The organism is Nocardioides exalbidus, assembly GCF_900105585.1.
GTDB lineage: Bacteria > Actinomycetota > Actinomycetes > Propionibacteriales > Nocardioidaceae > Nocardioides > Nocardioides exalbidus.
In genome coordinates this window covers 1,922,841-2,035,705 of sequence record NZ_FNRT01000002.1, presented here as the reverse complement: position 1 = coordinate 2,035,705, position 112,865 = coordinate 1,922,841, and the positions used below count along the sequence as shown (strand labels likewise).

112 protein-coding genes and 1 riboswitch (2 of these 113 cut by a window edge) are annotated in these 112,865 nt (G+C 72.3%); of the genes, 33 read left to right on the top strand and 79 right to left on the bottom strand.

Going from position 1 to position 112,865, the window contains the following annotated elements; translation table 11 throughout:
- Positions 1-1,132, top strand: the 3' portion of a protein-coding gene (gene radA / locus BLV76_RS10040) for a DNA repair protein RadA (protein WP_090969001.1). 266 nt of this gene lie to the left of the window's left edge; only the last 1,132 of its 1,398 coding nucleotides appear in the window; the start codon falls outside the window, past its left edge; the stop codon is at positions 1,130-1,132.
- 126 nt (positions 1,133-1,258) lie between these two features.
- Positions 1,259-2,338: a DNA integrity scanning diadenylate cyclase DisA gene (gene disA, locus BLV76_RS10035; RefSeq protein WP_090969000.1), complete on the top strand. Its 1,080-nt coding sequence runs from the start codon at positions 1,259-1,261 to the stop codon at positions 2,336-2,338.
- 458 nt (positions 2,339-2,796) lie between these two features.
- Here the strand turns inward: disA and BLV76_RS10030 are convergent, their stop codons facing one another.
- A complete protein-coding gene (locus BLV76_RS10030; RefSeq protein ID WP_139306541.1) occupies positions 2,797-3,612 on the bottom strand; it encodes a hypothetical protein in 816 nt (271 codons plus the stop codon).
- A 67-nt stretch (positions 3,613-3,679) separates the two neighbouring features.
- On the opposite strand from BLV76_RS10030, the gene BLV76_RS10025 reads away from it, so the two are divergent.
- Positions 3,680-4,561, top strand: coding sequence for an HhH-GPD family protein (locus BLV76_RS10025; RefSeq protein WP_175539629.1), 882 nt, complete (start codon positions 3,680-3,682; stop codon positions 4,559-4,561).
- Between the two features lie 20 nt (positions 4,562-4,581).
- Here BLV76_RS10025 and BLV76_RS10020 read toward each other — a convergent pair whose 3' ends face one another.
- The gene (locus BLV76_RS10020) at positions 4,582-7,179 is read right to left on the bottom strand and encodes an ATP-dependent Clp protease ATP-binding subunit (protein WP_090968997.1); all 2,598 of its coding nucleotides are present in this window, start codon (positions 7,177-7,179) and stop codon (positions 4,582-4,584) included.
- A gap of 213 nt (positions 7,180-7,392) precedes the next feature.
- Between BLV76_RS10020 and BLV76_RS10015 the strand changes: the two genes are divergently transcribed.
- The 3 genes from BLV76_RS10015 (at position 7,393) to BLV76_RS10005 (ending at position 10,208) form a co-directional block, all read left to right on the top strand.
- A complete protein-coding gene (locus tag BLV76_RS10015; protein WP_090968996.1) occupies positions 7,393-8,274 on the top strand; it encodes an ABC transporter permease in 882 nt (293 codons plus the stop codon).
- Positions 8,275-8,346: 72 nt separating this feature from the next.
- Positions 8,347-9,417, top strand: coding sequence for a taurine ABC transporter substrate-binding protein (locus BLV76_RS10010; RefSeq protein ID WP_090968995.1), 1,071 nt, complete (start codon positions 8,347-8,349; stop codon positions 9,415-9,417).
- Positions 9,414-10,208 (top strand): ABC transporter ATP-binding protein, encoded by a 795-nt coding sequence (locus tag BLV76_RS10005; protein ID WP_090968994.1) that lies wholly within the window; start codon positions 9,414-9,416, stop codon positions 10,206-10,208. Before BLV76_RS10010 ends, BLV76_RS10005 begins: the two co-directional genes overlap by 4 nt.
- Positions 10,209-10,221: 13 nt before the next feature.
- On the opposite strand, the gene BLV76_RS10000 is transcribed toward BLV76_RS10005, so the two are convergent.
- The 10 genes from BLV76_RS10000 to BLV76_RS09960 form a co-directional block, all read right to left on the bottom strand.
- Positions 10,222-10,797, bottom strand: a complete 576-nt coding sequence (locus tag BLV76_RS10000; protein WP_090968993.1) for a basic secretory protein-like protein — start codon at positions 10,795-10,797, stop codon at positions 10,222-10,224.
- Between the two features lie 3 nt (positions 10,798-10,800).
- Positions 10,801-11,124 (bottom strand): histone-like nucleoid-structuring protein Lsr2, encoded by a 324-nt coding sequence (locus BLV76_RS09995; RefSeq protein ID WP_090968992.1) that lies wholly within the window; start codon positions 11,122-11,124, stop codon positions 10,801-10,803.
- A gap of 136 nt (positions 11,125-11,260) precedes the next feature.
- On the bottom strand, positions 11,261-12,031 hold the full coding sequence (locus BLV76_RS09990) for a type III pantothenate kinase (protein WP_090968991.1): 771 nt from the start codon (positions 12,029-12,031) through the stop codon (positions 11,261-11,263).
- A complete protein-coding gene (gene nadC / locus BLV76_RS22515) occupies positions 12,028-12,930 on the bottom strand; it encodes a carboxylating nicotinate-nucleotide diphosphorylase (protein ID WP_175539628.1) in 903 nt (300 codons plus the stop codon). The genes BLV76_RS09990 and nadC overlap by 4 nt, the downstream gene beginning before the upstream one ends.
- Positions 12,927-14,597, bottom strand: a complete 1,671-nt coding sequence (locus tag BLV76_RS09985; protein WP_175539627.1) for an L-aspartate oxidase — start codon at positions 14,595-14,597, stop codon at positions 12,927-12,929. The genes nadC and BLV76_RS09985 overlap by 4 nt, the downstream gene beginning before the upstream one ends.
- Before the next feature lie 9 nt (positions 14,598-14,606).
- Entirely contained in the window at positions 14,607-15,023 is a 417-nt protein-coding gene (gene panD / locus BLV76_RS09980) for an aspartate 1-decarboxylase (protein ID WP_090968990.1), read from the bottom strand.
- Positions 15,024-15,035: 12 nt separating this feature from the next.
- A complete protein-coding gene (panC, locus tag BLV76_RS09975; protein ID WP_090968989.1) occupies positions 15,036-15,953 on the bottom strand; it encodes a pantoate--beta-alanine ligase in 918 nt (305 codons plus the stop codon).
- Positions 15,950-16,867: a Rossmann-like and DUF2520 domain-containing protein gene (locus tag BLV76_RS09970; RefSeq protein WP_090968988.1), complete on the bottom strand. Its 918-nt coding sequence runs from the start codon at positions 16,865-16,867 to the stop codon at positions 15,950-15,952. Before BLV76_RS09970 ends, panC begins: the two co-directional genes overlap by 4 nt.
- 148 nt (positions 16,868-17,015) lie before the next feature.
- Positions 17,016-17,966 (bottom strand): glycosyltransferase, encoded by a 951-nt coding sequence (locus tag BLV76_RS09965; RefSeq protein ID WP_090968987.1) that lies wholly within the window; start codon positions 17,964-17,966, stop codon positions 17,016-17,018.
- Complete coding sequence (locus BLV76_RS09960; protein ID WP_245734619.1) at positions 17,963-19,066, bottom strand: sulfotransferase family protein; 1,104 nt, start codon at positions 19,064-19,066, stop codon at positions 17,963-17,965. Before BLV76_RS09960 ends, BLV76_RS09965 begins: the two co-directional genes overlap by 4 nt.
- A 35-nt stretch (positions 19,067-19,101) precedes the next feature.
- On the opposite strand from BLV76_RS09960, the gene BLV76_RS09955 reads away from it, so the two are divergent.
- Entirely contained in the window at positions 19,102-20,211 is a 1,110-nt protein-coding gene (locus BLV76_RS09955; protein ID WP_090968986.1) for a glycosyltransferase family 2 protein, read from the top strand.
- Between the two features lie 63 nt (positions 20,212-20,274).
- Here BLV76_RS09955 and BLV76_RS09950 read toward each other — a convergent pair whose 3' ends face one another.
- Genes BLV76_RS09950 through BLV76_RS09940 form a run of 3 tightly spaced genes read right to left on the bottom strand, consistent with a single transcriptional unit; the run spans position 20,275 to position 22,740 of the window.
- On the bottom strand, positions 20,275-21,225 hold the full coding sequence (locus BLV76_RS09950; RefSeq protein ID WP_090968985.1) for an ABC transporter substrate-binding protein: 951 nt from the start codon (positions 21,223-21,225) through the stop codon (positions 20,275-20,277).
- A 55-nt stretch (positions 21,226-21,280) separates the two neighbouring features.
- Positions 21,281-22,045, bottom strand: coding sequence for an ABC transporter permease (locus BLV76_RS09945; protein WP_090972566.1), 765 nt, complete (start codon positions 22,043-22,045; stop codon positions 21,281-21,283).
- Positions 22,042-22,740 carry an ABC transporter permease gene (locus BLV76_RS09940; protein ID WP_090968984.1) on the bottom strand — a complete coding sequence of 233 codons (699 nt, stop codon included), beginning with the start codon at positions 22,738-22,740 and terminating at the stop codon, positions 22,042-22,044. Before BLV76_RS09940 ends, BLV76_RS09945 begins: the two co-directional genes overlap by 4 nt.
- Positions 22,741-22,743: 3 nt before the next feature.
- On the opposite strand from BLV76_RS09940, the gene BLV76_RS09935 reads away from it, so the two are divergent.
- A complete protein-coding gene (locus tag BLV76_RS09935) occupies positions 22,744-23,727 on the top strand; it encodes an ABC transporter ATP-binding protein (protein ID WP_425433731.1) in 984 nt (327 codons plus the stop codon).
- A gap of 92 nt (positions 23,728-23,819) precedes the next feature.
- Here BLV76_RS09935 and BLV76_RS09930 read toward each other — a convergent pair whose 3' ends face one another.
- The 14 genes from BLV76_RS09930 to dacB form a co-directional block, all read right to left on the bottom strand.
- Positions 23,820-24,893: a GNAT family N-acetyltransferase gene (locus BLV76_RS09930; protein WP_217630312.1), complete on the bottom strand. Its 1,074-nt coding sequence runs from the start codon at positions 24,891-24,893 to the stop codon at positions 23,820-23,822.
- A gap of 184 nt (positions 24,894-25,077) precedes the next feature.
- Positions 25,078-25,692, bottom strand: a complete 615-nt coding sequence (locus BLV76_RS09925; protein WP_090968982.1) for a hypothetical protein — start codon at positions 25,690-25,692, stop codon at positions 25,078-25,080.
- Positions 25,693-25,701: 9 nt separating this feature from the next.
- Complete coding sequence (locus tag BLV76_RS09920; RefSeq protein WP_090968981.1) at positions 25,702-26,196, bottom strand: DUF3180 domain-containing protein; 495 nt, start codon at positions 26,194-26,196, stop codon at positions 25,702-25,704.
- Positions 26,193-26,762, bottom strand: coding sequence for a 2-amino-4-hydroxy-6-hydroxymethyldihydropteridine diphosphokinase (gene folK, locus BLV76_RS09915; RefSeq protein WP_090968980.1), 570 nt, complete (start codon positions 26,760-26,762; stop codon positions 26,193-26,195). Before folK ends, BLV76_RS09920 begins: the two co-directional genes overlap by 4 nt.
- On the bottom strand, positions 26,755-27,111 hold the full coding sequence (gene folB / locus BLV76_RS09910; protein ID WP_245734618.1) for a dihydroneopterin aldolase: 357 nt from the start codon (positions 27,109-27,111) through the stop codon (positions 26,755-26,757). Before folB ends, folK begins: the two co-directional genes overlap by 8 nt.
- 7 nt (positions 27,112-27,118) lie before the next feature.
- A complete protein-coding gene (gene folP / locus BLV76_RS09905; RefSeq protein ID WP_090972562.1) occupies positions 27,119-27,925 on the bottom strand; it encodes a dihydropteroate synthase in 807 nt (268 codons plus the stop codon).
- Between the two features lie 32 nt (positions 27,926-27,957).
- Positions 27,958-28,578: a GTP cyclohydrolase I FolE gene (gene folE / locus BLV76_RS09900; RefSeq protein WP_090968978.1), complete on the bottom strand. Its 621-nt coding sequence runs from the start codon at positions 28,576-28,578 to the stop codon at positions 27,958-27,960.
- Positions 28,575-30,635 (bottom strand): ATP-dependent zinc metalloprotease FtsH, encoded by a 2,061-nt coding sequence (gene ftsH, locus BLV76_RS09895; protein ID WP_342711653.1) that lies wholly within the window; start codon positions 30,633-30,635, stop codon positions 28,575-28,577. The genes folE and ftsH overlap by 4 nt, the downstream gene beginning before the upstream one ends.
- Before the next feature lie 110 nt (positions 30,636-30,745).
- Entirely contained in the window at positions 30,746-31,297 is a 552-nt protein-coding gene (hpt, locus tag BLV76_RS09890; protein ID WP_090968976.1) for a hypoxanthine phosphoribosyltransferase, read from the bottom strand.
- 33 nt (positions 31,298-31,330) lie between these two features.
- Positions 31,331-33,088 carry a sensor histidine kinase gene (locus tag BLV76_RS09885; RefSeq protein WP_090968975.1) on the bottom strand — a complete coding sequence of 586 codons (1,758 nt, stop codon included), beginning with the start codon at positions 33,086-33,088 and terminating at the stop codon, positions 31,331-31,333.
- A 197-nt stretch (positions 33,089-33,285) separates the two neighbouring features.
- Positions 33,286-33,657, bottom strand: a complete 372-nt coding sequence (locus BLV76_RS09880) for a response regulator (RefSeq protein WP_139306540.1) — start codon at positions 33,655-33,657, stop codon at positions 33,286-33,288.
- A gap of 85 nt (positions 33,658-33,742) precedes the next feature.
- Complete coding sequence (gene tilS / locus BLV76_RS09875) at positions 33,743-34,729, bottom strand: tRNA lysidine(34) synthetase TilS (RefSeq protein WP_090968973.1); 987 nt, start codon at positions 34,727-34,729, stop codon at positions 33,743-33,745.
- Between the two features lie 7 nt (positions 34,730-34,736).
- Positions 34,737-35,762 carry a zinc-dependent metalloprotease gene (locus BLV76_RS09870; protein WP_090968972.1) on the bottom strand — a complete coding sequence of 342 codons (1,026 nt, stop codon included), beginning with the start codon at positions 35,760-35,762 and terminating at the stop codon, positions 34,737-34,739.
- A gap of 419 nt (positions 35,763-36,181) precedes the next feature.
- Positions 36,182-37,648: a D-alanyl-D-alanine carboxypeptidase/D-alanyl-D-alanine endopeptidase gene (gene dacB / locus BLV76_RS09865; protein ID WP_139306539.1), complete on the bottom strand. Its 1,467-nt coding sequence runs from the start codon at positions 37,646-37,648 to the stop codon at positions 36,182-36,184.
- A gap of 127 nt (positions 37,649-37,775) precedes the next feature.
- Between dacB and BLV76_RS09860 the strand changes: the two genes are divergently transcribed.
- On the top strand, positions 37,776-38,312 hold the full coding sequence (locus tag BLV76_RS09860) for an inorganic diphosphatase (RefSeq protein ID WP_090972560.1): 537 nt from the start codon (positions 37,776-37,778) through the stop codon (positions 38,310-38,312).
- Between the two features lie 95 nt (positions 38,313-38,407).
- On the opposite strand, the gene lon is transcribed toward BLV76_RS09860, so the two are convergent.
- The 7 genes from lon to BLV76_RS09825 form a co-directional block, all read right to left on the bottom strand.
- A complete protein-coding gene (gene lon, locus BLV76_RS09855) occupies positions 38,408-40,756 on the bottom strand; it encodes an endopeptidase La (protein ID WP_090968970.1) in 2,349 nt (782 codons plus the stop codon).
- A 96-nt stretch (positions 40,757-40,852) separates the two neighbouring features.
- Positions 40,853-41,731: an RNA polymerase sigma-70 factor gene (locus BLV76_RS09850; protein ID WP_090968969.1), complete on the bottom strand. Its 879-nt coding sequence runs from the start codon at positions 41,729-41,731 to the stop codon at positions 40,853-40,855.
- Positions 41,728-42,309 (bottom strand): carboxymuconolactone decarboxylase family protein, encoded by a 582-nt coding sequence (locus BLV76_RS09845; protein WP_090968968.1) that lies wholly within the window; start codon positions 42,307-42,309, stop codon positions 41,728-41,730. The genes BLV76_RS09850 and BLV76_RS09845 overlap by 4 nt, the downstream gene beginning before the upstream one ends.
- Positions 42,310-42,392: 83 nt before the next feature.
- Entirely contained in the window at positions 42,393-42,929 is a 537-nt protein-coding gene (locus BLV76_RS09840) for a hypothetical protein (protein ID WP_090968967.1), read from the bottom strand.
- A gap of 9 nt (positions 42,930-42,938) precedes the next feature.
- Entirely contained in the window at positions 42,939-43,553 is a 615-nt protein-coding gene (locus BLV76_RS09835; RefSeq protein WP_090968966.1) for a hypothetical protein, read from the bottom strand.
- A gap of 1 nt (position 43,554) precedes the next feature.
- A complete protein-coding gene (locus BLV76_RS09830) occupies positions 43,555-44,220 on the bottom strand; it encodes a class I SAM-dependent methyltransferase (protein WP_090968965.1) in 666 nt (221 codons plus the stop codon).
- 1 nt (position 44,221) lies between these two features.
- The gene (locus tag BLV76_RS09825) at positions 44,222-46,213 is read right to left on the bottom strand and encodes an acyl-CoA dehydrogenase family protein (protein WP_090968964.1); all 1,992 of its coding nucleotides are present in this window, start codon (positions 46,211-46,213) and stop codon (positions 44,222-44,224) included.
- A gap of 35 nt (positions 46,214-46,248) precedes the next feature.
- Between BLV76_RS09825 and BLV76_RS09820 the strand changes: the two genes are divergently transcribed.
- Entirely contained in the window at positions 46,249-47,130 is an 882-nt protein-coding gene (locus tag BLV76_RS09820; RefSeq protein WP_090968963.1) for a sulfotransferase domain-containing protein, read from the top strand.
- 102 nt (positions 47,131-47,232) lie between these two features.
- Here BLV76_RS09820 and BLV76_RS23320 read toward each other — a convergent pair whose 3' ends face one another.
- Positions 47,233-48,720: a C40 family peptidase gene (locus BLV76_RS23320; RefSeq protein ID WP_090968962.1), complete on the bottom strand. Its 1,488-nt coding sequence runs from the start codon at positions 48,718-48,720 to the stop codon at positions 47,233-47,235.
- 326 nt (positions 48,721-49,046) lie between these two features.
- Here BLV76_RS23320 and BLV76_RS09810 point away from each other — a divergent pair, with 326 nt between their 5' ends.
- Entirely contained in the window at positions 49,047-50,000 is a 954-nt protein-coding gene (locus tag BLV76_RS09810) for a type IV toxin-antitoxin system AbiEi family antitoxin domain-containing protein (protein WP_139306538.1), read from the top strand.
- A 102-nt stretch (positions 50,001-50,102) separates the two neighbouring features.
- On the opposite strand, the gene BLV76_RS09805 is transcribed toward BLV76_RS09810, so the two are convergent.
- From BLV76_RS09805 to BLV76_RS09790, 4 genes are all read right to left on the bottom strand, one after another.
- Entirely contained in the window at positions 50,103-51,149 is a 1,047-nt protein-coding gene (locus BLV76_RS09805) for a phosphatase PAP2 family protein (protein ID WP_245734617.1), read from the bottom strand.
- 22 nt (positions 51,150-51,171) lie between these two features.
- Positions 51,172-52,188, bottom strand: a complete 1,017-nt coding sequence (locus tag BLV76_RS09800; protein WP_090968960.1) for an ABC transporter ATP-binding protein — start codon at positions 52,186-52,188, stop codon at positions 51,172-51,174.
- Complete coding sequence (locus tag BLV76_RS09795) at positions 52,188-53,822, bottom strand: ABC transporter permease (protein WP_090968959.1); 1,635 nt, start codon at positions 53,820-53,822, stop codon at positions 52,188-52,190. Before BLV76_RS09795 ends, BLV76_RS09800 begins: the two co-directional genes overlap by 1 nt.
- Entirely contained in the window at positions 53,819-54,898 is a 1,080-nt protein-coding gene (locus BLV76_RS09790) for a thiamine ABC transporter substrate-binding protein (protein ID WP_090968958.1), read from the bottom strand. The genes BLV76_RS09795 and BLV76_RS09790 overlap by 4 nt, the downstream gene beginning before the upstream one ends.
- Positions 54,889-54,998, bottom strand: a riboswitch (TPP riboswitch). It overlaps the preceding gene by 10 nt.
- A 20-nt stretch (positions 54,999-55,018) precedes the next feature.
- Between BLV76_RS09790 and BLV76_RS09785 the strand changes: the two genes are divergently transcribed.
- A complete protein-coding gene (locus BLV76_RS09785) occupies positions 55,019-55,492 on the top strand; it encodes a GNAT family N-acetyltransferase (protein WP_245734616.1) in 474 nt (157 codons plus the stop codon).
- On the opposite strand, the gene BLV76_RS09780 is transcribed toward BLV76_RS09785, so the two are convergent.
- On the bottom strand, positions 55,446-56,594 hold the full coding sequence (locus BLV76_RS09780; protein ID WP_090968957.1) for an aldehyde dehydrogenase family protein: 1,149 nt from the start codon (positions 56,592-56,594) through the stop codon (positions 55,446-55,448). The genes BLV76_RS09785 and BLV76_RS09780 overlap by 47 nt on opposite strands.
- Positions 56,595-56,669: 75 nt before the next feature.
- Here BLV76_RS09780 and BLV76_RS09775 point away from each other — a divergent pair, with 75 nt between their 5' ends.
- The 3 genes from BLV76_RS09775 (at position 56,670) to icmF (ending at position 61,274) form a co-directional block, all read left to right on the top strand.
- Entirely contained in the window at positions 56,670-57,416 is a 747-nt protein-coding gene (locus BLV76_RS09775) for a helical backbone metal receptor (RefSeq protein ID WP_090968956.1), read from the top strand.
- Positions 57,413-57,904: a MarR family winged helix-turn-helix transcriptional regulator gene (locus BLV76_RS09770; RefSeq protein ID WP_090968955.1), complete on the top strand. Its 492-nt coding sequence runs from the start codon at positions 57,413-57,415 to the stop codon at positions 57,902-57,904. Before BLV76_RS09775 ends, BLV76_RS09770 begins: the two co-directional genes overlap by 4 nt.
- 139 nt (positions 57,905-58,043) lie before the next feature.
- On the top strand, positions 58,044-61,274 hold the full coding sequence (gene icmF / locus BLV76_RS09765; protein ID WP_090968954.1) for a fused isobutyryl-CoA mutase/GTPase IcmF: 3,231 nt from the start codon (positions 58,044-58,046) through the stop codon (positions 61,272-61,274).
- 37 nt (positions 61,275-61,311) lie between these two features.
- On the opposite strand, the gene BLV76_RS09760 is transcribed toward icmF, so the two are convergent.
- From BLV76_RS09760 to BLV76_RS09735, 6 genes are all read right to left on the bottom strand, one after another.
- Positions 61,312-63,345, bottom strand: a complete 2,034-nt coding sequence (locus BLV76_RS09760) for an ATP-binding protein (RefSeq protein WP_090968953.1) — start codon at positions 63,343-63,345, stop codon at positions 61,312-61,314.
- A gap of 107 nt (positions 63,346-63,452) precedes the next feature.
- Positions 63,453-64,244 carry a SurA N-terminal domain-containing protein gene (locus BLV76_RS09755; protein WP_090968952.1) on the bottom strand — a complete coding sequence of 264 codons (792 nt, stop codon included), beginning with the start codon at positions 64,242-64,244 and terminating at the stop codon, positions 63,453-63,455.
- A 146-nt stretch (positions 64,245-64,390) separates the two neighbouring features.
- Positions 64,391-64,789 carry a hypothetical protein gene (locus tag BLV76_RS09750; protein ID WP_090968951.1) on the bottom strand — a complete coding sequence of 133 codons (399 nt, stop codon included), beginning with the start codon at positions 64,787-64,789 and terminating at the stop codon, positions 64,391-64,393.
- A 29-nt stretch (positions 64,790-64,818) separates the two neighbouring features.
- Positions 64,819-66,246: a gamma-aminobutyraldehyde dehydrogenase gene (locus BLV76_RS09745; RefSeq protein ID WP_090968950.1), complete on the bottom strand. Its 1,428-nt coding sequence runs from the start codon at positions 66,244-66,246 to the stop codon at positions 64,819-64,821.
- Between the two features lie 25 nt (positions 66,247-66,271).
- Positions 66,272-66,595 carry a cupin domain-containing protein gene (locus BLV76_RS09740; RefSeq protein WP_090968949.1) on the bottom strand — a complete coding sequence of 108 codons (324 nt, stop codon included), beginning with the start codon at positions 66,593-66,595 and terminating at the stop codon, positions 66,272-66,274.
- Positions 66,596-66,762: 167 nt separating this feature from the next.
- The gene (locus BLV76_RS09735) at positions 66,763-68,376 is read right to left on the bottom strand and encodes a PucR family transcriptional regulator (RefSeq protein ID WP_245734615.1); all 1,614 of its coding nucleotides are present in this window, start codon (positions 68,374-68,376) and stop codon (positions 66,763-66,765) included.
- Between the two features lie 103 nt (positions 68,377-68,479).
- Between BLV76_RS09735 and BLV76_RS09730 the strand changes: the two genes are divergently transcribed.
- Genes BLV76_RS09730 through BLV76_RS09720 form a run of 3 tightly spaced genes read left to right on the top strand, consistent with a single transcriptional unit; the run spans position 68,480 to position 72,806 of the window.
- Positions 68,480-70,015, top strand: coding sequence for a CoA-acylating methylmalonate-semialdehyde dehydrogenase (locus BLV76_RS09730; protein WP_090968948.1), 1,536 nt, complete (start codon positions 68,480-68,482; stop codon positions 70,013-70,015).
- Complete coding sequence (locus BLV76_RS09725; protein ID WP_090968947.1) at positions 70,008-71,375, top strand: aspartate aminotransferase family protein; 1,368 nt, start codon at positions 70,008-70,010, stop codon at positions 71,373-71,375. Before BLV76_RS09730 ends, BLV76_RS09725 begins: the two co-directional genes overlap by 8 nt.
- 3 nt (positions 71,376-71,378) lie before the next feature.
- Positions 71,379-72,806 (top strand): NAD(P)/FAD-dependent oxidoreductase, encoded by a 1,428-nt coding sequence (locus BLV76_RS09720; protein ID WP_090968946.1) that lies wholly within the window; start codon positions 71,379-71,381, stop codon positions 72,804-72,806.
- Between the two features lie 107 nt (positions 72,807-72,913).
- Here BLV76_RS09720 and BLV76_RS09715 read toward each other — a convergent pair whose 3' ends face one another.
- Complete coding sequence (locus tag BLV76_RS09715; protein ID WP_090968945.1) at positions 72,914-73,660, bottom strand: sigma-70 family RNA polymerase sigma factor; 747 nt, start codon at positions 73,658-73,660, stop codon at positions 72,914-72,916.
- Between the two features lie 158 nt (positions 73,661-73,818).
- A complete protein-coding gene (locus tag BLV76_RS09710; protein WP_090968944.1) occupies positions 73,819-74,793 on the bottom strand; it encodes an AraC family transcriptional regulator in 975 nt (324 codons plus the stop codon).
- A 175-nt stretch (positions 74,794-74,968) separates the two neighbouring features.
- On the opposite strand from BLV76_RS09710, the gene BLV76_RS09705 reads away from it, so the two are divergent.
- The 4 genes from BLV76_RS09705 to BLV76_RS09690 all read left to right on the top strand — a co-directional run bounded on the left by BLV76_RS09705 (position 74,969) and on the right by BLV76_RS09690 (position 77,298).
- On the top strand, positions 74,969-75,310 hold the full coding sequence (locus BLV76_RS09705) for an ANTAR domain-containing protein (RefSeq protein WP_090968943.1): 342 nt from the start codon (positions 74,969-74,971) through the stop codon (positions 75,308-75,310).
- The gene (locus tag BLV76_RS09700; protein WP_090968942.1) at positions 75,307-76,017 is read left to right on the top strand and encodes a GAF and ANTAR domain-containing protein; all 711 of its coding nucleotides are present in this window, start codon (positions 75,307-75,309) and stop codon (positions 76,015-76,017) included. Before BLV76_RS09705 ends, BLV76_RS09700 begins: the two co-directional genes overlap by 4 nt.
- Positions 76,018-76,089: 72 nt before the next feature.
- Complete coding sequence (locus BLV76_RS09695) at positions 76,090-76,797, top strand: GAF and ANTAR domain-containing protein (protein WP_090968941.1); 708 nt, start codon at positions 76,090-76,092, stop codon at positions 76,795-76,797.
- Positions 76,798-76,848: 51 nt separating this feature from the next.
- Positions 76,849-77,298: a hypothetical protein gene (locus BLV76_RS09690; RefSeq protein ID WP_090968940.1), complete on the top strand. Its 450-nt coding sequence runs from the start codon at positions 76,849-76,851 to the stop codon at positions 77,296-77,298.
- Between the two features lie 12 nt (positions 77,299-77,310).
- Here BLV76_RS09690 and BLV76_RS09685 read toward each other — a convergent pair whose 3' ends face one another.
- A complete protein-coding gene (locus BLV76_RS09685) occupies positions 77,311-77,991 on the bottom strand; it encodes a response regulator transcription factor (RefSeq protein WP_139306537.1) in 681 nt (226 codons plus the stop codon).
- Between the two features lie 49 nt (positions 77,992-78,040).
- A complete protein-coding gene (locus tag BLV76_RS22125; protein ID WP_139306536.1) occupies positions 78,041-78,697 on the bottom strand; it encodes an ANTAR domain-containing protein in 657 nt (218 codons plus the stop codon).
- Positions 78,698-78,892: 195 nt separating this feature from the next.
- Between BLV76_RS22125 and BLV76_RS22510 the strand changes: the two genes are divergently transcribed.
- On the top strand, positions 78,893-79,060 hold the full coding sequence (locus BLV76_RS22510; protein ID WP_175539626.1) for a hypothetical protein: 168 nt from the start codon (positions 78,893-78,895) through the stop codon (positions 79,058-79,060).
- A 30-nt stretch (positions 79,061-79,090) separates the two neighbouring features.
- Here BLV76_RS22510 and BLV76_RS09680 read toward each other — a convergent pair whose 3' ends face one another.
- From BLV76_RS09680 to BLV76_RS09670, 3 genes are all read right to left on the bottom strand, one after another.
- A complete protein-coding gene (locus tag BLV76_RS09680; protein ID WP_217630311.1) occupies positions 79,091-79,702 on the bottom strand; it encodes a rhomboid family intramembrane serine protease in 612 nt (203 codons plus the stop codon).
- Between the two features lie 159 nt (positions 79,703-79,861).
- Positions 79,862-80,338 (bottom strand): PPOX class F420-dependent oxidoreductase, encoded by a 477-nt coding sequence (locus BLV76_RS09675; RefSeq protein WP_090968937.1) that lies wholly within the window; start codon positions 80,336-80,338, stop codon positions 79,862-79,864.
- A 9-nt stretch (positions 80,339-80,347) separates the two neighbouring features.
- Entirely contained in the window at positions 80,348-80,887 is a 540-nt protein-coding gene (locus tag BLV76_RS09670) for a M15 family metallopeptidase (protein ID WP_217630310.1), read from the bottom strand.
- Positions 80,888-81,027: 140 nt separating this feature from the next.
- Here BLV76_RS09670 and BLV76_RS09665 point away from each other — a divergent pair, with 140 nt between their 5' ends.
- Positions 81,028-82,308 carry a COG4705 family protein gene (locus BLV76_RS09665; RefSeq protein WP_245734614.1) on the top strand — a complete coding sequence of 427 codons (1,281 nt, stop codon included), beginning with the start codon at positions 81,028-81,030 and terminating at the stop codon, positions 82,306-82,308.
- A 36-nt stretch (positions 82,309-82,344) separates the two neighbouring features.
- Here BLV76_RS09665 and BLV76_RS09660 read toward each other — a convergent pair whose 3' ends face one another.
- The 3 genes from BLV76_RS09660 to BLV76_RS09650 all read right to left on the bottom strand — a co-directional run bounded on the left by BLV76_RS09660 (position 82,345) and on the right by BLV76_RS09650 (position 85,077).
- On the bottom strand, positions 82,345-83,010 hold the full coding sequence (locus BLV76_RS09660; RefSeq protein WP_090968935.1) for a phosphatase PAP2 family protein: 666 nt from the start codon (positions 83,008-83,010) through the stop codon (positions 82,345-82,347).
- Positions 83,011-83,074: 64 nt separating this feature from the next.
- A complete protein-coding gene (locus tag BLV76_RS09655) occupies positions 83,075-84,406 on the bottom strand; it encodes a sensor histidine kinase (RefSeq protein ID WP_139306535.1) in 1,332 nt (443 codons plus the stop codon).
- Between the two features lie 5 nt (positions 84,407-84,411).
- Positions 84,412-85,077, bottom strand: a complete 666-nt coding sequence (locus tag BLV76_RS09650; RefSeq protein ID WP_090968933.1) for a response regulator transcription factor — start codon at positions 85,075-85,077, stop codon at positions 84,412-84,414.
- 141 nt (positions 85,078-85,218) lie between these two features.
- On the opposite strand from BLV76_RS09650, the gene BLV76_RS09645 reads away from it, so the two are divergent.
- A complete protein-coding gene (locus BLV76_RS09645) occupies positions 85,219-86,754 on the top strand; it encodes a hypothetical protein (protein WP_090968932.1) in 1,536 nt (511 codons plus the stop codon).
- Positions 86,755-86,819: 65 nt separating this feature from the next.
- Here the strand turns inward: BLV76_RS09645 and BLV76_RS09640 are convergent, their stop codons facing one another.
- The 18 genes from BLV76_RS09640 to BLV76_RS09555 all read right to left on the bottom strand — a co-directional run bounded on the left by BLV76_RS09640 (position 86,820) and on the right by BLV76_RS09555 (position 104,725).
- Positions 86,820-87,695 (bottom strand): DUF3891 family protein, encoded by an 876-nt coding sequence (locus tag BLV76_RS09640; protein ID WP_090968931.1) that lies wholly within the window; start codon positions 87,693-87,695, stop codon positions 86,820-86,822.
- 30 nt (positions 87,696-87,725) lie between these two features.
- Positions 87,726-88,574: an HpcH/HpaI aldolase/citrate lyase family protein gene (locus tag BLV76_RS09635; RefSeq protein WP_217630309.1), complete on the bottom strand. Its 849-nt coding sequence runs from the start codon at positions 88,572-88,574 to the stop codon at positions 87,726-87,728.
- Positions 88,574-90,037 carry a dihydroorotase gene (locus BLV76_RS09630; protein ID WP_090968929.1) on the bottom strand — a complete coding sequence of 488 codons (1,464 nt, stop codon included), beginning with the start codon at positions 90,035-90,037 and terminating at the stop codon, positions 88,574-88,576. Before BLV76_RS09630 ends, BLV76_RS09635 begins: the two co-directional genes overlap by 1 nt.
- A gap of 26 nt (positions 90,038-90,063) precedes the next feature.
- Complete coding sequence (locus tag BLV76_RS09625; protein WP_090968928.1) at positions 90,064-91,497, bottom strand: MmgE/PrpD family protein; 1,434 nt, start codon at positions 91,495-91,497, stop codon at positions 90,064-90,066.
- Positions 91,490-92,335, bottom strand: a complete 846-nt coding sequence (locus BLV76_RS09620; protein WP_090968927.1) for a cyclase family protein — start codon at positions 92,333-92,335, stop codon at positions 91,490-91,492. The genes BLV76_RS09625 and BLV76_RS09620 overlap by 8 nt, the downstream gene beginning before the upstream one ends.
- 29 nt (positions 92,336-92,364) lie before the next feature.
- Positions 92,365-93,555 carry a CaiB/BaiF CoA transferase family protein gene (locus BLV76_RS09615; protein ID WP_090968926.1) on the bottom strand — a complete coding sequence of 397 codons (1,191 nt, stop codon included), beginning with the start codon at positions 93,553-93,555 and terminating at the stop codon, positions 92,365-92,367.
- Complete coding sequence (locus BLV76_RS09610) at positions 93,552-94,370, bottom strand: IclR family transcriptional regulator (RefSeq protein ID WP_090972550.1); 819 nt, start codon at positions 94,368-94,370, stop codon at positions 93,552-93,554. Before BLV76_RS09610 ends, BLV76_RS09615 begins: the two co-directional genes overlap by 4 nt.
- Before the next feature lie 11 nt (positions 94,371-94,381).
- Positions 94,382-94,822 carry an Ohr family peroxiredoxin gene (locus BLV76_RS09605; RefSeq protein WP_090968925.1) on the bottom strand — a complete coding sequence of 147 codons (441 nt, stop codon included), beginning with the start codon at positions 94,820-94,822 and terminating at the stop codon, positions 94,382-94,384.
- On the bottom strand, positions 94,819-95,652 hold the full coding sequence (locus BLV76_RS09600; RefSeq protein WP_090968924.1) for an alpha/beta fold hydrolase: 834 nt from the start codon (positions 95,650-95,652) through the stop codon (positions 94,819-94,821). Before BLV76_RS09600 ends, BLV76_RS09605 begins: the two co-directional genes overlap by 4 nt.
- Complete coding sequence (locus tag BLV76_RS09595; protein ID WP_217630308.1) at positions 95,649-97,064, bottom strand: M20/M25/M40 family metallo-hydrolase; 1,416 nt, start codon at positions 97,062-97,064, stop codon at positions 95,649-95,651. Before BLV76_RS09595 ends, BLV76_RS09600 begins: the two co-directional genes overlap by 4 nt.
- Before the next feature lie 11 nt (positions 97,065-97,075).
- Positions 97,076-97,825 carry an SDR family NAD(P)-dependent oxidoreductase gene (locus BLV76_RS09590; RefSeq protein ID WP_090968923.1) on the bottom strand — a complete coding sequence of 250 codons (750 nt, stop codon included), beginning with the start codon at positions 97,823-97,825 and terminating at the stop codon, positions 97,076-97,078.
- Positions 97,822-98,694, bottom strand: a complete 873-nt coding sequence (locus tag BLV76_RS09585; protein WP_217630307.1) for an ABC transporter permease — start codon at positions 98,692-98,694, stop codon at positions 97,822-97,824. The genes BLV76_RS09590 and BLV76_RS09585 overlap by 4 nt, the downstream gene beginning before the upstream one ends.
- A gap of 17 nt (positions 98,695-98,711) precedes the next feature.
- Complete coding sequence (locus BLV76_RS09580) at positions 98,712-99,530, bottom strand: ABC transporter ATP-binding protein (RefSeq protein ID WP_090968921.1); 819 nt, start codon at positions 99,528-99,530, stop codon at positions 98,712-98,714.
- Positions 99,531-99,595: 65 nt separating this feature from the next.
- Positions 99,596-100,705: an ABC transporter substrate-binding protein gene (locus tag BLV76_RS09575; RefSeq protein WP_090968920.1), complete on the bottom strand. Its 1,110-nt coding sequence runs from the start codon at positions 100,703-100,705 to the stop codon at positions 99,596-99,598.
- Between the two features lie 92 nt (positions 100,706-100,797).
- Positions 100,798-101,217 carry a nuclear transport factor 2 family protein gene (locus BLV76_RS09570; RefSeq protein WP_090968919.1) on the bottom strand — a complete coding sequence of 140 codons (420 nt, stop codon included), beginning with the start codon at positions 101,215-101,217 and terminating at the stop codon, positions 100,798-100,800.
- Entirely contained in the window at positions 101,214-101,528 is a 315-nt protein-coding gene (locus BLV76_RS09565) for a hypothetical protein (protein ID WP_090968918.1), read from the bottom strand. The genes BLV76_RS09570 and BLV76_RS09565 overlap by 4 nt, the downstream gene beginning before the upstream one ends.
- Positions 101,528-102,640 (bottom strand): class I SAM-dependent methyltransferase, encoded by a 1,113-nt coding sequence (locus tag BLV76_RS09560; RefSeq protein ID WP_090968917.1) that lies wholly within the window; start codon positions 102,638-102,640, stop codon positions 101,528-101,530. The genes BLV76_RS09565 and BLV76_RS09560 overlap by 1 nt, the downstream gene beginning before the upstream one ends.
- Before the next feature lie 54 nt (positions 102,641-102,694).
- Positions 102,695-104,725: an oxidoreductase gene (locus tag BLV76_RS09555; protein ID WP_217630306.1), complete on the bottom strand. Its 2,031-nt coding sequence runs from the start codon at positions 104,723-104,725 to the stop codon at positions 102,695-102,697.
- A gap of 431 nt (positions 104,726-105,156) precedes the next feature.
- Between BLV76_RS09555 and BLV76_RS22505 the strand changes: the two genes are divergently transcribed.
- Together BLV76_RS22505 and BLV76_RS09545 are read left to right on the top strand one after the other, a co-directional pair.
- The gene (locus BLV76_RS22505; protein WP_090968916.1) at positions 105,157-105,636 is read left to right on the top strand and encodes a DUF2231 domain-containing protein; all 480 of its coding nucleotides are present in this window, start codon (positions 105,157-105,159) and stop codon (positions 105,634-105,636) included.
- 17 nt (positions 105,637-105,653) lie between these two features.
- Positions 105,654-106,151 carry a GNAT family N-acetyltransferase gene (locus BLV76_RS09545; protein WP_090968915.1) on the top strand — a complete coding sequence of 166 codons (498 nt, stop codon included), beginning with the start codon at positions 105,654-105,656 and terminating at the stop codon, positions 106,149-106,151.
- A 3-nt stretch (positions 106,152-106,154) separates the two neighbouring features.
- Here the strand turns inward: BLV76_RS09545 and BLV76_RS09540 are convergent, their stop codons facing one another.
- Positions 106,155-106,817, bottom strand: a complete 663-nt coding sequence (locus tag BLV76_RS09540; RefSeq protein WP_217630305.1) for an HAD family hydrolase — start codon at positions 106,815-106,817, stop codon at positions 106,155-106,157.
- 120 nt (positions 106,818-106,937) lie between these two features.
- On the opposite strand from BLV76_RS09540, the gene BLV76_RS09535 reads away from it, so the two are divergent.
- A complete protein-coding gene (locus BLV76_RS09535) occupies positions 106,938-107,732 on the top strand; it encodes an SDR family NAD(P)-dependent oxidoreductase (protein ID WP_090972542.1) in 795 nt (264 codons plus the stop codon).
- 33 nt (positions 107,733-107,765) lie between these two features.
- Here BLV76_RS09535 and BLV76_RS09530 read toward each other — a convergent pair whose 3' ends face one another.
- Positions 107,766-109,235 carry a DHA2 family efflux MFS transporter permease subunit gene (locus BLV76_RS09530; RefSeq protein ID WP_090968914.1) on the bottom strand — a complete coding sequence of 490 codons (1,470 nt, stop codon included), beginning with the start codon at positions 109,233-109,235 and terminating at the stop codon, positions 107,766-107,768.
- Between the two features lie 95 nt (positions 109,236-109,330).
- On the opposite strand from BLV76_RS09530, the gene BLV76_RS09525 reads away from it, so the two are divergent.
- The 5 genes from BLV76_RS09525 (at position 109,331) to BLV76_RS09505 (ending at position 112,438) form a co-directional block, all read left to right on the top strand.
- Positions 109,331-109,948, top strand: a complete 618-nt coding sequence (locus BLV76_RS09525; protein ID WP_175539625.1) for a TetR family transcriptional regulator — start codon at positions 109,331-109,333, stop codon at positions 109,946-109,948.
- 71 nt (positions 109,949-110,019) lie between these two features.
- A complete protein-coding gene (locus tag BLV76_RS09520) occupies positions 110,020-110,463 on the top strand; it encodes an SRPBCC family protein (RefSeq protein ID WP_090968913.1) in 444 nt (147 codons plus the stop codon).
- Positions 110,464-110,494: 31 nt separating this feature from the next.
- The gene (locus BLV76_RS09515) at positions 110,495-110,986 is read left to right on the top strand and encodes a pyridoxamine 5'-phosphate oxidase family protein (RefSeq protein WP_090968912.1); all 492 of its coding nucleotides are present in this window, start codon (positions 110,495-110,497) and stop codon (positions 110,984-110,986) included.
- 11 nt (positions 110,987-110,997) lie between these two features.
- Positions 110,998-111,825 carry a DUF1295 domain-containing protein gene (locus BLV76_RS09510; RefSeq protein ID WP_217630304.1) on the top strand — a complete coding sequence of 276 codons (828 nt, stop codon included), beginning with the start codon at positions 110,998-111,000 and terminating at the stop codon, positions 111,823-111,825.
- A gap of 10 nt (positions 111,826-111,835) precedes the next feature.
- A complete protein-coding gene (locus BLV76_RS09505; RefSeq protein WP_090968911.1) occupies positions 111,836-112,438 on the top strand; it encodes an endonuclease in 603 nt (200 codons plus the stop codon).
- A 6-nt stretch (positions 112,439-112,444) separates the two neighbouring features.
- On the opposite strand, the gene BLV76_RS09500 is transcribed toward BLV76_RS09505, so the two are convergent.
- A protein-coding gene (locus BLV76_RS09500; protein ID WP_090968910.1) for an SDR family NAD(P)-dependent oxidoreductase crosses the window boundary here: on the bottom strand, positions 112,445-112,865 show its 3' portion. The gene runs 377 nt beyond the window's last position; only the last 421 of its 798 coding nucleotides appear in the window; its start codon lies beyond the right edge, outside the window; its stop codon occupies positions 112,445-112,447.

Below are 112,865 nucleotides of genomic sequence, written 5' to 3'. Positions count from 1 at the left end.
GGCGATCCTGCTGGCCGGGGAGCCCGGCGTCGGCAAGAGCACGCTGCTACTCGAGGTCGCCGCCCAGACCGCGCGCACCCGCCAGCGCACGCTCTACGTCACCGGCGAGGAGTCGGCCGCCCAGGTGCGGCTGCGCGCCGACCGCACCGGCGGGGTGCACGACGAGCTCTTCCTCGCCGCAGAGACCGACCTCGGCGCGGTGCTGACCCACATCGAGGAGGTCCGGCCGACGCTGCTCGTGGTCGACTCGATCCAGACCATCGGCGCCTCCGGCATCGAGGGGGTGCCCGGCGGCGTCACCCAGGTCAAGGAGGTCGCGGCCGCGCTGATCCGCGTCGCCAAGACCCGCAACATCACCACGGTGATCGTCGGCCACGTCACCAAGGACGGCTCGATCGCCGGCCCGCGCGTCCTCGAGCACCTCGTCGACGTGGTGCTCCACTTCGAGGGCGAGCGCAACTCCCGCTTCCGCATGGTCCGCGCGATGAAGAACCGATACGGCCCCATCGACGAGGTCGGCTGCTTCGACCTGTCGTCGGAGGGCATCCAGGCCGTCACCGACCCCACCGGCCTCTTCGTCGAGCACCACACGCAGGACGTCGCCGGCACCTGCGTCGCGGTCACGATGGAGGGCCGGCGCCCGCTGCTGGCCGAGGTGCAGGCCCTCCTCACCCCGTCGCCGCTCGAGCGCCCCCGCCGCACGGTCTCGGGGGTCGAGTCCTCGCGCGTCGACATGGTCCTGGCGGTGCTCCAGCGGCACGCGCGGCTGCGGATCACGGGCAGCGACACCTTCGTCGCGACCGTCGGCGGCGCCAAGCTCCACGACCCTGCTGCCGACCTCGCCATCGCGGTCGCCGTCGCCAGCTCGCACCTGGGCGTGCCCGCTCCGCGGGGCGCGGTCGCGATCGGCGAGATCGGCCTGGCCGGCGAGCTGCGTCGGGTCCGTGACCTGCCCCAGCGCATCGCCGAGGCGGCGCGGCTCGGGTTCAAGGTGGCGGTGGTGCCGCGCGGGCGTCCGCTCGAGAGCGAGCGCGGGATCCCCTCGCGCCGCACCGTCGACGGGCTCCGCGTGGTGGAGGTCGACGACATCTTCAGCGCGCTGCTCACGCTCGAGCTCACGCCGCCGCTCTAGTCAGCTCGGAGCCGCAGGTCACGGGTCAGTCACGGACGCCTCGGAAGGCGTGCCGCGCCCTACACTTCACCGGGGACGCACGGGGGTGCCCCGAGCACGAGCACGGACTGAGCACGCGGAGGATCGGTGGCAGAGCGCAACGACGAGCAGCTTCGGCTGCGCGCAACACTCGCCTCGATCGCACCCGGTACGCCGCTGCGCGACGGCCTCGAGCGCATCCTCCGCGGCCGCACCGGCGCGCTGATCGTGCTCGGCCAGGACAAGCTCGTCGAGTCGATCTCGACCGGCGGCTTCACCCTCGACGTGCCCTTCACCGCGACGGGCCTGCGCGAGCTGGCGAAGATGGACGGCGCCATCGTGGTCGACAAGGACCTCACCCGGATCCACCGGGCGGCCGTGCACCTCATGCCCGACCACACGATCCCGTCGGAGGAGACCGGCACCCGGCACCGGACCGCCGAGCGCGTCGCCAAGCAGACCGGGCACCCGGTCGTGTCGGTGTCGCAGTCGATGCAGATCATCGCGGCCTACGTCGGCGACATCCGCCACGTCCTCGAGGACTCCGGCAAGATCCTGTCCCGCGCCAACCAGGCCCTCGCCACGCTCGAGCGCTACAAGCTGCGCCTCGACGAGGTCTCCGCCACCCTGTCCGCCCTCGAGATCGAGGACCTGGTCACCGTGCGCGACGTCGCCGTCGTCGCGCAGCGCCTCGAGATGGTGATCCGGATCGCGACCGAGATCGAGGACTACGTCCTCGAGCTCGGCACCGACGGCCGCCTGCTCTCCCTCCAGCTCGAGGAGCTCGTCACCGGCGTCGACGCCGAGCGTGAGCTCGTCGTGCGCGACTACCTCCCCGGCAAGCGCCGCCAGGCCGGCCCCGGTGTGCACCTCGCCGAGCTCGAGAGCCTGTCCTCCACCGAGCTCGTCGACCCCGCCGCCGTCGCCCGCGCGATCGGCCTCGGCGGTGCCGAGCACCTCGACGCCGCGGTCGCGCCGCGCGGCTACCGCCTGCTCGCCAAGGTCCCCCGCCTCCCGGTCGCGGTCGTCGACCGCCTCGTCGACCACTTCGGCGGCCTCCAGCAGCTGCTGTCCGCCGGCATCGACGACCTCCAGGCCGTCGACGGCGTCGGCGAGCTCCGCGCCCGGTCCGTGCGCGAGGGCCTCTCCCGCCTCGCCGAGTCCAGCATCACCGAGCGCTACATCTGACGAGACGGCCCAGATTGAGCAAGCCCAGCCGCTGAGGCACGAGGCGGCGACGGGCGCGTCGAAATCCCTGGGGGAGGCAGAGACCCTCGGAGGCCAGCGGCGCCCGCCAGGTCGACGTACCCCCACTTGCTCCGACACGTGTCCGAGGAACTGCCCTCGCACCGGTCCGTCGGGGGCGACATCCCGGACACGTGTCCGCGGCTGGCGAGAGGTCGTGACGGCCACGTCGAGACCTCACCGTGAGGTCACGACCCTCGGACCCCCGGCAGGACGTCGTACGCCCGGGCTGGCCCTTCCAGTTCCCCCGCAGATGCGGGGATGTCCAAGCTTCTGGTGCCGTGCACGCCCCTGGAAGTTCGTGCTCCCCCGCAGATGCGGGGGAACCGAAGTGCCCGGTCGGCGTTCCACACGGGAACGAAGTGCCCGGTCGGCGTCCGAGACGGGGAGGAAGTGCCCGGTCAGCCCTCGCTGTTGCCGGTACCGTCCTGGCCGGGGGTGTGGGACCGGTCGCCCTTCTTGCCGGTGCCGCCCTGGGTCTGGGGGTCGGCGGTCTGGGTGACGACGCCCGGCTGCGGAGCGACGAGCTCGAACTGGACGTCGGTGCCCTCGCCGCCGAGGGCGGCCGACTCGACGTGGTAGAAACCGGGGCGCGCCCAGTCGGTGCGTCCCGAACAGGTCTCGTCGGACCTCTTGCCCTCGGCCCACGTGAGCGTGACCGGCACCTCGACCGCGTTCCGGACGACCACGTCCTGGAGTGGGATCGAGTCCGGGCACTGCTGGCTGCTCCAGATGAAGTCACTGCCCGAGGTGATCGTCACCGTCATGGTCTGCGCCGACGCCTGGAACGTGCAGGCCTCGGTCACGACGGTCCGCAGGTTGAACGTGAGCGGAATGTCCTGGCCGCCGGCGACCTGCGTCACCGCCGGGGTCGCGACGATGTCGGAGGCGTCGCAGGGCCCGGAGGGCTCGGCCAGGACCGGCTCGGGCGGCGCGGTCCCCTGCTGCTGGCCCTGGTCGCCCTTGTTCTTCCTGCCCTTGTTCTTCTTGCCCGTCCCCGCGCCGGCGGTCGGGCCGGCGGAGGGGGCAGGAGTGGGCGCGACGCTCGCGCCGGTCCGGGTCGCCTTCTCGCCGGCCGCTTCGGTGGCGTCGGACGAACCGCCGAGGATCCGGGCGAGCACGACCACGAGCACGAGCGGGATGCCGAGCACGACCAGTCGACGGGTCCAGTAGACCCGGGCCGGGAGAGGCCCTCGGGGTCGGACGGTCGTCGGCATGGGGTCAGGCTATGGAGCCGGGAGCCCGTCTCGGCGGAGGCGCACCGGCTCACCTACGATCGCCGCGATGGACTCCCCCACTCCCGGCGCGCTGCACGACGCCGTGCTCGGCTGGTACGACGACCACGCGCGCGAGCTGCCCTGGCGCGGGCTCGAGGCCACGCCGTGGTCGGTGATGGTCAGCGAGTTCATGCTCCAGCAGACGCCGGTCGTGCGCGTCCTGCCGGTCCACGCGCTGTGGCTCGAGCGCTGGCCCACCCCGGCCGACCTGGCCGCCGAGCCGACGGGCGAGGCCGTGCGGATGTGGGGCCGCCTCGGCTACCCCCGCCGCGCCCTCCGGCTGCGCGCCGCCGCCACCGCGATCGTCGAGCGGCACGGCGGCGAGGTCCCGACGTCGTACGACGACCTGCTCGCGCTGCCGGGCGTCGGGGACTACACCGCCTCGGCCATCGCGAGCTTCGCCTTCGGCCAGCGGCACGTCGTCCTCGACACGAACGTCCGGCGGGTGCTGGTCCGCGCGGTGTCCGGGCAGGAGTTCCCCGCACCGGCCGTCACCCGCGCCGAGCGGGACGTCGCGACCGCGCTGCTGCCCGACGACGAGGCGACCGCAGCGACCTGGGCGGTGGCGACGATGGAGCTCGGCGCGCTCGTGTGCTCGGCGCGCCAGCCGTCGTGCGACGCCTGCCCAATCGCGGAGGTGTGCGCCTGGCGCGGCGCCGGCTTCCCGGCGTACGACGGTCCGCCCCGCCGCGGGCAGGCGTGGGCCGGCACCGACCGGCAGTGCCGCGGCCGGATCATGGCCCTCGCCCGGGAGCAGTCGTCGGTCACGACGGCGCAGGCCGAGGCGGCGTGGCCGCGGGCCGACCAGCGGGAGCGCTGCCTGGCCGGCCTCGTCGACGACGGCCTCCTGACGCAGATCACCCCGGGGCGCTGGGCGCTCCCGGGGTGATCAGGCGATCTGGCTGAACGTCAGGCCGGGTCGCGCGGGACGTCGACCGGACCCTCGGAGTCGTCCGGGCCCTCGAGGTTGCCCTCGTCGTCACGCTGCGGCTCGATCGCCAGGTCGGCGGTCTCGAACGGCGGCATGTCGGGCACGGCCGAGTTCTTCTGGCCGAGGAACGTGAACTTCGCCGCCGGGCCCTCGCCCTCGACGTCGACCAGGACGATCTGCCCCGGGCCGACCTCGCCGAAGAGCATCTTCTCGGCGAGCACGTCCTCGATCTCGCGCTGCACCGTGCGGCGCAGCGGTCGGGCACCGAGGACCGGGTCGAAGCCGCGCTCGGCCAGCAGCGCCTTGGCGGGCTGGGTGAGCTCGAGCGACATGTCGCGGTCCTTCAGCCGGAGCTCGACGGCAGCGATCATGTTGTCGACCATCGCGACGATCTGCTCCTGCGACAGCGGCGGGAACACCACGATCTCGTCGACACGGTTGAGGAACTCGGGGCGGAAGTGCTGCTTGAGCTCCTCCGAGACCTTGCTCTTCATCCGCTCGTAGGAGCCCGCCGCGTCGGCGCCCACGGCACCGAAGCCGAGGTTGACGCTCTTGGCGATGTCTCGCGAGCCGAGGTTGGTCGTCATGATGATGACGGTGTTCTTGAAGTCGACCACCCGACCCTGGGAGTCGGTCAGACGACCTTCCTCGAGGATCTGCAACAGGCTGTTGAAGATGTCGGGGTGGGCCTTCTCGACCTCGTCGAACAGGACCACTGAGAACGGCTTGCGGCGCACCTTCTCGGTGAGCTGGCCGCCCTCCTCGTAGCCGACGTAGCCGGGAGGCGAGCCGAAGAGCCGCGAGACGGTGTGCTTCTCGGAGAACTCGCTCATGTCGAGCTGGATGAGCGCGTCCTCGTCGCCGAAGAGGAACTCCGCGAGCGTCTTGGACAGCCACGTCTTGCCGACGCCGGACGGGCCGGCGAAGATGAACGACCCTCCGGGACGCTTCGGGTCCTTGAGGCCCGCACGCGTACGACGGATCGCGCGGGAGAGTGCCTTGACGGCGTCCTCCTGGCCGATGACGCGCTTGTGCAGCTCGTCCTCCATCTTGAGCAGACGGGTGGACTCCTCCTCCGAGAGCTTCACGATCGGGATGCCCGTGGCCACGGCCAGGACCTCGGCGATCAGCTCCTCGTCGACCTCGGCGATCTCGTCGAGGTCGCCGGCGCGCCACTGCTTCTCGCGCTCGGCACGGCGGGCGGACAGCTGCTTCTCCTCGTCGCGCAGGCGGGCCGCGGCCTCGAAGTCCTGCCCGTCGATCGCGGCCTCCTTGCGCTGGCGCACGTCGCCGATCTTGTCGTCGTACTCGCGCAGGTCCGGCGGCGCGGTCATCCGGCGGATGCGCAGTCGCGACCCGGCCTCGTCGATGAGGTCGATGGCCTTGTCCGGCAGGAACCGGTCGGAGATGTAGCGGTCGGCCAGCGTCGCCGCCGAGACCAGGGCCTCGTCGGTGATGGTGACGCGGTGGTGCGCCTCGTAGCGGTCGCGCAGGCCCTTGAGCATCTCGATCGTGTGCGCGATCGAGGGCTCCTGGACCTGGATGGGCTGGAAGCGGCGCTCGAGCGCGGCGTCCTTCTCGAGGTACTTGCGGTACTCGTCGAGGGTGGTGGCGCCGATGGTCTGCAGCTCGCCGCGGGCCAGCATCGGCTTGAGGATGCTGGCGGCGTCGATCGCGCCCTCGGCCGCACCGGCACCGACGAGGGTGTGGATCTCGTCGATGAACAGCACGATGTCACCGCGGGTGCGGATCTCCTTGAGCACCTTCTTGAGGCGCTCCTCGAAGTCACCGCGGTAGCGCGAGCCGGCGACGAGGGCGCCGAGGTCGAGCGTGTAGATCTGCTTGTCCTTCAGCGTCTCGGGCACGTTGCCCTTGACGATGTCCTGGGCGAGGCCGGCCACGATCGTGGTCTTGCCGACGCCGGGCTCCCCGATGAGGACGGGGTTGTTCTTCGTGCGTCGCGACAGGATCTGCATCACGCGCTCGATCTCCTGCTCGCGACCGATGACCGGGTCGAGCTTGCCCTCGCGGGCGGCCTGGGTGAGGTTCTGGCCGAACTGGTCGAGGACCAGCGAGCTGGACGGCGCCTCGCCACCGGCACCGGCGGTCTGGGCGCCGGACGCGGCCGACTCCTTGCCCTGGAAGCCGCTGAGCAGCTGGATGACCTGCTGGCGCACCCGGTTGAGGTCCGCGCCGAGCTTCTGCAGCACCTGCGCGGCGACGCCCTCCCCCTCGCGGATCAGGCCGAGCAGGATGTGCTCGGTGCCGATGTAGGAGTGGCCCAGCTGGAGTGCCTCGCGCAGCGAGAGCTCGAGCACCTTCTTGGCGCGGGGCGTGAACGGGATGTGGCCGGACGGGGCCTGCTGGCCCTGGCCGATGATCTCCTCGACCTGGGCGCGCACGGCCTCCAGGGAGATGTCGAGGGACTCGAGGGCCTTGGCGGCGACGCCCTCGCCCTCGTGGATGAGACCGAGCAGGATGTGCTCGGTCCCGATGTAGTTGTGGGAGAGCATGCGGGCCTCTTCCTGGGCCAGCACGACAACTCGCCGGGCTCGGTCGGTGAACCGCTCGAACATGTGCGCTCCTCTACGTCTGCGTGGTCCGCTGGCCCCCCGCCGGGGCGGGAGCACGAACACTGGGCTCAACGCCCGACTCCAGCCTACGTGTTCCCCCGCACAGCACGAGCCCGTCCGCTGACAGCGAACGGAGGACCGGGGGGCGTCGATAAGTCTAGTAATTCAGTATGCTTAAGTTCTCGGGCCTGAGCTCCACCTCACGAAGGACCCCCGATGAGCCTCACCCCGACCCTGCAGCGCGCCGCCCCGCGTGACCGCGACGTCGCTGACACCCGCCGCCGCGCGGCGCGACGCGGACGCGTGCGCCGTGCTGCGCTGCACGTGACCACCTTCGTCGTGCTGCTCGCCGTCTGGTGGGCCGTCACCCGCGCCGGTCTGGTCCGCCCGCTGTTCCTGCCGTCGCCCGGCGACGTGTGGGACGCGTTCACGCGCGCCAACTCCGACCACCCCGTCAGCGCGGGATCGAGCCGCATGGTCCGGGGCGAGCAGAACTACTACCTGTGGGAGCACCTGCTCGCGAGCCTCCAGCGCATCGCCGCCGGTGTCGGCGGCGGCATCCTCGTCGGCGTGCCGCTCGGCCTGGTCATGGGCACCACCTTCCTCGGCACCCTGCTGGAGCCCTACCTCAACTTCCTGCGCTCGCTCCCGCCGCTGGCCTACATCGGCCTGCTCATCGTGTGGTTCGGCATCGGTGACACCTCCAAGGTGTGGCTGCTGTTCCTGGCGGCGTTCCCGCCGATCACGATGGCGACGATGGCCAGCGTCCGTGGCGTGCGCGAGGACCAGGTCAATGCCGCGCTCAGCCTCGGCGCCGGTCGCGCCCGGACCCTCTGGGCCGTCGTGCTGCCCTCGACCCTTCCCGACATCCTGACGGGCATCCGCGTCGCGACCGGATTCGCCTGGACCACGGTCGTGGCCGCCGAGATCGCCAACGGCATCCCCGGCATCGGCGGCCTCGCCTACCTCGCGGGCGAGCAGCTCCGCAGCGACCTCGTCGTCGCCTGCATCTTCGTGATCGGCCTCGCCGCCATCGTCCTCGACCTCGGCCTCAAGGCGCTCGAGCGCGCCCTCGTGCCCTGGCGCGGCCGGGCCTGACCCCACACCCCTCTTCACGTACGACCGCAGCTCCCACCCCTGTTCCACGTCCCCGTCACCCCAGGAGAACCGATGCCCCACTTCCGCACCCTCGCCGCGGCCGCCACCACCGCATGCCTCGCGATCAGCCTCACCGGCTGCGTCGAGTCCGGCCGTTCGAGCAGCGCCGCTCCGGAGGAGTCGGCCTGCCCGTGGACACCGGACGAGTCGATCGACACGACCGCCAGGATCGCCTGGCAGGCCATCCCCAACGGCGACGTCGTGGTCAAGGACCAGGGGCTGCTCGAGGCGTGCATGCCCAACGCCACGATCACCTGGGTCCAGGCCGCGTCGGGCGGCGAAGTCGTGGGCTACTACGGCGCCGGCGAGGTCGACCTCGGCCTGATGGGCTCCTCGCCCGCGACCATCGCGTCCTCCGAGCCGACCAACGCCGACGTCGACCTCGACGTGGTCTGGATCCACGACGTGATCGGCGACGCCGAGTCGCTGATCGCCAAGGACCCGTCGGTCACCGACCTCGCGGGCCTGCGCGGCGCCACCATCGCCGTGCCGTTCAGCAGCACCGCCCACTACTCCCTGCTGCAGGCCCTGATCGAGGAGGGCCTCGACCCCGACAAGGACGTCAAGGTCATCAACCTCGACCCCGAGAAGATGGCCGGCGCTTGGCAGGGCGACCAGATCGACGCGGCGTGGGTCTGGGACCCCACCCAGAGCCAGCTCATCGAGGACGGCGGCACCCGCATCCTCTCCAGCGCCGACACGGCTGAGGCTGGCCGGCCCACCTTCGACGTGGGCACGGTCGACGCGGCCTTCGCCGAGGACAACGCCGCCTTCATGGACCAGTGGGCCAAGGCCCAGGACTACGCGGTGGCGATGATCCAGGACGACCCGGAGAAGGCCGCGGAGTCGGTCGCCGTCGTGCTGGGCATCGACCCCGAGGACGTCCTGCCCCAGTTCGACGGGCTCACCTTCCTCGACGCCGCCACCCAGGCCGGACCGGACTACCTCGGCGGCAAGCTCGCCGACGACCTGCACACCACTGCGTCCTTCCTGCTGGAGCAGGGCGGCATCGACGCCGTGGGGAGCACGGAGGACTACGCCTCGCACGTCGACGCGCGGCCCGCGGGCTCGGTGGGCCCGTGACGACCGGCGCGGGCCAGGGACGCGCCATCTCGCTGGACGGTGTGGCCAAGAGCTTCGACGTCGGCGGCGAGTCGCTGCCCGCGCTCGCGGCCACGACCCTCGACATCGCGCCGGGCGAGTTCGTCACCCTCGCGGGCCCGTCCGGCTGCGGCAAGACCACGCTGCTCCGCATCCTGGCCGGCTTCACCGAGCCGAGCAGCGGTTCGGTCACCGTGTCGGGCGAGCCCGTGCGGGGACCGGGGCACGAGCGCGGCGTCGTCTTCCAGCAGCCGACCCTCTTCCCGTGGCTGAACGTGCGCCGCAACGTCGAGGTGGGTCCCCGGCTCCAGCGCGTGCCGGCGGCCGAGCGACGGGCCCGGACCGACCACTACCTCGAGCTGGTGGGCCTGGGCGACTTCGCGGAGCACCGCCCCTACGAGCTCTCGGGCGGCATGCAGCAGCGCTGCCAGATCGCACGCGTGCTGGCCGGGGACCCCGACATCGTGCTGATGGACGAGCCGTTCGGTGCCCTCGACGCCCTGACCCGCGAGCGACTGCAGGGCGAGCTCCTCCAGATCTGGCGCGAGACCGGGAAGACGATCCTGTTCATCACGCACAGCGTCGACGAGGCGGTCTACCTGGGATCGCGGGTGCTCGTGATGAGCCCCCGACCCGGCCGGATCGTCTTCGACGCACCCGCGCGGTTCGGCCGCGACGGGCACAGCGTGCCCGTCGCCGACATCCGCTCGCTGCCCGAGTACGCCGAGCTGACCGCGGACGTGCGGCGCGCCATCTACGCCGACGTCGGCTGAGCCCGCCTCGGGGCTAGGCGTGGGCGGCCTCGTAGTCGCGGACCAGCTCGTCGACCGTGCGGCCGTCGACGGCGAAGCGGGAGGGGTCGTACGTCCCCTCCCGCAGGCGGTGCGACACGGCGACGACGGTGCCGGGAGCCTGCTCGTCTACCCAGGCCAGGAAGTGGGCCGACGGCTGGTAGCCGGTGAGCGCGGCGCCCGGCTCGAAGCCCGGCTGCGACCACTCGGTCGACAGGCCGAGCCGGTTGCGCGTGAGGTCGGCGATGCCTTCGATCACCCAGTGGGTGCGCTCGGAGTGCTCGCGCGGCTGGAGGTAGGCGTGGGAGAGCTCGTGCACCACGCAGCCGGCGTCGTCCGGGTGCTCGACGAACCACGGCTCGTGGAGCCGGATCACCCGCCCGCCCGTGACGGCGATCCCGGGGCGGGGTGAGACCACGACCAGCACCCGGACCGGCTCGAGGCCCATCACGTCGGCGACGGCCCGGCCGTGCTCGGCGACGAGGGCGTTGGCCCACGACCGGATGCCGGACCGGCGCCTGCGACCCCTCAGGTGGCCCGTGAGGAGCCCGGGCCACTCCGAGGGGGACACGTGTCAGTGAGCGGCGTCGTAGGCCTGCTGCACGTCGGCCGAGATGCGGCCGCGCTCGGAGACCTCCATGCCCTGGGCCTTGGCCCACTCGCGGACGTCCTTGGTGTTCGAGGACGACGTCGCGGCAGCCTTGCGGCCGCGACGGGCGCCGCCGGTGACCTTGCGGGCGTGGCCGACGTAGCCGCTGAGCGCCTCGCGGAGGGCGGACGCATTGGCGTCGTTGAGGTCGATCTCGTAGGTCGTTCCGTCGAGCCCGAAGGTGACGGTCTCGGTGGCGTCGGTCCCGTCGAGGTCGTCGACGAGGACGATGTTGACCTTCTGTGCCATGGGGAATTCCTTTTCTGCTGTTGCGCTTTGTGGGGGCAAGCGCGGATCACAGCATTGAATCAGAATCGAACCGATTCCCGAAAAGAACGCGAAGAGTCGCGAAATGTGTCAAGGAGTCCCTTCCAGCAATTGCGGGTCAGGAATTCCGCTCGAACACGAGTCGCAATCCCTGGAGGGTGAGCCACGGGGAATGCACGGTGAAACACGAGCAGTCGTCGACCAACAATGCGGCGAGGTGCCCGGTGGAAATCACGGTGACGCTCCCGGCGGGTTCTCCGAGCTCGGCGATCATCCGCGCGACCAGGCCCTCGACCTGCGCGGCGACACCGAACACCATGCCGCTCTGCAGCGCCTCGACGGTGTTCTTAGCGATCACCGACCTCGGCCGCACCAGCTCGACCTTGCGCAGCTGCGCGCCCCGGCGCCCGAGCGCGTCGAGGGAGATCTCGATGCCGGGCGAGATCGCACCCCCGACGTACTGTCCCTTCGCATTCACGACGTCGAACGTGGTGGCCGTGCCGAAGTCGACCACGATGGCGGGCCCACCGTGGAGGGTGGCCGCGGCCAGTGAATTCACGATCCGGTCGGCGCCGACCTCGCGCGGATTGTCCATCAGCACCGGAATGCCGGTCTTCACGCCGGGCTCGACCACGACCACGGGAATGTCGTCGAACTCGCGCTCGATCATCTCGCGCCATTCGTGGAGCACCGCCGGGACCGTCGAGCACAGGGCGATGCCGTCGACGTCGTCGACCCGCTCACCGAGCAGGCCGAGCAGCAGCACCGACCACTCGTCCGCGGTGCGGCCCTCCAGCGAGCTGACCCGCCAGTGGTCGCTGACGTCCTCGCCGTCGAGCAGGCCGAGGAAGGTGTGGGTGTTGCGGATGTCGACGGCGAGCAGGGTCATGACAGCAGGTCCATGCCGAGGTCGAAGACCGTCACCGAGTGGGTCAGCGCCCCGACCGACACGAAATCGACGCCGGTCGCACCGATGCGGGCGGCACGCTCGAGGGTGATCCCGCCGCTGGCCTCGAGCGGCACCCGCCCGGCGGTGCGGCGTACGGCATCGGCCATGGTCGCGTCGTCCATGTTGTCGAGCAGGACCCGCTCGGGCGGCTCGGGCAGGGCGAGCAGCTCCTCGAGCTCGTCGAGCGTGGTCACCTCGACCTCCACCGGCAGTCCCGGGTGGCGGCCGCGGATCGCCTCGAGCGCGGGGAGCACTCCCCCGGCGGCGACGACGTGGTTGTCCTTGACCATCGCCATGTCCTGGAGCGAGAAGCGGTGGTTGACCCCGCCGCCGCAGCGGACGGCGTACTTCTGGAGCGCCCGGAGGCCGGGAAGCGTCTTGCGGGTGTCGAGGACGCGCGTCGGCGAGCCCTCGAGCGCCTCGACCCACTTCGCGGTGGCGGTGGCGATGCCCGACAGGTGGCTCGCGACGTTGAGGGCTGTGCGCTCGGCGACCAGCATCCGCTGCGTCAGGCCGGTGATCCGCATGACGACGTCGCCCTTCGCCACCCGGGTGCCGTCGGGGACGCGGTCGGTGACCGTCGCGTCGGCGCCGACCATGAAGAAGGTGATCGCGGCGATGCCGAGACCGGAGACGACGCCGTCCTCGCGCGCGCCGAAGACCGCCTCGCCGCGTGCGTCGGCGGGGATGGTCGACTCGCTGGTCGGGTCGACGTGCGGGCTCTCCGGGAGGTCCTCCTCGAAGGCCTCGGCGAGCTTCGCCCACACCTGGTCGAGGTCGAGCCCGGCCGTCTCGAGCTCGTCGCGGAGCTCCTGGGGTACGTCGTCGAGGCTCGTCATGCGAGAGCTCCGGTGGTCGACGGGTCGGTCGAGGGCGCGTGCTCCCACACGTTGCGGACGTCGCCGTCGACGAGCCACGAGTCGACGTGGCCGGCCCTGGAGTCGTCGCGGTCGGGGAAGTCCTCGCGCCAGTGCGAGCCGCGGGTCTCGGTGCGCAGGGCGGCGGCCGCGGCGAGCGCGGTGCTGATCGTCAGGAGGTTCGTGGTCTCCCACGCGGGGGGCCCGACGACCGGCTCGCCCGGGTCGACGGTCGTGAGGAACTCCAGCGCCTCGGCGAGGCCGTCGGCGGCGCGCAGCACGCCGACACGGGAGGTCATCACGTCCTGCAGGGCGCGACGTCGGTCACCGGACACAAGGCCCTCGGGCCGCTCGTCGGGCGTGGGCTCGGCCCAGTCACGCAGCTCCCCGGGCAGCACCTCGGCGATGCGGCGCGAGAACACCAGCCCCTCGAGCAGCGAGTTGGAGGCCAGGCGGTTGGCGCCGTGCACCCCGGAGCAGGCGACCTCGCCGGTGGCGTAGAGGCCGGGCACGGTCGTACGCCCCCACAGGTCGGTCGCGACGCCACCGGACTCGTAGTGCTGGGCGGGGGCGACCGGGATCAGGTCGGTCACCGGGTCGACGCCGTGCTCGCGGCAGACGCGGAGGATCGTCGGGAAGCGGCGCTCCCAGAAGTCGGCGCCGAGGTGACGGGCGTCGAGCCACATGTGCGGCCTGCCGGTCTCGATCATCCGGCGGGTGATCGCCTTGGCGACGACGTCGCGCGGAGCGAGGTCGGCGAGCTCGTGCTGGCCCTGCATGAAGCGGTGGCCCTCGAAGTCGACGAGGAACGCGCCCTCGCCGCGGACGGCCTCGGAGATGAGGGGCTGCTGGCCCTGCGAGTCGGGACCGAGCCACATCACGGTCGGGTGGAACTGCACGAACTCGAGGTCGCGGACCCGGGCGCCCGCGCGCATCGCGAGCGCCATCCCGTCACCGGTCGAGACGCTCGGGTTGGTGGACTGGCTGAAGACCTGGCCCAGCCCACCGGAGGCGAGCACGACCGCGCGGCAGTGCACGGCGCCGACCCCGTCGTGCTGGCCCTCGCCGAGCACGTGGAGGGTCAGGCCGGCGACCCCGCCGTCGGCCGCGCGGAGCAGGTCGACCGCCAGTGCGTGCTGGATGACCTCGATCTCCGGCGCCCGCTCGACGGCCGCGATCAGCGCGCGCTGGATCTCCGCGCCGGTCGCGTCGCCGCCGGCGTGGGCGATCCGGTCGCGGTGGTGCCCGCCCTCGCGGGTCAGCGACAGCTCGCCGTCGGGGTGGTGGTCGAACTGGGTGCCGAGCGCGATGAGCTCGCGCACGGCGTCCGGGCCTTCCGTCACCAGGACGCGTACGGCCTCGACGTCGCAGGCACCCGCGCCGGCGACGAGCGTGTCGCGCTCGTGCTGCTCCGGGGTGTCGCCGGGGCCGAGCGCGGCCGCGATGCCGCCCTGCGCCCACTGGGTGGAGCCGGCGGCGAGCACGTCCTTGGTGACGACGGTGAGGTGGAGCGAGGGATCAGCCGCGTGGATGCGGAGGGCGGCGGTGAGCCCGGCGATGCCGGACCCCACCACGACGACGTCCGCGCGGGTGGTCCAACCGGGTGCGGGCGCACGCAGGCGACCCGGGACCGGCCGGTGGGTGGTCATCCGTGCAGGCTATCGAGTGACGAGGTCGCCCCGGGACAGCGACGGGTCCCCGAACGTCTCGGCGGGGTCGAAGCCCGTGCCCATGATCTTGTTGTCGGCGTCGACGAAGACGACGTGGGGCTGGTGCTCCTTCGCCTCGGCCGTCTCCATCTGGCCGTAGCCGATGAGGATCACGACGTCGCCGGGGTGCACGAGGCGGGCGGCCGCGCCGTTGATGCCGATCACGCCGGAACCGCGCTCGCCGGCGATGGTGTAGGTCTCGAGGCGGGCGCCGTTGGTGACGTCGACGATGTGCACGAGCTCGCCGGCGAGCAGGTCGGCGGCGTCGAGGAGGTCCTCGTCGACGGTCACCGAGCCGACGTAGTGCAGGTCGGCCTGGGTGACGGTGGCGCGGTGGATCTTGGACTTCATCATGGTGCGGAGCATGGGCGTTCCTCCTCAGTGGGTGGTCGAGGCCGCGGCTGCGGTCCCCGCCGGGGCGGCGATCCGGTCGAACGTGATCGCCATGTTGTCGATGAGCCTCGTGGTGCCGACCCGGGCGGCGACGAGGATGCGGCCCTCGCCGACCTCCGGCGCCTCGCCGAGGTCGACGTCGGTGAGGGCGAGGTAGTCGAGCTCGAGACCCGTCTCCGCCTTGAGCACCGCCATCGCGGCCCAGCGTGCGGCGGGTACGCCGTACGGCGCCCGGTCCTGCGCCGCACGCAGCGCCCGGCTGAGGGCCGCCGCGGCCTGCCGCTGGTCGGGGTCGAGGTAGCGGTTGCGGCTGGAGAGCGCGAGCCCGTCGGGCTCCCGGACGGTCTCGCCGCCGACGACCTCGATGCCCAGGCAGAGGTCGCGCACCATCAGGCGGATCAGGGCGAGCTGCTGGTAGTCCTTCTGCCCGAAGACCGCGACGTCGGGGCGGACCAGGCCGAAGAGCTTCGCGACGACGGTGAGCACGCCGTCGAAGTGGCCCGGGCGCGAGGCGCCGTCCAGGATCGTGGCGAGCCGGCCAGGCGCGACGGTGACGCCGTCGTGGACGGAGTCGTGGCTGAAGCCGCCGGGATACATCTCCTCCACGCTCGGCGCGAAGACCACGTCGACGCCCTCGGCGGCACAGACCTCGAGGTCGGCGTCGAGGGTGCGCGGGTAACGGTCGAGGTCCTCGGTCGGGGCGAACTGCATCGGGTTGACGAAGATGCTGACCACGACCGGCCCGTCGGTCGCCTCGCGGGCGGTGCGCATCAGGCTGGCGTGGCCCTCGTGGAGGGCGCCCATGGTCGGGACGAAGGCCACCCGCTCGCCGGACCGACGGGCCTCGGCGAGCAGGGCTGCCAGCTCCTCGCGGGTGCTCGCGAGGACCGGAGGGGTCGTCATCGACGTACGTCGTCCTTGCCGGTGCGCACGCCCGCCTCGGCGGCGTCGAGCACGCGGAGGATCGCGGTCGCGCGGATCGGCAGCAGGCGGCCGTCGGTGACGGCACGGCCGAGGGTGGCGTGGGCCATCGCGAGGTAGGACGGCAGCGTCTGGGGCGCGTTGGCGACCAGGTCGGTGACGTGGGCCCGGACGGTCTCGACGTCGCCACGGACGATCGGCCCGGTGAGGGCCGCGTCACCGTGGTCGAGGGCGTTGTCGAGGGCGGCGTTGAGCAGCGGGCGCAGGGTGGCGGCCGGGTCGTCGGCGCCGGCGGCGGACAGGATCTCCATCGCCTCGGCGACCAGGGTGACGAGGTGGTTGGCACCGTGGGCGAGACCCGCGTGGTAGAGCGTGCGGCGGTCCTCCGGCACCCACATCGGGCGGCCACCGAGGTCGGCGACCAGCGACTCGGTGAGCTCGCGGTCGGCCTCGTCGGCGGTCGTGCCGAAGACGCAGCCCGCGAGGCGCGGCAGGTCGACGTCGGTGCCGGTGAAGGTCATCGCCGGGTGCATCGCGATCGTGCGGGCGCCGACGCGGCGCGCGGGCTCGAGCACGGCGAGGCCGTGGCGGCCGCTGGTGTGCACGACGACCTGTCCGGCGCGGATCGCGCCGCTGTCGCTGAGCACGGTGACGACGTTGGACAGCATGTCGTCAGGGACGGTGAGCAGGAGGAGGTCGCTCGCGCGGGCGACGTCGGTCGGCTTGGCGACCTCGACCCCGGGAAGCAGCGCGTCGATGCGGCGGCGGGAGGCGTCGGACTCGCCGGCGGCGGCGACGACCTCGTGGCCGGCGGCGCGGAACGCGGCCGCCAGGACGGCGCCGACGCGGCCTGCGCCCACGACGCCGATGCGGAACCCATCAACGGACTTCGTCATGTCGACCTCTTCGTTTCAGTCCCTCGCGGGTACCGATCTACTGCGATCAACCACGAGCCTACGCCCGCGGATTCCGCGGAGGAACGGGACGACGACGTGACGCATGCCACTCGACGGCGTACGGACTCCGGAGCCGCCCGGTGGACCCTCAGGCGCGCAGGTGCAGCTTCGCGTGGTCGGGGTCGTCGACGACGAACGGCCTCGGCGCGCGCGGCAGCCAGGTGTGGGTCACGTGGTCGACGACGTGGACGCCGTCCGGCGACTCGATCCCGACGACGCCCTCGGGCACCTCACCGTCGTGCAGCGCGTTCCAGACCAGCCACTCGCGCCGCTTGCGCCGGTTGCGGATGGAGGTCGCGAACGACTCCGGGTTGGTCCAGTGGGCGAACTCGTCACCGTCGAGCCACTTGAGCTCGACGCAGAGGCCCTGCGGCAGGGCGAACATCTCGATCCGGTCGGGCGTCGTGCGGATCTCCCACTCCGGCGCCTTCGTGTAGACGTAGTCGGGGCTCATCGGGAAGCCCCACTCCTCGATGTTGCGCAGGCCGAGGTCGAGGTAGGCCTTCCGGTCGGACTCGATGTAGAGCCCGTGGCGCGGGAAGCGGATGACCGCCTCGGCCATCCCGACCTGCCACGACAGGTCGGACATCGACACCTCGCCCTCGGTGGTGAGCACCATGTCGCCGTCCCACTTCCACGAGTAGCGGGTGCGGACGTGGGAGAAGCACCAGTTGTAGAAGTACGCCAGGGAGTGGACCGAGCGCTCGTTGACCGCGAGGTGCTCCGCGCCGGCGCGGGCGACCTGGAAGGGGTACTCCTCCAGCGTGAACTTCTCCGACAGGCCGTGCTCGGCGGCCACCCGGAGCGCCTCCTCGCCGGTGCCGTCGTCGGACCCGTTGTCGACCAGCAGCACGTGGTCGCAGGCGCGCAGCAGCGGCGGGAGGACGAACCGCAGGCCGGGCGCCTCGTTCTTCACCCGGAGCACGGCGGTCGATCCGCGACGCAGCCCGCCGGGCTGGTTCCACGGCCAGACGATGTCGAAGTCCGTGTGGCCCTCGAGGTTCGTCAGCCCGTGGCCGGAGCCGATCGGGATCGTCACGGCTGGTCGTCCCGCTCGCGGCCGAGCGCCTTGCGCACCCCGCGCCGCACCGACGGCGGGATCGCGGCTCGTACGTCGTGGGGCACGCGGTCGGCGAGCGACCGGGCCGGTTCCCCCTGGGCGGCGGCCTCGGCCAGCGCACGACGCCGGGCCTGGTGGCGCGCGTGCTCGGCGGAGGAGCGACTGATGGCCGCGGCCTCCTCGTAGAGGTCGACGTACTCCTCACGGAGCTGGTCGAAGGTCGCCTGCCGCTCGGTGGTGTCGCCGCCCTCGTCGGCGAGCCGGTTGAGCTCCTCCCACGTCTGGCCGGTGAGGTCGTGGAGGCGCCTCGGGAGGGCGAGGTCGTCCAGCGTGGACGTCACCCGGCGCAGGTTCGGGTCGATGAAGCGGTGGACCTCGCGGATCTGGTCGCTGCGCGTGTGGATGATCGTCTGCAGGTCGAGCGCGTGCCCGAGGGCCGTCGTGGTCCTCACCCAGTCGGTGAGGAGGTCCTCGTAGCGGACGAAGACGCGACCGCCGTCGCCCTCGGCCTGCCGGGTGGCGCGCTCGGTGTGGAGGAGCATGTTGACCCAGCTCGCCGCGAGGTGGGCCGAGCCGAGCTTGTTGGCGTAGTACTTCTGCTTGGAGCCGACGACCTCCGCGGGCGCCCGCAGCATCGTGGCGAAGACGGGCGTCGCACCGGTGCGGATCGCGGCGACCCGCCACAGGCCGAGGAACCAGCTCAGCCGTGGGTCCTTCACGACGAGCTCCGGGTGCTCGGCGAAGTGCGGCTCGAGCCACTCGCTGACCCGGACCCGGGCCGGCTCGCGGCTGCTGATCCGACCGGTCTCGAACCACGCCTCCGGTCGCGAGTCGCTGACCTGCACGAGCGACTCGGCGAGCCACTCGTCGTGGACGTCGACGACCCACTGCGGCTCGCTGAAGCCGCGGGGGTTGGAGTCGTCCGGCGGGACCTCGGGGAGCGGCACGTGCATGCCGAGCCTGGAGACGATGCCGGCGAGCGTGCTCGTGCCGCTCCTGCCGGCGCCGGCGACGAAGAGGACCTTCCGGGGGACGCCGTCGGGGTTCATCTCGTCGATCGCTCTGGGCTGCTCGGTCACGGCGGTGAGCCTACCGGCGGTTAGTCTCCGCACTCATGCGGCTGTTCTCCCGTGCGCCCCTCCTCGGCGTCGTCATCCCGGCATGGGGCGTGGAGGACTACCTCGACGAGTGCGTCCGGTCCCTGCTGGCCCAGACCCACCAGCGGTGGGAGGCCGTCATCGTCGACGACGGGGCGACCGACCGGACCGGTGAGATCGCCGACGGCTGGGCCCGTCGTGACACCCGGATCAGCGTCGTCCATTCGGTCAACGGCGGGCTCGGCGCGGCCCGCAACCTCGGCACGCAGCACGTGCGCGGCGACTACCTGGCGTTCCTCGACTCCGACGACGTCCTCCCCCCGACGGCGTACGCCGACCTCGTGGGCGCCCTCCGTCAGTCGGGCTCCGACTTCGCCACAGGCTCGATCGTGCGCTGGGAGGCCGACGGGATGGTCGAGCCGCCGTGGATGCGCCGGCTGCACCGGCCGTTGCGCGGGGCGCGGATCGAGGAGCGGCCCGAGATCCTCGGCGACGTCTTCGCGTGGAACAAGGTCTGGCGCCGGTCCTTCTGGGACGCCGCCGATCTGTCGTGGCCCGAGGGGACCCGCTACGAGGACCAGCCGACGACGACGCGGTCCTTCCTCGACGGGTCGTTCGACGTGCTCGACGAGGTCGTCTACCGCTGGCGGATCCGCGAGGGCTCGATCACCCAGACCCGCGCGTCGTCGGTCCAGGACCTCGCCGACCGCTGGGAGACCAAGCGGACGTCGCTCGCGTCGGTGCGCACGCACGGCTCGGCCGAGGTCGAGCAGGTCTTCGTCGACCGCGTGCTGGCCGGTGACCTCTGGCGCTACTTCCTGCTGGTCCCTGGCTGCTCGCCGGAGTGGTGGCGGCTGCTCCGGTCGGGCGTGCTCGAGCTCTGGGGACCGCGCGGTCTCCTCGAGAGCGGACTGCCGCCGGTCCACCGGCTGGCCGGGTGGCTGGTCGCCGAGGACCGCCGCGCCGACGTCACCGCCCTGATGGAGTGGGTGGCCGGGCTCGACGGACCCGCGCCCCGCGTGCAGGACGTGGCGACCGGTGCCTGGCGGCTCTCGGTCCCGCACGCGGTGCTCGACGAGGCGACCGTGGACCCGGCCGCGCTGGTCCTGCGGGAGCACGAGGTCTGACCCCGGCATGACGAAGGGGCGCTGCCCACGGTCCGACCGTGGGCAGCGCCCCTTCCTCGTTCGCTACAGGAGGCCCTGCGAGGTGAGGAAGTCGTTGGCGACGTCCTCGGGCTTGGCGCGGTCGACGGCCATCTGGCCGTTCATCTCGGTGAGGTTCTCCGTGGTGAGCGCGGCCATCAGCGGGTTGAGGATGTCGGCCACGTCGGGGTGCTCGGCGAGGAAGTCGGCGGAGACGGCGGGCACGAGGTTCTGCGCCGGTTGGATCTCCTTGTCGTCCTCGAGCACGACGAGGCCCTGGGACTCCAGCGTGCCGTCGGTGGTCGAGGTCTCGCCGAGCTGCGACTCGCCGTCGAGCACGGACTTGTAGGTCTGGGCCGACGCGTAGCCGAGCTCGAGCACCTTGGTGACGTCGATGCCGTAGTCGTCGGACAGGCCGCCCTCGCAGTCGAGCCGACCCTCGCAGTCGGGCGCCGCGGCGAGCACGACGCTCTTGCCCTCGAGGTCGGACAGCGTGGTCACGCCCTCCGCGTCGGAGTAGTCCTGGGTGACGAAGAAGGCGTTGGTGTCGGTGGCCGGGGAGATGTCGAGCAGCTCGATCCCGGCGTCCTCGAGGAGGGTGGCGCCGTCGTCGGCGAGCTGCTGGCCGTCACCGGCCTCGAACGGCTTCGCGGAGTCGCCGTTGGCCTGGGTGTTGAGGAAGTTGACGATGCCGCCGACGTACTCGGGGACGATGTCGACGTCGCCCGGGAAGGTGGGCATGTAGGCGTCGCGGGAGTCGACGAGCTTGGTGTCGACGGTGTAGCCGGCGTCCTCGAGGAGCTGCTCGTACATCGACGCGACGAGGGTGGCCTCGGGGAAGTTCTGGCCGGCGATGGTCAGCGAGCCCTTGTCGGCGCTGCCGGACGAGCCCGAGTCGTCGGAGCCGGAGTCACTGGAGAGGTCGTCACCGGCGCAACCGGTGAGCGCGAGCGCCGTGGCGGCGAGCATCGCGGCGAGTGGACGAACGATCTTCATGGTGTTCCTTTTGTGTCCCGCAGCATGCGGCTGCGCGTGTCCGGAGGTGCTGTCCTCAGCCGAGGGATTCGGCGGGCTCGTCAACGGTAGTCCCGGTCACCGACAACGCATCAGTGTGACCACCTGTAGGGGTAGCCCTCCGGGTGGTGTCGACCGCCCGCTGGACCAGGGCCGCCAGCAGCTCGAGGACCAGGGCCACCGCAGCGACGACGAGTGCCCCGGCGATGCCCTTGCCGTAGTTGGAGCGGAAGAAGCCGTCGGTGATGATGCGGCCGAGTCCGGGACCCGCGACGAGCGCGGCGATCGTCGCGGTCGCCCACACCTGCACCAGCGCGAGCCGGAGCCCCGAGACGACGAGCGGCAGCCCGAGCGGGAGCTCGACCCGGAAGAACTGCTGCACCCCCGTCATCCCCATCCCCCGGGCCGCCTCCCGGACCTCCGGCGCGACCTCGCGCATGGCGACGTACGAGTTGGTGATGATGGGCGGCAGGGCGAAGAGGGTCAGCGCGATGAGGGTGGCCAGGCCGGCGCGGCCGTAGGGGCCGAGGGTGGCGGCGCCCGGCCACGGTGCGACGACGAGGAGCGCCAGCAGGGCGAACGTCGGGATCGCGCGACCGACGTTGGAGATGTTGATGGCGAGGAACCCGCCGCGGCCGAGGTGGCCGAGCCACAACGCGATCGGCAGGCCGACGACCATCGCCATCAGCAGCGCGGTCAGCGTGAGGAGCAGCTGCTGGCCGAGCAGGGCCGCGATGCCGTCGCTCCCGCTCCAGTTGCCACCGGTGGACAGGTAGGCCCACATGTCGCTGAAGACGCTCATGCCCGTGCTCCCCTCGTCCACGGGGTGAGCATCCGCTGCGCCACCACCAGCACGACGTCGAGGAAGACGGCGAGGAGCACGCACAGCAGCGACGCCGTGAAGAGCTCCGCGCGGAAGTTGGTGAGGACGCCGTCCTTGATGAGGTTGCCGAGGCCGCCGTAGGCGACCAGCGAGCCGACCGTCGTCAGCGCCACCGTCGAGACCGTGGCGACCCGGAGGCCGGCCATCACGACCGGCAGCGCGAGCGGCAGCTCGACCCTGAGCAGCAGCTGGGTGCGGTTGTAGCCGAGCCCGGTCGCCGACTCGCGCACCTCGTCGGGCACCGACCGCAGCCCCTCGAGGAGGCTGCGCACCAGGATCGTGAGGGCGTAGAGCGCGAGGCCGATGACCACGGTCGTCGCCGTCAGCCCGGTGAAGGGCACCAGCAGCGGGAAGAGCGCGAGGGAGGGCACGGTGTAGATGCCGGTCGTGATCGCCAGGATCGTCGACTCGAGACGCGGCAGCCGACGGGCGGCCAGCGCGAGCGGGAACGCGATCGCCAGCCCGACCAGCACCGAGACCACCGTGAGGCCGATGTGCTGGACCGTGGCGTCGAGGATCTCCTGCTGGCGGTCGGCGACGTAGTCGAGGCAGACCCAGTCGTTGACGAGGGCGCTGTAGCAGCTCGGGTCGTCGGCGGCTCCCAGTAAGGTCACCGCATGGACGCTACACGGGGCGGCGACTCGATGATCAGGCTCGAAGGTGTGGGCAAGACCTATCCCGACGGGACGGTGGCGGTCCACGAGCTCGACCTCGACGTCGGGAGCGGCGAGATGGTCTGCCTCGTCGGGCCGTCCGGCTGCGGCAAGTCGACGACGCTGAAGATGATCAACCGCCTCATCGAGCCGACCACCGGTCGCATCTGGCTCGACGGCCAGGACGTCACCGACGCCGACCCCGTCGAGCTGCGCCGGGGCATCGGCTACGTCATCCAGCAGATCGGGCTGTTCCCGCACCAGCGCATCGAGCAGAACGTGATGACCGTGCCGCTGCTCTACGGCGAGTCGAAGTCCACCGCCCGCGAGCGCGCCCGCGAGTTGCTCGACACGGTCGGCCTCGACCCCCAGCAGTACGCCCGGAAGTACCCCCACGAGCTGTCCGGCGGGCAGCGGCAGCGCGTCGGCGTCGCCCGCGCCCTGGCCGCCAACCCGCCGGTCCTGCTGATGGACGAGCCGTTCGGCGCCGTCGACCCGGTCGTGCGCCACCGGCTGCAGGACGAGTTCCGCCGGCTCCAGGCCGAGCTCGGCAAGACCGTCGTCCTGGTCACCCACGACATCGACGAGGCGATCCGGATGGGCGACCGGGTGGCCGTGTTCGCCGCCGGCGGCCGCCTCGCCCAGTACGCCACCCCCGGCGAGCTGCTCGCCCACCCCGCCGACGAGCAGGTGGCCGACTTCGTCGGGGCGGGCGGGCTCCGCACGCTGACCGTCACCCGGCTCCGCGAGGAGCACCTCGAGCCGCTCGACGGCGTCTCCACCGGCGACCTGGGCGCGGCGATCGACATCGACTCCTCGCTCGAGGACGCCCTCGCCGCGATGCTGCGTGACGACAAGCCGATGGTCGGGGTCCGCCGCGGCCCCACCTTCCTCGGCGTGCTCACCCCCGCCGGGGTGCACAAGGCGCTGCGGGAGTCGCTGCGCTGACTCTGGAGTCACCGGATATCCGGTGACCACCCCGCTTGTCGGCCGAGATCTGGGGGTCGAGGCGGGAGTCTTGGGTGCAAAGAGTGCCGGACCTACTGGACCGTCACGTCCCGGTGCCACGACTCCGTGACGTACTTCGTGCCCCAGCCCATCGAGGTGTAGAGGCCGTCGGCGCCGGTCGGTGAGTCGGCGTCGACCTCGAGGCCGACGCGGTCACGCCCGCGGGAGGCGGCGTCGGCGATGATCGTGCGCAGCAGGCCGGTGGCGACACCGCGGCCGCGCGCGGACTCGAGGACGCCCAGGTAGGAGACGTACGACCCGTCGGGGCCGGTGGCGGACTCGCTCACCGTGCCGACGAGGGCGCCGGCCGGCTCGCCGTCCTCGAGCTCGGCCAGCCACCAGTGGTCCCAGCGGTGGCCCGGGTCCTCGCGGAGGCGGTGGACGAACTCCTGCAGGGTCTCCTCGGCCGAGTTGAAGTGGTCGGTGAAGGCGCCCTCGAGCACGTCGTGGACGGCCCGCAGGTCCTCGACGTCGGGAAGGCCGTCCCCCTGCCGCTCGACCAGCCGGAAGACCACGCCCTTGCGCTCCCAGCGCGCCGGGTCGGGCACGAGCTCGGCCTCGGCGGCCTCGACCGAGCGGCTCATCTGCCACCAGGTGCGCACGCGCCGGAACCCGGCGTCCAGGAGCCAGCCGTGCTGGCGTTCGTCGTCGGCGAAGGCTCCGGTGTCGATCTGCTGCTCGGCCAGCCCGCGGGCGGCACCCACCGACCTCGCCTGCGCCTCGGCCCAGGTGAACAGGGCGTCGCTGCACGCGTCGGCGGCTCGCTCGTCGATGTCGCGGTCGACGATGTGCACGAAGAGCATCCGGCCCTCGGCGCGGTCGTGGACGCTCCCCCACGCCTGGATCCGGCCGTCCCGGTCACGGACGACGAGGTTCTCCCGCATCGCGAGGCCGTGCTCGGAGACCTCGACCAGGACGTCGTCCTCACCCGAGCCCGCCCAGCCCCGACCCGCGCGCTCGTGGCCGCGGAGCAGCTCGGTCAGCCGCTCGACCGTGGCGGGGTCGGCGCCGTCCGGCGCGTCGGCGTACCACCCCTCGGGGAGTCCCGGGTCCTCCGGCAACGCGTCGGCGGGGTCGCTCTCGAACCGGTTGTCCTCGGGAATCACGAGCGATCATTCTTCCCCACGCCGATGGCGGGAGGTCGAGCGGTGCGTGAGCCACCTTCGCGGGCCACGGAATGTGGCTCACTCACCGCCCCGGGCCCGGACTCGCGCGACACCCCGAAATGGCGGTGGCCCAGCCACATTCCCGGGGTCGGGAACGTGGCTGGGCCACCGCTCAGGACGAGCGTCAGGCGCTGTGCTTCTGGCGCGCGACGGTGGCGCGGAGGGAGTCGACCTCGGCCCGCACCACGTCGAGCTCGGCCTCGAGCTCGGCGACGAGCACGATCGCCTCGGCGGCACGGCCCTCGGCGTCGTCGCGACCGCTCTGGGCGACGGTGAGGCCGCGCTCGGCGGCGTCGGCACGGCGGGCCTCTTGGCCACGCTTGAGGGTCTGCTCGGCGGCGTTCTTCTGGGCGGCCGATAGGGCCTGCTTGAGCACGTCGATGGCCTCCTCGCGCTCGAGGATCCGACGCGTCATGTCGGCGGCGAAGGCGTCGGTCTCGGCGGCGCGCTCCTCGGCGAGGGCACGGTACTGCTGGGCCTGCGCGGCACGGTCCTGTGCGGCGTCGCGGCGGGCCTGCATCAGCTCGGAGTGCGTGATGCGGGTCGCGGCGGCACCGAGGACGACGGCGAGGACGGCGGCCACGGAGGTCAGGACAACCGATGCCGACACGACCGCACCGATCACGACCACAGCGGCGATCGCGAGCAGGGCGACCGCGACGGCCAGGCGCGTGCTGCGCTGGCGGCGACGAGCGGGCGTCCGGGACGCCTGTGACTGCTGAGGCTGCTGGGAAGGCATGGGGCCACCCTAGGGCGGGGACTGTCCGCCATCCGTGCGACACGCACGCTCGAGCACGAGGGAGGCCACCGTCACGCCCAGCCCGCCGAGGGCCGCCACGACCGAGCGCACCAGCCAGCGGTCGGCGTACTGCGACTCGTCACCCAGCCAGCTGATCGCGAAGCCGAGGTACGCCGCCCCCACCGCGGCGCCGCCCAGCGCGCAGGCGCGGGCGAGGACGAGCCGGTTGACCGACTGGTGCACCTCGAGGCGCCGACCGCGCACCTGGACGGTCTGCCAGGTGTGCCAGGCGAGGTAGGCCAGGATCGCGGCGACCAGCACCAGTGCCAGCGCCTGGGTCCACGAGACGAGCGGCGGCCGGCCGGAGATCCGGACCGAGACCGGGTGCAGGGCCCAGCCGAGCACGAGGCCGACGACCGCACACGTGGTCAGCGCACGCGCCGACGTCGGGCGGAGGGTGCCGCGTGGTTCCTCCGGCTCGTCGTCGGGGCGTGGTGTGCTCACTCCACCTCGAGCGAGAGGTCCTCGCGCTTGCGGACACCGGACGAGTCGACGGCGGCGAGCAGGTCGGCGATCGGGCCGAGCTCGGGGAAGACCGCGTCGGGCTCGAGGTCGTACCAGGGCTGCAGCACGAAGGCGCGCTCGTGGGCGCGCGGGTGCGGCAGGCGCAGGAAGTCCTCGTTGGAGCGGCGGTCGCCCACGACGATCAGGTCGACGTCGAGGGTGCGCGGCGCGTTGCGGACCTCGCTGCGCTCGCGGTCGTAGGCGTCCTCGATCGCGAGCGCGCGCTCCATCAGGCGGGCGGCGGGGAGCGTGGTGTCGGCGAGCACGACGGCGTTGAGGTAGGGGCCGGAGCCCTCGGGTGCGTCGACGGGGTCGGTCTCGTAGATCCCCGAGACGCTCGTGACGAAGAAGTCGGGGGTGTCGGCCAGCGCGTCGACCGCGCCCTGCAGGGAGGAGAGCCGCTCACCCAGGTTGGACCCCAGCGCGACCACCACGCGGCGGATCGGGTGCATCTCCCCGGTGAGGGAGTCGGCATCCACGATGTTCGGGTTCGGGGTCTCAGTCATGAGCGTTGCCTCGCGTTCTGGTGATCGTCAGCGCGACGTCCGAGAAGGTCGCGTCGATGGGTGCATCAGGTTTGTGGAGCGTGACTCGCGCCCATTCAACACGACTGTCAAACAGGCAGGTGTCCGCGATTCGCTGGACGACAGTTTCTATCAAGTCGACCGGGTCACGCTCGACGGCGGCCTTCACGTCGGCCACCAGCGAGCCGTAGTTCACGGTGTCCACGAGCGCGTCCGAGGCGGCTGCGGGGCGCGTGTCGATGCCCAGCACGAGGTCGACGACGAAGACCTGGCCCTCGCGTTTCTCGAACTCGAACACCCCGTGGTGCGCGAAGCACTCGATGCCGGTCACCGACAGTTCATCCAAGGTTCTTCCCTCCGAGGGCGGACACCACCGCGAGCGCGTCGCGGGTCGCGCGCACGTCGTGCACGCGCAGCAGGTCGACCCCGCGCTCGGCCAGCAGGGCGACCAGCGCGACGTGGGCGTGCTCGCGGTGGTCGACACCCCGCGCGACCCCGTCGACGGCCAGGAGCGAGCCCAGGAACGACTTGCGGCTGGCGCCGACCAGCAGGGGGCAGCCCAGCGTGGCGATCGCGTTGAGCCCGGCGAGCAGCTCCCAGCTCTGCGGGGCCTCCTTGGCGAAGCCCAGCCCCGGGTCGAGGACGATGCGCTCGCCCGGAATCCCGGCGGCCACGGCTGCGTCGAGGCGCTCGGCCAGCTCGCGGCGCACGGTCTCCACGACCCCGTCGGGCGAGTAGTCGGTGAAGTCGCGCATCCGGTCGGCGTGGGCGCGCCAGTGCATCGCGACGTAGGTGGCCCCGCTCCCGGCGACGACCTCGAGGATGCGCGGGTCGGCCAGGCCGCCGGAGACGTCGTTGACGACGGTGGCCCCCGCCTCGAGCGCCGCCTCGGCGACCTCGGCGCGCATGGTGTCGACCGAGACCACGGCACCGCCGGCCGCGAGCTCGCGGATGACGGGCACGACGCGGCCGAGCTCGTCGGCGACCAGCGGGCGGGTCGCGCCGGGACGGGTGGACTCGCCACCGATGTCGAGCAGGTCGGCACCCTGGGCGAGGAGCTCCCGGCCGTGCGCGACCGCGGTCTCCGTGGTGTCGAAGCGACCCCCGTCGGAGAAGGAGTCGGGCGTGACGTTGACGATCCCCATCACGCGGGGGACGCGGGCGAGGGCCGCCACGCTCACCTGGTGCCCGAGCGGATCAGCGCCATCGCCTCGGCTCGGGTGGCAGAGTCCGTGAGGAACGACCCGCGCACCGCGGAGGTGATCGTGCGAGCGCCGGCCTTGCGGACGCCGCGCATGGTCATGCAGAGGTGCTCGGCCTCGATCACCACGATGACGCCCCGCGCCTCGAGGATCTCCAGCAGCGAGTCGGCGACCTGGGTGGTGAGCCGCTCCTGCACCTGCGGGCGCTTGGCGTAGACGTCGACGAGGCGGGCGAGCTTGGACAGCCCGGTGATCTTGCCGGTCTCGGCCGGGATGTAACCGACGTGGGCGACGCCGGTGAACGGGACCAGGTGGTGCTCGCACATCGACCAGAGCTCGATGTCGCGGACCAGCACCATCTCCTCGTGGCCGAGGTCGAAGGTCGTGGTGAGCACGTCGGCCGCGCTCTGCCGCAGGCCCTGCGTGAGCTCGGCGTAGGCGCGCGCGACGCGCGCCGGCGTCTCGAGCAGCCCCTCGCGATCGGGATCCTCACCGATCGCGAACAGGAGCTCGCGGACTGCTGCCTCGGCACGCTCGTGGTCGAAGACGGGTACGTCCTCCGGCGCGCGCTCCGGGATGGAGACCGGGTCGGTCACGAGGACTCCGAGGGGGTCGGCGGGATCGGGGTGTCAGGACCGGGTGCCGGGCTGCCGTGGACGTCACCGCCCGCACCGGGCGGAGTGAGGATGGCGCCGGCGCCCTGCTCCTGCGCGACCGCGTCGGCCTGAGCGCGGTCGCGGATCTCCTGCGGGATGTCGACCGGCGGGATCGTGGAGGGCACGCGCTCCGGCGAGCCCGTCCACGCCGGACGGGTGGGCCGCCTGGTGAGCGGCTCGAAGATCTCGGCGATCTCGGCCTTGTCGAGGGTCTCCTTGTCGAGGAGCGCCAGCACGAGCGCGTCGAGCACGTCGCGGTTGGTCTCCAGGATGTCGAAGGCCTCCTGGTGGGCGTGGCCCAGTAGCGCCTTCACCTCCTGGTCGACCGCGGCCGCGGTCTCCTCGGAGTAGTTGCGCGAGTGGCCCATGTCGCGGCCCAGGAAGGGCTCGGAGTTGTTGTCGCCGAGCTTGACCGCGCCGAGGCGCTCGGTCATGCCGTACTGGGTCACCATCGCGCGCGCCAGGTTGGTGGCCTTCTCGATGTCGTTGCCGGCACCGGAGGTGACGTCGTGGAAGATCAGCGCCTCCGCGGCCATGCCGCCGAGCATGTAGGCCAGCGAGTCGAGCATCTCGCTGCGCGACTGGGAGTACTTGTCGCGGTCGGGCAGCACCATCGTGTAGCCGAGCGCGCGACCGCGCGGCAGGATCGTCACCTTGTGCACCGGGTCGGTGCCGGGGAGCGCCGCGGCGACCAGCGCGTGGCCGCCCTCGTGGTAGGCGGTGATGAGCTTCTCGCGCTCGCTCATCAGGCGCGTGCGCCGCTGCGGGCCGGCGATGACGCGGTCGATCGCCTCGTCGAGGGACTGGTCGGTGATCAGCTTGGAGTTGCTGCGCGCGGTGAGCAGCGCGGCCTCGTTGAGCACGTTGGCCAGGTCGGCGCCGGTGAAGCCCGGCGTGCGGCGCGCGATGCTGAGCAGGTCGATGTCCTGGGCGATCGGCTTGCCGCGCGAGTGGACCTTGAGGATCTGGTGGCGGCCGTTGAGGTCCGGGGCGTCGACCTGGATCTGGCGGTCGAAGCGGCCCGGGCGCAGGAGCGCCGGGTCGAGCACGTCGGGGCGGTTGGTCGCGGCGATCAGGATGACCCCGCCGCGCACGTCGAAGCCGTCCATCTCGACGAGGAGCTGGTTGAGGGTCTGCTCGCGCTCGTCGTGGCCGCCGCCCATGCCGGCGCCACGGTGACGCCCGACGGCGTCGATCTCGTCGATGAAGACGATCGCGGGAGCGTTCTCCTTGGCCTGCTCGAAGAGGTCGCGCACGCGGGACGCACCCACGCCGACGAACATCTCGACGAAGTCGGAGCCGGAGATCGAGTAGAACGGCACGCCCGCCTCGCCCGCGACGGCGCGCGCGAGGAGGGTCTTGCCGGTGCCGGGAGGACCGTAGAGCAGGACACCCTTGGGGATCTTGGCGCCGACGGCCTGGAACTTGGCGGGCTCCTGCAGGAACTCCTTGATCTCGCCGAGCTCCTCGATGGCCTCCTCGCAGCCGGCGACGTCGCTGAACGTCGTCTTCGGCATGTCCTTGGAGATCAGCTTGGCCTTGGACTTGGCGAACTGCATGACGCCGCGTCCGCCGCCGCCCTGTGCCTGGTTCATCAGGAAGATGAACAGCAGGATGATCAGCGCGAAGGGCAGGAGGGTGGCGAGGAGCGAGCCGAGGAAGCTCGGCTGCGGGACCGTCGAGTTGGCCTTCTCGATGGTGCCGTCCGCCACCTGCTTGGCGACGTCCGCGAGGAGCGTCTCCTGCTGGCCGTCGATGTACTGCGCGACGACCTTGTCGCCGTCGGCGCGCACGCCGTCGTCGAGGGTCGCCCGGATCTCGAAGTCGGCCCCGTTGAACTCGATCTCCTTGACCTCGCCCTTGGTGATGTAGTTCGACAGGGTCGAGGTCTCGACCTCGTCGTAGCCGTCACTGGGTGCGAGGAACTGGATCGCGACGAGCACCGCGATCGCGGACAGGGCGATCCACAGCCACGGACCCTTGAATATGCGCTTCACAGGCAACTTTCAGCTGTTCGGAGATGAGGAACGCGACGCTACACGCCGCGTGGACTGCCATTCTTCCAGCCGGGGTGAAGCGGGGCGACCCGCTCGACCCGGCAGGGACCTCAGGAGTAGACGTGGGGCGCGAGCGTGCCGATGTCGCGGAGGTTGCGGTAGCGCTCGCGGTAGTCGAGGCCGTAGCCGACGACGAACTCGTTGGGGATGTCCCAGCCGACGTACTTCGGCTCCACCGGCATCGACAGCGCCTCCGGCTTGCGCAGGAGGGTCGCGATCTCGACGCTGGCCGGGCTGCGGCTCGAGAGGTTGTTGACCAGCCAGCTGAGGGTCAGGCCGGTGTCGATGATCTCGTCGACGATCAGCACGTCGCGGCCGCTGATGTCGGTGTCGAGGTCCTTGAGGATGCGCACCACGCCGCTCGACTTGGTGCCGGAGCCGTAGGAGCTGACCGCCATCCAGTCCATCTCGAGGTGGACCGGCATCGCCCGCGCGAGGTCGGCCATCACCATCACCGCGCCCCGCAGGACGCCCACGACGAGCAGGTCCCGGCCGGCGTAGTCCTCCGTGATCTGCGCGGCCATCTCCCCCAGCCGCTGCTGGATCTGGGCCTCGGTGAAGAGGATGTTGACCAGGTCGTGCTCCACGTGGGACGAGTCCATGGGCTGAAGCCTAGGGCGCGCGAGCCGCGCAGGTCAGCCCGGGATGCGCGCCTGCCTCGGCACGCGCACGACGTCCGAGCAGTCCGCGGGACGCAGCGGGAGACGGACGACGAACCTGCTGCCGGCGTCGAGCCGGCTGGAGACGGCGATCGTGCCGCCCATCAGCGCCGTCAGCCGCCGACACACCGCCAGGCCGATGCCGGTGCCCCCGTGATTGCGGGTGGAGGACGGGTCGACCTGGGTGAAGGCGTCGAAGACCGCGGCGAGGTGCTGCTCGGGGATGCCGATCCCGCTGTCCTCGACGGCGAACGTCAGGACGGACCCGTCGTCGTCGCTGGTCGCCGACAGCCGGATGCTGCCCTCCGGGGTGAACTTCACCGCGTTGTCGAGGAGGTGGCCGAGCACCTGGAGGACCCGCTCCGGATCGCCGGTGACGCACTCGGGCAGCGCGGGATCGACCTGGCACTCCAGCCGGAGGCCCGCCGACCTCGCACGGATGCCGTACGAAGCACCGATCCGGGTGACGAGGTGCCGCAGGTCCATGGAGACGGCGGCAGCCTCGGCCGTGCCCGCCTCGAGGCGCGAGTAGTCGAGCACCACCTCGACGAGGGACCGCAGGTCCGTGCTCGACCGGCACACGCGATGCACCATGTCGCGCTGGAAGTCGTCGAGGTCGGTCACCGCCAACAGCTCACCGGCGCCGAGGACCGAGGTCAACGGAGTACGGAGCTCGTGGCTCATGGTGGAGAGGAACGTCGACTTGGCACGCGATGCCGCCATCGCGTCGTCGCGCGCCTGCTTCAGCTCTGCGAGCGCATGCTGCTCCGCCCTGACCAGGCGCACGGCTCTCGCACCGGCAAGTGCGGCGAGCACGAGCGAGCTCACTGCGAGGACGTACCGCGCGTCGGGGCGGCTCTGGAAATGGCCCACCATGGCCAACGTGGGAGGGACCATCAGCGGTCCGACCGCGATGACGATCTGGAGCAGAGGGCGCCCGCGCGTGGCAACCTCCTCGCCGACGCGATCGTCGCGCCCTCTCTTCCACGTGCTGAACGCGAGGAGGACGGGCGCGCAGAGGTAGATGAGGTCCGCCGCACGTGTGAAGAGCGGCGACGCCACGAACAGGTAGAGGATGTCGGCCACCAGCCACATGACCAGGCCGATCGCGAACGTCGGGTGCAGCCAGCGTCGGGCCGCGCGACTGGTGAGGACCCGGATGACGAGCGCCACCAGGAGTGCGTCCGCGATGGGGTAGGCCGCGGCCACCACACCCGCCCAGGCGCTCGCGCCGGGTGTCGCGACGACCACGTCGCTGGAGACCGACCAGACCAGGAGCAGGCTGCCCACCACGATGGTCGCGGCGTCGAGCGTGAAGTCGAGGTCCTGGCTGCCGGCTCCGCTCTGCCTCAGCACGACGAGCAGCGCGACGGCGATCGCGATGTCGCACGCGAACCACGCGACGTCGGCGACGGACACGTCCACCGCCTCGCCCCGCGCCACGAGGATCGCCCAGAGCGTGTCTCCCACCGCGCTCAGAGAGAGGCCAGAGGCGAGCATGATGCCCGCCAGGCGGCGCGCTCCACCCCGGAGCGCACCGGCCCACGCAGCCGCCGCGGCCAGCCACAGCACGACCACGAAGAAGACGCTGTCCGAAGCACGCCGCGACAGGACCAGGTCGATCACGACGACGACCGCGAGCAGCAGCACCAGGACGACGCGCCCCCGGTGCGACCCCCGCTCGGCGACCTCGCCGCGCCTTCCGACCTCGCGGGCGAGGTCAGTGGTCGTCATGCGCCCTGCTCGTGACCGGCACCTTGCTCCTTCGTGTCCTGACCACAGCTCCTCCGGAGCCGCCACCAGAAGCAACCTTGACGGTTTCAACGAGTGATCTCAGCCAAAGGTACGACGACGCGCGCCGTCCGTCCCGGTGTTGCGCGGTTCGACCCGCGCAGGTCACCCGCTCGGGTGCTCCCGGACAGGCGCAGGCGTCACCCGCGCAGGTTGACCAGTGCCTCGACGCTCGACGACAGCTCAGCGAGGGTGAGCGGCTTGGTCATGAACTGGTCGGCACCTGCGGCGAGTGCGTGGTCCCTCGTCTGCTGGTCGGCGTAGGCCGTGAGGATCATGATGGGCGTGTCCGCGACCGCAGGGTCGCGACGGATCTGCTCGCAGAGCTCGCCGCCGGTCATGCCGGGCATGCTCCAGTCGAGGATGGCGGCGTCGAAGCGTTGCGACTCGAAGACCGTCAGGGCCTCGGTCGGACTCCCTGCTGCGGTGACCGTGTGGCCCAACCGTTCCAGCATGAAGGACAGCACTTCCCGCAGGTACTGGTCGTCGTCAACGACGATCACTGATGCCATCTCGTGTTTCTCCTCGTGCGCGTGCTGCCGGCCCCGGTGGTCACTGTAGGCAACGACCACCCGATTCGCGCACCGTTCTGCAAGATCACCGGGCAGGCGGCAGGACTTCGAACGTGACGAGGCCCTCGCGCCGCGCGGCCCGGAGCGGTCCGGGCAGGTCGATCCACCTCTGCCCCCGCCAGTCGGTCACGAGGGCGTCCACGGCCACGACGTGGTCGCGGGTGAGCTCCGAGGCCGGCGAGCCCGCGCCGAGCGCCGCGGCGCGCAGCACCCGGTGCCGGATGGCGGGGTGGAGCACGGCGAGCACGTCGACGGCCAGCCCCGCCTCGCGGCGGGCGTCGGCCAGGGCGTCGCCCGCGAGCTCGTCGAGCAGGGCCATGTCGTCGCGCAGCTGCCCGGCGGTGCGGGCGAGCGCGCGCGCCACCCCCGGCCCGAGCTCGTCCTCGAGCACCGGCAGCACCCGGTCACGCACCCGGACGCGGGTGTAGCCGGGGTCGTGGTTGTGCGGGTCGTCCCATGGGTCGAGGCCCTCGACCTGGCAGGCGGTCACCGTGTCGTCCCGGCGGACGCCGAGCAGCGGACGCGCGAAGACGCCGAACCCCGGCCGCATGCCCTGCAGCGACCGGCCCCCCGAGCCGCGGGCGAGGCCGAGCAGCACGGTCTCGGCCTGGTCGTCGAGGGTGTGGCCGAGCAGCACCACCGCGGCCCCGAGGTGCTCGGCGACCTGCTCCAGGACGGCGTACCTCGCCTCCCGGGCAGCCGCCTCGGGGCCCAGCCCGGAGGCGACGTCGACGTCGACGCGCGCGGTGAGGGTCTCGTCGACCCCCATCCCCGCGAGCTGTACGGCGACCCGCTCGGCCTGATCGGCCGACCCGGGCTGCAGCCCGTGGTCGACGGTCGCGCCGACGACCCGCAGGCCGAGGCGGTGGCCCTCGAAGACGGCGGCGGAGGCGAGGGCCAGCGAGTCGGCGCCGCCGCTGCACGCGACGACGACCAGGTCACCCGGCGTGAGGCCGGCGAGCGCGGTGCGGACCGGCACCCGCACGGCCGCGACCGAGGGGTGCAGGGTCACCGGGCGGTCACAGGACGCGGGCGACCCACGCGTCGGGGTCGACGATCTCGTCCTTCGACGGCAACGTCTCGGGACCGGTCCAGATGGCGTTGAACTCCTCCATGCCGACCTTGTCGACGACGTGGCGCACGAAGATCGCGCCGTCGCGGTACTGCGCCATCTTGGTGTCGAGGCTCAGCAGGCGGCGGAGGAGCTTGTCGAGCGGGCCGAGCCCGGCACGACGCTTGTTGAACTTCTTGCGGATCGAGGCCACCGACCCGATCACGCTCGGACCCACGCCGTCCATGACGACGTCGGCGTGGCCCTCCAGCAGGGACATCACTCCGGTGACCCGGTCGAGGACCTCCTTCTGCTCCGGGGAGGAGATGAGGTCGAGGATGCCGCCCTGGCCGGAGCGGATCGCCTCGGCGCCGCGGCGCAGCGCCTCGGTGAGGTTGCTCGGCTCGAGGGTGTCGGCGATCTGTGCCATCTGGGTCTCGAGGTGGCCGGCGAGCCACGGGTTGGCCGTGAACTGCACGCGGTGGGTCTCCTCGTGCAGGCAGACCCAGAGCCGGAAGTCGCTCGGGTCGGCGTCGATCTCGCGCTCGACGTGGACGATGTTGGGCGCGACCAGCAGCAGCCGGCCGTGCGGGTCGTAGAACGGGTCGAACTGGCCGAGCACCTTGGAGCTGAGGAAGCCGAGCATCAGCCCGACCTCGCTCCCGGTGACGCGCGAGCCGATCGTCTGGGCGAGCGCCGACGGCGGACCCTTCTTCTCCGCCTTCGCCGCGAGCTTGTCGCTGATCGGCGCGAGGATCTTGGCGAACCCGTCGGCGTTGGCCTGGATCCAGCCGGCGCGGTCGACGACCAGCACCGGCGCGGTGCCCGCCGCCGCGTGGAGGCCGGTGAACTCGCTCACCAGCGGTGTCGACCGGGCCGCACCCTCCCGCAGCTCGACCACCGCGGCGGCCGCCTCGTCGAGGCTCACCTCCGGGCCCGGTCCGGACAACCGCGTGCCGACCGTGACGGCGAAATCCCAGTCGACGAGGTCCATGTCACGACACTAGCGGGGTGGCCGTGAGCGGCCCCAGCGCCGGAAGCGGGGTCACCGTCCGCGGCGCGCCCCGCTGGTTGAGCAGGGCGCCCTGGCGCCCGTGTCGAAACCAAGGGCCGTGGGTCCGGCCACCCGTGACCATGGATCACTGTGCTTTTTGGCGCCTCCGCTTCGCTTCGGCGCGTGTCCGCGGCGCCGGAAGCCCGCTCGTGCCTCCTCGTTGCCGCGCCGCTCCCCCGCAACGCTTCACCCCACGAGCTTCTGACTCCTCCGCTCCGCTCCCCCGTCACAAGCGCGCGGGGACCCCAAGCGCTGCTCCTCCGCGACACAGCCCTCGTCGTTACTTCACGGGCGCGCCGCGGACGAGAACCCCCTGCAGAAGGACTCTCGTGACGGCTGGGTCGCCTACCCGCGAGCCGTCAAGCGCTACACCTGCAGGCGGCGAGGGCAGCGGCGGCGCGGTCGAGGGCGTCGCGCGCGTTGAGGGACTTGACGGCCGCCACCCGGTCGGCGGCGAGCACGAAGGCCATGGGCTCGCCGTCGCGGTCGACCGCGATCCCGGCGAGCGCGTGGACGCCGGTGAGGGTGCCGGTCTTGGCGCGCACCAGCCCGCGGGCGAGCGCCGGGCCGTCCGCGAATCGGTAGGTGAGCGATCCGGTGAACCCGGCGACCGGGAGGCCGGTGACGAGGTTGCGCATCGACTCGCCGTCGGGCCCGGCGGCGTGCTGGAGCAGCTGCAGCACCGTGGTGGTCGAGACCCGGTTGCGCCGCGACAGGCCGGAGCCGTCGTACACCTCGTCGCCGGTGACGTCGATCCCGAGTCCGGAGAGCGTGCCGAGCACCGCGGCGGCGCCGGCCTCGAAGGAGCCGGTGCCCGAGACGGCGAGGCCGACCTGGTGGCCCACGACCTCGGCGCCCTCGTTGTCGCTGACGTCGAGGATCCGCTCGGCCACCTCCGACAGGGGCGCGCTCTCGACGGAGGCGAGGACCTCCGCGTCGGGCTGTACGACGACCCGCTGCGGCTCGCCGGCCACCTCCACGCCGGCGGCCCGGAGGGCGTCGGCGAAGACCCGCGCGGCGGCCAGGGACGGGTCGTCGGAGCGGGCCAGCCCGTCGGCAGCGATGCCGCTGTCGACCATCAGCGAGGTGATCGGGCTGACGATGTCGTCGGGGACGTAGTCGCGGCGCCACGCGGGGTTGTCGGTGGGCCCGGTGAAGAGGCTGTCGTCGAAGCGGACCCGCACCTTCCCCAGGCCCCGCAGCGCGTCGGCCGCCTGGACGGCGAGGGTGGTCACGTCGGCCCGGGCGGGGTACGACGACCCGGCCTCCGCGACCGTGAGCGGCTGGCTGGCGAGCATCGGGTCTCCCCCGCCGACGAGCACGACCTCGCGCGGCCCGTCGCCGCGGACGACGGTCGTGCTGAACGTGTGGTCGGGGCCGAGCACGTCGAGCGCCGCACCGAGCGTGAGGAGCTTGGTGGTCGAGGCGGGCAGGTACTCACCGTCGCCGCTCGTCCACACCGCGGACCCGGGCTCGAGGGAGCTCACCGCGCCGACGACGTGGCGTCCGAGGTCGGGGTCGGCGAGCCGCTTCGCGACGGCGGCCTCGACCCTGTCGGGCGCGATCGCGGAGGTCTCGTCGACCGGCTGCGCGTCGGGGGCCGGCGTCGTCCACTCCGGGAGCTCGGGGCCCGCCGGGGGCAGCACCTGCTCCGGCTCGGTCGCCGGGTCGGCGGAGAGCCACGGGAGGTAGCGCTGGCCCCACTCGAAGCGGTAGGCACCGACCCCGGCGGCCAGCAGCGCGACGACGAGCAGCGCGGGCAGCCACACCCGCACGAGGTGGCGTACCTCACGTCTCCGTCTTTTCGACCCCTCCGCTTCGCGCATCGGGGCCATTGTGCGGGACACTGCCCCGAGCAGCGCGCGTCGGGCCACCTCGCCGGACGCCCGAGCCAGACCTGAGCGAGACCTGTAGACGGCCCCGTTGGCGTGCCGGAGAGTGGAGGAAGACGTGCTGAGCTTCGACGTGGTGGTGGAGATCCCCAAGGGAGAGCGCAACAAGTACGAGGTCGACCACGAGACGGGGCGGATCCGCCTCGACCGGATGCTCTTCACCTCGACGGCCTACCCGGCCGACTACGGCTTCATCGAGAACACCCTCGGCCAGGACGGCGACCCGCTCGACGCGCTCGTCATCCTCCAGCAGCCGACGTTCCCGGGCTGCGTCATCGAGTGCCGCGCGATCGGCATGTTCCGGATGACCGACGAGGCCGGCGGCGACGACAAGGTCCTCTGCGTGCCGAGCCACGACCCGCGCCTGGAGCACCTGCGCGACATCAACCACGTCTCGAAGTACGACCGGCTCGAGATCCAGCACTTCTTCGAGGTCTACAAGGACCTCGAGCCCGGCAAGTCCGTCGAGGGTGCTGACTGGGTCGGCCGCACCGAGGCCGAGGCCGAGGTCCACGCCTCCTTCGAGCGCTTCAAGACCGAGGGCCACGGCAACGACCTGGACAACCTCGCCGACGACAGCCTGGGCGAGGACGCCTGATCCCGGCCCACTGGTCGGGCGTCCCGGACGCTCGACGTGCAGCATGACCTGACTCGAGCGGACGTGTGTCCGCTCGAGTCAGGTCATTTCGGGCCTCAGGCCGCGCTGGCCTCACCCACGGCCGCGCCCTGCTCCAGGGCCTCGGCCAGGATGTCGGTGACCCGGCCGACGGGGCGCACGTCGAGGTCGGCGAGCAGCTCGGCCGGTACGTCGTCGAGGTCGGGGCGGTTGCGCTCCGGGACGAACACCACGGCGAGCCCCGCCCTCTGCGCGGCCAGCAGCTTCTGCTTCACGCCGCCGATCGGCAGCACCCGGCCCGAGAGCGTCACCTCGCCGGTCATCCCGACGTCGGAGCGCACCGGACGCCCGGTCAGGAGCGACACGAGCGCGGTCACCATCGTGACGCCCGCGGACGGCCCGTCCTTCGGGATCGCGCCCGCCGGGAAGTGCACGTGGATCGCCTTCTCGAAGACGGCCGCGTCGATCCCGAGCTCGCCCGCGTGCGCACGCACCCAGGACAGCGCGATCGAGGCCGACTCCTTCATCACGTCCCCGAGCTGGCCGGTCACGGTGAGGCCGGCCGGCCCGTCGGACACCGACGTCTCGACGTAGAGCACGTCGCCGCCGAGGCCGGTGACGGCCAGCCCGGTCGCGACGCCGGGCACGTCGGTGCGCTCGTGGGTGTCGGGCGTGAACCGGGGTCGCCCGACCAGGTCCTCGAGGCCGTCGAGGTCGACGTCGATCCGCTCGACCTCACCGGTCGCGAGCTTCGTGGCGGCCTTGCGGAACGCCTTCGCGAGCAGCCGCTCGAGCTGGCGCACGCCTGCCTCGCGGGTGTAGTTGGCGGCGATCTCGCCGAGCGCGGCGTCGGAGATCGTGACCTCGTCGGCCGTGAGCGCGGCCCGCTCGAGCTGGCGGGGCACGAGGAAGTCGCGCGCGATGGCGACCTTGTCGTCCTCGGTGTAGCCGTCGATCGTGACGAGCTCCATGCGGTCCAGGAGTGCCGACGGGATCTGCTCGACCACGTTGGCGGTGGCGATGAAGAGCACGTCCGACAGGTCGAGGTCGAGCTCGAGGTAGTGGTCGCGGAAGGTGTGGTTCTGCGCCGGGTCGAGCACCTCGAGCAGCGCCGCGGCCGGGTCGCCGCGGTAGTCGGCGCCGACCTTGTCGACCTCGTCGAGCAGGACGACCGGGTTCATCGAGCCGGCCTCCTTGATGGCCCGCACGATGCGACCCGGCAGGGCGCCGACGTAGGTCCGGCGGTGGCCGCGGACCTCGGCCTCGTCGCGCACGCCGCCGAGGGCGACGCGCACGAAGTTGCGGCCGAGGGCGCGGGCGACGGACTCGCCCAGCGACGTCTTGCCGACACCGGGAGGCCCGGCCAGGAGCACGACGGCACCGGACCCGCGGCCGCCGATGACCTCGAGGCCGCGCTCGGCGCGCCGGGCCCGGACGGCGAGGTACTCGGTGATGCGGTCCTTGACCTCGTCGAGGCCGTGGTGGTCGGCGTCGAGCACGGCGCGCGCCGCGGCGACGTCGTGGGAGTCCTCGGTGCGCTCGTTCCACGGCAGCTCGAGGACGGTGTCGAGCCAGGTGCGGATCCAGCCGGCCTCGGGGGCCTGGTCGCTGGAGCGCTCGAGCTTGTCGACCTCGCGCAGCGCGGCCTCCCGGACCGCCTCGGGCAGGTCGGCCGACTCGACGCGGGCGCGGTAGTCGTCGGAGCCGTCGGGCTCGCCCTCGCCGAGCTCCTTGCGGATCGCGGCGAGCTGCTGGCGCAGCACGAACTCGCGCTGGGTCTTCTCCAGCCCCTCGCGCACGTCGTTGCTGATCTTGTCGGTGACCTCGTCCTCGGTGTCGTACGCCCGGGTCCACTCGAGCAGCAGCCGCAGCCGCTCGCCCACGTCGGGCGTCTCGAGGACCTGGCGCTTCTGGTCGTCGGAGAGGTACGGCGCGTAGCCGGAGGTGTCGGCGAGCACGTCGGGGTCGGAGATCCGGCGCACGTTCTCGATGATCTGCCACGCCTCGCGGCGCTCCAGGATCGAGACCACGAGCGCGCGGTAGTCCTCGGCGAGGGTGCGCAGCTCGTCGGTCACGGGCGTCTCGGGGACCGGCTCGGCCTCGACCCAGAGGGCCGCGCCCGGGCCGGAGACGCCCGCGCCGATCGCGACGCGGCGCTCGGCGCGCAGGACGGCGGCGGGCTTGCCGCCCGCGAAGCGGCCGACCCGGTCGACGACGGCGACGACGCCGTGGGTGGCGTACCTGTCCTCGAGGCGCGGGGCCACCAGCACGCGGGACGGCTCGTCGTCCTTCGCGGAGTCGTGGGCGAGCCGTGCGGCGTCGATCGCCGCGCGGGCGGAGTCGTCGAGCTCGATGGGCACGACCATGCCGGGCAGCACGACCGTGTCGTGGAGGAACACCACCGGGAGCGAGAGGTTCTGGGTCATGCCGGTCCAACGTGCGGGAAACGGAGGATGATTCCGCTTCCGGTTTCGCCCACCGCGAACGCTCGCCCGCCCGTGGCGACGCGGGCCGGCGACCGGCTACAGCCGGGCGAGGTCGACGGGGGCGAGCACCGAGCCGAGCTTGTCGGGGTTGCGGACGAGGTAGAGCCGGGTGACGACGCCGTCCTCGACGAGCATCGTGCCGACGCCGTCGCGCCGGCCGCCGATGACGAACTGGATGGCCGGGGAGCCGTTGAGCCAGACCCGCTGGAGCTCGATCGCGACGGGGGTGACGGCGGTGAGGAAGCGGAGCACCTTGTCGCGACCGTGGATGGGCCTGAGCGCGGCCTGGACCTTCCCGCCGCCATCTGTCATCAGCACGATGTCGGGCGCGAGGACGTCCATCAGGCCCTGGAGGTCGCCGGACTCGGTCGCCGCGCGGAACCGCTCGATCACCGCGTCGCACTCCGCCCGGCTCACCGAGGCGCGCGGGCGGCGCTCGGCCACGTGCGCGCGGGCGCGGCTGGCGATCTGCCGGACGGCGGGCTCGGACTTCTCGACCGCCTCGGCGATCTCGTCGTACGGCACGTCGAAGACCTCCCGCAGCACGAAGACTGCGCGCTCGGTCGGCGGCAGCGTCTCGAGCACGAGCAGCATCGCGGTCGAGACGCTGTCGGCGAGCTCCACGTCGAGCGCGACGTCGGGCGAGGTCAGCAGTGGCTCGGGCAGCCACGGACCGACGTAGTCCTCGCGGCGGCGCGACAGCGTGCGGAGCCGGTTCAGCGAGAGGCGGGTCGCCATCCGGACGAGGTACGCCCGGGGGTCGCGGACCTCGGTCGCGTCCTCCTGACGGAGCCGGTCCGCCCACCGCAGCCAGACCTCCTGCAGGACGTCCTCGGCGTCGGCGGCGGAGCCGAGCATCTCGTAGGACACGGTGAAGAGGAGGTTGCGGTGGGCGATGAAGTGGTCCGCGCTCACCGACCGATGGTCCCAGCCTGCGCGAGCGGCAGCTCGCACACGTCGCTGAAGCCCTGCGAGGCGAGCCCGAGGGCCGAGTTGAAGCGCGAGCGCTCGTTCTCGATCGCGACCATCATCGTGAGCTCGACCAACGCGGCGTGGCCGAGCTGCCGGTCGAGGTCGGCGACCATCTCGTCGGTGACGGTCGGCGGTGTCGCGGTCATCGCCTCGGCGTAGGCCATCACGTCGCGCTCGAGGTCGGTGAAGACGTCCGACTCGCGCCAGCGCGGCACCTCACGGACCTTCGCCTCGTCGAGGCCCTGGGTGTGCGCCATGAAGTAGCCGAAGTCCAGGCACCACGAGCAGCCGATGACGCCGGCGCTGGCCATCTCGGCGTAGGCCTTGAGGTGCGGGTCGAGCGCCTTCCACCTCGCGACCTTCTGCTCGAAGCCGAAGACCGCCCTGGCGACGGGCAGGTTGTGCCACAGGACGTAGGCGTTGTCGGGGACCTGGCCCCACATGCGCCTCGCGACGCGGGTCATGATCGCGCCGTAGGCGCCGTCGAGGGTGGCCTTCGGGATGCGGAACTGGCTGGGCATGTCATCTCCTCTGGTGGGTGCGATGACATGGAGACACCGGCCGGCTCAGGTCTGTGACAACCAGGAGCCGGCGTTCGGCTGCTTCAGGCGCCGGCGCGGAGGAACAGGTCGCGGTCGTCCTCGCCCGGCAGCCACGGGGTGTCCTGGAACCCGGGCATCTCCGTGAGGTCGGCGGCGGAGCGGCCACCGAGCTGGTGCCGGGCAGCCGCCTCGAGCGCGTCGATGATGCCGGCGGCGTGCCGGAGCCCCTCCCCCTCCCAGTCGGACTGGTAGCGGTAGGACGCGATCAGCCTGAGCACGCGCTCGGGGGCCGGCGAGCCGGGCAGCTCGTCGAAGGCGTACGCGGTCGGCTTCGCGAAGCCGTCGTCGATGTACTCCTGCTCCATCCACTCGATCTCGTCCTCGTCGACGTGTCCCTGCTCCGGGTCGCCGCCGAGGACGGCGGTGTTCCAGTTCGTGATCAACAGCGTGAACCCGGCACGGTCCGCGTCCTCGTCGGTCAGGGCGAGCTCGTCGGCGACGTGCGCCGGCAGCTCGAGGGCGAGCGTCGAGGACGACCACCGGCGGGCAGCGGTGATGAGTGCGTCGACGTGCGTCTTGCTGATGATCGCGTAGCTCATGCAGCGACCCTAGGTCGGACGAACGGTGGCGTCCCGGGTCCGTGACAACCAGGCGTCCACGGCCCGGGCGACCTCGAGGTGGATCTCCGCGGTGCGGACCGCGTCGTCGGTGCCCATCGAGTGGTCGGCGTCCGCGACCTCGAGCACGTCGCAGCCGGCGTCGGCGAGCTCACGGGCGACGGCGGCGTCCCAGAGCTCGTCGGCCAGGCCGCCGACGAGGAGCTGGCGTCCGGCGTTGGCACCGATGGCCTCGGCCAGCTGCGGTTCCACGAGCAGCGGGGTGAACCAGATCGCGTCGAGCCCGCGCTCGGCGGCGTACGACGCGGCACGGGTGCCGAGCGACTTGGCGACGACGAGCACGCGGTCGCCCCCTCCTGGATGACGCTGCTCCTGCGCGTGCGCGGCCGCGACGTGACGGCGTACCCACTCCTCCGGGTCCTCCTCGCCGCGCGTCGTGGCGTCCCACCAGATCTGCTGGACGGCGAAGCCGTGCTGGAGCAGGGACCGGCGGGCGAGCTCGAGCAGCGGCGCGCTGGGCGAGTAGGCCCGCCCGGGTGCGACGAGGGCGACGCCGCGGCTCACGCCGTCGGGCTCGAAGCGGGTCGGGAGTCCACCGAAGGTCATCTCACTCCTCCTTGGTCGCGCGGAAGTAGCCGAGCCCGCCGTGGAGGGTGAGGTCGACGTGGTCGCAGCCGGCCTCGCGCAGCCACTGGCGCGCCTCGGCGGAGGAGCACATCGGGCCGAGGATGCCGATGGCGGTGCCGCCCCAGCGCAGTGGCCGGTAGCGCGGCCCGGTGTCGGTGAACAGCGAGCTGCCGGTGATCGTCCCGCCGGGCCGGACGACGCGGACGATCTCCTCGATCGCCCGGTGCGGGTCGGGCAAGCAGTGGAGGCCGGTGAGGGAGACGACGAGGTCGAAGTCGTCGTCGGGGAAGGGCAGGTCACCGACGTCGGCGACCTGCGGCGTGACCTGGTCGGCGACGCCCCGGCGCCGGGCGGTGGCCATCGCGCGCTCGAGCATGGTGGCGGAGATGTCGGCGGCCACCAGGTCGACGCCCTGGCCGGGCCGGAGGCCGCGCAGCGCGACGCCGGAGCCGGTCGGCACGTCGAGGACCCGGGCCCCGCGCGGCAGCGTGCCGATCTCGGCGGCCGCGTCGTGCAGCAGCGACAGGTCGCTGCCGGTGCCGGCGCGCCACGCGGCTCCGCCGACGTGCTCGTGCTCCACGAGCCAGGGGTAGACGTAGGACCACAGCGGGTCCTCGCTCCAGCCGCCCAGACCGGGGAGCCTCACGTCAGTCGCCCCAGGCCATGAGCTCGGGACTGCGCAGCATCTCCTCCGGCACGCCGAACGCGTCGACGAGGGGACGAGCGAGCGGGCGGACCTTGCGGCACAGCGCGTTGACCTCGCGGCTGATCGCCTTCGAGCGGGTGCTGGAGAGCCGCCCGTGCTCCATGAACCACGCCCGGTCGGCCTCGATCGTCGACAGCGCGTGGAGGTCGCAGAGCAGGTTGAGCGCGACCTTGAGGTCGCCGTCGGGGAGCTCGGCCGTCTTCGCGACGAAGGCCTCGAGCACCAGCCGCTCGGTGTGCGCGCGGGCCGCGGCGATGACGTGGTCCTGGACGCGGGAGAACACCGCGCCCGCGTTCTCCTTCTGGTCGATGCCGCGCTTGAGCCGGCGGGCGACCCCGCCGATCATGTGCTCCTCACGGAAGCGGAGCATCGCGAGCTGGTAGTTCGGGTCGAGCAGGCCGGCCTCCTGGTCCCACGTGTCCCCGCCCGGCAGCAGGTCGCGCACCGACTGCACGAGCTTGTGCACGGCGGTCCGCTCGACGACGGTGTCGACCGCGAGACCAGCGACGAAGCGCGCCATGCCGAGCTGGTCCATCTCCTCGAACTCGCCTGCGTAGTCGGTCAGCAGGCCCTTCGCGACGAGCTGGAGCAGCACGTGGTTGTCGCCCTCGAAGGTGGTGAAGACGTCGGTGTCGGCCTTGAGCGCCGCGAACCGGTTCTCGCTGAGGTAGCCCGCGCCCCCGCAGGCCTCGCGGCACTCCTGGATGGTCCGGGTCGCGTGCCACGTGCCGAGCGCCTTGGTGCCGGCGGCCCGCGACTCGAGCATCCGGCGGGCGTGCTCGTCGCTGCCCTCCTCGGTCGGCCCCGGGCCGGAGAACACCTCGTGCAGCTGGCCGGCGACGACCTCCTGGGCGAAGTGCAGGGCGTAGGTCCGCGCGACGAGCGGCAGCAGGCGGCGTTGGTGCATGCCGTAGTCGAGGAGCACCTGCTCCTGCTCGGGGTCGGTCGCCTCGAACTGGCGACGGCGCACGGCGTAGCGGATGGCGATGGCGAGCGCGACCTTCGAGGCGTTGATGCCCGCGCCGCCGACGCAGACGCGACCCTGGACGAGGGTGCCGAGCATCGTGAAGAAGCGCTTGTTGGGGTTGTCGATCGGCGAGAGGTAGCGACCCTCCGGCGTCACCTCGGCGAACTGGTTGAGCAGCGCGGTCCGCGGCACGCGCAGCCCGTCGAACCAGATCCGGCCGTTGTCGACGCCGTTGAGGCCCATCTTCGGACCGCAGTCCTCGATGCGCACGCCGTCGACGACCTCGCCGCCCTCACGGATCCGGACGACGAAGGCGTGCACGCCGTGGCGCTCCCCCGCGACGTCGAGCTGCGCGAACACCACCGCGAGCTCGGCGTGCGCCGCCGCGTTGCCGATGTAGTCCTTGCGGCTCGCGTCGTCGGGCGTGGTGATCACGAACTCCTGCGCCTCGACGTCGTACGTCGCCACGGTGCCGAGGGCCTGCACGTTGGAGCCGTGCCCGGTCTCGGTCATCGCGAAGCACCCCATCGTGCGGCCGCTGACGAGGTCGGCGAGGTACGCGTCGTGGTGCGGCTTCGTGCCGAGCTGGAGGACCGCGCCGCCGAAGAGGCCGAACTGGACGCCGACCTTCACCAGCACCGACAGGTCGCCGAGCGCGAGGGTCTCGAAGGCGGCGATCGAGGCGCCGATGTCGCCGCCCCCGCCGTACTCCTCGGGGAACCCCATCCCGGTCTGCCCGGTCGCGGCCATCGTCACCACGACGTCCTTCACGCGCTCGCGGAAGTCGGCGGTCGTCATCTGCTCCTGGTCGAGCAGGACCTGCGCGTGCTCGGCGAGGTTGGTGCGGACGAGGTCGCGGACCTCGCGGTGGCGGCCGTCCAGCAGCGCCCGCATCGCTTCGACGTCGACCTCGGGCTGCACGTAGCCGTCGGCCTCGACGTCGGGCGCCTGCTCCTGTGCCGTCATGGTCCCAACGTAGCCATCCGGGTAGGTTCACCGCGATGAACGTGCCGGATGCCACCCCTCAGGGCGATCCCCTGGGCGTGCTGCCCTACAACTACGCCGTGGTCGGCGTGCAGAAGGGTGGTACGTCGACGCTGGCGGTCACGCTCAACCAGCACCGGCTCGTGTGCCAGCCGCCCGACAAGGAGCGGCACTACTTCGACGACGAGACCGTCGACTGGTCCTCGCCCGACCACGCCCGCGACTACACCGCCCCGCGCCGCGCCGCGGTCCACACGATGGTCGGCGACGCCTCACCGACGTACCTCTACTGGCCGCACGCGATGGAGCGGATGCGGCAGTACAAGCCCGACATGCCGCTCATCGCGGTGTTCCGCGACCCGCTCGAGCGGCTGTTCTCGCACTGGGTGATGCTGCGCTCGCGCAACCTGGCGTGGCCGGACTGGCCGGACTTCCTGACCGAGTGGCCGCACACCTCGCTGCCCGACACGGTCCCCCCGCCCGACGAGGTGCGCACCATGCGGTGGCGTCACATGACCGGCATCGCGCGCGGGTTCTACGGCGAGCAGCTGCAGCGCGGCTTCGAGCTGTTCCCGCGGCAGCAGTGGCTGCTCCTGGAGCTGCGCTCGATGCTCGGCGACTTCGAGGCGACCATCGACCGGACGACCGACTTCCTCGGCCTTCCCCGCTTCGAGCAGGTGCCGCCGCTGAGGAACTGGCACGCCGGCGCCGAGCAGGTCCCCGGCACCGCGCCGACCGGCGACGACCTCGCCCGCGTCGCGGAGGTCTACGCCAAGGACCTCGACCTCTTCGAGGAGCTGTCCGGGATCGACACCTCCGCCTGGCCCACCCGCCTCGTCCTCGACGGGGACCTCCCGCCCAGCGAGCTCGCCGCCCGGTTCGCGCGCAAGGTGCGCTGAGGGCTGCTCGTCCCGGCGGTCACCGGATATCCGGTGACCACCCCGCTTGTCGGCCGAGATCTGGGTGACGAAGCGGGAGTCTCGGGTGCAAAGGTCCCGTGATCAGGGCCGGGCGAAGAAGTTCGGCGCCCGCCAGTAGTACATCGACTCCTGGGTGACGTTCCGGCCCGTGCGCGGTGCGTGGACGATCTGGCCGTCGCCGACGTAGAGCGCCACGTGGTAGATCGAGCCCGGGTTGCTCGACGAGCCCCAGAAGACGAGGTCGCCGGGCTGCAGCTGGCTCGCGGTGATCGCGGTCGACTGGGTGTACTGCGCGACGGAGTAGTGCGGGAGGGACTTGCCGCCCTGCGCCCACGCGACCGAGGTCAGCCCGGAGCAGTCCCAGGCGTTCGGACCGGCGGCACCCCAGCGGTAGGGGTCGCCGATCTGTGCCTGGGCGTACGCGATCGCGGCGCTCGCATCGCCCGGCGTCGGCGGCGGGGTGGGAATGGGTGTCGGCGTGGGGGTCGGCGTGGGGGTCGGCGTCGCAGTCGGGCTCGGCGTCGTGGGGACCGGCGTGCTGGGCGTCGGCGTGCTCGTCGGGGTCGGGGTGCTCGAAGCGGTCGGGGTGCTGGTGGGAGTCGGGGTCGGCGTCGGCGTCGGCTTGCTCGTCGAGGTGGGCGTGGAGGTCGGGGTGGGCGTGGACGTCGGGGTGGGAGTCGGGGTGGAGGTCGGGGTGGAGGTCGGGGTCGCCTCGTGCTCCTCCTCCGCCTCCTGCTCCGCCTGGGCCTGGGCCGCGGCAGCGGCGGCCTCGGCAGCCGCCTGCTCCAGCGCCTGCTGACGCTTCTCCGCGAGCTCGACCGAGATGCCCGTGAGGTGGGCGAGCTCGGCGATCAGGTCGGACTTGGTCGCCGCGATCGACGCGGCGAGCGCGCCCGCGTCGGCCTGCGCCGAGGCTGCGGCGTCGTGGGCCGCGCGGGCCTCCGTGGCAGCGGACTCGGCGCGCTCGCTGGCCCGCTCGGCGGCCGTCGCGGTGACCTCGGCGACAGCGGAGGCAGCGATGAACGAGTCGTACTGCCCGTCCAGGGCGTCGGAGGTGTTGCCTAGCGTGACCGAGCGGTCGATGAGCGCGCTGATGCCGTCGGCCTCGACGACCGCCGACAGCCCCTGGACCTGCGATGCCTGCTCGTAGGACCGCACGACCGTGTTGGCGTAGAGCTCGCGCTGCTCGGCGACGTCGTCTCGCGCCGTCGCGGCCGCGGCCTCCGCGTCCTCCGCCTCCTGCCGGGCCTCCGTTGCCCGCCAGCGCGCACCGTTCCAGGCCTCGGCGGCCTGCGCGGCGGTGTCGCCGGCGCTGTCGAGCGCGAAGTTGGCCCTGATCAGGTCGGCGCGGACGTCGGCGACGTCACGCTCCTTGGCGGCGGCGTCGCGCTGGGCCTGCTCGACGTCGGCCTCGCTCGGCACGCCGTCGTCGTCCTGGGCGAACGCGATCCCGTGCCCGCCGAGCCCGAGGCCGGCGACCAGTACGAGCGCGGTCGCCCAGCGCGACGTCGTACGCCGTGCCGTGCTCGTGCGTGTCGGCGTCGGGTCCAGCGGCGGAACGAAGGGCACGGGGGCTCCCTGTGTGGTCTCGGGCCCGTGCGGCTTCCCCACCGCACGGGCAACTCGAGGCACGTTAATGAACTTTCGTCACACACGGAACAGTTTCCTCAACTTTTTCACCGTCGCTCGGCGTGTCGGCTTGCAAGTTACATCGATGTAGTTCCCGTCCCGTTCGATCTGGAGTCACCGGATATCCGGTGACCGCCCCGCTTGTCGGCCCAGATCCGGGTGACGAAGCGGGAAACTCGGGTGCAAAGGTCGCCCGCTAGTGACGGTTGTCCACAGCCGCGACGGCCCCGGCATACGTTGGTCGGTCGATGGGCATCCCATCCCGCATGACGGAGCCACAGGTGGACCTCGAGGGCCTGGTCCGGCTGCGCCGCGACCTGCTCGCGAGCGGCATAACGGACAACCAGATCGACCGCCTGGTGCGCGCGAAGGTGCTCAAGCGCATCCGGTACGGCGCCTACGTCCAGCACGACGTGTGGGACCGGCTGACGCCCGAGGACCGGCACCGGCTGCTCGCTCGGGCCGTACGAGCCAGGGCGCACAGCGCGACGGCGCTGACCCACGTGTCGTCGATCGTCGAGCGCGGCATCCCGCTGTGGGGCTTCTCGCTGGACGTGGTCCACACGACCCGCACCGGCAACCACCGGGCGGGCCGGCGGCAGGCCGACTGGACACCTCATCGCGGGATCCTGGAGCCCGAGGACCAGGAGGAGCTGAACGGCGTGGTCATCAGCACGGCCGCTCGATCGGCCTTCGAGGTCACGACGATCGGCGGCGTCGAGGCAGCGCTCGTCGCGGTCAACCGGCTCCTCCACGCGAAGGCGATGACGCTGGACGAGTTCGTCGCGCAGGCCGAGGCGCATCGCGAGTGGCCGGGGAGCCTGACCACGAACCTCGTGATGCATCTCGCCGATCATCGGCTGGAGTCCGTCGGCGAGGACCGCTTCAGCTTCCTGGCCCACACGCAGGGGTTGGTGAGGCCCGAGCCGCAGGTCGACGTCTTCGACGAGCAGGGCACGCTCGTGGCGCGGGTGGACTTCGCCTGGCCGGAGCTCAACGTGTTCGTCGAGTTCGACGGCAAGATCAAGTACGCGAAGCACCGCCGCGAGGGCGAGACGCTCGATGAGTTCCTCATGCGCGAGAAGAAGCGTGAGGTGCTGGTGTGCCAGCTCACCGGCTGGACCTGCATCCGGATTACGTGGTCCGACCTCGCTCGCCCGGAGCTGCTGGCGACGCGGATCCGGAAGGTGATGGCCTCGCGCAACAAGGGCGCGGCCTGACCTTTGCACCCCAGTCTCCCGCTTGTCGGCCGAGATCTGGGCCGACAAGCGGGGTGGTCACCGGATATCCGGTGACCGCCGCAGAAACAGGGGTACGACGCGTCAGTCGGCGTCGACGGGCACCTGACGCGTCGTCGAGGTGGGGTGCGAGGCGAGCCCGTGTCTGTCGAACTTCTGCCCGGAGGCGAGCCCGCCGAGCCAGAAGGAGAAGAGGGCGATCACGACGCCGGCGAGGTCGTCGGCGATGTAGTGCCAGCCGAAGTAGAGGGTGGCGACGACGGTGATGGAGAAGTTGCACCAGAACACGATCCGGATCAGCCGGTTGCGGATCGTGTACTGGACCATGAGCGCGACGAGCAGGGTGATCGCGACGTGCAGGGACGCGAAGCCGGCCACGGACTGGACCGCCCCCTCCGCCCCGTCGCGGATCACGCCCTTGCGCCCGTAGAACAGGGCCTCCATCAGCGCGCTCGACCCGGTGTCGGGGAGGTCGGCGTAGAGGTAGCTGTACTGGAAGCCGGGGCCGAGGGTCGGCAGGGCGTAGTAGGACGCGGTGCCGAGCGTCCAGGCCAGGCACTGCGAGGTGGCGAACCAGTAGCCGAAGGTGATGTTGCGCGACCACACCAGCCAGGCGGCGAGCGCCAGCGGCACCAGCGGCAGGAACCAGAGGTAGATGGTCGACAGGAAGTGGGACAGGATCCCGGTGCCGAAGATCGTGTGGAGGATCGTCGCCGGCTCGTGGCCGAACATCAGCGCGCGGTCGATCAGGTGCAGCTCACGGTCGTACTTGTCCTCGCCCATGATGAAGGGGAGGAACGACTTGAGGTTCCGGTAGCAGACGTAGGTGATGTAGAAGCTCACCAGGCCGAGCACGACGAGGATGATCCGCTCGCGGTCCCAGTGGGTGCGGATCCGCTCGCGCACGATGTCGGGCATCAGCGCGGGCTTCAGCCGGGAGTACCACAGCGTCCGCGGCAGCAGGTCGAGCAGGAAGGCGCCGAGCACCAGCAGCGGCAGCCGCAGCCACGACGGGCCGAGGAATCCCTCGGGGTCGACGAGCGGCCGGTTCAGCGTGATCGCGGCGGTGACCGCCAGCACGCCCATGGTGCCGGCGACGCCGACGAGCAGGGCGTAGGCGGGTCTGTACACAAGGGATGAGTCTAGGGACGCGTCAAGTGGCTTGCGCGATCGGCAGAGCGGCGAGCCTCGTCACATCGACACGCAGCGCGACCTCGTCGCCGGGCGACACCCGGCTGCCCAGCGGGGCGACCGCGTCGACCGACCCGACGGAGTCCACCGACACCACCAGCCGCACCTGCTCGGGCGTCACCCGCGCGGACTCGACGCGACCGTGCAGCGACCCGTCCGGGTCGACGACGAGGGCCGAGCGGCGCAGTGCCACGGCCGCACCCGAGGGGTACGACGACGCCATCCCCGCCGCTGCCAGCACCCGCGCTGCCGCGTCCTCGCGCACGATCCGGGCGTAGCCGAGGAACAGCGCGGTCTCCTCGTCGACGGGCGCGCGCCAGACCTCGTCGATCGCGCCGGCCTGCACGACGCGACCGGCGCGCATCACGGCGAGCCGGTCGGCGAGGGCGAAGGCCTCCTCGTGGTCGTGGGTGACCAGGAGCGCCGTCGTCCCGGCGGCCTGCAGGATCGAGCGGAGGTCGCCGGCGAGCCGCTCGCGCAGGGTCGCGTCGAGGGCGGACAGCGGCTCGTCGAGGAGGATCAGCCGCGGCTCGACGGCCAGGGCGCGGGCGAGGGCGACCCGCTGCCGCTCCCCGCCGGACAGCGTGCCGGGGAGGCGGTCGTCGTATCCCTCAAGGCCGACGAGCGCGAGCAGCTCGCGCACCCTCGAGGCGACGCGGGCCGACGGCGTGCGCCGGAGCCTGAGGGCGTAGGCGACGTTGCGGGCGACGGTGAGGTGGCTGAAGAGCTGGCCGTCCTGGAACATCAGCGCGAACCCGCGCTTGTGGGTCGGCGTGCCACCGAGGTCGGTGCCGTCCCACGCGATCGCGCCGGCCGACAGCGGCTCGAGCCCGGCGACGGCGCGCAGCAGCGTGGACTTCCCGCAGCCCGACGGGCCGAGGACCGCGAGCACCTCCCCGGCGGCGAGGTCGAGCGAGACGTGGTCGACGGCCGCGGTGTCGCCGTAGCGGACCGTCACGTCGGAGATCGAGAGGCTCATCAGAAGGTCCCCACTCCCGGCACGCGCAGCCGCTCGACCGCGAGCATCACGACGGCGGTCGCGACGGCGAGGACGACGGAGGCGGCGAGGGCCATGCCGTAGTTCATCTCACCGGGGTGTCCGATGAGCCGGAAGATCACGACCGGCAGCGTCGGGCTGGTGTCGCGCGCGAGGAAGGACGTCGCGCCGAACTCCCCCAGCGACGCGGCGAAGGCGAAGCCGCTCGCGGCGAGCATCGGCTTCCACACGACTGGCAGGTCGACGGTGAGGATCGTGCGCCAGGCGTTGGCGCCGAGGGACGCGGCCGCCTGCCGCTGGCGGTCGTCGATCCCGCCGAGCACCGGGGTCAGGGTGCGCACGACCAGCGGCAGCGCGACGAGGGCCTGCGCCATCGGCACGAGCAGCGGCGAGTCGCGCAGGTCGAGCGGCGGCTGGTCGAGGGTGATGAGGAAGCCGAAGCCGAGGGTCACCGCACTCACCCCGAGCGGCAGCATGAAGAAGCCGTCGAGGGTCGAGCGCACCCGCCGCTCGGCGACCGAGTGCGAGCGCCGGGTGACGATGACGGACACCGCCATTCCCACCAGCAGCGCCATCCAGGTCGCGTCGACCGCGGTGCGCAGGCTGGTCACCAGCGCCGTCGTCACCGGCACGAGCAGCGCCTGGTCGTCGCCCGCCGTGGTGAGCGCGCGGTAGTTGGCGAGCCCCCACCCGTCGCCGACGCTCAACGACCCGACCACGAGGGTGAGGATCGGCAGAAGCATCCCGGCCAGCACCAGCAGCGTCAGCACGACCACCGGCACGTCGGTGCGGCGTACGCCCCGCACCGGGGTCACGGTGCGCTGCGCCGTCGGGTCGGGCGTCGCGCGCAGCCTGGCCGCGACGGCGAGGAGGACGACCACGACGACGATCTGCAGCACCGACAGCGCGGCCGCGGCCTGGAGGTCGAAGATCGTCGTGGTCAGCAGGTAGATCTCGGTCTCGACGGTGGAGTAGCGCACGCCGCCGAGGGTCAGCACGATCCCGAACGCCGTCGCGCAGAAGAGGAAGACGATGCTCGCGGCGCCGACGATCGCCGGGCGCAGCGCCGGCAGCGTGACCGTGCGCAGCACCTGCCACGGCGAGGCACCGAGCGCGGCGGCGGCCTGTCCCGGCCGCGGGTCGAGCGACTCCCACGCGACGCCGACGGTGCGCACCACGACGGCGACGTTGAAGAAGACGAGCCCGCAGATGATCGCGACCGGCGTGCCGTCGAGGCCGAGGAAGCCCAGCGGGCCGCCCTCCCCCAGCAGCTGCCGGAACGCCACGCCCACGACGACGGTCGGCAGCACGAAAGGCACGAGCATCGCGGCGCGTACGACGGTCCGGCCGGGCAGCGCGAGCCGGTGGAGGGCGTACGCCGCGGGCAGCCCGAGCACGACCGCGAGGAGCGTCGCGCTCGCCGAGGTCCACACGGTGAACCACGCGACCCGGTGCACGCGCGGGCGGGCCAGCACCTCGAGCACCGCGCCCGGCGCGAACCGCCCGTCGACGACGAAGCCCTCGCCGACCATGCCGAGGACCGGCAGGACGAAGAGGACGCCGAGCACCGCCACCGGCCCGGCGGCCAGGACCAGGAGCCCGGCGACCCGCCTCATCGGGAGATGACGTCGGTCCACTCGGTCAGCCACTGCTCGCGGTTGGCCGCGATCTCGTCGGGCGCGACCTCGTAGGGGTCGGTCGGCTGCGGCGCGAACTTGGCCCAGTCGGGCGGGATCGTCGCATCGGGCATCACCGGGAAGACGTACATCGACTCCGGCAGCGCGCTCTGGACCTCGTCGCTGAGCAGCCAGTCGACGAGGGCCTCGGCGCCCGCGGGGTTGTCGGCGCCGGCCAGCACGCCGGCGTACTCCACCTGGCGGAAGCAGGTGTCGAGCAGCGCGGCCGTCGTGGTCCTGCCTCCGCTCACGGTGAAGGCGGGCGAGGAGTCGTAGGAGACGACGATCGGACGGGTGCCGGTCTTCGAGCCGGCGGTGAAGTCGCCGTAGTAGGCGTCCTCCCAGCCGTCGACGACCTTCGCCCCGTTGGCCAGCAGGTCGCTCCAGTAGTCGGGCCAGTCGTCGCCGTACTCCGCCACGGTCGCCAGGAAGAACGCCATGCCCGGGCTGCTCGTCGAGGCGCCGGGCGTCACGAGCAGGTCGGCGTACGCCGGGTCCGTGAGGTCGGCGAGGGTCCGCGGCGGGTCGATGCCCTCGGCGTCGAACCACGAGGTGTCGACGTTGACGCACACGCTCGCCGAGTCGATCGGGACGAGCTGGTCGCCGCCGTCGGCGAGGTCGTACTCGGCGGGAGGGGTCGTCGTCGGCGTGACGTCGGCGAAGGCCCCCTCCCCGATCGGACGCGAGGCGAAGGTGTTGTCGATGCCGAAGGCCGCGTCGGCGATCGGGTTGTCGGCGGTGAGGCTGAGCTTCGTGGCGAGGGTGCCGGCGTCACCGGCGGCGCGGACCTCCAGGGTGTAGCCGGTCTCCTCCTCGAACGCCTTCACCAGCTTCTTCGGCAGGTGGAACGACTCGTGCGTCGCGAGCACCACGGTGCCGCCGGGCCGGTCGCTGGTCGAGGACGACGGGCTCGTCTCCGAGGCGGTGGAGCCGCCCCCGGCGAGGCTGCACCCGGCGAGGGTGAGGACGGCGGTCGCGGCCGCCGTCGAGCGGGCGAGGACGCGTACGTGCTTCATGGCTGACTCCCTATCGCCGGTGCTAACCGGATCAGGTTCATAGGGTCTGCGGCTGGTCCGCACTCTCAGCACGCCTGCGCGTGCTCCCCTGTCTCGTGCCGTCACTCTACGCTGCGTGCCGTGACCACCTCACCCGGGATCCACGTGCTGACCGCGACGTTCGACGACCTGCCCGCCCGCACGGCGTACGACGTCTGGCGGTTGCGGCAGCAGGTGTTCGTCATCGAGCAGGACTGCCCCTACCCCGACCTCGACGGCCGCGACCTGGAGCCGACGACGACGCACGTCGTGCTCCTGGAGGATTCGGCCGACGGGCAGGCCGTCGTGGGGACGCTCCGGGTGCTCGACGACGGCGACTGGGCCCGGATCGGTCGCGTGGTGGTCGCACCGGCCGGTCGAGGTCGCGGGCTCTCGGGCCTGATGATGGACCGGGCGATGGAGCTGTGCGGCGACCGCGAGGTGCGGCTCGACGCCCAGACCGGGCTGGCCGGCTTATACGGCGGCTACGGCTTCGAGGTGACCGGACCCGAGTTCGACGAGGACGGCATCATGCACGTGCCGATGAGCCGCGCCGCGCGTCCGGCACGACCATGAGCAGCGGGCCGAGGACCTCCTCGCGCACCAGCCGCGACTGACGGTCGAGCCCGCCGACGACGGTCGGCGCGAACCACCAGCCGTTGCGGTCGAGGGTGGTGCCGCCGAGCGCGATGTCGCCGCCCTCGCTGCGCGCGAGCTCGACGTAGCGGCGCACGCGGTCGCGGGCCACGCCCGAGCGCAGCGGCCCGCAGAGCGTGGCGGGGTCGGTCGGGTCGCCGACGGCGACCTCCTCCATGGCGTCGATGGCGGCGGCCAGCGCCTCCATGTAGCGGTGCTGGGGCACGAGCACCGACGCCGGCAGCCGGCAGGCCTGGCCCGCGTTGGCGGCGACGGTGACCGCGGCGGCCGACACGACGGCGGTCAGGTCCGCGTCGTCCGCGGCCCGGATCGTCAGGGGGCCGCCGACGTCGAGGCGGACGTGCTTGCCGGCCTGGCTCGCCGCGACCTTGACCCGCTCGCCGGCGTGCGCCGACCCGGTGAAGGAGACCTGGTCGACGCGGCGGTCGCGGGTGAGCGCGATGGCGACGTCGACGTCACGCGTGGAGACGACGTTGAAGACACCGCGGGGCAGGTGCTGGGACGCGATCCGGCCGAGCTCGAGCGCCGCTCCGGCCGCCTCGGGGGCGGGCTTGAGGACGATCGTGCCGCCGGCGACGAGCACCCGGGCAACCTCCTCGAGGGCGACCGCGAGCGGCGAGGTGGCCGGCGTGACGACCACGGTGACGCCCTCCTTGCGGCGCGTCGGGCGGGTCGGCAGCTCGGCGATGGGGGCGTCGACGTGGGCCGCTCGCAGCGACACCGGCACCCCCGTCTCGGTGGCGACCAGCTCGGCGAGGTCGTCGGCGGCGGCGAGCAGGGCGTCCTTGAAGCGACCCAGGGTGTCGATCCGCAGGCCGGTGTCGGTGCTCCAGGTGGTCGCGCGGTGGGCCGTCCAGGCCGCCTCGGCGGCGGCGCGCACGTCGACGAGCCCGGCGTCCGGGACGTCCCACAGCAGCTCGCCGGTCGACGGGCTGCGAGCCGGGAAGCTCCACCCCTCGGCGGTCGCGCGCAGCGCGCCGTCGATCGGCAGCCCCTCGGGGGCCCAGGAGTCCGTGCTCACGGGTCAACTCCATCACGAGCGACCCGATCCCGTCTCCCGCGCGGTCGACGGCGGACGTACCTTTACCCTCGGCCCATGCGTGACGACCTCGGCGCCGACGTCCCCCTCGCCAGCCCGGCGACACGGGTGGTGTCCCTGGTCCCGTCGCTGACCGAGGCCCTGGCGGCGACCGCACCCCAGGTGCTCGTGGGCGCGACGGACTGGTGCACGCACCCGGCCGACCTGTCCGTGGACCGGGTGCGCGGCACCAAGAACCCCGACCTCGCCGCGATCCGGGCGCTCGCCCCCGACCTCGTGGTCGCGAACCAGGAGGAGAACCGCGAGCTCGACGTGCGCCGCCTCCGCGACGCCGGCGTGGCCGTCTGGGTCACCCGGATCGAGACCGTCGCGGAGTCGCTCACCTCGATGTCGCGGCTCCTGTCGACGGCGCTCGGACTCCCCGATCCGGCGTGGCTCGTCGCCGCGCGCTCGCTGTGGGCTGCGCCGGCCCCGCCCCGGCTGACGGTCGCCGTGCCGATCTGGCGCGACCCCTGGATGGTCGTCGGCCGGCCGACCTACACCGACGACCTCCTGCGGTCGGCCGGTCTGCTCAACGTGCTCGCCGACTCCGCGGACGGGCGCTACCCGTCGGTCGACCTCGCGTCGATCGACCGCGCCGGCGCGGACGTCGTACTGCTGCCGGACGAGCCGTACGTCTTCACCGCCGACGACGGGCCCGAGGCCTTCGCGACGCCGACGCGGCTGGTGTCGGGGCGGCTGCTGACCTGGTACGGCCCGGCGATGGTCGAGGCGCACGCGCTGCTCACTACCCTGCAGCCATGACGCGCGACCCGATCTCGGAGGCCCACCGCCAGTGGGTCGCGCACGGCTGGCCGGAGGCCGCCGACGGGATGGCGATGGTGACGTCGGTCGTGCGCGCCCAGCAGCTCCTGCTCGAGCGGATCGACGCCGTGCTGCGCCCGCGCGGACTGACCTTCGCCCGCTACGAGGTGCTGCGGCTGCTGTCCTTCACCCGCGAGGCGGCGATGCCGATGTCACGGCTCGGGTCGCTGCTGCAGGTGCACCCCACCAGCGTCACGAGCGCGGTCGACCGGCTCGTCGCGCAGGGCTACGTCGAGCGCGTCCGCAGCGACGAGGACAAGCGGGTGGTCCGCGCGGTGCTCACCCCCGCCGGCCGCGACGCGGTCGAGGAGGCCACGGCGGCCCTCAACGGCGAGGTCTTCGAGACCCCCGGCCTGCCCGCGGGCGACGTACGCGACCTGACCGACCGGCTCACCGCGCTCCGGACCGGGCTCGGCGACACCGTCTGAGGTCCGCTCGCCGGAGCTGTGCACCCGAGTCTCCCGCTTCGGCACCCAGATCTGGGCCGACAACCGGGGCGGTCACCGGATATCCGGTGACCGCAGCAGGTGACTCGCGGGTAATACTTGGATGTCCTACTATCGAGCCATGGCCGACTCGAGCACGCTCCACACGCCGCAGCACCCGATCCGCCTCGTGACCGCGTCAAGCCTGTTCGACGGCCACGACGCGTCGATCAACATCATGCGGCGGATCTTCATGAGCCAGGGCTGCGAGGTCATCCACCTCGGCCACAACCGCTCGGTGCAGGAGGTCGTGGACGCCGCGCTCGAGGAGGACGCGCAGGGCGTCGCGGTGTCGTCCTACCAGGGCGGGCACGTGGAGTACTTCGAGTACCTCGTGGAGTCGCTCCGCGCCGCCGGCGCCGGCCACGTGCGCGTCGTCGGCGGTGGTGGCGGCGTCATCGTGCCGGCCGAGATCGCCCGGCTGCGCGAGTCGGGCGTCACGATCTTCTCCCCCGAGGACGGCCAGAAGATGGGCCTCGTCGGGATGATCAACTCGGTCGTCGCCGACTGCGACATCGACCTGTGGGCCGACCGCCAGGTGACCGTCGAGCAGGTGCTGACCGGCGACAGGTTCGCCGTCGCGCGCGCGATCACCGGCGCCGAGGAGGGCCGCCTCGACGCCGCGATGCTGGCCGAGGTCCGGGCCGCCGCGCAGCGCCGCGTCGTGCCCGTCCTCGGCATCACCGGCACCGGCGGCTCGGGCAAGTCGTCGCTGACCGACGAGGTCGTACGCCGCTTCCGCACCGACCAGCAGGACAAGCTGAGGATCGCGGTGGTCGCGGTCGACCCGACCCGGCGCAAGGGCGGCGGCGCGCTCCTCGGCGACCGGATCCGCGCCAACTCGCTCGACGGCGACCGGGTGTTCTTCCGCTCGCTCGCCACGCGCGGGTCGCACGAGGTCCCCGACCACCTCGCCGACGTGATCGACGTGCTGAAGGCCGCCGGCAACGACCTGGTGGTCGTGGAGACGCCCGGCATCGGCCAGGGCGACGCCGGCATCGTGCCGCTCGTCGACCACTCGCTCTACGTGATGACGCCGGAGTTCGGCGCCGCGTCGCAGCTGGAGAAGATCGACATGCTCGACTTCGCCGACACCGTCGCCATCAACAAGTTCGAGCGCCGCGGTGCGAAGGACGCCCTGCGCGACGTCGGGCGCCAGCTGGTCCGCAACCGCGAGGCCTTCGGCAAGCAGCCGCACGACATGCCGGTCTTCGGCACCAGCGCCGCGACCTTCAACGACGACGGGGTCACCGCGCTCTACCAGCACCTCCGTGACGAGCTCGCCGAGGCCGGGCTGGTGCTGGGCGAGGGCACGCTGCCGCACACCGACGTACGCCACTCGTCCGGAATCCGGCAGGTCGTGCCCGCCGACCGCGTGCGCTACCTCAGCGAGATCACCGAGACCGTGCGCGGGTTCCACGCGCGCACCGAGGAGCTCGCGGAGGCGGCACGCAACCTCCAGCGCGTCCAGCACGTCGCCGACCAGCTCGACGAGGGCGACGCAGGCGGCGTGCCTGCCCTGCTCGAGTCTGCGCGGAAGGCGGTGCCCCACGAGGTCGCCGACCAGCTCGCCGGCTGGCCGGCGGTCGTCGAGTCGTACTCCGGCGACGAGCAGGTCGTCGTGGTGCGCGACAAGGAGATCGCCACGAAGCTCACCCGCGAGTCGCTGAGCGGCAACAAGGTGCCGCGGGTCGCGCTGCCGCGCTTCACCGACCACGGCGAGCTCGTCCGCTTCTGGCGACGCGAGAACCTGCCCGGCTACTTCCCCTTCACCGCGGGCGTCTTCCCGTTCAAGCGCGACGGCGAGGACCCCGCCCGGATGTTCGCCGGCGAGGGCGACCCGGGCCGGACCAACCGCCGCTTCAAGGTGCTCTCGAAGGACGGCGACGCCAAGCGCCTGTCGACCGCGTTCGACTCGGTGACGCTCTACGGCCGCGACCCCGACCCGCGTCCCGACGTCTACGGCAAGGTCGGCACGTCCGGCGTGTCCGTCGCGACGCTCGACGACATGAAGGTGCTCTACGACGGCTTCGACCTCGTGTCGCCGTCGACCAGCGTCAGCATGACGATCAACGGCCCGGCGCCGACCGTGCTCGCGTTCTTCCTCAACACCGCCATCGACCAGCAGCTCGACGCCTTCCACGCGAAGGAGGGCCGCGAGCCCAGCGACGACGAGCACGCCCAGCTCGCGGCGTACGCCGTCGCGAACGTCCGGGGCACGGTGCAGGCCGACATCCTCAAGGAGGACCAGGGGCAGAACACCTGCCTGTTCTCCACGGAGTTCAGCCTGCGCTGCATGGCCGACATCCAGGAGTGGTTCATCGAGCACCAGGTGCGCAACTTCTACTCGGTGTCGATCTCCGGCTACCACATCGCCGAGGCCGGGGCGAACCCCATCAGCCAGCTCGCCTTCACCCTCGCCAACGGCTTCACCTACGTCGAGGCCTACCTCGCGCGCGGCATGGACATCGACGACTTCGCGCCCAACCTGTCGTTCTTCTTCTCCAACGGCATGGACCCGGAGTACTCCGTCATCGGCCGCGTCGCGCGCCGCATCTGGGCGATCACGATGAAGGAGAAGTACGGCGCCAACGACCGGTCGCAGAAGCTGAAGTACCACGTCCAGACGAGCGGCCGCTCGCTCCACGCACAGGAGATGGACTTCAACGACATCCGCACCACGCTGCAGGCCCTGATCGCGATCTACGACAACGCGAACAGCCTCCACACCAACGCGTACGACGAGGCGGTGACGACCCCCACGGAGGAGTCGGTGCGCCGCGCGCTGGCGATCCAGCTGATCATCAACCGCGAGTGGGGCCTGGCGATGAACGAGAACCCGCTCCAGGGGTCCTTCATCATCGACGAGCTCACCGACCTCGTGGAGGCCGCGGTCCTCGAGGAGTTCGACCGGATCAACGAGCGCGGCGGCGTGCTCGGCGCGATGGAGACCGGCTACCAGCGCGGCCGGATCCAGGACGAGTCGATGCTCTACGAGAACCGCAAGCACGACGGGTCGCTGCCGCTGATCGGCGTGAACACCTTCCTGAAGGAGTCGCGCGACGAGGCCCCGCACACGATCGAGCTGGCCCGCGCCACCGAGTCCGAGAAGGAGTCGCAGCTCTCCCGCGTGCGTGCCTTCCAGGCCGCGCACGCGCCGGAGGCGCAGGAGGCGCTCGCCCGGCTCAAGGCCGCCGCGGCGAACGGCGACAACGTCTTCGCCGTGCTGATGGACGCTGCCCGCGTCTGCTCGCTCCAGCAGGTGACCGAGGCGTTCTTCGAGGTCGGCGGGCAGTACCGCCGCAACGTCTGAGCCTGACAAGTCCCGGCTCGGGCCGCTCGAAACGTGACTAGTCGGCCGCCGGCAGGTCGAAGCGGAAGACCGACCCCCCGCCCGGCGGCGTGGCGAGGCACTCGATGGTCCCGCCGTGGCGGGTCACGATGGTCTGGCAGATCGAGAGCCCCATCCCGGTCCCCCGGAAGTGGGCGCGCACCGAGTTGCTGCGGTGGAAGCGCTGGAAGATCAGCGCGCGCTCCTCGTCCTCGACACCGACGCCGTCGTCACTGATCTCGACGACCACGCGCGCACCGTGCCGGTGCGCGGTGACGGCGACGCGGGCGGGCGCGCCGGGCTTGGCGTACTTCACCGCGTTGCCGACGAGGTTGGCGAAGAGCTGGCGCACCGCGACCGGGTCGGCGTGCACGGCCGGCAGGTCGTCGGGGACCTCGATCGAGTCGTCGGGACCGAGCAGCGTCGCCGCCTGGGCGAGGAGCCCGTCGTCCCCGCTGAGGGGTACGTCCTCTGCCGCGAGCTCGCCCGACTCCGCCTGCGCGTGGGCGAGCAGGTCGTCGATCAGGTCGCCCATCTGCTCGGCGGACCGCGATGCCCGGGTGAGCGCGTCGAGCGCCTCGGCGCCGGGGTGCGTGTCGGCGATCGCCATGTCGAGCCACGACACCGTCGCGCTCAGCGGCCCGCGCAGGTCGTGGGCGGCGGTCGAGGCGAAGGTGGCGAGCGGCCGGAGCCCGGAGCGGTGGTCGGTCACCTCGCGCAGCACCAGCAGGGCCGCGGAGCTCGCGCCGTCGTCGCCACCTCCGGCGAGCGGCGTACGCGTCACGGCGAGCACCATCTCCTCGCCGCGCGGCAGGATCAGCACCACGTCACCCACCCCGAGCTCCGGGCGTGCCGCGCCGGTGTTGGCGGGGTCGGGGCGCAGGACGAGCTCGACCAGCTCGGCCAGGGCGACCACGTCGGGCGCTCCGGGGAGGACCCGGTGGGCCAGCATGCGGCTCGCGCCGTTGCTGCGGTCGACGCTGCCGTCACCGGCCAGGACGACCAGGCCCTCGTTCATGCTCTCGGTCATCTCGGCCAGGAGGTGCGCCTGCTGCGACGAGGCCTCCTGGGACCGCGTCGCGGACAGGTAGAGGGCGTCGATCCGGTCACCGAGGGCACCGACCGCGAGGCCGGTGAGCAGCACGACGACGACGAAGACCTGCGAGACGAGCGCGGCCTCGAGAGGTTCGGCGCGGGCGAAGGGGCCGAACCCCATGAGGGTCAGCCAGAGGCCGATGCTGCCGAGGACGAGGCAGTGCACGGCCGCGGGGAACGTGCGGAAGCGGGCCGCCGACCACACGCTGAACGTGACGACGAGGTAGGCGAGGGGGAGTGACTGGAGGAAGATCACGAAGGTCACGACCACCGAGACGAGCCACAGCGCTGCGAGCTCGCGGCGGTGTCCACCCTGTGCCCGCTGTGGGATCGGCTGGGTCAGCCACTCCCATGCGAGGTGCCCGACCCCACCCACCGCGAGCACGCCGGTGACGTGCCGGGCGAACCACGCGACGAACGTCCAGGCGTCGACGCTGGCGTCGCTGCTCCACAGCGCGACCGTCCCGATCCCCGCACCCACCACGCAGCCGACGACCACCGCGCCTGTCGCGACGGCGAGCGTCCGCGGCGAGCGGAGGCTGCGCGATCCCCCGGCACCGAGCATCTCGGGGCACCACGTGCGGACGAGCAAGACGATCACCCACGTCTGGACGACGATCGACAGCGCCCCGAGGACCATCAGCAGCGGGGCGGCATTGGTCAGGCCGAGGATGAGCGCGTGCACGAGGGCGAGGGGCGCGAGCACCCGCCACTGGTGCCGCGGCGACTCGGTCAGCAACCACATGGTCGCGACGCCGGCGGCCGGCCAGACGAGGCTGACGCTCTGGCCGTGCACGATCGTCATCCGGCCGACGACGGTCAGCACCCCGTAGGCCACCGCGAACGACGCGACCGCGAGCAGCGGGAGCGTGGTCCGGGGGGTCGCCGGCGCTGCGCCGTCCGGACCGGACGGGTCGTGCACACCGAGACTGGGGCCCCGGGGGTGGAGGGCCGTCATGTGCGCAAGGGTACGACCGCGGCTGCTCCGTTGCGGAGTGCGTGTCCACCGAAGACGCTGATGTTTGACCGGAGATTGAGAGTCCGGCGCGCCGTTCGCTGAGGGGGTCAGAGGTTGACGGAGATGTCCGCGTCCTTGCGCAGCGACTTCACCAGCGCCCCGGCGACCTTGCTGATCTCCTGCGCCTTGGCCTGCTCCTCGACCTGGTCGTGCGCGTCGGCGAACGACGGGAACGAGCCCTCCTGGCCGGACTGCGCCTGCTGCTGCTTGGCCTGGTCGTAGAGCGTGCGCAGCTCCTTCTCGGTCGGCGCGATCTCGCCCTCCTCGTCGGTGACGAGCTTCTCGACGAGGACCTGGGTCTCGATCTGCGAGCGTGCCGTCGCCTCGTCCATGCCCTGCTGCGCGACGGCGTCGAGGAGCGCGTCACCCGACTCCATCCCGTTCTGCTCGGCGAGCGAGGTGAGCTCGTCGTCGACGTCCTGGTCGGTGACCTCGATGCCGCGCGAGTCGGCCTCCTGCGCGAGGAGCTCGGTGTCGACGAGGTCGTCGACGGTCTGCTTCTGCAGTGCGGCCTCGTCGACGTCCTGACCGGTCGTGGCGGACTGCGCCGTGGCCTGCTGGAAGCTGGCCTCGTAGATCGGGCTGAACTCGTCCTTGGTGATCTCCTCGCCGTTGACCTCCGCCACCACGTCGGGGACGTCGGAGAGGTCGGGCGCCGCGGCACCGGCGCCACCATCGGCGTCGGAGGAGCCCGACGCGTCGGCGGTCGGCGAGTCGCTCGCCCCGGCCTTGGCGTCGTCGTCGCTGCTGCCGCCGCAGGCGGACAGGGTGAGGAGGGCGGTCGCCGCGAGGGCGCCGAGGGCGGTGCGGGTGCGCTGGGTGCGATTCAGGGAAGTCATCGCGTTCGACGGTACGCACCGAACCTGAGCGCGCTCCTCAGGGTTCTCAGGCACTGTGCACCCGAGTCTCCCGGTTGTCGGCCGAGATCTGGGCCGACAAGCGGGGCGGTCACCGGATATCCGGTGACTCCCGCGGGACCACGGCGTCAGAGGTCCTCGAGCGTGTCCGGCACGACCAGGGCGTCGGGGTCCTGGCGCACGGGGAGCTCGGCGAGGGCGGTGCGCACGAGCGTGAGGCGCGCGGCCACGGCCACCTTCTGGCGGATCCTGCCGACCCCGCTCTCGCCGAGGGTCTGCTCGACCGCGGCGCCGATCTGCTCGTCGGTGAACGTCGGCCGGGTCCCGGCCTCGACCTCGATGTCGGGGAGCGCGAGCATGACCGGCAGCACCTGGCTGCCCACGGCCTCGAGGAGGTGGTAGCGGTCGATCTTGCTCATCGCCTCCCACTTCTCCTCGCCCTTGCCGCGCTTGCCGATCTTGCCGCCGGCCACGATCTTGGCGGCGGCGGTGACGGCGACGGTCAGCTCGTGCTCGGTGAAGCGCATGGGCCCAAGGATGCCAGCGGGGTGCGACCTCAGTAGTGCGCGGTCATCACGTGCTTGATACGGGTGTAGTCGTCGAAGCCGTAGCCGGAGAGGTCCTTGCCGTAGCCCGAGTGCCCGAAGCCGCCGTGCGGCATCTCGGAGACGAAGGGGATGTGGGTGTTGACCCAGACGCAACCGAAGTCGAGCTCCCGGGTCAGCCGGTCGGCCGTCCCGTGGTCGCGCGTCCACACGCTGCCGGCGAGGCCGTAGGGGACGCCGTTGGCCATCCGCACCGCCTCCGCCTCGTCGTCGTACGCCTGCACGGTGAGGACGGGGCCGAAGACCTCCTCCTGCACGATGCGGTCGTCCTGGCGCACGCCGGTCACCACGGTCGGCGCGAAGAAGAAGCCCGCGTCGCCGTGGCGCGCGCCACCGGTGCGTACGTCGGCGTGGCCGGGCAGGTCGGCCAGGAAGGCCTCGACCTTGGCGAGGTGGCCGGCGTTGTTGAGCGGGCCGTAGTCGGCGGTGTCGTCCGACGGCGGGCCCGGACGGGTGCCATCGGCCTCCTTCACGAGGAGCTCGACGAGCTCGTCGTGGACGGAGCGGTGCACGATCACGCGGGTCGCGGCGGTGCAGTCCTGGCCGGCGTTGAAGTAGGCCGCGGCGGCGATCATCTCGGCCGCCCGGGGCAGGTCGGCGTCGGGCGCGACGACGACGGGCGCCTTGCCACCGAGCTCGAGGTGGGCGCGCTTGAGGTTCTTCGCGGCGGACGTGGCGACCTCGATGCCGGCGCGGACCGAGCCGGTGATCGCGACCAGGCCGGGCGTCGGGTGCTCGACGAGGAGCCGACCGGTCGAGGCGTCGCCGTTGACGACGTTGAGGACACCGGCGGGCAGCACCCCTCCGGCGATCTCGGCGAGCAGCACCGTCGAACGGGGCGTGGTGTCGCTGGGCTTGAGCACGACCGTGTTGCCGGCGGCCAGCGCGGGCGCGATCTTCCAGATGGCCATCGCGAACGGGTAGTTCCACGGCGTCACCTGACCGACGACACCGATGGGCTCGCGGCGGATCGAGGAGGTGTGGCCCTCGAGGTACTCCCCCGCCGACTTGCCCTCGAGCAGTCGGGCGGCGCCGGCGAAGAAGCGCAGCTGGTCGACGCCCTGGTCGACCTCCTCGCTGGCGACGTAGCGGATCGGCTGGCCGGTGTCGCGCGCCTGCACCTCCGCGATCTCGTCGCGCCGCTCGGCGATCGCGCTGGCCAGGTCGAGGAGCAGCCCCTGCCGGCGACCCGGCGTGAGCCGCTTCCAGGTGTCCGACTCGCGAGCGGCAGCGGCGTACGCCCGGTCCACCTCCGCGGTCGTCGAGACCGGCGACCGGCCGTCGAGCTCGCCCGTGGTCGGGTCGACCAGGTCGATGAACTCCGTGGCCGCGGAGTCGACGAGCTCGCCGTCGACGAAGTTCTGGATCGGGTCGGACATGGAGGCTCCCTGGGACTGGACGGGGTCAGGCGACGTAGATCTTGCGGAGGGTCTCGTGGACGACCCAGGTCGTGTGCTCCCCGGCACGCAGGCGTACGACGGAGCCGGCAGCGAGGTCGACCCGCTCGCCGTCCTCGAAGGTGACGGTGGCCGAGCCGGACAGGACGACGAAGACCTCGTCGACCTCGACGTCGGTGGCCGTGCCGGGGCTCATCTCCCACACGCCGACCTCGACGCCGGCGACGGCGGCGAGGGCACGCGAGCCCGCCGACGGCGACCCGTCGACGACGGTCGCGGGGTCGAGCGGTGCGGTCGGCACGGCGGCCTCGACGTCGAGCACGCGGAACATCTGCCCATCGTCCCAGCAGTCGCGCGCGGGCGGACCGACGATCTGTCGGTTGTTGCGGTCCTCTTCGGACGATCTGGCTGATCGGCAACCTGACTTGTCAGGCTCTTCCTCAACATGTCGGGCCTTGCACGGGCCGACATGTTCAGTGATCCCCGGCTCACCGGGGATCACGAGAAGAGGTCGTCGGCCACCAGCGCGACGTGGAGCGACACCCGGACGTCGGGGTCGTCGAGGTCGGCGCCGAGGATCGCCTCGATCCGGGCGAGCCGGTCGTAGAACGCGGCGCGCGACAAGTGCAGGCTCGCGGCCGCCTCGGTCTTGCTCGCCGGGTGCGTCAGCAGCGCCCGCAGGGCGGCGACCAGGTCGGTGCGGGAGCCGTCGGCCCGGTCGTGCCGGCGGAGGGCGGCGAGCTCGCGGTCGACGAAGAGCCGTACCCGCTCGTCGTCGCCGAGCAGCGCGAGCAGGCCACGCAGGTGGAGGTCGGCGAGGCGGTGGACGTCGGGGTCGAAGTCCCGGCGCGACTGGGGCGCCGCGTCGGCGACCTGACCGGCCTCGGTGAGCGTCCGCGCGATGCCGGCACGGTCGGACACGGCCCGACCCGCAGCGAGCACGACGTCGTGGTGCGGCCGCACCCGCGCGGCCACCCGGTCGACGAGCTCGTCCGCGTCTGCCGGGGCCGGCGCCGAGACCAGCACCCGGAGGTCGCGCTCGACCTCGCAGACCAGCGCCGGGAGCCGCAGCCCGTGGGTCGCGCGCACGACCGTGGCGGCGACCTCGTCGAGGTCGGCCGGGGCCGAGGTGCCGATGCGGGGCCGGACCACGAGCCCGACGAACGACCGCCGCCGGATCGGGAACCCGGCCAGCTCGCAGCGGTGCAGCACCTCGTCGGAGTCGGGGGTCTCGGTCAGCCCGGTGAGCAGCTCGAGGTGGGTGCGCCGCATGAGGGTGCCGCGGTCGCGGTCGTGCAGCCGGTGCAGGGCGAGCGCGGCGGCGGCGCGCTCGGCGACGGCGACGAGCCGCTGCGGAGGCGCCGCGGGCGATCCGATCACGAGGCGGCCCCAGGCCTGGTCGGCGCTGCCGAGCCGGGTGACGAGCCAGCCGTTGGCGGCGTCCCAGCCGGTGCGCCCGGTGACCTCGACGCGCCGGGACCGGGCGGGCCAGCCGTCGAGGAAGCCGGCCGAGCCGGTCGGGTCGTCGGGACCGGCGAAGTAGTCGAGCGGGCGGTGTTGGGCGTTCTCCACGACGACCGGGCCGCCCGCGAGGCGCTGCACGGCCTGGAGGATCTCGACCGGACCTGCCTGGCTGAAGCTGAGCTCGGTGAACGTCTCGTGCACCCGCTGGGCCTCGCGCAGCTCGGTGAGCTGGTGGTCGACCACGCGCTCGCCGATCTCCTGGGCCAGTGCGGCGAACCGGGTCTCCCGGTCGAGCACGACCAGCGGCAGCCCGTGCCGCTCGCAGGCCTCGACCAGCGCGCCAGGGAGGGCGGTGGTCCAGCGTCGGCCGAGCTCGACGACGACCCCCGCGCTGCCGACGTCGACCAGCTCGTCGACGAAGGCGGTCAGTCCTGGGGTGTCGTCGTCGTCCGGGAGACCGGTGCCCATGGTGAGCACCAGGTCACCGGCGCGCAGCAGGTCGCGGACGTCGGGGCGCTCGGTGGCGTGCACCCAGCGGATCGGCCGGTCGGTCGCCGAGGCGCCGGCGACCACCCGGGGCGCCGCCCGGCGGAAGGTGGGCAGGGCGAGCGCCTCCTGGAGCGTCACGCCCGGCGTCACCTCGGCCACGGCCGCAGCCTACGACCACGCCCGACGGTCTGTCTGGCACGCGACCTCGATGCCGACGATCCGACAGCGGCGTCGGCATCGTACGACGAGCAGGATGGCGTCCATGACCACCCTCGATCAGCAGGACATCGTGCACTGGGCCGACGGCGCCCTCCTGACGGGCGAGCCCACCGGCTGGGCCGACGTGACCAACCCGGCGACCGGCGAGGTGACCGGACGCGTCGCGCTGGCCGGCGAGGCGGACGCCGCGCAGGTGATCGCCGCGGCGAAGCGGGCGTCGAAGGCGTGGGGCACGACGTCACTGGCGCGTCGTACGCAGGTGATGTTCGCCTTCCGCGAGCTGCTGAACAGCCGCAAGGACGAGCTCGCCGCGATCATCACCGCCGAGCACGGCAAGGTGCACTCCGACGCCTTGGGCGAGATCGCCCGGGGCCTCGAGGTCGTCGAGTTCGCCTGCGGCATGTCCCACCTCCTCAAGGGCGGCCACAGCGAGGAGGCCTCGACCGGCGTCGACGTGCACTCCAAGCGCGTCCCCCTGGGTGTCGTGGGGATCATCAGCCCCTTCAACTTCCCGGCCATGGTGCCCATGTGGTTCTTCCCGGTCGCGATCGCCGCCGGCAACACCGTCGTGCTCAAGCCGAGCGAGAAGGACCCGTCGGCCGCGAACTGGCTGGCCGCGCTCTGGCAGGAGGCCGGGCTGCCCGACGGCGTCTTCAACGTCCTGCACGGCGACAAGGTCGCCGTCGACGCGCTGCTCACCAGCCCCGACGTCGCCTCGATCAGCTTCGTCGGCTCGACGCCGATCGCGGAGTACGTCTACGAGACCGCGAGCCGCCACGGCAAGCGCGTCCAGGCCCTCGGCGGCGCGAAGAACCACATGGTCGTCCTCCCCGACGCCGACCTCGACCTGGCCGCCGACTCGGCGGTCAACGCGGGCTACGGCAGCGCCGGCGAGCGCTGCATGGCGATCAGCGTCCTCGTCGCGGTCGACCCGATCGGTGACGAGCTGGTCGCCCGGATCGCCGACCGCACCCGGACGCTCCTGATCGGCGACGGTGGGCGCGGGGCCACGGGCGAGCAGAAGGAGGCCGACATGGGCCCGCTCGTCACGAGGGCCCACCGCGACCGGGTCTCCTCCTTCATCGACTCGGGCGAGGCCGCCGGCGCGAAGGTCGTGGTCGACGGCCGCGACGTCACGGCGCGCGGCGGTGAGCAGGGCTTCTGGCTCGGCCCCACGCTCTTCGACGACGTGACGCCGGACATGGACATCTACACCGAGGAGATCTTCGGCCCGGTCCTGTCCGTGGTGCGCGTGAAGACCTACGAGGAGGCCGTCGCGCTGGTCAACGCCAACCAGTACGGCAACGGCACCGCGGTCTTCACCAACGACGGCGGCGCCGCGCGGCGCTTCGAGGCCGACGTCGAGGTCGGCATGATCGGCGTCAACGTCCCGGTGCCGGTCCCGGTCGCCTACTACTCCTTCGGCGGCTGGAAGCGCTCGCTCTTCGGCGACACCCATGCCCACGGCACCGAGGGCGTGCACTTCTTCACCCGCGGCAAGGTCGTCACCACCCGGTGGATCGACCCCGCCAACCGGCCCGCGGGCGGTCTCGAGCTGGGGTTCCCGCGCAATGACTGACGTCCTCTCCACGACCAGCGACCTCGCCAGCACGTACGACGCCGGGCGGGCCTACGAGCTCGACCGCGCGCACGTCTTCCACTCGTGGTCCGCCCAGGCCGAGATTTCCCCGATGGTGATCACCCGCGCGGAGGGCAGCCACGTCTGGGACGGCGCCGGCCAGCAGTACCTCGACTTCTCCTCCCAGCTGGTCTTCACCAACCTCGGCCACCAGCACCCGCGCATCGTCGCCGCGATCCAGGAGCAGGCCGGCCACCTGGCCACGGTCGCCCCGGCCTTCGCCAACGGCACGCGCTCGGAGGCCGCCCGGCTGATCGCCTCGCACACCCCCGGCGACCTCGACCACGTCTTCTTCACCAACGGCGGCGCCGACGCCAACGAGCACGCCGTACGCATGGCGAGGCTGCACACCGGCCGGCACAAGGTGCTCACGACCTACCGCAGCTACCACGGCGGCACCCAGCTCGCGGTCAACATGACCGGCGACCCGCGGCGGTGGGCCAGCGACCACGGCTCGACCGGGACCGTGCACTTCTTCGGGCCGTTCCTCTACCGCAGCGCCTTCCACGCCACCACCGAGGCCGAGGAGTGCCAGCGCGCGCTCGAGCACCTCGAGCAGGTCGTCGCGCTCGAGGGACCGTCGACCGTCGCCGCGATCGTCCTCGAGGCGATTCCCGGCACCGCCGGGATCATGGTCCCGCCGCCCGGCTACCTCGCCGGCGTGCGCGAGATCTGCGACCGCCACGGCATCGTGCTGGTGGCCGACGAGGTGATGTCGGGCTTCGGCCGCTCGGGACGGTGGTTCGCCGTGGAGCACGCATCACACGGGGCAGGCGTGGTCCCCGACCTGCTCACCTTCGCCAAGGGCGTCAACAGCGGGTACGTCCCGCTCGGCGGCGTCGCGATCAGCGATGCCGTCCACGCGACGTTCGCCCACCGCTCCTACCCCGGCGGGCTGACGTACTCCGGCCACCCGCTGGCGTGCGCGGCCGCGGTCGCGACCATCCGGACGATGGAGGACGAGGACGTCGTCGGCCGCGCGGAGCGGCTCGGCGCCGACGTGATCGGCCCCGGCCTGGCGGCGCTCGCCGCGAAGCACGACCGGATCGGCGAGGTGCGCGGCACGGGCGCCTTCTGGGCGATCGAGCTGGTCAGCGACCGGGCGACCCGCGAGCCGCTCGCCCCCTACGGGGGCTCCAGCCCGGAGATGGGCGCCATCGTCAAGGGCTGCCAGGAGCGCGGCCTGCTGCCCTTCGTGAACTTCAACCGGATCCACGTCGTGCCGCCGCTGACGACCAGCGACGAGGAGGTTCGCGAGGGCCTGGCGATCCTCGACGACGCGCTCGCCGCGACCGCCTGACACGTGCCTCCCCACCCGACCGCCTACGAGCGCCACGCCCCCGACCCGCGGGTCGTCGAGCGGTCGCTCGCGGGCAGCCGGCAGGCGGTCTTCTGGCTCGAGGACGCCGGTGCCGCACAGCAGTTCCCCGAGCTCTCGGCGAGCACGACGGCCGACCTCACCGTCGTCGGCGGCGGCTACCTCGGCCTGTGGGCGGCCGTGCACGCCAAGCGCCGCGACCCCGGCCGCCGGGTGGTGCTGCTCGAGTCGCACACCGTCGGCTGGGCGGCGTCGGGGCGCAACGGCGGGTTCTGCGAGGCCTCGATCACCCACGGCGAGGACAACGGGCGCAGCCGCTGGCCCGAGGAGTACGACGTCCTCGAACGCCTTGGGCGCGAGAACCTCGACGCCTTCGAGGTCGACGTCGGTGACCTCGGGCTGGCGTGCGAGTGGGAGCGCGCCGGGACGCTGTCGGTCGCCGTCGAGGAGCACCAGCTGGAGTGGTTGCGCGACGAGCCGGGCTTCCTCGACACGACGCGGGTGCGGGAGGTGATCGACAGCCCGCTGTTCCTCGGCGGCTCCCTCGACGCCCACCTCGATCGGCCCGACACCGCCCTCGTCCACCCCGCCCGGCTGGCGCGGGAGCTCGCCCGGGTCGCCGCCGGGCTCGGGGTCGAGGTCCACGAGCACTCGGCCGCGACCGTGTTGCGTCGTACGTCCTCGGGCCGGGGCGTCGAGGTGCACACCGACCGCGCCGTCGTGACCTCCGCCGACGTCGTGCTCGCGACCAACGTCTTCCCGTCGCTCCTGCGCCGCAACCGGCTGATGACCGTGCCGGTCTACGACTACGTCCTGATGACCGAACCGCTGACCGACGACCAGCTCGCCTCGGTCGGCTGGGCCGGGCGGCAGGGCCTCGGCGACCTCGCCAACCAGTTCCACTACTCGCGCCTGACCCGCGACAACCGCATCCTGTGGGGCGGGTACGACGCCGTCCATCCCGTCGGCGGCCGGGTGGCAGCGCGCCACGAGGACCGGCCCGAGAGCCACGCCCGGCTGGCCTCGCACTTCCTCGCGACCTTCCCGCAGCTCGAGGACGTGCGGTTCAGCCATCGATGGGCCGGTGCGATCGACACGTGCACCCAGTTCACCGCGTTCTACGGCCTGACCCACCACGGCCGGGTGGCGCACGCCGCGGGCTTCACCGGCCTGGGCGTCGGCGCGACCCGGTTCGCCGCCGAGGTGCTGCTCGACCTGCTCGCGGGCGCGGACACCGAGCGGACCCGGCTGCGGATGGTGCGCGAGCGGCCACTGCCCTTCCCGCCCGAGCCGCTCGCGTCGGCAGGCATCAACCTGACCCGCTGGTCGCTGGACCGCGCCGACCACCGCGAGGGGCGACGCAACGCGTTCCTGCGCGTGCTCGACGCGGCCGGGCTCGGCTTCGACTCGTAGGCGCGCCACGCCACGTCGTGCCCCGCTGCGACGCCGGTCGGGACTGCACCTTGCCTGTGCACAGTGGGGGGCGGCAACAGGCGACACACCGGCGTCGCAGGGGGCGGTCAGGCGGCCGGGACCCTCCCGGCGAGACCAGCGCGCAGCTCGCTCAGCACCCGGTCGAGGATGCGCGAGACCTGCGCCTGCGTGAGTCCGACGGCCCGGGCGATCTCGCGCTGGGTGAGCTCGTCGCGGAAGCGCAGCCGGACCACGAGCCGGTCGCGCTCGGACAGGAGGCGGACGACCGGCGCGAGCACGACGTGCGCCTCGGCCTGGGAAAACCTGCGGTCCTCGCTCCCGAGGAGCTCGCCCAGGGTCGCGTCGCCGTTGCCCACGGGGAGGTCGAGCGAGGCGGGCGTGAAGCAGCCGTCGGCGGCCAGGGCCTCCTCCACGTCGGCGAGGTCCGCGTCGAGGTGCTCGGCGATCTCGCTGGGACGCGGCGAGCGACCGAGCCGGGCGGCCAGGGTGTCCTCGATGCCTGCGATGCGCGCCTGCAGCTCCTGCACGCGGCGCGGCGGACGCACCATCCACCCGTGGTCGCGGAAGTAGCGGCGGATCTCACCCCGCATGGTCGGGACGGCGTAGGACATGAACTCGTGCCCTGCCGCGGGGTCGAACCGGTCGGCCGCCTTGGTGAGCCCCAGCAGGGCCACCTGCTCGAGGTCGTCGAGGTCGATGCCGCGGTTGCGGTAGCGCCCGGCGATCGAGCGCGCCACCGGGATGTGGGACTCGATCAGCTCGTCACGAGCCGCTCGGTCGCAGCCGGGCTCGAGGTGCGGGACGAGGTGCGGGACGAGGTGCACGGGCACCATGGGTCGGCCCCCTTTGCGGCGCAGTCAGGTGGAGAGCTGCCGGCGTCTCCAGCAGGTCACAACCTGAACGTGACATGTACAGCAGATCCACAACAGCCGGAAAGCGAATCGCCGCGTCAATTCCGCCCTGACGCACCGGGCGGCCTGGGCGACCCGGGTCAGCCGAGTGTGCGCGTCAGGGTCTGGCGGGGGTTCTCGTGGAAGACCTGCCGGTAGTCGGCGGCGAACCGGCCCGGGTTGTAGAACCCGAACCGGGCCGCCACGTCGCTGACCGACGCCGCGGTCCCGTCGCGCAGGGACTGACGTGCGAGGTCGAGCCGGACCCGGCGCACGTAGGCCAGCGGGGTGCAGCCGAGGTGGCGGCGGAACGCGTACTGCAGCGTGCGCGGAGACACCCGGCAGGCGCGGGCGAGCTCGGCGAGGCTGAGGTCGTCGTGCGCGCGCTCCTCGATCACGTCGATGGCCCGGCGGATCGTCGAGGGCGTGGCGTCGCGCAGGTCGCGGTCGTCCCGGCCGCGGTCGCCGCCGACGACGTTGTTGGGGAAGGTCTGCAGGAGCACGTGCCCCAGCAGCCGGGTCGCCTCGGCGTGCGCCAGCTCGTCCTCGGCACGGGGGAACCACGTGACCAGCTCGTCGACCGTGGCCCGCCACCGGGCGCCGGCGGCCGGGGACCGGGGGACGTAGGACGTGAAGGCGATGTGCTGCCACGGGTAGTCGGGCTCGACCTCCTCCACGGCCGCCGTGATCGTCTCGGCCGTGAAGGTGGTCGCGCGGACCTCGTAGCGGTCCCCGCTGCGCCCGCGGAAGGGCATGTCCCACCCCGCAGCGAGCACGGTGTCGCCGTCGTGGCTGTGGTCGGTGACCCCGTCGCGGGTGTACTCCAGGTCGCCGTCGATCATGTCGACGACGACCAGTGCGGGCATCGGGTCGGAGTCGAAGGCGAAGCGCGCGTCGATCTTCAGGTGGTCGAACGCGATCCCACCGTGGTCGGCGCGCTGGTGCTGGACGGTGCCCATCCGGCCGGAGAGCCGCAGCGTGGTGCCGTAGGCGGTGTCGAGCCAGTGGCGGGCGGCGTCACCGCGGCCTTCGAAGTCGAAGTCACTCCGGGCAGCGGGTCGGGCAGAAGTCGGCATCGGGCGGGACCCCCTCGGAAGAGGCGAACGGCGACCGCGGGCTCGAGTCTCCTCGACTCTAACCGAACGTCACAAAGGCCGGGGTGGGAACTGTTGAGGTCGCCCCTGTAAACTCGACTCGCTGTTCAACCGCTCCGCCCTGTGTCCGCGGACCTCCGTCATTGAAAGGTGACGCATGACCGGGACACCCTCACACCCCGGCGAGCCCGCACAGCCCGCCGACCCGCTCCGCGAGGAGATCGCGAACCTGCAGGACGTGGTGCGCTCGCACCACGACGTCGGCCGCGCACTGGGCCTGATGACCGTGCGCTTCGCGTGCAGCACGCCCGAGGCGTGGCGCACGCTGCAGCAGGTGGCGCGCGACGCGGGCTCCGAGGTGAGCACCGTCGCGCGCGTCCTCGTCGCCGCCCACGACGGCTCGGCGGGTGCTGACGACCTTCGGATGATCGCCTCCTTCGAGGACTGCCTGCCGGAGGGTGGGTGGCCGGTCGGGCCGTGGCAAGATCCGTCGTCATGACGATCGACGACGCGGCCCTGGCCGAGAGCATCCGCCGGCTGGCCGAGCCGCGCGCCGACGACGGCAGGATCCACTCCGCGCTCCAGTTCGTGGTCACCGCGTGCGTCGACCTCTTCGACGTCGACGGCGCGGGCATCCTGATCTCCGACGAGCAGGACATGCTCAGCTATGCCGCCGCCAGCGACGGCCCTGGTCGCATCCTGGAGAAGACCGAGGCCGAGGCGGGCGAGGGTCCGTGCACCGAGGCCTTCGTCAAGTCACAGGTCGTGACCAGCCACGACATCACCGCTGAGCCCGAGCGCTGGCCGCGACTCGCGGCGGTCCTCGCCGACCAGCCCGTGCGCGCCGTGCTCGGCGTGCCGGTCCTGCTCGGCGGCGTCCCCGTGGGGACGCTCGACGTCTACCGCGAGCGCCCACACGTCTGGGACGACAGCGAGGTCGCCGCCCTGACCCGCTACGCGGAGGTCATCTCGACCACGCTCTCGGCAGCCCTCCAGGCCCACACGGCGGGTGAGCTGGCCAAGCAGCTGCAGTACGCCCTCGACTACCGCGTCGTGATCGAGCGAGCCGTCGGGTTCCTGATGGCGAAGCAGTCCACCGACGCGGTGGCGGCGTTCAACGAGCTGCGCACCGCCGCGCGCAACCGACGGACCAAGATCGGGAAGATCGCCGAGCACCTGCTCGACACCGGTAGCCTTCCTGACTAGCCCGGTCCGTTGCGGGGCTCGTCCCACCGGCGCACCGGTGGGAGCGTCGAGGGGACGGGAGGACGGGTGGCCATGGACACCGAGGTCTTCGCACGCCAGCTGGGAGCCGCAGTGCGCGACCTCAACGCACAGCCCGACCCGCCGCACACCTTGCAGCGCATGGTCGAGCTGACGCCCGAGTTCTTCGACTCCTGCGACTACGTCGGCGTCTCGCTGGTCGAGCACGACCGGATCCGGACGCCGGTGGCGTCCACGGAGGAGCTGCGCCGGCTCGACGAGTCGCAGTACGCCCTGGGGCAGGGACCCTGCTTCGACGCGATCCGTCGCGAGGAGACGGTCATCGTCGACGACCTCGCGATCGACGACCGCTGGCCCGACTGGGGCCGCGCCATGGTGGCTGGTCTCGCCGTCCGCGCGAGCATCAGCTTCCGGCTCTTCACCCGCGACAACACGTGGGGCGCGCTCAACGTCTACTCCGAGCAGCCGGGAGCCTTCGCCCAGGACGACGTCCTGCACGGCCAGGTGATCGCGGCGATGTGTGCCGTCGCCCTGGCCCGCTCGATCAACGACGACCAGCTCGCGTCGGCGCTGGAGACCCGGACCGTCATCGGGCAGGCGACCGGCATCGTGATGGAGCGTTACGGCCTCGACCCCGAGACGGCCTTCAACGTGATGCGACGCCTCTCCTCCGAGCACAGCCGCAAGCTGCGCGACCTGGCGGCCCAGGTCGTCGCCGAGCGCCGGCTCCCGGGCAGCGCGGACGGGGTCGGCGGGTCGTGACCGCCCCGAGGGACGGTGTCGCGCGCGGCCTGCGTGTGTGAGGCTCGGCGGATGAGCGACGGTCCCGATGACGAGCACCGCCGTCCCGACGGCGTCACCGACGCGACCGTCGAGGCGCTCGGGAAGCTCTCGGCAGCGCTCGACCACGTCGAGGACGCGCGCGGCCACCTGTACGCCTTCCACCGCCTGATGGGCAGCGCCGAGTCCACGCTGGAGGAGGCCACCGCGATGGTGCGCGAGGCCGGGCACCCGGAGCTGGCCGACGCGCTCGACCGCGACGTGCTCGGCGGCAACCCCCTACCGGGCCGGTGGTCGTTCCAGATGGTCGAGGAGTTCGACGACGGCTACTACGCGCGCGCCCGGTCGATCCAGCAGCGCGCCCTCGACGAGCTCGTCGAGGGCAGGCGGCACGTGTTCGAGGCCGAGATGAAGGAGCTGCGTCGCACCCACGGCCGGCGCGGCCACGAGGCAAGACCCGACGAGGTCTCGGACGAGACGTGAAGCGGGGTTCGCCTACACGCGGGCCGAGAGGTCCATGGGACGCGACTGGTGGACCTCGACGTCAGCGTCACCCGACATGAGCAGGCCGTGCTGGATGGCCCAGAGCACCGCCTGCGACCGGGACGTGACCTCGATCTTGGCGTAGGCGCCGCGGATGTAGGACTTCACGGAGTTGATGCTGAGGTTGGTCTCCTCCGCGATCTCCCGGTTCGCCCGGCCGGCGGCGATCAGCGCCAGGACCTCGGTCTCGCGCTGGGTCAGGTGCCACTGCTCGGCGCTCGGCGACGAGGTGTCGTCGCGTCCGGTCCAGGCGTCGACCCGGGTGCGGCCGTCGGCGATGTGGAGCAGGTTCCAGACCAGGCGCCGGGACGGGAGCCACTTGCTCACGAAGCCGGCCGCACCGCGCGACATCTCGGTGGAGACGGCCTCGGGGCTGCAGTCCCAGCCGTAGGCGACCATCCGGGAGGGGAAGCGCTGGGGCATGCCCCTGGTGCCGGAGGCCCGGCCCGGGCCGGCGGGGTCGTAGAGGGTCATGTCGCAGAGCGGGGACGCCTCACCCGAGCGGTGCGGCACCACGGTGACGTACGCCGAGTGCGGCTCGAGCATGGATCGCAAGCCGTGCACGACGAGCTCGCTTTCGTCGAGGACCGCCACCTTGATGTGGCGAGCAGTGGGTGCAGGGGGCTTTTCCATGAAGTGATGTGCCTTTGTTCGTCGCGCGTGATGCGCTGGGGGATCGGGGTCAGGCGAGGAGGCTCTGCGCCACCACCGCGACCTGGGTCTCGGAGATGCCGGCCCGCTGGGCTGCCTCGCGCAGCATGGCGAGGGCGTCCTCGGTGGTGACGCCGGTCCGGGCGGCGACCAGCCCGACCGCCACGTCGACCATCCGCTGCTCCCGGAGCCGCTCGGGTGCGGCCTCGGCGCGCCGGAGCGTGTCGAAGCCGAGGTCGGCATTGGTGACCGCGCCCGCCTGCCAGGCGCCCAGGGCGTCCACCAGGTCGTCGATGCGGTCGTGGAAGGCATGGGGGGTCGAGGCGTAGAGGTCGATGTTGAGGACGGCACGCCCGTGCTCGACCACCGGGATCGAGACCGAGCTCGCGATGCCGGTGAAGGCCCGCTCACGTGCCATGTCGGCCCAGCCGTCCTCGTCGAGCGCGTGCAGGTCGAAGGGCTCGGACTGCTCGGTGCGCGCCGGTGACGCGAGGTGCTGGGCGGCCGACACGTCGTCGACCAGGGTGAACGTCAGGTCGTCCTCGAGCAGGGTGACGCTGACCGCGACGCACTCGGGGACGGTGCGCACGGCCCAGCCCTCGATGACTCGGAGCAGGGCCTCGACGTCGTCGAGGGTCGGTGTCACGTACTCGTCGAGGGCTTCTCTGCTCTGGGGCAGCAGCTCCACGGCATCCCCCTCGCACTTGTCGGTCCTGATGTATCGATCGTCCCTCGCTGGTCCTCACCACACCACACCCGCCCGGGCGTGCGGTCGGTGCCCTGACCAGTACCCGCGGCCGCCCACGGTCATCCGGGTGTGGCGACACCGGGGGCGACGGCGTAGTCAGGACACGACACCACCACTCGTCACGAAGGAGCCACGATGAGCAACCCGCAGGACGACCCGCAGACGCACCTCGACACCGACCCGGTCAACGAGCCGGACACCCAGCCCGACGTCCAGGACGACCCCGCCCACGACACCGACGAGGACGAGGGCTGGGGGTCCGAGGGCGGTGCCACCCCGGACGGGCCGGCCACCGACACCTGATCGGCCGGTCCGTGCCCGCGACCTGACGGGTCAGTACGTCGGCCGGTAGCTGTCGCCGTCGCCGACCCTGCCCGCGCGGCGCGTGGTGAGCATCCGCGCCGCGAGGAAGCCGCCGATCGCGCCGAAGAGGTGGCCCTGCCACGAGACCCCGGGCGTGCCCGGCAGGACCCCGAGCAGCACGCTGCTGTAGACGAGGAACACCCCGACGCCGACGAAGATCTCCATCGTGTGGCGGTTGAGGAAGCCGCGCACGACCAGGTAGACGATCCAGCCGAAGATCAGCACCGATGCACCGGCGTGGTTGCTGGAGGGCTGGGCGAAGAGCCAGACGCCGAGGCCGCCGACCACCCAGATGATGGCGGTCGCGAGCAGGCCGCGGGCGATGCCGGTGGCGAGGGTGAGGAACCCGAGGACGATCACCGGCACCGTGTTGCTGACCAGGTGGTCGAAGCCGAAGTGCAGCACCGGCGCGAGGGCGATGCCGACCAGGCCGTCCTCGGTCCGCGGCTGCACGCCGTAGGCGTCGAGCGCGTGGTTCGACGCGGTGTCGACGATCTCGAGGACCCACAGCAGCGCCACGAATCCGCCGGTGATGAGCGCGGCACTCTTCCACGCGGGCTCGCGTGCGGTCGCGGTCGGCATGCCCCTCATCGTGACATCCGACGCGAAACGGTTGCTGCGACCCGACTCCTCCGGTGCGTCATCCCGACACCGACCCATCGGTGCGGATCGGGATGACGGATCGTCAGCGGTGCGTCATCCCGACCCCGACCCATCGGTGCGGATCGGGATGACGGATCGTCAGCGGTCGCCGAGCTCCGGCGGGAAGCCGCCGGTCGAGACGGTGCCCCAGCGCGTCGGGGTGATCCGCAGCAGCGACTTGCCCTGGTCGACCATCGCCCGGCGGTACTCGTCCCAGTCGGAGTGCTCGCCCGCGATGTTGCGGAAGTACTCCACGAACCCGTCGAGCGCCTCATGCCCCTCACTGGCGTCGAGCACCTCGGCGTCGCCGTCGACCTGCACCCACGCGTCGTCCCACTCGTCGGAGAGCACGACGACCGAGACCTCCGGGCGCTGCCGGGCGTTCTTCGTCTTGGCCCGCTGGGGGTACGTCGCCACCACGATCCGCCCGCTGTCATCGACGCCGCCGGTCACCGGCGAGGCCTGCGGGGTCCCGTCGGCCCGCTTCGTGAGCAGCACCATCCGGTGCCGGGGTCGTACGAAGTCCAGCAGCTCGTCGAGCCCGACCGAGGTGTTCGTCGCGATCCTGGGTGCCATGCCTCCACGCTAGCGGCGGACCGAGCCGTCGGTGAGCATCTCGGGGCAGGTGCCGCCGGGGGTGGTGAGCAGCTCGAAGTGCCACATCTCGTTGGCGAAGGTCTGGCAGAGGCCGAACTCGGCACCGTGCTGGCCCACCCAGATCGCGCCGTCGGTCGGGCCGATGTCGATGGCGTCGCCGGTGACGTGCGCCGACTGGTCGGGGGTGGCGACCCAGCGGTTGGCCTCCTCGGGGCTGCCGTACTTCACGAGCGCATCCTCGTAGAGCCGCTCCTGGTGGGCGCGGCTGCGCCAGCCGCTGGTGATGACGAGGCGTACGCCGTCGCGCTCGGCCGCGGCACGCGCCTCCTGGAAGGCCGAGCGCAGGACGGGGTCGAGGCGATCGAACTCGGGCTTGCCCGTCGGTCGGGAGAGGTCCGGCGTCTCGTCGGAGCCGAGCAGGGTGCCGACCGGGACGTCGGCGGCCTTGCAGCCGACGGCGAGGAGGGCCAACCCGATCACGGCGGCGGCGAGCAGGTGGCGGACGGAGAGGAGGCGGTCGGTGGTCACCTGACGACCCTCGCGATCCGAGGGGTGCGACCACCTCCACCGCAGGTGCCGCGCACCCGACCTGCCGGCCATTCCGGGTCCACCCAGGGTGCGAGTACGCGGTCAGGTGGCTGGCAGGTTCGCGACCGCATCGTGCTCCCATGACTGAACGCAGCGCCGTCACCGCCGACGCCCGGGTCCACGCCCGACAGATGCTCAACAAGGTCCCCGAGGTCACGATCTGGTTCTGGGTGATCAAGATCCTGTGCACGACGGTCGGCGAGAGCTTCGCCGACTGGATCAACATGACCCTCGGGGTCGGACTGGTGAACACCGCCATCCTGTTCACCGCCGTCTTCGTGGTCGTGCTCGGCGTGCAGGTGCGGCTACGCCGCTACGTGCCGGCGGCCTACTGGCTGACCGTCGTGGTGGTCAGCGTGACCGGGACGCTCTACACCGACATCCTCACCGACCAGCTCGGCGTGCCGCTCTGGATCAGCAGCACCGTCTTCGGTGTCCTGCTGGCCGCGACGTTCACCGTGTGGTGGGCGAAGGAGCGCACCCTGTCCATCCACAGCATCACGACCACCCCGCGCGAGGGCTTCTACTGGTTCGCCGTCCTGGTGACCTTCGCCCTCGGCACCGCGACCGGCGACTGGACGCTGGAGCTGACCGGCTGGGGTCCCGGCCTGTCGATCCTGCTGCCGCTCGGCCTGATCGCGCTGGTCACCGTGCTCTGGCGCTCCGGCGCGGACCCGGTCCTGAGCTTCTGGGTCGCCTACATCCTCACCCGTCCCCTGGGCGCCAACATCGGCGACTTCCTCGGCCTGCCGAGGAGCGAGCAGGGCCTCGGCCTCGGGACGTTCGGCACGAGCCTGGTCTTCCTCGGAGCGATCCTCGCGACCGTCGTCTACCTCTCGGTCACCAGGGCCGACGTGATCGAGTCCGACGACGACCACGAGGCGCCGGACGCGCCGGAGTCCACGCCCGGTCGTCGTCGTACGACCCTGGGGGTGATGGTCGCCGCGGCCGTCGCGACGGTCGCGCTGCTCACCTGGACCAACGCCCAGCCGCACCAGAGCGCGCTCGCCGACGAGGGTCCCGCACCGTCCTGCGGCAGCGGTACGCCGCTCGACCAGTCCGCCGCCACCCAGCAGGTCGCCGCGGACTTCCCGACCACGTCGGTCGCGGGCTACCGCACGATCGTGACCGACACGCAGTCTCTCGTGGCGGCGGACGACCAGGCGGGCGCCCGGACGCGGATCACCGACCTCGAGACCGCGTGGGACGCCGACGCCACCACGCTCACCGCGAAGAACTGCCAGGCATGGACCTACGTCGACGGCGAGATCGACGCGGTGCTGACCTCGGTGCGCGCGAGCTCACCCGACCCGGCGACCGAGGACCAGGCGATGACCCATCTGCTGGACACGCTCGGCTGATCGCCCCCCAGCTGGCCGTCGCCTCCCCCGCGGCGGTCAGGACGGCCGGACCCGGTGCCCCTCCAGGCCGGGTCCGGTCGTCTGCCTCGTCCGGGGTCGGACCAGGGTCGTGAGGCCGTAGGTCGTGGTGGCGAGGAGGGTGCCGAGGAGCATCCCGGCGACCACGTCACTCGGGTAGTGCGCGCCGAGGACGACCCGGCTCGCCGCGACGGCGACCGCGACGAGCACGCACAGCCAGGTCACCGCCGCCCGCCGCGCGACGAGCGCGAGCGCCACGGCGGTCGTGGCGGCGGCGGTCGCGTGCCCGGAGGGGTACGACGTCGACGCGAGGACCGTGATCGGGTCGGGCCAGACCGGTCGCGGACGGTCGAGCAGGTGCTTGGACGCGGGCGCCACGACGCCCTCGACGAGGGCCAGCACGACGAGCCACGCGCCGGTGCGCCAGCGGCGTACGACCAGGGCGACGGCACCCGCGACGAGCAGCAGCCGTCGCATCGGTTCGGGCCCGCCCCAGTCCGTGACCGCCGTCCACACCGCAGTCCGGCCGTGGTGGCCCAGCGTCGCGGCGAAGGCGTGCGTCGAGAGCCAGCCATCGAGGCGCAGCAGCGGTGACCAGTGCACCGCGACCGCGAGCGTGAGCACGGCGAGCACCGCGGCCATCGCGCCGGCGGCCTGCCACAGCCTGGGACCCTCGGGAGTCACAGGCCATTCCTACCGCGCCGACCCGGCGCCCCGGTGACGGGCGGGCGAACGACGCGTGCGCACCTCAGCGGCGGGGCACCGAGATCCGGAAGGCCGCGCCGCCACCGTCGACCCCGGCGTCGAGGGTGACGTCGCCGCCGAAGGAGCGCGCCACCCGGCGGGCGATGCCGAGGCCGAGGCCCGCTCCGCCGTCGGCGCCGGAGACGCCGGGCTCGAAGAGGGTCTCGCGCAGCGCCGGGGTGACGCCCGGGCCGTCGTCGCCGACCACGACCTCGACGTGGTCGGGGTGGTCGGTCGCGTCGATGACGACGCGCTGGCGCGCGTGGCGCACGGCGTTGCCCACCACGGGTGCGACCGCGCGGACCACCAGTGCGGCGGGGGCGGCCATGCGTGCGGTGGACCCGGCGGTGCGGTCGAGCACCTCGACGTCGTCGCCGGCCTCGGCCAGCAGCCCCGGTACCACGTCGGCCATCCGGCAGGCCTGCTCGCGCCCCACGGCCGTGCCGTCGCGGGCGATGTCGAGGAGCGTCGAGATCACCACGCCCATCTCCCGCGCCGAGGTCGAGATCTGCTCGAGGCTCTCGCGCAGCGTGTCGTCCTCGTCGCCGCGGAGGCGGGCGAGGTCGGCCGTGCCCTGGATCGCGGTGAGCGGCGTGCGGAGCTCGTGGGCGAGCTCGGAGGTGAGCCGCTGCTCGGACCGGATCGCGGCGGCGACCCGGTCGAGGAGGTGGTCGAGGGTCTCACCGAGCGCGGCGAGCTCGTTGGTCGGCGGACCGAGGGCGAAGCGGTGGGTGAGCTCGAGCTCGCTCCACTCCGCGGCACGGTCGGCCATCTGCGTGACCGGGCGCAGCGCCTGCCGCGTCACGCGCAGGGCCATGACCGCGGCGGCGCCGACCACGACCAGGCCGAGCACGATCGTGGCGAGAAGCGCGTAGAGCTCGGACCGCTCGTAGGGTCCGGTCTCCTGGCTCACCACGAGCACGCCCGCGTCGCCACTGGGCGTGGTGAAGGGCGTGCCCAGGAGTCGTTCCTCGTCGGACGGGCCCCGGACGGTGCGCACGACGTCGGTGGTCCCGAGGTCGTCGGCCGCGTCGCGGACGCCGGACTCCACCGACCCCGCGACCCGGTTGCCGGACGCGTCGTAGACGACCATCCCCGGCTCGAGCGCGTCGGGCGGGACGGTGAGCGAGGAGCCCGAGGCCTGCTGGATGACGGTGACCATCGCCGACGACCGCTCGTCGAGCACCTGCCGGATGTCGCGCTGCGCGGTGAAGCCGAGCACCACCTGGATGCCGAGCCCCACGACGACCATCGCGACCGTCATGAGCCCCACGGTCGAGGCGACGATCGTGCCCCGGAAGGAGCGGGGTGCGAAGCGACGCAGCGAACGGTCCACGGGAGTCATCTCAGCGTGTAGCCCACTCCCCGCACGGTCGTCAGCTCGAGCGGCGAGTCGACCTCGCGGAGCTTGACCCGGATCCGGCGGACGTAGGAGTCGACGGTGTTGTCGCTGACCATGCCGCCCTGCGGCCAGGCCGCCGCGACCACGGCCCGACGGCGTACGACCTCTCCGGGGCGCGAGGTGATCGCGGCGAGCATCCGGAACTCGGTCGGCGTCAGCAGCGACTCGCGGCCGTTGCAGGCGATGGCGTGGCGGGCGGGGTCGAGCACCAGGTCCGTCGGCGCCTCGGCCACGACGAGCCGGCCGCGCTTGGCCAGCGCCTCGACCCGGGCGATCAGCTCGAGCACGTCGAAGGGCTTGGGGAGGTAGTCGTCGGCACCGGCGCTGAAGCCGGCGAGCCGCTCGTGCACGGCGCCGAGCGCGGTGAGGAAAAGGACCGGCGCGGACTGCCCGCCCGACCGAAGCGCCTGGCACACGTCGCGCCCGTCGGCGTCGGGCAGGCCGATGTCGAGGATGATCACGTCGAGCCGGTCGTCCTCGACGAACAGCCGCAGGGCTTCGCCACCGTCGTGGGCGCTGACCACCTCGTGGCCGGCGAGCCGCATCGCGTCGCTCACGACGCGACGGATCGCCGCGTCGTCCTCGCACAGTCCTACACGTGACATCTGCGTGCCGTTCCTCGTCGTCCTCCGGGTGGGGCACGACGACCATGCGCCGCCGAACCTGCACCCCACCTGACTGCCAGTGTGCCCGGCGTCCTCGCCGCAGTCAGGTCGCGTGCAGGTGGGCCGTCGGAACCTGCTGCCATGAGCACCGGCGCGCGCGGCACGAGAGGGGCGACCCTCGCACTGGCCGCGCTCGCCGCGCTCGCGTGGATCCCCTTCGTCGACCGACCCCTGAGCTCGGACGAGGGCGGCTTCCTGCTGGTCGCGTCGCAGTGGCACCCGGGCCGCTCGCTCTACGGCCACTACTGGGTGGACCGGCCACCGCTGCTGATCACCGTCTTCGACCTCGCCGCCCACCTCGGCGGAGCGGTCGGGCTGCGCCTGATCGGCATCGTGGCGGTGGTGACGTCGGTGCTGCTCGCCTCGCTCCTGGCAGCGAGCGGTGCGGGTCGTCGTACCCTCACGCCGGCGATCGTCGCCGCCCTCTTCCTGAGCTCACCCCTCTTCGGCACCACCGAGGTCAACGGCGAGCTGCTCGCCGTGCCGCTCGTCCTCACCGGGCTCGTCGCGCTCGTCCACGCCTGGTCGCCGTCCCGACGCGCGCCGCTGTGGGCCGCGCTGGCCGGCGCCAGCGGCATGGCGGCCGCGATGGTCAAGCAGAACGTGGTCGACGTCTTCGTCGTGGCGGCCGTCCTGGTGCTCCTCGCCGCCCGCCGGCACGGCCTCCGCCGGGCCGCCGCGCTCGCCTCGGGAGTCGCTGCCGGCGCCGGCGCCGCCCTGGTCGCCACCCTGGTCGTCGCCGAGGCGCGCGGCACCGAGCCGGTCCGGCTCTGGCACGCCGTCGTGCTCTTCCGGGCCCACGCGGCCGCGGTCATCCAGGCCTCGGCCACCAGCAGCACGTCGGACCGCTTCGCCGCCCTGCTCGGCGCCGCCGCCCTCAGCGGGGCGCCGCTCGTGCTGGCGGTCCTCCTGCTGCGGCTGCGCGGTCGGGCGCCGGCGGACGACGGCCGGCACCTGCCCGACCTCCGCATCCCGGCCCTCGCGCTGGTCGCGTGGGAGCTCGTCGCCGTCGGGGCGGGCGGGAGCTACTGGCTGCACTACCTGATCGGCCTCGTTCCCGGCCTGGTCCTGCTCGCGGTCGCGGCCGCCCAGCGGGGCGCGCGCCTGCCACGCTCGACCGCCGTCGCCCTCGCCGTGGCCACGGTGTCGTGCGTCGCCGCCGTCACGGTCACCGCGACCCTGGCCCCGCGCCACGGCGACGACACCGTCGTGGCGTCCTACCTCCGCAGCCACAGCAGCCCCGGCGACAGCGTGGTCGTCGGCTTCGGCCACCCCGACATCGTCTACGACTCCGGCCTGCCCAGCCCCTACGGCGAGCTCTGGAGCCTGCCGGTGCGCGTGCGCGACTCGTCGCTGACCCGCCTCACCCACGTGCTGAGCGGCCGCCGCGCCCCCACCTGGGTGGTCGTCGCGGGTGGCTCGCTCGCCACGTGGGGCGTCGACCCGACCACTGCCCAGGAGGTGCTCGACGCGCGCTACCGGCCGGCGACGACCGTCGGGCCCTACGTCGTGTGGAGGCGTACGACGACGGGCCCGTCGAGGTCGGCGGCGCAAGCATTCGCTCGGCGTCAGCGTGCAACGAGCGTTTCAGCCGTCGGCTGGACGCACCGCGGCTGAGCGAAAGCTTTCGCGCAGGCCCCGGGGGTGCACACCGACCGTGCACAGGTTCTTGCACGAGCTGTCTAGGCGGAGGGCGCCACCAGGCGCACGCGCCGCACCTCGGGCCGGCGCCTGCCGAGGTGGGCGATCGCCTCGGACTGCGTCCACTCCCGGTCGGGGAGGGTGCGGACCTCGACGTCGACCGAGACCGGTCCCGCGAACGGGAACGGGTCGAGCTCGATGACCGGGCCGGCGGCGACGACGCGGGCGACGACGTCGACGCGCGGACCGCCCGGCGTGACGGCGACCGTCGGCAGCCGGACGGCCTCGGAGACGTGCTCGGTGCCCGACATCTGCGGACCCCACGGCGCGACCGGCGACGGCGGGGCGGGCTGGTCGGGGACGACGCAGCAGAAGAGCGAGAGCAGGTCCCAGAGCTGGAGCAGCTCGTAGTGGTGCCACAGCCGTGTCTCGAAGACGGCGCGCGGCTCCTGCTCGGTCCACACCTGCTCGCGGACGCCGATCCAGCGCTCCTCCTCCGCACGCACGACGGCCGCGAGGGCCTCGCCGTCGCCGGGCGTGCGGGCCAGACGCGTGGTCAGGCCGGGCTTCTGCCACCGGCCGCGGTAGATGCCCGACCAGTGCATGCCGACGAGGAGGCCGGCGTAGGCGTCGAGCATCGAGACGCGCTCGACGCCGGCGCGGTAGAGCGGGATGTGCCGCTCGACGTCGATGTCGAGGAAGTGCAGTGGCCGCTTGGCGAGCTCGTCGAAGAGGAGGGCGCCGTCGATCGAGCGCCAGCCCTCGTCGTGCCTCCCGGCGGCCAGCGACACCGCGGGGTTCGGGACCGGGTGCTCGAACACCTGGTTGCCCCAGGCCGCTGCGAGCTCCCCGGCGACCCGGCCGTGCTCGACCTGGTCGATGAGCTCGATCGTGCCGTTGCGGCGGTTGATGATCACGGGACCTCCTGGGTCGAGGGCAGGGACGGCTCAGGCGCGGGCGCGCTCGACGGTCTCGCGCGCGGCCCGCACGGTGGCGGCGTCCATCACCCGGCCCGCCGCGTCGCGCAGCACGCCGACTCCCTGCGCGAGCGAGTCGTCGTAGGCCTGCAGGACGGCGCGCGCGGCGGCGACCTCCTCGAGGCCGGGGGTGAAGACCTCGTTGATGGTCGCGACCTGGCGCGGATGGACGGCGGTGCGGGCGCGGAAGCCCTGGCTGAGCTGCTGGAGCGCGGTCGCCCGCAGTCCTTCGAGGTCGTCGACGGCCGTGTGCACCGGGCCGATCGGGCGCTCGAGGCCGGCCGCGGCGGAGGCGATGACGACGCTGGAGCGGATCGGCGCGAACACCGACCGCGACTCGTCGGGCACCAGCCCCAGCTCGCCGGCGAGGTCGGCCTCCCCGATGCCGAGCCGGCGGATCCGCGGGTGGGCGGCGATGTCCTCCAGGCGTTGGAGGCCCGACGCGGTCTCGAGGATGCCGACCACTGGCGTCGAGCCGGCAGCGAGCCCACGCGCGGACTCCAGCTCGGTGAGCGCGCGGTCGAGCTCGTCGAGCAGCTCGGGCTCGACCTTGGGCAGCAGCAGCCCGGTGAGCCCCGGGCCGACGACGGCCGCTGCGTCGAGGGCCAGGGTGGTCGGCTCGATCCGGACCCAGAGCTGGCACTCGCCGGTGTGGTCCGCGACGAACGACCCGACCGCCGACCGGGCGGACTCCTTGCGCTCGGCGGCCACGGCGTCCTCGAGGTCGAGGATCACCGCGTCGGCGCCCGACCCGATCGCCTTGGCGAAGCGATCGGGCCGGTCGCCCGGCACGTAGAGCAGGCTGCGGGCGGCGACCATCACCGGCCGGTGGGGCGCTTGAGGTACTGGCCGCGCGGCTCGCCGACGACCTTGCCGGCCTCGAGCACCTTGCTGCCGCGGAGGTAGGTGTCGGTGACCGCGGCGGTGAGCTCGAAGCCCTCGAACGGCGTGTACTCCTGGGTCGACTCGCTCTCGGCCGCACGGACGGTCCAGGTGTGCGTCGGGTCGACCAGCACGAGGTCGGCGTCGAGCCCGACGGCGATCGCGCCCTTGGTGCGGAGGCCGAAGCGCTGCGCCGGGTTGTACGACGTCATCCGGGCGACCTCGCCCAGCGGCAGGCCGCGCTTGCCGCCCTCGCTGACCATGCCGGCCAGCAGGTACTCGGCACCGCCGAAGCCCGACTTCGCGAGGAACACGTCGTCCTTCGGCTCGCCGAACTTCAGCTCCTCCTTGCAGCACGCGTGGTCGCTGACGACCCAGTCGACCTCGCCCTTCAGCACGTGGCCCCAGAGCGCCTCGACGTCCTCGCGCGGGCGGATCGGCGGGTTGACCTTGGCGCCGAGGTTGGCGGCCGTGTCGATGTCGGCGAGGAGGTGGCCGACGGTGACCTCGCGGCGGAAGTTCACCTCGGGGAAGGTCGCGGCCATCCGCAGCGCGGCGTCCATCGCCTTGGCCGACGACAGGTGCAGCAGGTTGATCGTCGGCAGCTCGGTCTCGTGGGCGAGGTAGGACGCGATGGTGACCGCGAGGCCCTCGGAGTGCTGCGGGCGCGAGGCGCTGTAGGCGGCGAGGCCGGTGAGCTCGCCCTCCTCCTCGACCATCTTCGTGTAGGCGGTCATGATCTCGGCGGTCTCGCAGTGCAGGGACAGCGAGATCTCGTCGGCGAGGTCGGGGTGGTCCTGGCGGGCCTTCTGCACCGCGCGCATCACGAACTCGAAGTGCGCGATGTCGTAGCGCTCGTCCTCGGGGATCATCAGGAAGTCGCTCTGGCTGGTCGAGCGGCCGTGCAGGCCGTGGCTGCCGTAGAACATGAAGATCTTGAACGACGTCACGCCGTGCTCGCCGACCAGGTCGGACACCTCGCCGAGGTGCTCCTTGCTCATCGGCGCGAGGTGGAAGCCGTAGTCGACGTAGGCCTCGCCCTCCGACGCGGCCAGCACCTCGGGGAAGAAGTCGGAGTAGGCGCCGCCCTTGTTGAGGTAGTACTGCCCGGTGCGCATGTAGTTGAGCGCGGTGGTCACGCCACCCTGCGCGCACGCCCGGCTCTCGGTGCCGGTGTCGGTGTGCAGGTCGTTGTAGATGCCCCAGTGCTGGTGGGCGTCCACGACGCCGGGGAAGAGCAGCTTGCCGCCGGCGTCGACGACGGTCGCACCGGAGGCGTCGAGGCCCGGGCCGACCCCGGTGATGACGCCGTCGGTCACGGCGACGTCCCAGTCCTGCGGCTCCGCGTGGTCGTGGTGGACGACCCGGGCGTTGGTGATGACGAGGTCGGGGGTGCTCATGGTGATGGCCTTTCGGGAGGGGCGGGTCAGGAGGTGGGCAGGGCCGCCGCGAGGTCGGCCAGCAGGGCGGAGACGGACGAGCCGTCGCCGAGGGACAGGACACGGGAGCGGACGTCGTCGACCACGTCGTCGGCGACCAGCCCGGCGCAGTTCATCCGGAACTTGAGGGCGAGCTCCTCGTCGGACAGCGGGCGCTGCGGCCCGCCCCGGTTGGCGAGCACCTTCTGCTCGACGACGGTGCCGTCGGTGGTGGTGAGCCGCACGACGGCGGGGAACTGGTGCGGGAAGATCGCGTCGCACTCCTCGTCGCCGACCACCGTCACGAGCGCCATCAGGCGGCGGCGCTCGGGGTCCTGGGCGAGCACGTCGGAGTAGTCGTCGAGTCCCATCCCGAGGCCCGACCCGTCGCCGACGAGTCCGGCGACGACGGCGAACGGGCCGCTGAACTGGGCCTGGTAGCCGGTCTCCGGCGCCCGCTTCACCTCGATCGGCTCGCCGATCGTGCGGACGACCGCGGACGGCACGCCGAGCTCGATGGCAGCGACGTCGTCGAGGCGCACGCCGCCCTCGCGCAGGAGGCGGCCAGCGTCGACGGCCGTGTGGGTGAAGTGGTTGGCCGGGTAGGGCTTGAAGAAGATGCCGGGCACGGCCCAGGTCGTGCCGAGGCCGTCGGTCACCTCCTCGAGCCGCACGTTCTCCCCGTGCAGCCAGGCCTGGAAGAAGCCGAAGCGGCCCTCGAGCACGGTCGGCGGTCCGGTGATGCCGCGGCGGACCAGCTCGGCGGCCATCACGGCGGAGTGCGCGGCCCAGCCGCAGTGCATCCGCTTGACGGTGCCCCCGGAGCGGTTGCCCTCGATGATCCCGGACGTCATCGACGCGGTGACGCCGAGGACGTCGGTGATGAGGTCGTCGGAGAGCTCCATGAGCATCGCGGCGCTGACCGCGGCCCCCATGGCGCCGCAGATGGAGGTCGCGTGCTGGCCGTGCTCGAAGTAGACCGAGTTGCCCAGCTCCTCGTCGTACCCGGCCATCCCGAGCCGCACCGCGACCTCGAGACCGACGGCGACGGCGTCGAGGAGGGCGGTGCCGTCGGCGCCGACCGACTCGGCGACGGCCAGCGCGGCGGGTACGACGACCGCGCTGGGGTGGAGGACCGACGGGAGGTGGGTGTCGTCGAAGTCGAGCGAGTGCGCGAGCACGCCGTTGGCGAAGGCGGCCTGCGCGGCCGGGACGGCGTCGGCGAGCCCGAGGGCGTGCGCCTGGGCGGTGCCGCCCTGCGACGCGACGAGGTCGAGCGCGGCGGCGCTGGTCTCGAGCGGCTGCGCGGCGACGCAGAGGCCGAGCACGTCGAGGACCCGCTGGCGGACGCTGGCGCGGACCTCGTCGGGCGCGCCCTTGAGCCGCACCTGGTCGGCCCACGCGGCGAGCTGCTGGGCGAGGGTCTGCTCGCGATCAGGCACCGGAGACCACCGCCAGGGGGCGCACCGGCGAGCCGGTGGCGCCGACGAGCGGGAGCGGCGACAGCACGAAGGTGAACTCGTGCGCGCCGGCAGCCGCGACGCCGTCGAGGTCGAGCGCCTCGATGATGTAGATCCCGCCCTCCACCAGCAGCACGCGGTGGGCCGGCAGGTGGCCGTGGCCGGCGCCGGGCCTGAGGCACTCGAAGGCGATGGTGTCGGCGCCGACGGCGTGCACGTGGCGGTCGGCGAGCCAGGTCGCGCCGGCCTCGCTGACGCCGGGGACGCCGCTGGCCGCGCCGCGGTAGACGGACGGGTCCGGGTCGGCGAAGTGGCGGCCCCAACCGCTGCGGATGAGCACGACGTCGCCGGCGCGCACCTCGGTGCCCTGGCGCTCGACGGCCTCCTCGAGCTCGGCGACGGTGATCTCGTGCCCCGCCGCGCAGCCCTCCGGACCGTGGGCGGAGCCGACGTCGAGCAGCACGCCGCGGCGCACCATCGGCTCGATCGTGTGGACGCCGTGGTCCATGTACTTCCCGCCGATGCCGGCCTCGAAGGCGTCGGCGCCGCCGTGCAGCCTGCCGTCCTGCGAGACGTGGGCGAGCGCGTCGATGTGGGTGCCCACGTGGGTGCCCATCGAGATGAGGTCGTTGGCGGCCGAGCCACCGTCGGCGCGCACCATGTCGCCGTGGCGACGGGGCAGGGAGTGCCAGTACGCCGGGTGGTTGGGCGACTGCGGCATGCCGATGCTGAGCGGTCGGCCCAGGTCGTGGATCTGCACGCCCTCGAGCACCGCGGTCAGCAGCGCGTCGGGGGTGCGGAGGGCTGGGGTGGTCGCCATGTCAGTCCGTTCCTTGGTCTGGGTCGCGCTCACGCGACGACCCCGCGGGACCGCAGCTCAGCGAGCTCGGTCGTGGTCACTCCTGCCTCGGCGAGCACCGTGTCGGTGTCCTCGCCGAGGGCGCGTCCGGTGAAGCGGATCTCTCCGGGGGTCTCGGACATCCCCCACATCACGTCGTGCATCGCGAGCTCGCCGAGCTCGTCGTCGTCGACGTGCGTGATCATCCCGACGGCCCGGACGTGCTCGTCCTCGTAGATGTCGCGGGCGTCGTAGACCGGGGCGACGGCGGCGCCGGCCTCGGTGAAGGCGTCGACGACCTCGTCGCGGGTCCGCTCGGCGATCCAGCCACCGACGTAGCCGTCGAGCAGGTCGGCGTGCTGCGCCCGGTCACGGCCGCTGGCGAACCACGGCTCGTCGAGCACCTCGGGGTGGCCGACCAGGGTCAGCACGCGCTCGGCGATGGCCTGCGCGCTCGTCGAGATCGCGACCCAGTGGTCGTCCTTGGTGCGATAGGTGTTGCGCGGGCTGTTGTTGACCGAGCGGTTGCCCTGCCGCATGCCGACGGCGCCGGTCTGCTGGTAGGCCATGGGGCCGGGGCCGACCGCGGTCATGATCGGCGCGAGCAGGCTCATGTCGATGACCTGGCCGCGGCCGGTGCGCTCGCGGGCGAGCAGGGCCATGCTGACCGCCGACGAGGCGGCGATGCCGGCGATGCTGTCGGCGAGGCCGAAGGCGGGCAGGGTCGGCGGGCCGTCGGGCTCGCCGGTGAGGTGCGCGAAGCCGCTCATCGCCTCCGCGAGGGTGCCGAACCCGGGACGCCGGGAGTAGGGCCCGGTCTGGCCGAAGCCGCTCACCCGGAGCAGCACCAGCCGCGGGTTGGCCTCCAGCAGCACCTCGGGCGAGAGGCCCCAGCGCTCGAACGTGCCCGGGCGGAAGTTCTCCACCAGCACGTCGGCGTCCGTCGCGAGCCGGACCAGCAGCTCGGCGCCCTCGGGCTTGCCGAGGTCGATGGCGACGGTGCGCTTGTTGCGGGAGATCTCCTTCCACCACAGCGACACCCCGTCCTTGACCGGGCCGTGGCCACGCATGCTGTCGCCGGCACGGGGGTGCTCGACCTTGACCACGTCGGCGCCGTAGTCGCCGAGCACCTGGCAGGCCAGCGGCCCGGCGAGGATCGTGGAGACGTCGAGGACGCGGATGCCGTCCAGGGGCCCGGTCATGACGCCACTCCCCCGCTGGTCGAGCCGGAGGCCCGGTGGCCGAGCTCCTTGCTGATCTGCGCCGCGGTGGCGGCGACGAGGGCGCCGTAGCGCTCGCACGCCTCCGCGTCGAAGCGGTCGCGCGGGCCGCACAGGGAGATCGAGCCGAAGACCTCGCCGGAGGCCCGGTGGACGGGGGCGGCGACGCTGCCGGCTCCGGCCTGGCGCTCACCGAGGCTGACGGCGTACCCCGTCTCGCGCACGCGGTCGAGCTCGGTGCGCAGCGCACCGACGTCGGTGATGGTCGACGACGTGACCCGCTCGAGCCGCGAGAGCTCGAGGTACTCCTCCACCTCGGCGTCGCCGAGGTGGGCCAGGATCGCCTTCGACGACGAGCCGGCGTGGAGCGGGTGGGTGGTGCCGAGGGAGATGGCCATCCTGATCTCGTGGGGCGAGAGGATCTGGTCGACGTAGACGCGCGACCAGCCGTTGCGCACCGACAGGGTGGCGGTCTCCTTGGTCTCGGTGACCAGCGACTGGAGGTGTGGGCGGGCGATGCGGGGCACGTCGAGCGAGCGCAGGGCCGCCATGCCGACGGCCAGTGCGTCGGGGCCGAGGCGGTACTGCTTGGTGCGGTCGTCGAACACCAGGAACGACGCCGCGGTGAACTCCTTGAGGATGCGGTGCGCGACGGCCTTGGGCAGGTCGAGCTCGCGGGCGATCGTGGAGACGCCGAGCGTCTCGGGCGACCGGTCCGAGATCAGGCTGAGCACCGACAGGGCGCGCAGCAGCCCCGACTTGCTCTCGGACGCCTTCTCCAGCTGCTCCTCGGTCATCCCGTCCCCCTTCATCGGCGTCCCAGTCCCGTGATCACGACTGGCACGTTCCCACGGATGGCGCGGGAGTACGGGCAGGTCTGGTCGGTCAGCTCGAGGAGCTCGTCGAGGGTGTCCTGGTCGCACTCGGGCGCGGTGACCGTCAGCTCGACGGCGATCGAGTAGACGTCGTCCTCGTCGGTGCACAGCGACACCGCCGCGGTCGTCGTGGTCGGGCCGACGGTGACCTTCTCGCGCCGGCTGACCACCTGCAGCGCACTGTCGAAGCAGGCGGCGTAGCCGGCCGCGAAGAGCTCCTCGGGGTCGGTGCCGCCGGTGCCGCGCTGGGCGGGCCTGGTCAGGTCGAGCTCCAGCGATCCGGTGCTGGAGGTCGCCCGCCCACCCCGGCCGCCGGTGACGTCGACGCTCGCGGTGTAGAGGACCTTCGCCCCTGACTCGGACACTGCGCTCATGCGGACATCTCCGTCGTCGGGACCTGGTGGAAGGACAGGGCGCGGGTCGCGACCGCGTCGACGAGATCGGTCGGGTGCTCGTCCATCGGGAAGTCGGTGCCGGGCACGAGCACCAGCTCGGCCCACGGCATCGCCGCGGTGACCTGGTCGGTGAAGCGGTGGACCAGGTCGCGCTCGCCGTGGACCAGCGCGGTGGGCACGTCACGCAGCGCGTCGACGTCGATGCGGTGGTCGAAGACCGCGCGGTATGCCGTGCCGTAGTCGGGTCCGGTGGCGAGGTACTCCAGCACCTGCCGGTCGACCTCGTCGACGGCGAGATCGGGGTAGAGCCCCCGGACCCGGTCCCAGATGACGGCCAGGTGCGAGCCGTCGAGCGCGGGCTCGTAGCCCGGCGCGTAGCCGGCCTTCTTGGTGGCGCGCTCCTCGTCGGAGTAGAGCGGCAGGCCCTGGTGGATCAGGCCGAGGACGCGGGCCGGCTCCTGGATCGCGACCTCCGTCGCGACCACCGCGCCGGTGTGCTGGCCGAGCAGGACGACCCGCTCGAGGCCGAGCTCGTCGAGCAGCGCCCGGACACCGGCGGCGTAGTCCGGGATGCTCCACTGCCCCGGCGTCGGGTCGGACATGCCGAACCCCGGGGTGTCCGGCGCGACGACGTGGAGGCCGCGGGCGGCGAGGCCCGGGAGGACCGCCTCGTAGGTCGCCGACGACAGCGGCGACTGGTGGAGGATCACCAGCGCCGGGTCGTCCGGGTCGCCGGCGGAGCGCAGGTGGACCTGGCCCCACGGGAGGCGGACGTAGGAGCGGTCGGAGGGACCGACGAGGTTCTTCACTGCTGGCCCGCTCCTTCCGACGCGACCTCGGCGGACATGGCGGCCATGACCGCGATGACGTGGCGGATGCCGTTGCGGTAGTCGTCGATCCGGATGTTCTCGTTCGGTCCGTCGACGCCCGAGTCGGCGCGCGAGACGCCGACGCCGACGATCGGGAGGCCGGCGAGGACGCCCTGGTTGCCGATCCACTGCGTGTAGGGCTCGATGAGCGGCTCGGTGCCGTAGACCTCGCGCGCGGCGTCGGCGACCAGGCCGACGAACGGGTGGTCGGGGTCGGTGCGGTTGGGGATGCTCTGCGCCATCACCTCGACCACGACGTCGCCGAAGCCCTCGGCGACGAGGTGCTTCTCGACCGCCGCGAGCACCGTCTCCGGCTGCTGCCCGGCGACCATCCGGATCTCGATCTTGGCGGTGGCGGTGGCCGGGATGCCGAGGGTGACGTCGTCCGTCATGTCGCCGCCCTCGATGCCCGCGATCGTCAGCGTGGGACGTACGCGGATCGCGGCCGCGGCGGCCTGGGCGTCCTCACCGTGGCGGAACGAGTCCACGCCGGCGCGGCGGTGCAGGAAGTCGACGTCGAAGGGCAGCGCCTCGACCAGCTCCTGCACCCGCGGGCTCATCTCCTCGACGCCCTCGTCGAAGCCGGGCACGCGGCAGTCGCCGTCGTCGTCCTGGAGCGCCGCGAGCGCGCCGATCAGGCGCGTGGTGGCCGAGTGCAGCAGGGCGGTGTTCTGGCTGGTCAGGTCACGGCTGATGGTGCGCACCGAGAGGCGGAGGTAGAGCACGCCCTTCTCGGAGAGCTTGAGCAGCAGGCGCCCGTCGTTGTCGAGCCAGGAGTTCTCCCACAGCGCGGCGTCGGCGTCGAGCTGCTCGCGGTGCGCGGCGACGAAGCTCGCGAGGCCGGGGCTGTGCAGCCACTGCTTGCCCTCGACGATGTAGCGGCTGGTGACCGGCGGCTCCAGGCCGGCGAGCTTCCACGCAGCGGCGGCGTGGATGCGCGACATGATCGCGCCCTTGTCGTCGGCGACGCCCCGGGCGTAGACCCGGCCGTCGACGACCTCGCCGGAGTAGGGCGGGACGATCCACTCGGAGTCGTCACCGGTCGGCTCGACCGCGACGTCGTAGTGGGTGAAGTGCAGCAGCCGCGCCGGGCCGCCGGCGACCTCGCCGATGACGTAGGGATGGGACTTCTCCCATGGCACGACCTGCGACGTGCCGCCCCAGCGCTCGAGCGAGCCGGCGATGAAGTCGGCGGTGGCCTGCATCTGCTCGACCTCCTCGCGCTTGCTGACGAAGCGGCACAGCTCCTGGAGCTCGACGACGAACTCGTCGAGGTGCGCGTCGACGGCGGCGTAGACCGCCTCGAGGTCGGCGCTGCTGACGGGCGTGCTGGTGGGCTCGGTGCTGGGCACGGGTGCTCCTGTCACTGGATCGTCACCCCTCCGTCGACGAAGACCGTCTGGCCGGTCACCATCGCTGCGGCAGGGCTGAGGAGGTAGGTCACGGTGTGGGCGACGTCGTCGGCGGTCGCCATCCGGCCGGCAGGGATGCTGGCCATCTTGTCGTCCATGTAGGCCTCGTCGGCCCGGACGTCGGTGGTCATCGCGGTCGGCACGATGGTCGGGCCGACGGCGTTGACGCGGATGCCGTCCTCGGCCCACTCGAGGGCCAGGACGCGGGCGAGGTGCATGACCCCGGCCTTGCTGACGCAGTAGCCGACGCTGTTCCTCACGGCGACGTGGCCGTTGGTCGAGCCCAGGTTGACGACGCTGCCCTGCGTGGCGACGAGCGCCTCGCGGGCGGCGACGCTGACCCGGAAGGTGCCGGTGAGGTTGACGTCGAGGACCAGCTGGAAGTCCTCCTCGCTCATCTCGGCGGCCGACCCGCGTCGCACGATGCCGGCGTTGTTGACGAGGTGGTCGATGCGTCCGTGGGCGGCCACGACCTCGGCCACCATCGCCTCGCACGAGGCGGTGTCGCGTACGTCGACCCGGTGCCGCGAGTGCGGCCCGCTGAGGCCGAGCTCGTGCTCCCACTCGTCCGCGGGAGTGACGTCGGCCAGGGCGACGGTGGCGCCGCGGTCGATGAGCCGCTGGGCGACGGCCGCGCCGATGCCGCGTGCGGCCCCGGTCACGAGGGCCACCCGGCCGCTGAAGTCGAAGGGATCGCTCATGCTCCGATGACCCGGCTCTGGTCGGCCCAGAAGGTGACGCGCTTCTGGATGAGCCGGATGGCGGCGTGGGCGATGAGCCCCATCAGCGACAGCACCACGAGGATCGCGAACATGCCGGCGATGTCGAAGTTGTAGTTGGTCTGGAGGAGCAGGTAGCCCAGGCCCTCCTGGGCGCCGATGAACTCGCCGACGACCGCGCCGAGGATCGCGAAGACGATGCCGATGTCGAGGCCGGCGAAGATGAAGGGCATCGCGCTCGGCAGCTGCACCTTGCGGAAGACCTGGAGGCGCCCGGCGCCGAAGACCTTGAGCATCTGGATCCGGTCGGAGTCGGCGGAGCGGAGCCCCTCGATGACGTTGATGAGCATCGGGAAGAACGAGATGACCGCGGCCATCACGATCTTGCTGGTGAGGCCGAAGCCGAACCAGACGACGAAGAGCGGGGCGAGCGCGACCTTCGGCACCGTCTGGAAGGCGACGATGTAGGGCATCAGCGTCTTCTCGACGATGCGGATCTGGGAGATCGCGGTGCCGAGGACGATCGCGCTGACCACGCCGATCGCGAAGCCGATGGCCGCCTCCTGGGTGGTGACCCGGACGTGGCCCCAGAACTGGTCGCTCTCGAGCTGGAGCAGGAGGCTGTCCCAGATCGCGCTCGGCGGCGGGAGGACGAAGGCCTCCACGTCGAGCACGCGGACGCCGACCTCCCAGATCGCCAGGACGGCGACGAAGACGAGCGGGACGAGGACGACCTCGGGACGCTCGCGGAGGTCGAAGCGGCGACGGGCCTGCGGGGCGACCGGGTCGGTGGTCTCGGTGCCGACGGTGCCGGGGGCGTCCACGGCGTCGGTCTCGGGGGTCTGCTGCACGGTGTTCATCTCGGGCCTCAATCGATGACGCTGGCGTTGAAGTACTTGCGGATGCGGTCGACGTAGACGCCGGCCTGGTCGCTCGACATCACGCCGAGGTCCCGGGGACGCTCGATGTCGATGTCGATGATCTCGGCGATGCGGCCCGGTCGCGGGCTCATCACGACGACGCGGTCGGAGAGGAAGACCGCCTCGGGGATCGAGTGCGTGACGAGCACGATGGTGGCGCCGAGGTCCTTCCAGATGCGGAGCAGCTCGACGTTCATGTACTCACGTGTCATCGCGTCGAGCGCGCCGAACGGCTCGTCCATGAGGAGCACGGCGGGGTCGTGCACGAGCGCACGGGCGATGCCGGCGCGCTGCTGCATGCCGCCGCTGAGCTCGAAGGGGTACTTGTCGGAGAAGTCCGCCAGCCCCACCAGGTCGAGCAGCTCCTTGGCACGGGCCAGCGACTTCTTCTTGTCGAGCTTCTGGATCTCGGCGGGCACCAGGACGTTGTCCAGGATGCTCCGCCAGGGCAGCAGGGTCGCGGCCTGGAAGACCATCCCGACCTCGGGCAGCGGCTTGACCACGTCGCTGCCGGCGATCTCGACCCGGCCCTCGGTGCGGGGGATGAGGCCGGCCAGGATCTTCAGCAGGGTGGTCTTGCCGCAGCCCGAGGGCCCGACGACGGAGACGAACTCACCACGACGGACGGTGAAGTTGATGTCCGACAACGCGTGCGTCGGTGCGGACCTCCGGGGGCGGTAGACCTTCTCGAGCGAGTCGACGGCGATCCACGAGGAATCGCCGGTGGCGACCGCCTCGGGCGTCGTCTGGGGCGCGGTGTCGATCATGTCGTCCTTCTTCCGTGAGCGTCGGTGTGCGTCGTGGTGAGCCCGGTCTCCTCAGTGGAGCCGGCTCACTCCGTCCACTCGTCGGCCTGCTTGATGACCGCAGCGGCGTCGAAGTCGTTCGCGGCGGTGAGGAGGCCGTCGTCCCACACCTTCGCCAGGTCGACCTCGGCCGTGATCTGGCCGGCCTCGAGGGTGTACTCCTGCGTCTTCGTCCAGTCCTCGTCGGAGATGGCGCCCCAGTCGGACCACTCCGAGGGGGAGCCGCTCGTCGGGGTGGCGGTGGCGAGCCACGCCTCGAGGTTCGCGACGTCGTCGGCGAGGCGCTCGTCCTCGCTCTGGCCGGCCAGGATGTCGGGGAAGACCTTGTAGCCGATCTTCATGGCCGCCTCGGGGTTCTCGGCGGAGAAGAGCATCGCCTTGTAGCCGGCGCGCAGCAGGCCCTCGTAGGCCTCCTGGTCCCCGGCGAGGGCCTTCGAGTTCACGGCGAAGCTCAGCGAGCGGATGCCGTCGAAGATCGGCGGGTTGTCGAGGTAGGCCAGCTCGGTGCCGGACAGCTCGATGACCGAGTAGGCCTGCGAGTAGAGCGCGAGCGCGTCGACCTGGCCGCTGGTGAGGGCGCTGGCGGCCTGGGCGCCGACGCCGACGGGGAGCAGCTCGACGTCCTTCTCGGGGTCGAGGCCGCCGGCCTTCACGAACGCCCGGGCGTAGGGCGCGGACCCGGAGGCCAGCGAGATGACGCCGATCTTCTTGCCGTCGAGGTCCGCGGGGGACGTGATGTCGCTGCCCGGCATCGTGGCGATCTCCCACGGCCAGTTCTGGACGAGGCCGCCCACGGTGGTGACCGGGACGTTCTTCTCGACCGCGGCGAGGATGGAGCCGGTGTCGGCGGCGGTGAAGTCGCCCTGGCCGGTGCCGACGGCCTGGACCGCGGCCACGGAGCCGTCGGAGTTGACCGTCTTGACGTTGAGGCCCTCGTCCTCGAAGTAGCCCATCTCCTGGGCGACGGCGTACATCGCCACCTCCTCCTTCGGGCCGATGACCGCGGAGGCGATCACGAAGGTGAGGTCGGTGGAGTCGCTGTCGGAGGCGGACGAGTCGTCGGTCCCTCCGCAGGCGCTGAGCAGGAGGAGGCTGGCAGCGAGCACACCGGCGGTGGCTCGGAGGCGGAGCGTCATGGCTTTCTCATTTCGTTGGTCGTGCCGGACGGTGCGGGGGTGGGTGCTGCTGGTGGTCCGAGACTCCGAGCCGGGTGGAGAAGGGGGTGGTGCTACGCCCGTGCGCTGCTCGGCTCGAGGCCGATGCCGGCCTCGCACAGGTCGTTCCAGACGATCTGCTCGGTGATGAGCCCGTCGCGGAGGACGAACACGTCGACGTAGCGGACGTCGTCGAAGGGGGTGCCGTCGAGGCGCTCGCCGTAGAGGCGACCGAGGGAGACGACGTGGACGTCGCCGCCCTCCTGCTCCCCGGTGAGGAAGCGGTCGCGGTGCTTGCGCACCCAGGCGTACGGCTTGGGGGTCGCCACCATGTCCGCGAGGGCGGCGTGCTCGACACCGGTGGGGAACTGCATGCGGACGCCGGGGGCGAGGAAGCGGGAGGCCGCGTCGAGCTCCCGGTCCTCGCAGAGCTGGAGGTAGGTGTCGACGACGACCGTGGGGTCGACGGTGGGATCGGTCCCGGTGCTGGTCACGACTCCGCCTTCCGGGCGAGCATCTCGTTCCACTGCTCGCGCAGCGGGTGCTCGGCGGGCCCGTTCTCGGTGATGATCCGGACCAGGCGCGCCATGTAGTCGGTGCGCGCGAGGTCGAGCACGCCCGTCTCGGCGTCGGTGGGCGTGAAGTGGTCGAGCTCGCCCTCGGCGAGGACGCCCTTGCGGACCATCAGCGCCTCGAGCGCGCGCAGCCGGTGGCTGGTCACGTGGAGGTCGGTGGCCAGCTGGAGCACGAGGTCGAACAGCTTCGCGGTCTGCGGGCTCTCGAGGTACTGGAGCTCCTCGCTCATCAGGCGACCGCCTCTCCAGCCGGCTTCGTGGCCGGCTTCGTGGCCGGCTTCGTGGCGGAGAGCACGGCCCACGGGAAGTGCCACTCGGGGCGCTCTCCCCAGCCCTCCGGACGGACGCCGAGGTTGCGCTCGTCGAAGGGACGCCACCGGACGTCGGTGAGGCCGGCGGCCTCGAGGGCGGCGACGGTGTCGGTGGCGAAGAGGTCGCGGAAGAACGGCTCGTTGTTGCGGTCGGCGTGCTCGACGATCGAGGCGTCGCGCAGCAGGTCGCCGGTGAGCATGAACTCGAGGAAGTGCACCTCGCCGCCCGGCTTCACCAGGCGCGCGGCCTCGGTGAGCGTGGCGACGATCGCCTCGGTCGGCATCTCGTGGAGCACCATCGTCCCGGTGACCACGTCGACGCTCTCGTCGGCGAGACCGGTCGACTGGCCGTCGCCCTGGACGTAGTCGATCGGGAGGCCGAGGGCCTCGGCCTCGGCGTGGGCGAGCCGCAGGCCGGGCGAGGCGAGGTCGATGCCGACGACCTGGGCGGTGGGATACTTCGCGACGAGCGGGCGGGTGCTCTTGCCGAAGCCGCAACCGATGTCGACGACCGTGGTCGCCTCGGGCTTGTCGGGCAGCGCGGTCTGGGCGAAGAGGCTGTGGAACTTGTAGCCGTCGTTGTCGCGCAGCATCACGATGCGGGCGCCGAACTCGTAGACGTAGGCCGACATGTCGTCGGAGAAGAAGCTGCCCGGCTGCACGTGGATGTCGTAGTCGGTGTACCAGCCCGGCAGGTCCAGGTCGGGGTTCAGCTCGATGCTGCCCAGGCCGTGGGTCGGGGCCGAGTCGAGGACCTCGACGAGGTCGGCGCGACGACGCAGGACCGCGTCGCCGGCGGTGCGCCAGAGCATCTTCTGCTGCACGCGCTCGAGGTGGGAGAACCACGGGTACGACGGCAGGGTGCGCATCGTCTCGTTGGCCTGCTCGACGCTGTCGGCGACGACACCGGTCGCCGCGAACTCCTGCGCCAGGGCGGGGTAGACCGCGTCGCTCCAGCGCTTGCGGAGGCCGAGGATGAAGTCGACGGACGCACGCTCGTCGAGCGTCAGCCGGTCTTCGATGTCGATCATCGGGTGCCTTTCGGGACGGGTGTCGAGCGGGGAGGGCGGGTGCGTGGGGGGAGGTCAGTAGCTGAAGGCGACGTCGCGCGCGGCGGCGCTCTCGGTGTCGCCGAGGAAGGTGCCGGCGATCCGGCCCTCGAAGACCGCCTCGAGCGCGGTGCGCGGGGAGTTCGCGTCCCCGACGACGTGGACCCGGGGGACGTCCACGCCGTCGGGGCGCTCGCCGACGAGATCGGTGCGGGCTGCGTCGAGGGCCCGGTAGAGGTCGTCCTCGGCCGTCGGCCGGCCGACGTCGACGAGGGCGGAGACGCCGGTGATGACGCTCGTGTCGCCGGAGAGGGTGTCGGTCAGGGTGACCTCGCCGGGACCGGTGACGGCCGCGCCGACCATGAGGTGCGCACGCACCCCGGCGGCCTGGAGCCGCGGCACCAGCGCCAGCTTGCTGTAGGTCGTCACGCGGGCGGCGAGCGACGGCGTCGGGGAGAGCAGGTGGACGCGCGCGCCGCAGGCGACGAGGCCCTCGACCAGCGAGGCGGCCGCCCAGTCGCCCTCCTCGTCCCAGACCGCGACGGTCGTGCCGGTGAGGTCGTCGAGCGCCGCGACCTTCCCGGCCGTCTCGACGGACGTCCACACCGGGACGCCGGCACCGAAGTCGTGGCGGCGCGGGCGCGAGCCGGTGGCGACCACGACGTCGTCCCACGCGCCGGCAAGGATCTCCTCGGCCGTGAGCGTGGTGCCGAGGAGGACCTCGACGTCGGTGTCCTCGATCGCGCGGACGGCGTCGGTGACCATCAGGCCGAGGCGGGCCCGGTGCGGCATCGCCGCAGCGATCCGGACCTGGCCGCCGAGCTGCGCGTCGCGCTCGACGAGGGTCACCCGGTCGCCGGCGCGGTGGGCGGAGAGGGCGGCCTCCAGGCCGGCCGGTCCCCCGCCGACGACGAGGACGCGTCGACGTCGTGGGTCACCGAGGTCGAGCCAGGCCTTGTTCCACTGCTGCTCGGCGCCGACCTCCGGGTTGACCAGGCAGGTGATGGGCAGGCTCTTCTCGACGCGGGAGATGCAGCCCTGGTTGCAGGCCAGGCAGCTGCGGGCGGCGACGCCGTCGCGGTGCTTGTTGACGAGGTGCGGGTCGGCGATGTGCGGGCGCGCCAGCGCGACCAGGTCGGCCTCGCCGGCGTCGACGAGCTCGGCGGCCTCGGCGAGGCTGTCGAGGCGGCAGACCGCGATGACGGGGAGCTCGGGCAGCGCCTTCTTGAAGAGCGCCGCGTGGTGGCGGAAGGGCGCGTGGCCGAAGCTCATGTCGGCCATCTGGGTGGAGAGCGACCAGGTGGCCTGGTAGGCCGAGTGGCTGACGTGGACGTAGGCCAGGTCGACGTCGGCACGAAGGCGCTCGACGATCTCGATCACGTCGTCGGGGCCGAGGCCGCCGTCGAGGAACTCGTCGGCCGATACGCGGAGGCCGATCGGCAGGCCCGCGGCGGTCGCCGCAGCGAGCACCTCGCGCGTGAGCCGCATCCGGCCGTCGAGGTCGCCGCCCCAGCCGTCGGTGCGCTGGTTGGTCGCCGGGGAGAGGAACTGCTGGAGCAGGTGGCCGTGGCCGGCGTGCACCTCGAGGCCGTCGAAGCCGGCCTCGCGCATCCGGCGGGCGGCGGCCCCGAAGCTGTCGACGACGGTCGCCAGGTCGGCGTTGCCCATGGCGTGCGGGGTCGCGGCACCGGTCGACCAGGCGATCGGCGAGGCGGACCAGGCGGCCGTGCGGGTGGCCTCGCCGTTGGCCTGGCGGCCCGCGTGCATGATCTGCGCGAAGAAGGCGGCACCGTGCTCGTGCACGGCGTCGACCATGGCGGCGTACGACGGCACGGCGGCGTCCTCGAAGCACCCGAGGCTCAGGGTGCGGCCCGCGGAGGTCGGGTGGACGCGGATCGCCTCGGTGATGATCAGGCCGGCGCCGCCGCGGGCGCGCTCGGCGTGGTAGGCCGCGTGGCGTGCGGTCGGGCGGTTCTGCACGCCGAAGTTGGTGGTGTGTCCCGGCACGACGACGCGGTTGCGCAGCTCCAGCGGCCCGACGGCCACGGGTGAGAGCAGTGCGTCCACGATCGATCCTCGCGTCGATGTGTTCGGATGAGCCGAACAGCGGTTCTGTGACACGAACAACAATGCGGACGACGCCACCACGGGTCAAGGGGTGTCGGCAAAGTTGACGGGAATGAAACGAGGCCGAAACAGGGCGCTTCACGCCTGTCCTGAGCGTGGATCAGGCGTCGCGAAGACGTGCCCGACAGCTCCCCTCGATTGTGCAACAACCGTCTGGACCATCGTTCGGCAGGGCCGAACGGCGGACGTCCGGGAGCTACGGGCTGCACCACCTGCAAGGAGCGTTGCACCCGTCGGTTGCACGCACCGCGGCTGAGCGAAAGCTTTCGCGCAGGCCCCGGGGGTGCACACCTACCGTGCAAGGGTTCTTGCACGAGCAGCCACTTCCGCAGTCAGGTTGTCGGCAGGTTCGCGGTCCTAGCGTCCGAGGCATGTTCGATCTCATCAACGGCCTCCCCGTCCACCCGCTGGTCGTGCACGCCGTCGTCGTGCTCCTCCCCCTCGCCTGCCTCGGCACCATCGCGCTCGCCGTCCGGCCGGCCTGGCGCGAGCGCTACGGCCTGCTCGTGGTCGCGTGCGCTGCGCTCTCCACGGCGCTCATCCCGGTGGCGACGTCGAGCGGCGAGGCGTTGGAGACGCGTGTCGGCGACCCGGGCGTCCACGCACAGCTCGGCGACCAGCTGATCTGGTTCGCCGTCCCGCTCCTCGTCCTGTCGGCCGCCATGGTGTGGCTCGACCGCCGTGCGTCCACCAGCCCCGGGGCGACCGGCGGCCGGAGCCCGGTCGGGGTCGTCCGCGCGGTCAGCGTGCTCGCGCTCGTCGCCGCGCTCGCCGCGTCCGTGCAGGTCTACCGGGTCGGCGACTCCGGCGCCCACGCCGTCTGGGGCGACCAGGTGGGCGCCGGGAAGTGACGGGCTAGGGTCCGGTCGTGCTGCCGCTCACGACCGACCGGCTCGTCGTACGCCCCTTCGCGACGACCGACCTGGACGACTTCCTCGCCTACCAGTCGCACCCGGCAGTACGTCGCCACCTCCACGGACAGCCGCACACCGACGAGGCGGCCGCGGCCTACCTGGCGGCGCAGGGCGGGCTCGACGACGACCAGCGCGACGCGTGGCACGACTGGGCCGTCGAGCACCGTGGGCTGGGCCGGGTCATCGGCAACATCGGGGTCTACCTGCCGGCGGCGTCACCGACCGAGGGCGACCTCGGGTTCCAGTTCTCACCGGACTTCCACGGCCAGGGCCTCGCGAGCGAGGCGGCTCGTGCGCTGGTCGAGGCACTCCGCTCCCACTGGGGCCTGACCCGGATCACCGCGTCGTGCGACGAGGCCAACGTCGCTTCCGCGCGGCTGCTCCTGGCGCTCGGCTTCGCCGAGCTGCCCGAGGCTCCCGCCGGGCAGCGGTCCTTCGAGCTCCTCCCGTGATCCTCAGGCCAGCAGCGCGCGGAGGTCGTCGACGGTCCGGCCCTCGAGGGTCGGCCAGGTCGTGAAGTCACCGGCCTCGGGGAGCACGGCATCGTTCGGGATCGCCAGGCTGGCGGCACCGGAGGCGATCGCGGAGGCGAGGCCGTTGGGCGAGTCCTCGATGGCGACGCACTGCGAGACGGGTACTCCGAGCAGCTCGGCCGCGCGGAGGTAGGGCTCCGGCGAGGGCTTGGTCCGCGTGACGTCCTCACCCCCGACGAGGGCGCCGAAGGTCCCGGGCGGCGCCGCCGCGGCAACCAGCTCGGCCATCTCGTGGGAGGACGTGGTGGCGATCGCGCAGGGCACACCGGCCTCCCCCAGCGCGGCGAGCAGGGTCAGCACGCCCGGCCGCCACGGGACCGTCGTGCGCAACGACTCGATGACGCGCCGCTCGAGGTCGGCGACCAGCGCGACGGCCTCGAGGTCGACGCCCGCGGACTGCATCGCGACGGCGGTCGTCATCATGTCGGAGCCGACGAGCGCGAGGCCCTGCTCGTGCGACCACGTGCCGCCGTGGGCCTCGACCATCACGAACTGCTCGGCGATCCAGATGGTCTCGGAGTCGATCAGGGTGCCGTCCACGTCCCACAGGACTCCGGCCAGGCCGTCGGAAGAGGTCTCGGTCACGCGCCGCAGTCTGCCAGCGGAGCGAGGGCCACAACCGCCACACGTGTCCGCGTTGTCGCCCCCGGACCGCCCGCCGGAGGGCCACAACCGCCACACGTGCTCTTCGCTACCGTCGACGGCATGCACATCGACCTCACCGGCAAGAGCGCACTCGTCACCGGCTCCACCCAGGGCATCGGCCTCGCAATCGCCAAGGGCCTCCTCGAGGCCGGCGCCCGCGTCGGCGTCAACGGCCGGTCCGAGGAGTCCGTCGCCCGGGCGGTCGACGGGCTGCGCGAGAAGCAGCCGGACGCGGACGTCGTACCCGTCGTCGCCGACGTCTCCACCGACGAGGGCTTCGCGGCAGCGACCGCCGCGATGCCCGACGTCGACGTGCTGGTCAACAACCTCGGCATCTTCGAGAGCCGCCCGGCGCTGGAGATCACCGACGAGGAGTGGCGGCGCTTCTTCGAGGTCAACGTGCTCGCCGGCGTCCGGCTCACCCGCCACCACCTGCCGCGGATGACCGGCCGCGGCTGGGGCCGCGTGCTCTACATCGCGAGCGACTCCGCCGTCGTGACGCCGGTCGAGATGATCCACTACGGCATGTCGAAGACCGCGCTGCTCGCGGTCTCGCGCGGCTTCGCCAAGGAGGCCGCCGGCACCGGCGTCACGGTGAACTCGGTGATCGCCGGCCCGACGCACACCGGTGGTGTGGAGGGCTTCGTGCGCAGCCTGGTCGGCGACGACCTGCCGTGGGACGAGGCGCAGCGGGAGTTCATGAGGAAGCACCGGCCCCAGTCGCTGATCCAGCGGTTGATCGAGCCGTCCGAGATCGCCGCGATGGTGACCTACCTCAGCTCGCCGCTGGCGTCCGCCACGACGGGAGGCGCGGTCCGCGTCGACGGAGGTTACGTCGACGCGATCCTGCCCTGACCCCTGCCCTGACCCGGCCTGCCCTGACCCGGCTCAGTGCGCGGGCGGCAGGTCCGCGAGCCGGGGGCGGCGTACGAGCAGCGCGACGAGGACGGCGACCGCGGAGATCGCACCGCCATACATCAGCGCCGCGTGGATGCCCTCGGCCGTCGCGTCGACGAGCGCCACCCCCTCGGCGCTTCGCGCGACGGTCACCCGCGTCATCACGGTGACGAAGAGCGCGGTGCCGGCGGCGCCCGCGACCTGCTGGAGCGTGGACACGATCGCGCTGCCGTGCGAGTAGAGGTGGGGCGGCAGCGAGCCGAGCGCCGACGTCATCAGCGGCGTGAACATGAAGGCCAGGCCGATGCTCATCAGCACGTGGAGCCCGACGACGGTGGACTGCGCGGTCGTGGTGTCGTACGTCGTCATCCCCCACAGCGCGACGCTGACGACCGCTGCTCCCGGGGCGACCAGCGGGCGCGGACCGATGCGGTCGAAGAGCCGGCCGACGATCGGGGCGAGCAGGCCCATGGTGAGGCCGCCGGGCAGGAGCAGGAGGCCGGTGTTGAGGACGGAGAGGCCGAGCACGTTCTGGAGGTAGATCGGCAGCAGGATGAGCGACCCGAAGAGCGCCATCATGCTGACCGCGACCAGCGCGACCGCGATGGCGAAGGTGCGGACCGCGAAGGCGCGGAGGTCGAGCAGCGCCTTGTCGCGGAGCTGGAGCTGGCGCGCGACGAAGGTGGCGAGGGCGAGCGCCCCGACCACGAGCGGCACCCAGACCGGCACGGGCGTGTGCCCGGACGCGCTCTCGCCGATGCTGCTGAGGCCGTAGATCAGGCCGCCGAAGGCGAGGGCGGAGAGGACGACGGAGACCACGTCGACCGGGACGTCGCGGGGCTCGGTCACGTTGCGCACCCACGCCGCGCCGAGCGCGAGCGAGAGCAGCGCGATCGGCAGCACGATCCAGAACATCCAGCGCCACGAGAGCTGGTCGAGCACGAGGCCGGACACCGTCGGGCCGATCGCCGGGGCAACGGAGATGACGATCGAGATGGTGCCCATCATCTGGCCGCGGCGGTCCTCGTCGACGACGTTGAGGATCGTCGTGATCAGCAGCGGCATCATCAGCGCGGTGCCGATCGCCTGGACGACCCGGCCCGCCACCAGCATCGGGAAGACGGGCGCGAGCGCGGCGACGAGCGTACCGATGCTGAACGACGACATCGCCGCCACGAAGACCGTGCGCAGCGGGAAGCGGGTCAGCAGCCAGCCGGTGACCGGGATGACGGCGGCCATCGTGAGCAGGAACGCGGTGGTCAGCCACTGCGCGGTCGTGGCCTGCACGTCGAACTCGCGCATCAGGTCGGGCAGCGCGACGCTCATGATGGTCTCGTTGAGGATCACCACGAAGGCGGACGCCACGAGCAGGGCGATGAGCCGGCCGTGGCCACCGGTGGGCGAGGCCTTCGCGTCGGGGGTGGTGGACGTGCCGGATGTGGCGGGGGCTGTCGTGGTCACTGCTGGATCTGTCCTCGGGCTCGTCGGTCGTCACGCGAATTGTGTCAGTCACTGCCAACACGGCGGTGAACGGCAGAATTCCCTATGATGACGACGTGAGCGAACCCGCGTCCCCCGAGCCGGCACTGCGGGAGCGACGTCGGCGCCAGACCGAGCACGACATCTCGACGATCGCGCTCGACCTCTTCGAGCAGCAGGGCATCGACCACACCACGGTCGACCAGATCGCCGAGGCCGCGGGTGTCTCGGCGCGCACCTTCTTCCGCTACTTCGCGACCAAGGAGGCCGCGGCGCTCGTCGGGCACATCGACCTCGACGAGCGCGTCGAGCAGATGCTGGACGCCATCGCGCCGGGTCGGCCGCTCGTCGACCAGCTCGAGGACGTCTGGCGCGAGGTCCTCGGCGCCTTCGACGACGGCCGGAGCGAGGCCGGCCGGCTGCTGCTGCGCGTACGCCGCCTCATGCTCGCCGAGCCCGCCCTCCGCCAGGCCGCGGTCGCGCTCGACGCCCAGCGCACCGACGACCTGGTCGCTCGGCTCACCGGCAACCTCGGCCTCGACGACGACCTCGGCGTCCGCATCGCCGTCGAGGCCACCGGGCTCGTCGTCCGCGTCACCCTCGACCGCTGGGCCGATGCCCGCGACGCCGGTCGTCCGGTCGAGCTGCTGGAGACCTACGCCGCCGCCTGCGCCCACCTGCACGCCCTGGCCTGAGACGTCTGGCCAGACCAGACCCCTCCCTCGGGGCGGTCTGCCGCAGCTCTCGGCGTGCCTACTGTCGAAGCATGACCACAGTGAGCCGCACCTTCGACGTCCAGCCCGAGCCGGCAACGGTGATCTCCTACCTCAAGGACTTCGGCAACGCCGAGGAGTGGGACCCGGGCACGGAGTCGTGCACGCAGAACGAGCCGGGCCCCGTCCAGGTCGGCACGACCTGGCGCAACGTCTCCAAGATCGCCGGGGTCAGCACCGAGCTGACGTACACCCTCGAGCAGCTGACCGACGACACGATCGTGCTCGTCGGCCGCAACGACACCGCGACCTCGACCGACACGATGACGGTCGTCCCGAACCCGGACGGCCCCGGCAGCCGGGTGACCTACGAGGCGGTCATCGAGCTCAAGGGCGCTGCGAAGATCGCCGACCCGATCATGAAGATCGTCTTCGAGAAGATCGGCAGCGACACCGAGGACGACATGACCACCGTGCTCAACCGGCTCGCCGGCTGAGCCGACACATCCAGCAGAGGGAGTGCACGACATGACCCAGCAGGACGACAACGCCAAGGTGGTCGAGCTCGTCGGCCGCACCCGGACCGCGATGCTCACGACCATGACGCCCGAGGGCACCCACGTCAGCCGGCCGATGGCCGTGCAGGAGGCCGAGTTCGACGGGGACCTCTGGTTCTTCACCTACGAGGACTCCGACAAGGCGCGCCAGATCAGCGCCAACCCGCACGTCAACGTGTCGTTGTCGAACGACAAGAAGAGCGAGTGGACCTCGATCGCCGGCACGGCCGAGCTGGTCCACGACCGCGCCAAGGCCGAGGAGCTGTGGGCCAAGCCCCTGGAGACCTGGTTCCCCGACGGCCTCGAGACCGACGGGCTGGTGCTCCTGAAGGTGAACGGCGACACGGCGGAGTACTGGGACGCGGCCACCAGCAAGGTCCGGCAGGCGCTGGGCATGGTCCGGGCCATCCGCAACGACGACCCGGACGAGTTCCCCGCCGACAACCGCACCGTCGACCTCTGAGGCCGCACGACGTGACGCTCGACGCCCGCAACCTCCGCCGCGTGGTCGGCACCGCCGCCGTTGCGGTCACTGCCCTGCAGGCGGGAACGGCCGTGCTCGCCCTCCGTGCGGGACGGCGCGACTATGCCGACGGCGTGTGGGGACCGGGCCTGGCTGCGGTCGCCGTCACGAGCGCACTCGTCGGCAACGGGGACGCCACCCGCCGGTGGACGCTGGCCGCCGCGACGAGCGCGTGGGCCGCGCGGCTCGAGCACCAGATGCTCGGCCGGCTGCGCGGCTCCGACGAGGAGGACGACCGCTACACCGAGTTCCTCGAGGGCGACTCAGTGCCGGCGGTCGTCGGCAAGGTCTTCGTCACCCAGGCGCTCGCGCAGCTCCTCGTGTCGGCTCCCCTGCAGGTCGCGGCCGCGAGCTCACTCCCGAAGGGCCGCCGCCGCTGGCTCTTCCCCGCCGGCGTGGCGCTGATGGCCGCGGGCGCGACCGTCGAGGCCCTGGCCGACCGGCAGAAGTCGCGGTTCATGGCCGAGAAGGAGCGGGCCAAGGAGCAGTCCGACGACGGCGAGGCTCCTGACGAGCTGCAGATCCTCGACACCGGCCTCTGGGGCTGGTCACGCCACCCGAACTACTTCGGCGACTCAGTCGTCTGGGACGGGGCCTGGCTCGCGTCCGCCGCCTCGGCACCGGCCGGCTGGACGTTCCCGGCGCCGGTCGCGATGTCGTACCTCCTCGTCTTCGCCACCGGCGCGCGACGCACGGAGAAGAAGATGGAGGACCGCCCGGGCTACCGCGACTACCAGCGCCGGGTCTCGTTCTTCCTCCCCCGGCCGCCGCGGTCCTGAGGAGCCGGGGGTGGGCGCCGCCGAGACCGTCCGCGACCTGCTCGCCGAGCACGGCAGGACGTACGCCGACGAGGCCGGCATCACGCTGCGCGACAAGCCCGCCCCGCTCTACCAGCTGCTGGTGCTGACGCTGCTCAGCTCGGCGCGGATCTCGGCCGACATCGCCGTCGCGTCGGCGGCGGAGCTGTTCCACGCCGGGTGGCGCACGCCGGAGAGGATGCGGGCCGCCACGTGGCAGCAGCGCGTGGACGCGCTCGGACGTGGCGGCTACCGCAGGTACGACGAGAGCACGTCGACGCAGCTGGAGAAGAACGCCGACTTCCTGCTCACCCGGCACCACGGCGACCTCCGCCGGATCCGCCCCGGCCGGGACGGAAGCGTCGACGACCTGGTGGCGGCCCTCACCGACTTCCCACGGATCGGACCGACGGGTGCCGGGATCTTCTGCCGCGAGGTGCAGGTGGTGTGGCCCGAGGTCGGGCCGTACTTCGACGACCGCGCACTGGGCTCGGCGCGCGAGCTCGGACTCCCCGCGGACCCGGAGCGGCTGGCGTCGCTGGCGCCGAGGGGGCGCGTGGCCGACCTGGCGGCCGCCCTCGTCCGCGCCGGGTGACCCGGCTCAGATCGTGGCGACCGATCCCGAGTCGACGCGGTAGTTCGAGCCGTTGACGAAGCTGGCGCGGTCGGAGCAGAGGAACGCGATGACGGCCGCGACCTCCTCGGGCTCGCCGCGACGGCCGAGCTCCATGTAGGGCCGCTCCTCCTCCAGGAACGACGCGATCGCCTCGTCGCGCGTGCCGCCCTCCTCCTCGGCGCGCTGGTCCATCATCGCGTCGGTCATCGGGGTGTTGATGAAGGCCGGCGAGACGCTGTTGACCAGCAGGCCCTCACCGGCGTAGGTCCGGGACAGGCCCTTCGCGAAGGCGAGCAGGCCGGCCTTCGCCGTGACGTAGGGCAGCTCGTCGTCGTAGGGCTGCACGGCGTCCTCGCTGTTGACGAAGACGATCCGCCCCCACCCCCGTCCGCGGAGAGTGGGCAGG

Bases quoted from the DNA above. Each gene is read 5' to 3' on its own strand.
- BLV76_RS09615 (WP_090968926.1), bottom strand. From the start codon at position 93,555: ATGACCGGGCCCCTGGACGGCATCCGCGTCCTCGACGTCTCCACGATC.
- BLV76_RS22505 (WP_090968916.1), top strand. From the start codon at position 105,157: ATGTTCGATCTCATCAACGGCCTCCCCGTCCACCCGCTGGTCGTGCAC.
- BLV76_RS09800 (WP_090968960.1), bottom strand. From the start codon at position 52,188: ATGAGCCTCTCGATCTCCGACGTGACGGTCCGCTACGGCGACACCGCG.
- BLV76_RS09750 (WP_090968951.1), bottom strand. From the start codon at position 64,789: ATGCGCTTCACCGAGCACGAGCTGACCGTCGCCGTCACCGCCGCCGCC.
- BLV76_RS09710 (WP_090968944.1), bottom strand. From the start codon at position 74,793: ATGCCGACTTCTGCCCGACCCGCTGCCCGGAGTGACTTCGACTTCGAA.
- folP (WP_090972562.1), bottom strand. From the start codon at position 27,925: ATGGGGATCGTCAACGTCACGCCCGACTCCTTCTCCGACGGGGGTCGC.
- BLV76_RS09610 (WP_090972550.1), bottom strand. From the start codon at position 94,370: ATGACCGAGGAGCAGCTGGAGAAGGCGTCCGAGAGCAAGTCGGGGCTG.
- BLV76_RS09620 (WP_090968927.1), bottom strand. From the start codon at position 92,335: ATGGCGACCACCCCAGCCCTCCGCACCCCCGACGCGCTGCTGACCGCG.
- BLV76_RS09880 (WP_139306540.1), bottom strand. From the start codon at position 33,657: ATGGCATCAGTGATCGTCGTTGACGACGACCAGTACCTGCGGGAAGTG.
- BLV76_RS09605 (WP_090968925.1), bottom strand. From the start codon at position 94,822: ATGAGCGCAGTGTCCGAGTCAGGGGCGAAGGTCCTCTACACCGCGAGC.
- BLV76_RS09520 (WP_090968913.1), top strand. From the start codon at position 110,020: ATGACCACAGTGAGCCGCACCTTCGACGTCCAGCCCGAGCCGGCAACG.
- BLV76_RS09770 (WP_090968955.1), top strand. From the start codon at position 57,413: ATGACGCGCGACCCGATCTCGGAGGCCCACCGCCAGTGGGTCGCGCAC.
- BLV76_RS09835 (WP_090968966.1), bottom strand. From the start codon at position 43,553: ATGACCTTCGGTGGACTCCCGACCCGCTTCGAGCCCGACGGCGTGAGC.
- BLV76_RS09705 (WP_090968943.1), top strand. From the start codon at position 74,969: ATGACCGGGACACCCTCACACCCCGGCGAGCCCGCACAGCCCGCCGAC.
- BLV76_RS09630 (WP_090968929.1), bottom strand. From the start codon at position 90,037: ATGAGCACCCCCGACCTCGTCATCACCAACGCCCGGGTCGTCCACCAC.
- panC (WP_090968989.1), bottom strand. From the start codon at position 15,953: ATGACGACCCCTCCGGTCCTCGCGAGCACCCGCGAGGAGCTGGCAGCC.
- BLV76_RS09790 (WP_090968958.1), bottom strand. From the start codon at position 54,898: ATGAAGCACGTACGCGTCCTCGCCCGCTCGACGGCGGCCGCGACCGCC.
- BLV76_RS09810 (WP_139306538.1), top strand. From the start codon at position 49,047: ATGACGGAGCCACAGGTGGACCTCGAGGGCCTGGTCCGGCTGCGCCGC.
- BLV76_RS09565 (WP_090968918.1), bottom strand. From the start codon at position 101,528: ATGAGCGAGGAGCTCCAGTACCTCGAGAGCCCGCAGACCGCGAAGCTG.
- BLV76_RS09685 (WP_139306537.1), bottom strand. From the start codon at position 77,991: ATGGAAAAGCCCCCTGCACCCACTGCTCGCCACATCAAGGTGGCGGTC.
- dacB (WP_139306539.1), bottom strand. From the start codon at position 37,648: ATGCGCGAAGCGGAGGGGTCGAAAAGACGGAGACGTGAGGTACGCCAC.
- lon (WP_090968970.1), bottom strand. From the start codon at position 40,756: ATGACCCAGAACCTCTCGCTCCCGGTGGTGTTCCTCCACGACACGGTC.
- hpt (WP_090968976.1), bottom strand. From the start codon at position 31,297: ATGGACTCGTCCCACGTGGAGCACGACCTGGTCAACATCCTCTTCACC.
- BLV76_RS09515 (WP_090968912.1), top strand. From the start codon at position 110,495: ATGACCCAGCAGGACGACAACGCCAAGGTGGTCGAGCTCGTCGGCCGC.
- BLV76_RS09740 (WP_090968949.1), bottom strand. From the start codon at position 66,595: ATGTTCCGCGTGCTCGACGTCGAGGCCGCCGTGCCGACCGCACCGCTC.
- nadC (WP_175539628.1), bottom strand. From the start codon at position 12,930: ATGACGAGCCTCGACGACGTACCCCAGGAGCTCCGCGACGAGCTCGAG.
- BLV76_RS09535 (WP_090972542.1), top strand. From the start codon at position 106,938: ATGCACATCGACCTCACCGGCAAGAGCGCACTCGTCACCGGCTCCACC.
- BLV76_RS09725 (WP_090968947.1), top strand. From the start codon at position 70,008: ATGACTGACGTCCTCTCCACGACCAGCGACCTCGCCAGCACGTACGAC.
- BLV76_RS09695 (WP_090968941.1), top strand. From the start codon at position 76,090: ATGGACACCGAGGTCTTCGCACGCCAGCTGGGAGCCGCAGTGCGCGAC.
- BLV76_RS09755 (WP_090968952.1), bottom strand. From the start codon at position 64,244: ATGACTTCCCTGAATCGCACCCAGCGCACCCGCACCGCCCTCGGCGCC.
- BLV76_RS09795 (WP_090968959.1), bottom strand. From the start codon at position 53,822: ATGAGGCGGGTCGCCGGGCTCCTGGTCCTGGCCGCCGGGCCGGTGGCG.
- BLV76_RS09690 (WP_090968940.1), top strand. From the start codon at position 76,849: ATGAGCGACGGTCCCGATGACGAGCACCGCCGTCCCGACGGCGTCACC.
- BLV76_RS10010 (WP_090968995.1), top strand. From the start codon at position 8,347: ATGCCCCACTTCCGCACCCTCGCCGCGGCCGCCACCACCGCATGCCTC.
- BLV76_RS09700 (WP_090968942.1), top strand. From the start codon at position 75,307: ATGACGATCGACGACGCGGCCCTGGCCGAGAGCATCCGCCGGCTGGCC.
- icmF (WP_090968954.1), top strand. From the start codon at position 58,044: ATGGCCGACTCGAGCACGCTCCACACGCCGCAGCACCCGATCCGCCTC.
- BLV76_RS09990 (WP_090968991.1), bottom strand. From the start codon at position 12,031: ATGACCCTGCTCGCCGTCGACATCCGCAACACCCACACCTTCCTCGGC.
- BLV76_RS09715 (WP_090968945.1), bottom strand. From the start codon at position 73,660: ATGGTGCCCGTGCACCTCGTCCCGCACCTCGTCCCGCACCTCGAGCCC.
- BLV76_RS09665 (WP_245734614.1), top strand. From the start codon at position 81,028: ATGACTGAACGCAGCGCCGTCACCGCCGACGCCCGGGTCCACGCCCGA.
- BLV76_RS09635 (WP_217630309.1), bottom strand. From the start codon at position 88,574: ATGGTCGCCGCCCGCAGCCTGCTCTACGTGCCGGGCGACCGGCCCGAT.
- BLV76_RS09935 (WP_425433731.1), top strand. From the start codon at position 22,744: ATGGACGCTACACGGGGCGGCGACTCGATGATCAGGCTCGAAGGTGTG.
- BLV76_RS09995 (WP_090968992.1), bottom strand. From the start codon at position 11,124: ATGGCACAGAAGGTCAACATCGTCCTCGTCGACGACCTCGACGGGACC.
- BLV76_RS09945 (WP_090972566.1), bottom strand. From the start codon at position 22,045: ATGAGCGTCTTCAGCGACATGTGGGCCTACCTGTCCACCGGTGGCAAC.
- BLV76_RS22510 (WP_175539626.1), top strand. From the start codon at position 78,893: ATGAGCAACCCGCAGGACGACCCGCAGACGCACCTCGACACCGACCCG.
- BLV76_RS09590 (WP_090968923.1), bottom strand. From the start codon at position 97,825: ATGAGCGATCCCTTCGACTTCAGCGGCCGGGTGGCCCTCGTGACCGGG.
- BLV76_RS09985 (WP_175539627.1), bottom strand. From the start codon at position 14,597: ATGACCACCCACCGGCCGGTCCCGGGTCGCCTGCGTGCGCCCGCACCC.
- BLV76_RS10025 (WP_175539629.1), top strand. From the start codon at position 3,680: ATGGACTCCCCCACTCCCGGCGCGCTGCACGACGCCGTGCTCGGCTGG.
- BLV76_RS10015 (WP_090968996.1), top strand. From the start codon at position 7,393: ATGAGCCTCACCCCGACCCTGCAGCGCGCCGCCCCGCGTGACCGCGAC.
- BLV76_RS09955 (WP_090968986.1), top strand. From the start codon at position 19,102: ATGCGGCTGTTCTCCCGTGCGCCCCTCCTCGGCGTCGTCATCCCGGCA.
- BLV76_RS09925 (WP_090968982.1), bottom strand. From the start codon at position 25,692: ATGCCTTCCCAGCAGCCTCAGCAGTCACAGGCGTCCCGGACGCCCGCT.
- BLV76_RS09680 (WP_217630311.1), bottom strand. From the start codon at position 79,702: ATGCCGACCGCGACCGCACGCGAGCCCGCGTGGAAGAGTGCCGCGCTC.
- BLV76_RS09950 (WP_090968985.1), bottom strand. From the start codon at position 21,225: ATGAAGATCGTTCGTCCACTCGCCGCGATGCTCGCCGCCACGGCGCTC.
- BLV76_RS09730 (WP_090968948.1), top strand. From the start codon at position 68,480: ATGACCACCCTCGATCAGCAGGACATCGTGCACTGGGCCGACGGCGCC.
- folK (WP_090968980.1), bottom strand. From the start codon at position 26,762: ATGACTGAGACCCCGAACCCGAACATCGTGGATGCCGACTCCCTCACC.
- BLV76_RS09560 (WP_090968917.1), bottom strand. From the start codon at position 102,640: ATGATCGACATCGAAGACCGGCTGACGCTCGACGAGCGTGCGTCCGTC.
- BLV76_RS09580 (WP_090968921.1), bottom strand. From the start codon at position 99,530: ATGATCGACACCGCGCCCCAGACGACGCCCGAGGCGGTCGCCACCGGC.
- BLV76_RS10020 (WP_090968997.1), bottom strand. From the start codon at position 7,179: ATGTTCGAGCGGTTCACCGACCGAGCCCGGCGAGTTGTCGTGCTGGCC.
- BLV76_RS09675 (WP_090968937.1), bottom strand. From the start codon at position 80,338: ATGGCACCCAGGATCGCGACGAACACCTCGGTCGGGCTCGACGAGCTG.
- BLV76_RS09745 (WP_090968950.1), bottom strand. From the start codon at position 66,246: ATGTCCGACCCGATCCAGAACTTCGTCGACGGCGAGCTCGTCGACTCC.
- panD (WP_090968990.1), bottom strand. From the start codon at position 15,023: ATGCTCCGCACCATGATGAAGTCCAAGATCCACCGCGCCACCGTCACC.
- BLV76_RS09820 (WP_090968963.1), top strand. From the start codon at position 46,249: ATGAACGTGCCGGATGCCACCCCTCAGGGCGATCCCCTGGGCGTGCTG.
- BLV76_RS09575 (WP_090968920.1), bottom strand. From the start codon at position 100,705: ATGACGCTCCGCCTCCGAGCCACCGCCGGTGTGCTCGCTGCCAGCCTC.
- BLV76_RS09845 (WP_090968968.1), bottom strand. From the start codon at position 42,309: ATGCCCAGCCAGTTCCGCATCCCGAAGGCCACCCTCGACGGCGCCTAC.
- BLV76_RS09840 (WP_090968967.1), bottom strand. From the start codon at position 42,929: ATGAGCTACGCGATCATCAGCAAGACGCACGTCGACGCACTCATCACC.
- BLV76_RS09970 (WP_090968988.1), bottom strand. From the start codon at position 16,867: ATGACGAAGTCCGTTGATGGGTTCCGCATCGGCGTCGTGGGCGCAGGC.
- BLV76_RS09825 (WP_090968964.1), bottom strand. From the start codon at position 46,213: ATGACGGCACAGGAGCAGGCGCCCGACGTCGAGGCCGACGGCTACGTG.
- BLV76_RS09885 (WP_090968975.1), bottom strand. From the start codon at position 33,088: ATGACGACCACTGACCTCGCCCGCGAGGTCGGAAGGCGCGGCGAGGTC.
- BLV76_RS09775 (WP_090968956.1), top strand. From the start codon at position 56,670: ATGCGTGACGACCTCGGCGCCGACGTCCCCCTCGCCAGCCCGGCGACA.
- BLV76_RS09870 (WP_090968972.1), bottom strand. From the start codon at position 35,762: ATGGACCTCGTCGACTGGGATTTCGCCGTCACGGTCGGCACGCGGTTG.
- BLV76_RS10030 (WP_139306541.1), bottom strand. From the start codon at position 3,612: ATGCCGACGACCGTCCGACCCCGAGGGCCTCTCCCGGCCCGGGTCTAC.
- BLV76_RS09650 (WP_090968933.1), bottom strand. From the start codon at position 85,077: ATGTCACGTGTAGGACTGTGCGAGGACGACGCGGCGATCCGTCGCGTC.
- BLV76_RS09645 (WP_090968932.1), top strand. From the start codon at position 85,219: ATGAGCACCGGCGCGCGCGGCACGAGAGGGGCGACCCTCGCACTGGCC.
- BLV76_RS09760 (WP_090968953.1), bottom strand. From the start codon at position 63,345: ATGACGGCCCTCCACCCCCGGGGCCCCAGTCTCGGTGTGCACGACCCG.